The following is a 114876-nucleotide window of genomic DNA, read 5'->3' on the forward strand; positions in this document are numbered from 1 at the left end:
CCTACGAGAAGCTGTCTTCGCTGGTGCATCTGACGCCCAGGCCTTGCCTGGAGCGGGTGCGCAAGCTGGAGCGACGCGGGGTGATACGTGGTTATGGCGCGATCATCGATGTGCAGCGGGTGTCGCCAGGGTTGTCGCTACTGGTGCTGGTGGCGTTGTCCAACCAGAGCGGGCGCTCGGCCCAGCGGGCCTTCGAGGCATGCATGAAGGCCTGCCCGCAGGTATTCGAGTGCCAGCTCATCAGCGGGCATTTCGACTACAGCCTGCGCATGCGCTGCCGGGACATGGAGCATTACCGGGTGCTGAGCGAAACCTGGATGAACAACGACGAGCTGCACATCGACAAGCTGGTGGCGCACCCGGAACTGGCGGTGGTGAAGAACACGGCGCCGCAGTTGTAGCGCCGGCCCTGCAGGAGCCGGCCTTGCCGGCCAAGGGCCCGATGCGGCATTACGCTTGGCGCAACACCACCCACTCATGCGGCTGCACATACTCGCGCACCCATCCCACCACCTCCGCCGCCGGCATCGGCCGGGCGATGCCGTAGCCCTGCGCCACATCGCAGCCAAGCCCCATCAGCACCTCGCCATGCTCCACCGTCTCTACCCCCTCGGCGATCACCTGGCGCCCGAAGGCCCGTGCCAGGCCGATCACCGCGCGGGTCAGGGCCAGGTCATCCTGGTCATGCAGGATGTCGCGCACGAACGACTTGTCGATCTTGATCGCCTGCGTGGGCAGGCGCTTGAGATAGCTCAGCGACGAATAGCCGGTGCCAAAGTCATCCAGTGAAAACTGCACCCCCAACTGCTGACACGCCTCCAGGCATTCGCTGACCCGCTTGATGTTCTCGATTGCCACCGACTCGACGATCTCAAGGTCGAGCATGCGCGGCGCAACCCCGTCATGACGCGCAAGCAACAGGCGCAGGCGCTCGACGAAGTCAGACCGTTGAAAGTGGCGCGCCGCGATGTTCACGCTCACCGACCAGCGATACCCGGCGTCCTGCCAATGCTGCATCTGCGCCATCGCACGGTCGATCACCCACTCGCCGATGTCCACGATCAGGTCGGTCTGCTCGATCAACGGCAGGAACTCCGCTGGCGGCACCAGCCCCTTGACCGGGTGCTGCCAGCGCAGCAAGGCCTCGAAGCCCAGCACCTCGCCACTGCGCATGTTCACCTTGGGCTGGTAGAACAGGCGCAGCTCGCCATTCTTCATGGCGCGGCGGACCCGCTCAACCGTCTGGTGCGTGGCCTTCACTTCCTGGTCCAGCGATACGTCGAACAGGTGGAAGCGGTTGCGTCCGCTCTGCTTGGCCACGTACATCGCCTGGTCGGCATGGCGCAGCAGGGTGTCGGCATCATCGTTGTCGGCCGGGTACAGGGTCACGCCGATACTGGCGCTGACACTGATCTGCTGGCCGCGAATCGAATACGGCGCCGCCACCGCCGACAGCACCCGCCCCAGCACCGTGCGCAACTGCGCCTGGCCCTCGACATGGCGCAGAATCAGCACGAACTCGTCACCAGACAACCGCGCAACCGCATCGCCGCCACGCAGTATGCCCTTGAGCCGCGCCGCCACCTCGACCAGCAGCAGGTCGCCGCAGGCATGCCCATAGCCGTCGTTGACCGCCTTGAAGCCGTCCAGATCGAGCATGCACACCGCCAGCGGGAACTGCTCGGTGCGCGAGAATTCCAGGGCCTGGTTCAGCAGGTCCGAAAGGAATGCGCGGTTGGGCAGCCCGGTGAGCACGTCATGCCCCACGCGCCATTGCAGGGTGTGCACCAGCTGGCGTTTCTCGCTGACGTCGAAGCGGATCGACACATACTTGCGGACCTTGCCGGTGGCCGGGTCCAGCAGTGGCACCATGGTGCTGTCGACCCAGTACAACGAGCCGTTCTTGGCGCGGTTGCAGATCTCGCCCTTCCAGACCTTGCCGGCTACCAGCGATGCCCACATGCTCTCGAAGAAGTCACTGCCGTGCAGGCCGGAATTGAGGATGCGGTGGTTGGCCCCCAGCAGCTCTTCACGGCTGTAGCCGGAGATGCTGCAGAACTGCTGGTTGACGTAGGTGATGCGTCCGGCGAGGTCGGTTTCGGAAAAGATCGCGGCCGCGTCGACGGCCGCGCGGTAGTTGTCATCCATGCTCGTTCACTCGCCTGGCGGCTATCGGTTGAAGCGTTCAACCAAGGCACGCAGGCCGCTGGAAATATGCTCAAGCTCGCCACCACGGGTGGCGGCGGCATTGGCGTTGTCGGCAGTCTTCTGCACCGTGCCGGCTACCCGATTGATCTGCTGCGACACGTCCTCCGCCACGTAGGACTGCTCCTGCGAGGCGGCCGCCATCTGCTGGGTCATATCGGTGATGCGTGCCACCGCCTCGCGAATGCCTTGCAGTGCGCGCTGCGCCTCGACCACCTGCGCCACGCCCTGCTCGGCCTCCTGGATGCCCAGGTTGGCGATGCTCACCGCGTCATCGGCGCCGCTGCGCAGGGTCTCGATGATGCCCTGGATCTGCTGGGTCGACTGGCGGGTCTTGCCTGCCAGGGCGCGCACCTCATCGGCCACCACGGCAAAGCCGCGGCCCTGCTCGCCGGCCCGCGCCGCCTCGATGGCAGCGTTGAGCGCCAGCAGGTTGGTCTGGTCGGCAATCGCCTGGATCACGCTGGCAGCCAGCATGATGTCCTGGGTCTGCCCGGCCAGGTGGCCGACCGCCTGGTTGATCTGGGTGACGGTGCTGGCCAGCAGCTGGATCGCCTCGCGCGAGGTACCGGCCACCTGGCTGCCCTGTTCGGCCAGCTGGTTGGCGGTGCCGGCCTCGCTGGCGGTCTGCTGTACATGCACCGCCACTTCGGCGATGGATGCCGCCATCTCGGTCATCGCCGCCGCGGTCATGTCGGTTTCGGCGCGCTGGTCGAGCAGCGCTAGCTCGGTGGCATTGGACAGCCGGCTGGAATCGCTGGCGGCCACGGCCATCTGGTTGGCCAGGTCGCTCAGGCGCGTCAGCGCGGTTTTCAGGCGCGCCTCTTCACTGATCAACACCATCTGCAGTTGCGCGGTCGGCCCCAGCGCTTCGCTGTAGGCCAGCGCACTGATCGGGTCGGAGAACGTGTTGGGGGTGCTGCGCACGATCTGGCGCACTTCATGGCGCAGGCGATTGTGCCCCCACAGGCCCACCGCCACGAACAGCGCCAGGGTGATGCCCTGCCCGCCCCAGCCCGGCAACAGCCGGTTGGCGCCCATGGCCAAAGCGGCTGCCAGCAACGGCAGCGCAAGCACGCGGCCCTGCAGGGCCAGGCGACGCCCGAAGGGCACGGGGGGCTTGCCTTCACGCAGACGGGCATACAGCGCTTCGGCGCGCTGCACCTGATCGCGAGTGGGCTTGACCCGTACCGATTCGTAGCCGACCAGGCGGCCGTCCTCGAGCACCGGTGTGACGTAGGCGCTGACCCAGTAGAAGTTGCCGTTCTTGCAGCGGTTCTTGACGATGCCCATCCAGCTCTGGCCGGCCTTGAGGTACTGCCACATCAGGGCAAATACGGCAGGCGGCATGTCCGGGTGGCGCACCAGGTTGTGCGTGCTGCCGATCAGTTCCGCCTGGCTGAAGCCACTCATGGCGGCGAATTCGGCATTGCAATAGGTGATGTTACTGTCGGTATCGGTGGCGGAAATCAGCCGCTGATGGTCCGGAAAGGTCTGTTCGACAGCCGTGACCGGCAGATTGAGACGCACGTTAAAACTCCCTGAAGCGCACGCTAAAGCCTTGTCCAGCGGCCCTGAAACCTGCAGCGTAAATGTCGGTCCAAGTGAACGATTCTACGAAATACATCACATTTTGCAAGGAAAGGTGATGAAACGTGGCGTTGTGCAATGCCAATATTTATCGTTAAGTTCTTGATTCTAAATGGGAATCGAGCGATGGAATTATCTAGTTTGGGTCCAGCCATCAGACGCTATCGCAAGGTAGCCGGGCTTACTCAGGCTGAACTTGGCGAAAAAACCGGTTTTGACCCCAAAACCATAAGCCGCTTTGAAACCGGCACCTACACCCCCAGTGTCGAAGCGCTGTTCACCTTTGCCGACGTGCTGGGCGTCAAGCTCAATGCCTTTTTCGCCGACCTGGAAGATGCGGACGAGCAACGTGCCTACTTGTTCGGTGTTATTCACAAAGCTCCACCCAAGGACCTGGGAAAGCTGATTGCAGCGGTAGACCTGGCCCTTTCCAAGCCTTGATCACTGCCCTCGCAAAAGCGTGACAGGCGCCTGCCACTGTTGCTTGAAGCGCTTTTGTCGTCGATAAGTACTGTAACTGGTCAGACCGGTAAAACCGATCTGATGCCCTGGATTCGCGAAATACTTGCAAACCCGCAAAAACCCCGCCTACACTGCGCCTGCACTGGACATACCGGTAAGACCACAATAATTAAGTCTGTCGCTCGGCGCTTGTTGCCAGAAGCACGGACACCGACCAGAGATCCCTCCCCATGCTCAAATGGTGCTCGCGTTCGATCTTCCTCCAAGTGGTGCTCGGCCTGATGCTCGGCATCGCCTGCGGCCTGAGCTTTCCTGAAGTTTCAATGCAACTCAAACCCCTCGGTGACGGCTTCATCAAGCTGATCAAGATGCTCATCGGGCTGATTGTGTTCTGCGTGGTGGTCAGCGGCATTTCCGGTGCCGGCGACCTCAAGAAGGTTGGCCGCATCGGCCTCAAGTCGGTGATCTACTTCGAAGTGCTGACCACCATTGCGCTGGTGCTGGGGCTGGTACTGGCATTCACCTCAGGCATCGGTACCGGTGCCAACATCCACCTCGACCAGTTGTCGACCGCCGATGCCGGCGCGCTGGCCGAGCGTGGCCAGCATATCCAGGGTACGGCAGCGTTCCTCATGGGCCTGATACCCAATTCGGTACTCGGCGCCTTCGCCGACAACAACATCCTCCAGGTGCTACTGTTCTCGGTGCTGTTCGGCAGCGCCCTGAACCTGGTGGGCGAGGCCGCGTCGGGCATCACCCGGCTGATAAACGAACTGAGCCATGTGATCTTCCGCATCATGGGCATGATCGTGCGCCTGGCGCCGATCGGCGTGTTCGGCGCCATCGCCTTCACCACCAGCCAGTACGGCCTGGACTCGCTGCAACACCTGGGCGGCCTGGTGGCTCTGTTCTACGTGACCTGTGCAGGCTTCGTGCTGGTGATCCTGGGGACAGTGATGCGCGTCTCGGGCCTGAAGCTGTTCCCGTTCCTCAAGTACATGCGCGAAGAACTGGGCATCGTGCTGGGTACTGCGTCGTCCGATGCGGTCCTGCCGCAGATCATGCGCAAGCTCGAACACCTGGGCATCGGCAGCTCCACCGTCGGCCTGGTGATCCCCACGGGCTACTCCTTCAACCTGGACGGTTTCTCCATCTACCTCACCCTGGCCATCGTGTTCATCGCCAACGCCACCGGCACGCCGCTGGCCATGACCGACCTGCTGACCATCCTGCTGGTGTCGCTGATCACCTCCAAGGGCGCCCACGGCATTCCGGGGTCGGCGCTGGTGATTCTGGCCGCCACCCTCACGGCAGTACCGGCCATCCCGGTGGTGGGCCTGGTGCTGGTGCTGGCGGTGGACTGGTTCATGGGCATCGGCCGCGCGCTGACCAACCTGATCGGCAACTGCGTGGCCACCGTGGCCATCGCCCGCTGGGAAAAGGACATTGATCTGGAACGCGCCAACAACGTACTCAACGGCAAGCAGGGCTTCAGCTTCCAGACGCGCAAGCTGCCCACCCCTGCCCATCAACAGGAATTCTAGGCAACGACGTATGCATGTGTTTTCAGGGAGCAAACAGTGATTACCTCATCGACGGTAGTGAATGCGGTAGTGGAGAAACTGCGCCAGGCACTGGCCCGTGGCCAGTGGCGCTCGGGCGAGATGCTCCCGGGTCAGCGAGAACTGGCCGAGCAACTGGGCATCAGCCGGCCAAGCCTGCGCGAAGCGGTCACGGTGCTGGAGACCCTCGGCCTGGTGCGTTCCATGCCAGGCAAGGGAGTGCTGGTGCTCGACCCCGGTACCCAGGAGCTGGTACAGGCCCCCGCGGCCGTGGCCGGAGCCAGCCTGGAGGACGTGCTGCAGCTGCGTTACACGCTGGAGCCGTTCATTGTCGGGCTGGTGGCGCAGTCGGTCAGCAGCAAGGAAATCGGCCAGTTGCGCCTGACCCTGATGGACATGCGCGAGGCCCTGGAGGCCTGCGACAGCGAAGCCGGGGTGCGCGCCTACCTGGCATTTCACGAAGAGCTGTTCGCACTGACCGCCAACCCGATTTTCCAGAGTGTGGTGCAGCAGACCAGCAATGCCCTCAAGCAGAGCGCCCAGGTGCTGCACAACTCGCCCGAGCACCTGGCCGCGCGCCTGGAAGAGAACGAGGCGGTGGTGCGCGCCATCCGCAACAAGGACAGCGCCCAGGCCAGTGCGCAGATGCGCCGGCACATTCTGCAGGAAGGCCTGCGCATGGGCATCGAATTGACCATTCCGGATGAACACCCGGGCAACTGACCAGGAGAGCGACCATGAACGCCTGCCCTGCTACCCCGTCCGCGATCGCCCTGCCCGCGCTGCTGGCGGCCGGCGAGCAGCGCCTGAGCGCTGACGAGATCTACCCGCGCCTGTTCGATGCGATCCTCGAACAGCGCCTGGCGCCAGGTACCGCGCTGACCGAGCAGGCGCTGGGCCAGGCCTTCGGTGTGAGCCGCACGGTGATCCGCCGCGTGCTGGGGCGCCTGTCCGACCAGCAGGTGGTGGTGCAACGCCCGGCGCACACCGCCCGGCTGGCCGCACCCGACCCGCAGCAGGCGCGCCAGGTGCTCAGTGCCCGGCGCCTGGCTGAAACCACGCTGATCGGGCTGGCGGCGCGGCGCACCAGTGCCCCACGCATCCGCCAGTTGCGCGAGCTGATTGCCCGCGAGCGCAAGCACCACGAGCAGGGCCATCGGTGCACGGCGATTCGTCTGGGGGGCGAGTTTCACCTGAAGCTGGCGGAGATGGCCGACAATGCCCCGTTGACGCGGTTTCTCAACGGGCTGGTGCCCATGACGTCGCTGATCATTGCCCAGTACGAGACCCAGCCTTGCGAACACTGCGCCTGGCAGGAACATGCAGCCCTGGTGGACGCACTGGAGGACGGCGACAGCGAGGCGGCGCTGCAGTTGATGCACCAGCACCTGGACCGCATCGAGGCCAAGCTGAGCCTGGATTGAGAATGGCGGTGCGCCTTTCGCCGGCAAGGCCGGCTCCTGCAGGAGGTGTTGTGCAGGAGCCGACCTTGCCGGCGAAGGGTCTTGCTGCGCTTGACCTGCCAGCGACAAACCGCGCAGCATCGGGCATTCCCACAAGAGCCCGCCCCGTGACCCCAGAACAACGCCACAACGTCCGCGCCCTGCTCTCCGAGTCGTTCGTCGACAGCTGGGTGGACTACGCCTGGATCGCCCGCGAACTCGAACCCTTCGACCTGGCCGAGCTCAAGCGCATCTTCTACGAGGAAGTCGCGCCGGTCTGCTACTACAACATCGTGGCGCCGGTACCACCGGTATGGACCGGTTTCGAGCCGGTATCGCTCAACGAAGAAATCGAAGAGCTGCTGGAGGCGCGCCGACGCAACCCGTTGCGCCGGCACTGGGACCGCCTGTGGGCCGCCACCTGGATCCGCCTGTGGAGCCAGGAATGCTGGGACGCGATCCACCAGGCCTGCCTCGCCCAACGGCAGGCCTGACACCTCGGCACGCTGGCCTCAGAAGTCCCAGCGAGTGGTCACCATCACGTTGCGCGGGTCGCCATAAGAGGCCGAGTTGTAGAAGCCGATATTGGTGAAGTAGGCCTTGTCGAACACGTTGTTGACGTTCAGCGTGGCCGACAGCTGCTCGTTGATCTGGTAACGCGCCATCAGGTCCACCAGCCAGTAAGGGTCCTGGGCAAACTCCTCGTCGCGCTTCTTGACGTTGTTCGACAACACCTGCCAGCCCTTGCCCTGCCAACGCGCACCGCCACCGATGGTCAAGCGGTCGAGCGCCCCCTTGAGCTTGTAGCTGGTGTAGAAACTGACCTGGTCCTCGGGCTCCCAGGTCGACACCTTCTTGCCCTGGTCATCGCGGATCACCTTGTGGGTATAACCCCCTTGCAGTTGCCAGCCCTCAGCCAGTTCGCCGGAGATCTCTGCCTCATAACCCTTGGTCTTGGCCTTGATGCCTTCGTAGGCATACTCGACCGCCGGGTTGGTCGGGTTGCCGTTGTAGGCCCGGTCCTCTTCGCCCCGGCTGCTCTGGTGAATCTCGAAATACGCCAGGCTCGCATTCAGGCGCCCGTCCAGGAACTCACCCTTCAGGCCCACCTCGTAGTTCTGCCCTTCATCCGGGTCGAGCAGGCGGTTGTTGCGGTCGCGGTACCAGGCATCCTGCGGCATGAAGATATCGGTGTAGCTGGCGTACAGCGACAGGTAGTCATTGAGGTCGTACACCGCCCCCAGGTAGGGCAGCAGGCGATCGTCCTCGCGGCCGTTGGCGGTCACGCCGTTGATGCGGTAGTTGGCCAGGCGTGCACCGAGCAGCAGCGTCAGATCGTCGGTGGGGTGCAGGCGGGTGGTCACGTAGGTGCCGGTCTGGCGCACGCGGTCATCCACGGTCTGGGTCTGCTCCCCCCAGTCCGGTTCGGGGGTGTTGCCGTTCCAGCTGCCGTAGTCGACGGAGTTGCCATTGGGGTATCTGGCGCTCCACCAGCCCTTGCCTTCCCAGTGAGACTGGGCAAACGAGGTACCGATCACCAGTTCGTGCTCACGCCCCAGCAGCTCGAACGGCCCGCTGGCGTAGAGGTCGGCCGAATTGCTCACCGTCTCGCCCGTGTATTTGGCCGAATAGAGGCTGGCGGTGCCGTCGGCGCGCGGGTAGTAACCCTGGATCGAGCCCAGCGGCGCGTCATAGCCGTTGATCTTGTGGTCCAGCTGCGCCTTGGCAACCCAGCCGTTGGCCAGGTGATGCTCCAGGCTGGCAAACACGGTGCGGGTGTACTGGTTCCAGTGGCTCCACTTGGCGCCGTTGTTGAAGTGGCGTGGCAGGTCGTTGCGGTTGCCCTGGGCATCGAACAGCGGAATGCTGCCCGACCAGCTCGAGCCTTCCGGCTTGTTGTCCTGGTAGTCACCGCCCACGGTGAGCAGGGTGTCCGGGCTCAGGTCGAATTCGAGGATGCCGTAGTAGACGTTGGTCTTGCGCTGGTAGTGGTCCATGAACGAGTGCTTGTCCTGGTAGGCCGCCACCGCACGGCCGCGCACGTTGCCGCTGTCGGTCAGCGGGCCGCCCACGTCGAGTTCGCTGCGGTAGTTGTCCCAGCTGCCGGCGCCCAGAGTGAAATGCCCCTTGAAATCGGCAGTCGGCTTCTTGCGCACCAGGTTGATCGTGGCCCCCAGCGACCCCGCGCCGGTGAGCAGGCCGGTAGCGCCCTTGAGCACTTCCACGCGGTCATAGATGGCCATGTCGCTCAAGGTGTTGCCGGCCGAATAGCCGACGTTGCGCGCCGTCGAGGGGATGCCGTCGTACTGGAAGTTGTTGATCGAGAAGCCGCGGGCATAGTAGCTGGTGCGGTCGCTGTCGAAGGCCGACACGGTGATGCCCGGGGTATGGCGCATCACATCGTCGATGTTGTTGAGCCCGAAATCGTCCATGTGCTGACGGGTGACCACGGTGATGGTCTGGGGCGTTTCGCGCGGTGTCAGCACCAGCCGTGTGGCGGTGGCGATGGTGCCTGGCGTGTAGGAGCCGCTGTCTTCGGTGATGGTACCCAACTGGTTGCTGGTGACTTCGGTCACGCCCAGGTTCAGCGCCCCGGCAGTTTGCGGCAGCGGGGCCAGGCTGTAGCGCCCGTCGTCTTCACGCACGGCCATCAGGCCATTGCCCTCGAGCAACGCCTGCAGGCCCTGCTCGACACTGTAACGCCCGTGCAGGCCGGCGCTGGTCTTGCCCGCGGTCAGGCTCGGCGCGAACGACAGCACCACGCCGGCCTGGGCGGCGAAGCGGTTCAGAACCTGACCCAGGTCGCCCTGGTCGAGGTTGTATTCGGTCGGTGTGGTGCTGTCGGCGTGCGCCATGCCCGGCATCGCCAGCGGCCACAGCAGGGTGGAGCACAACAGCGTGGTACGCAGCCTTGCCGCGACCGGTGATCGGGTATTCATCGGTTCTTTTCTCTTCTGGTTGGCAGTCAGGCCATCACGCCTGCATGCCTAGAAGTCGAACGAAGGAGCGAATACCTATCATTTACGAAAAATATTTTTCAGGTGGTGAGGGGTTCGATGCTTACCCAGTATTTTGTGCGCCGCTCGACCCGCACCGGCAGGGTCTTGCCGATGGCGCGCAGAATCTGCTCGGTGTCGTCGAGCTTGAAGGTACCGCTGATACGCAGGCTGGAAACCTCGTTGGCACAGTTGAGCCAACCGGGGCGATAACGCCGCAGCTCGGCGATGAATACCCCCAGCATCTGGTCGTTGGCAATCAGCAGCCCCCTGCGCCAGGCATCGCGGTCGGGCTCCAGCGGCGAGCCAAGCACGAACTTGGGGTGTGAAAACCGCACCTGATCCCCGGCATCGACCACCGCCCCCCCCATGCCATCGCGCGGCATCACGCCCACCTGGCCCTGGTACACCGCCAGTTGCGTGCTGCTGGCGTCGCTGTCGCGGCGCACCAGAAAGCGCGTGCCCAGCGCCTCGACGGTGCCGTTGACGGTCTGCACCCGCAACGGGCGCCCGGCCTTGTCGGCGGCGCTGGTGATCATCACCTCGCCCTGGCGCAGTACCAGCAGGCGCTGCTGGTTGTCGTAGCGCACATCCAGGGCAGTGTCGGTGTTGAGTTCGAGCCGGGTGCCATCGGCCAGGGTCAATGCCTGACGCTTGCCGACGCGGGTATGGTAGTCCGCCGTCCACGGCCCGCTGCTCAGCTCTCGGTAGCCGGCCCAGCCCAGGCCGCTGGTGCCGGCCAGCACCAGTATGCCCTTGAGCACGCCGCGCCGCGGGATCGCGGCAGGCTGCCCGGCGATGTCCAGGGTACGCCCGGCCAGCCCGCCAGATAGCTGGCCAAGCCGCTGCTGAACCTGGACGACCTGTTGCCAGGCCCAGCGATGCTGGTCGTGGGCGTCCAGCCAGGTCTGCCACGCTTGCCGGTCGGTATCATCCACGGCATCAGCATTGAGGCGGGCGCGCCAAAGCGCAGCCTGTTCCAGCGCGGCGCGCTGGAGAGGGTCGAGAGTAGCCATGGGGTCACGAGTCGGCTTGCAGGCTGTACAGCGTACAGTGGTGAAAGGCCTTGGCGATATAGCGGGTGACCGTCACCTCGGAAACCCCCAGCTCCTCGCCGATCAGCCTGTAGGTCATGCCATCGAGCTGCGACAGCAGAAAGGCCCGGCGTATGCGCGGGCCGAGCCCCGCCAGCATGGCATCCAGCTCGCACAGGGTCTGCAGCAGGATCAGCCGCTCCTGCTCGGATATCTCCACCGCTTCGGGCTGCTCGGCCAGTGCCTGCAACCAGGCCCGCTCGAGGCGGGCACGGCGAAAGTAGTCGATCATCAAACGCCGCGCGATGGTGGCCAGGTAGCCGCGTGGTTCGCGTACCGCGCCTAGCCGGTCGCTGGCGTCCGGGGCGCTGAGCACCCGCACGAACACGTCCTGCATCAGGTCGGCCGCCAGGTGCCGACAGGCCACCCGCGGACGCAGCCAGCCCTGCAACCAGCGGTGGTGGTCCTGATAGATACGGCTGACCTGTTCGCGCAACGCGGGATCGGGAGTGGACATGGGCGACCGGGGGTACGAATGAGAATTCCTATCATTCTATGCCTAGCCGACGCTCAGAAGCAAAGCATCGCGGGCCTGCACGACCTACACGGCGGGCGATACCTGTGCCGATGCCGAACTCGGCAGCCCGAACACCCGATCGAACAGCCAGTTGTAGAGGAACGTGTAGCACGGGATCAGGATGATGAACGCCAGGTCCACCACGAAGGCCTCCCAAAGCGAAATCCCCAGCCACCAGGCAATCAGCGGGATCAGGTACACCACCAGGGTCAGCTGGAACCCGATCGCGTGCGCCACGCGCCGGGCCACGCTGCGCCCCCGTGTGGCCTGGCGGCTCTCCCAGTACTCGAACAGGGTGTTGTAGATGAAATTCCACACCATCGCGATGGTGGTGATCATTACGGCCAGCGGCCCGGTGTTGCTGGGCGCGGTACCGGACAGCAGCGCCAGCCCGAGTGTCGACAGGCACAGCCCGATACCTTCATAGGCCGTTACATACACCAGCTTGCGTTTCAGACCTTGCACCTTTTCACCCCTCGGCAAATCAAATTCGGCCGGCAGGATGCGTCAATCTTCTTGACAGAAAAAGTCAGCAGCTATCAGATCTACTGAAAGGAGAGGCTGATGAATTTTTCCAGCGACACTATCGAACTGTTTCTTGCAGTGCTCGACCGCGGCTCGTTCTCGGCTGCCGCCCGGGCATTGGGGCGGGTACCCTCGGCAGTCAGCATGGCCATCGCCAACCTGGAGGCGGAGCTAGGCTTTGCCCTGTTCGAGCGTACCCACCGTGAAACCCGCCCCACCCCGCTGGCCCTGGCGCTGGAGCCCCATGCCCGGCTGATCGCCGACCAGCTGACGCAGCTTCAGGTGCACGCCATCGAGCTTTCCCAGGGCCTGGAAAGCACCCTGGCCATCGGCGTGGTGCCCGACATCGATCACCAGCCGCTGCTCCAGGCCATCGGCCAGATCAGCCAGCGCCACCCGCTGCTGCAGGTGGAGGTGCTCAGCGCCCCGCAGGAAGATGCGCTGCACCTGCTGCACGAGGGTCGCGTGCAACTGTGCCTGGCGTTTGCCGGGCTGACGGTCGACCCGCGCCAGCGCTTCGAACAGGTCGGCCTGGAGTCGCTGACCGCCACCCTCTCGCCCCATCACCCCGCGCTGGGCGAGCAGGTGCGCTATCTCGAAGACCTGGTCAACGTGCGCCAGATCGTGGTGGCCAGCCGCGATTTGCCGATGCTCGACCCCCGCGTGCTGATCGGTGCCTCGCACTGGCGCACCGACAGCCTGAGCATGGCCATCGAGATGGTCGAGGCCGGGCTTGGCTGGGGCGACTTCCCGCTGTCGCGCATTGCCCCGCTGCTCAAGGCCGGGCGACTGGTGCAACTGGATTTTCGCAACACCCGCAATGAACTGCGCCTGCCGGTGCATGCCTTCTGGCTCAAGCAACAGCCGCTGCAACGCGCTGCCCAGGAGCTGGTGAGGTTGCTGAGACAGACCGCAGCCCTGGCCGACTGACCCCGCGTCAAAATGGTACGTAAATATTTCGTGGTTTCAGCCGATACCTGAAAGGTCAGTCGCGTGCAATTCACGATGGCGGTGCTCACAAGGCTCCGACCCGTGACGCCGTCACTTCCCCTATCTGGCTAAAGGTCTCGAAACATGAACCTGAAATTTCGCCACAAGATCCTGCTCAGCGCCGGCGCAGTCGTCGTGCTGGCCTTTGCACTGTTCACCCTCTACAACGATTACCTGCAACGCAACACCATCCGCCAGAACATCGAATCGTCGGTCAACCAGGCCGGCGCGCTGACAGCCAGCAGTGTGCAGAACTGGATGAGCGGGCGCATCCTGGTGCTGGAAAACCTGGCCCAGAACATCGCCCATCAGGGCGCCAATGCCGACTTCCCCGGGCTGGTCGACCAGCCCGCCTTCACATCGAACTTCCAGTTCACCTATGTGGGCCAGACCAACGGCGTGTTCACCCAGCGCCCGGACGCGAAAATGCCCGACGGCTACGACCCGCGCCAGCGTCCCTGGTACACCGCCGCTGTCGCCGCCGGCAAACCCATGCTCACCCCACCCTACCTGGCGGCTGTCGGCGGGCTGGTGGTGACCATTGCGATGCCGGTCAAGAGCAACGGCGAACTGGTCGGCGTGGTGGGCGGCGACCTGAGCCTGGCCACCCTGGTGGATATCATCAATGCCGTGGACTTCGGCGGTATCGGCCACGCCTTCCTGGTCGACCGCGACGGGCAGATGATCGTCAGCCCGGACAGCGACCAGGCCATGAAGAACCTCAAGGACATCTACCCCGGCAGCAACCTGCAGGTCGCCGCCGGCCTGCACGACGTGACCCTCAACGGCGAACAGCGGATCATCTCGTTCGCCCCGGTCAGCGGCCTGCCGTCGGCCGACTGGTACATCGGCCTGTCCATCGACAAGGCAAAGGCCTACGCCCCGCTGAGCCAGTTCCGCACCTCGGCCATCATCGCCATGCTGATCGCCGTGGCCGCCATCGCCGGCCTGCTGAGCCTGCTGATTCCGGTGCTGATGCGCCCCCTCACCACCATGGGCCGCGCCATGCAGGACATCGCCCAGGGCGAAGGCGACCTGACCCGGCGCCTGACCGTGGAAAACAAGGATGAATTCGGCGAACTGGCCGGTGCCTTCAACCAGTTCGTGGAGCGCATCCATGCATCGATTTCCGAAGTGGCCTCGGCCACCCGCCAGGTGCACGACCTGTCGGAACGCGTGATGAGCGCCTCCAACGCCTCGATCATCGGCTCCGAGGAACAGAGCCTGCGCACCAACAGCGTGGCCGCTGCAATCAACGAACTGGGCGCCGCCACCCAGGAGATCGCGCGCAACGCCGCCGATGCCTCGCAACATGCCAGCGGTGCCAGCGACCAGGCCAACGATGGTCGCCAGGTGATGCAGGAGACCATCAGCGCGATGACGGCGCTGTCGCAGAAGATCAGCGAGTCGTGCGAGCAGATCGAAACCCTCAACGCCAGCACCGATGACATCGGCCAGATCCTCGACGTGATCAAGGGCATCTCGCAGCAGACCAACCTGCTGGCACTCAACGCCGCCATCGAGGCAGCACGGGCCGGTGAAGCCGGTCGCGGCTTTGCCGTGGTGGCCGACGAAGTGCGCAACCTGGCGCACCGTACCCAGGAATCGGCCGAAGAGATCCACAAGATGATCACCACCCTGCAGGTGGGGTCGCGCGAGGCAGTGCACAACATGAACGCCAGCCAGGTGTCCAGCGAGCAGAGCGTGCAGGTCGCCAACCAGGCCGGCGAACGCCTGACCAGCGTGACCCTGCGCATTGGCGAGATCGACGGCATGAACCAGTCGGTAGCAGCCGCCACCGAGGAACAGACCGCCGTGGTCGAGAGCCTGAACCTGGACATCACCCAGATCAACGTGCTCAACCAGCAGGGTGTGGCCAACCTCAACGACACCCTCAAGCACTGCGATGACCTGGCGCGTCAGGCCGGGCGCCTCAAGCAACTGGTAGACAGCTTCAAGATCTGACCCCCGCCCTCGCCCATCGGCCGCCCAGGCGGTCGATGGCACCCTCGCCTGCTGCGTTACGGTTATAAACTAATAACGAACAAGTCTATTTGGCTATAAAAAAACCTTTATGCTGGCGCCATCCGATCACGGGCTCGCTGGGTGTTTAGGTATTTATGGATGTAGGTTCTTTTGGTTTCACCATCGCAGGCCTGGTTGTTGGGTTCATTGTCGGCATGACCGGCGTTGGCGGTGGTTCGTTGATGACCCCGATCCTGCTCTGGTTCGGCATCAACCCGGCCACTGCAGTGGGCACCGACCTGTTGTATGCGGCCATCACCAAGGCCAGTGGCGTCTGGGTGCACAGCAAGCAAAAGAACATCGACTGGAAGATCACCGGGCTGCTGGCCATGGGCAGCGTGCCAGCGGCGGCCTTGACCCTGTGGTTTCTGAGCACCCTGCATACCGACACCCAGACGCTCAACGGCGTGATCAAGCAGGGCCTGGCGGTGGTGCTGATCCTCACGGCGCTGGCCATCCTGTTCAAGTCGCGGTTGCAGGCGTTTGCCAGCAAGCACGCCGGTGACCGCTACCACCTCAGCGAACGCAGCCTCAACGCCCTTACCGTGGTCACTGGCGTGGTGCTGGGCGTGATGGTGTCACTGACCTCGATTGGCGCGGGCGCCCTGGGCACTGTCGCGCTGTTTCTGCTGTACCCGTACCTGGTCACCCGGCGCCTGGTGGGCACCGAGATCGCCCACGCCGTACCTCTGACCCTGGTCGCCGGCCTGGGCCATGCCAGCATGGGCAACATGGACTGGTCGTTGCTGGGCTACCTGCTGCTGGGCTCGTTGCCGGGGATCTACCTGGGCAGCCACCTGACCGGGCGCATTTCCGACAACGTACTGCGCCCTTGCCTGGCGGGGATGCTGTTGCTGATCGGGTACAAGCTCGCGTTCTGAGCGCATCTTTCCGACAGCGCGTCGACGCCATTCGCCGGCAAGGCCAGCTCCTACCGTGATCATGTAGGAGCCGGCCTTGCCGGCGAAGCTTTTTATGACGCAACGTATAGTAGTATTACCATACGTCGCAGGTAGTACTTCCATAACAACCCGACATTGTTATATAAGATGCCCGGAGCCATCTGCGCTGCCGCCACCGACAAGGGGGCAGCTGACATCAAGAGCTAACAATCAGCCAACGGGTGCCACACATGTCGAATTCTCACCAGGGCCTCGCCCCTGCCTGTACGAGCCTGCTCAACCTCGGCTCACCCCCGCGCACGTTACCCCGCCCCGCGACCTGATCGCGGCGCGCCGGCGCCTGCCCCACCGCATTTACCGTCTGGCTGCGAGCCCTGCCCGCCGCCCTGACGCCCCACACCCGCAACAAAGTCGATGGCCCGCCCCAGGCAATAAAAACAACAAAGGAGCCCCACCCATGACGCACGCCCCAACCGATCACGCGCAGAGTTGCGACCGCATCCGCGCCAACCCCAAATTCCAGCAACTGGTGCGCACCCGATCGCGCCTGGCCTGGTCACTCAGCGCCGCAGTGCTGGGTGCCTACTACCTGTTCATGCTGGTGGTGGCGTTCTACCCGCAGGTGCTGCACACACCGCTGGGGGACGGTCGCCAACTGACCCTCGGCATTCCCGTGGCCTCGGCACTGATCGTGCTGTCGTGGCTGCTGACCGGCTGGTACGTGCGCAGCGCCAATACCCGCTTCGACAGCCTCAGCGCACAGGTACTGGAGGAGTCGAAATGAACCGCACCGCACTGCTAGTGCTGAGCAGCCTGCTGCTGACCCCGGCGGCTTTCGCGGCGCCGCTGGTGGCCGACAAACAACCGGTCAACCTGCACGCCATCGCGATGTTCTTCGTGTTCGTGCTGGGCACCCTGGCGATCACCTGGTGGGCCGCGCGCCAGACCCGCTCCACCTCCGACTTCTACACCGCCGGCGGCGGCATCAGCGGTTTCCAGAACGGCCTGGCGATTGCCGGCGACTACATGTCGGCGGCCACCCTGCTGGGCCTGTCGAGCCTGGTGTTCGCCAAGGGCTACGACGGCTTCATCTACACCGTGGCGTTCTTCGTCGGCTGGCCGATCATCACCTTCCTGATGGCCGAGCGCCTGCGCAACCTGGGGCGCTACACCTTTGCCGACATCGTGTCGTACCGCCTGGACCAGACCCGCATCCGCACCTTCGCCGCCTTCGGCTCGCTGACCGTGGTGTGCTGCTACCTGGTGGTGCAGATGGTGGGTGCCGGGCAACTGATCAAGCTGCTGTTCGGCCTGGACTACAGCACCGCAGTGATGGTGGTGGGCGCCCTGATGCTGGTGTACGTGATCTTCGGCGGCATGATCGCCACCACCTGGGTGCAGATCATCAAGGCCGTGCTGTTGCTGGCCGGTGGCACCACCCTGGCGCTGCTGGCCATGGCCGAGTTCGGCTTCAGCCTGGAAACCCTGGCCAGTCGCGCAGTGAACGTGCACAGCACAGGCTGGAGCATCATGGGCCCCGGCTCGATGCTGGCCGACCCGATCAACGCCGCGTCGCTGTCGCTGGGGCTGGTGTTCGGCATCGCCGGGCTGCCGCATATCCTGATGCGCTTTTTCACCGTGCCCAACGCCAAGGAAGCACGCAAGTCGGTGTTCTACGCCACCGGCTTCATCGGTTTCTTCTTTCTGGTGGTGATGGTGCTGGGCTACGCGGCCATCGTCATCGTCGGCACCGACCCGCAGTTCTACGTGGACGGCGACCTCAAGGGCGCGCTGATCGGTGGCGGCAACATGGTCGCCATGCACCTTGCAAAGGCAGTGGGCGGCAACCTGTTCCTGGGCTTCCTGTCGGCGGTGGCCTTCGCCACCATTCTCGCGGTGGTGTCGGGCCTGGCACTGGCCGGTGCGTCGGCCATCTCCCATGACCTCTACGCCACCGTGTGGAAAAAGGGCACCGCCAGCGAAAAGGACGAGATGCGCGTGACCCGTATCGCCACCGTCGGCCTGGGCATCATCGCGATCCTGCTGGGCATCCTGTTCGAGAAGCAGAACGTGGCCTTCCTGGTGGGCCTGACCTTCGGTATCGCCGCCTCCACCAACTTCCCGGTGCTGATCATGGCCATGTACTGGAAAGGCCTGACCACCCGCGGCGCGCTGGCCGGCGGCTTTGCCGGGCTGATCACCGCGCTGGGGCTGGTGATCCTGTCGCCGGCGGTGTGGGTGTCGGTGCTGGGCAACGCCCAGGCGATCTATCCCTATGACCATCCGGCACTGTTTTCCATGCCGCTGGCGTTCCTGGTCACGGTGATTGTGTCCAGGCTCGACCGCAGCGCCCGCGCAGCCCGCGAACGTGCCGCCTTCGACGACCAGTTCGTGCGCGCACAGACTGGCCTGGGCGCCGCCACCGCCGTCAGCCACTGAACCACTGCAACCCCTGTCACGGGCCGCTACGGCGGCCCGTGCGGGCATCGCTGCACCTCATAAAAACAAAAAAGAGGATTTACCATGCACCGCACTTTCCCACCGTTCAGCCTTGGCCTGCTGGCCACGGCAACACTCGCCGGCGTTTGCAGCACGGCCAACGCGGCCTTTGTCGATGACAGCAAGGCCAGCGTGGAACTGCGCAACTTCTACTTCAACCGCGACTTTCGCCAGCACGAGGCCCCGCAGTCCAAGGCCGAGGAATGGGCCCAGGGCTTTGTGCTGCGCTACGAGTCCGGCTTTACCGAGGGCACCCTGGGCGTTGGGGTGGACGCCATCGGCCTGCTCGGGCTCAAGCTCGATTCCAGCCCCGAACGCAGTGGTAGCGGCCTGCTGCAGCGTGACCGCGAGGCACCGCGCCGTGCCCAGGGCGAGTACAGCGAGCTGGGCCTGACCGCCAAGGTGCGCGCCAGTCACAGCGTGTTGAAGGTCGGCACCCTGATACCCAGGCTGCCGGTGCTGATGCCCAACGACTCGCGCCTGTTGCCGCAGACCTTTTCCGGCGGGCAGTTGAACGTGCAGGAGCTGGAGAACCTGAACCTCGACATCGGCCGGCTGCGCCAGGTCAACCAGCGCGACTCCACCGACTACGAGGACATGGGCGTGACCACGGGCGCGGCAAAAAACATCGTGGCCCGGCGCAGCGACAGCGATCGCTTCGACTTCGCCAGCCTTAGCTACAAGTGGACCGACAGCCTGACTACCAGCTACAGCTACGGTGCGCTCGACAACCTCTACCGCCAGCACTTCGTGGGCCTGAACCACACCTGGGCGCTGGGCGAGGGGCAGTCGCTCAAAAGCGATATCCGGTTCGCCCGCTCCAGCGACGACGGCGCCAGCAACGTCGACAACAAGGCGCTAGGGGCGATGTTCACCTATGGCATACAGGGCCACGCCTTCGGTGTGGGCTACCAGCGCATGCGCGGCGACACCGGCTTTGCCTACCTCAACGGCGCCGATGCCTACCTGGTGAACTTCGTGCAGATCGGCGACTTCGCCAACAAGGACGAAACCTCGTGGCAGGCCCGCTACGACTTCAACTTCGCCAGCGTGGGCCTGCCGGGGCTGACCTTCATGACCCGCTACCTGCGCGGCGACGGCATCGACCTGGGTGCGGGGCGGCCCGATGGCAAAGAGTGGGAGCGCGACACCGATATCGGCTACGTGGTGCAAAGCGGCCCGCTGAAAAACGTCGGCGTGAAGTGGCGCAACGCCACGGTACGCTCCACGCATTTCGGCAACGACCTGGACGAGAACCGGCTGATCCTGTCGTACACCGTTGCACTCTGGTAATTGAACATTGGCCATTCGCCGATAACACTCAGGCGTTGCTCGTGGTCCAGAGGGCAACGTCTGACGTCATCAAGCGACGAACAACTGGAAGTCGCGCTTGAAAAAGTCCCACACTGGGACCAGAATGGGGCCTTATGAGAATCATTGCAATCAGTCACCTGAAAGCATTTTCCGAGAAGCATCCTGCATCCAAGCAACCCTTGCTCTCATGGATTGACGAAGCCAGGCAGGCAAGATGGTCCACGCCTGCGGATATCAAGGCGCAGTTCGGCAATGCCAGCATCCTCAAAAGTCGCAGAGTGGTGTTCAATATCAAAGGCAATGACTATCGGATCGTGGCTGCCGTGGCCTATCGCTTCGAAGCCATCTACATCAAGTTTGTCGGTACTCACGAACAATACGATGGCATTGACGCCGACACCGTTGAGATGGAGTGATCCTGTGAACATTCACCCAATTCATACCGAGCAGGACTACAAGGCCGCGTTGAACGCAGTGTCCGAGCTGTTCGACAACGAGCCGGAACCCGGCACGCCCGAAGGTGATTACTTCGATGTCATGGTCACGCTGATAGAGGCGTATGAGACCAAGCAGTTTCCGCTCGACCTGCCCGACCCCATCGAGGCTATTCGCTTCAGAATGGAGCAGTCCGGCCTGAGCGCCGCCGACCTGGTACCGGCAATCGGCCGGAAGAACCGGGTCTACGAAGTACTCAATGGAACGAGAGCGCTGACACTGCCGATGATATGGCGGTTGCACGAAATGTTCGGAATTCCGGCGCAAAGCCTGATAAAACCTCGACAAGTACAGGGCGTCGACACTACACGTTGACTGCTTGCGCAGAGCTATCGAGCCAGGGAGGCCCGGCATGTTGCACGTTCTGTTCCACCGTTTTCCACTTGCCCTTGCCCTGAGCGCCCTGCTCGTCGCCTGCGTGCCCTACCCGCGAGAGCGCCCGGCCTATGCCGACCTGTGCGAGTCGCGCCAGGTGTTCGAGGTGCCGACCGCGCACGGGGTCAAGACTTTCTACCTGTACACCTACCTCTACGACCATGCGCTGATGTGGAGAGATCGACCCTACACGCAGGGTTACTTCAGCGTGCCCCATGGCTCGCCACAGCGCGAGTTCTACGTGCAGGTGATCGGCTTCAACAAGAATCGCCAGCAGCCTCTCAAGGCAGGGTCGGGCGAAGCGCCCATCCCCATGCTGTACGACAGCCGCAAGGCCTACCTGACCTTCGAGAATGGCCAGCGCCTGGCGGCCCGCCCGGACCTTTACCTGGGCGCGCTGAACAACGACTTCCCGCTTTCGGGCAAGGACTACGTGCGCCCCTCGCCGTTCGACATCAACAGTGACGAGGTGCACCGGCGCATTCCCAAGCTCACCAACAACAGCCGCTATGGCTCGGTCTACGTCGCGTTCAACACCCCGGACTTCAACGCCGACGCCAAGTGGACGATCAACCTGGGCACGTTGGAAATCGACGGGCAGTCGGTTACTGTGGCGCCACTGCAACTGTGCCACCACCCGAAAAAATCCTGGATCGGCGTCGAGCCGTTGATGCGGCCCTGAGCCCCGGTCCACTTCACGCCCACATTCAGCGAGGTTGCATGCAGATCGAGCTTCTGGAGGTTCGCGATCACCTCCACCGTTTCGCCCCTTTCGACGCCCTGCCCGAAGAAACCCTCAACGGCATTGCGCCACGAATCCAGGTGAGCTATTTCAAGGCCGGCAGCACCATCCTGGAAGCAGGCGCCAGCATCCAGGACCTGCACTACGTGCGCAGCGGTGCGGTGGAGATCTACCGGCGCAACGGCGAGCTCTACAACCGCCTGGGCGAAGGCGACATCTTCGGCCAGGCCGGGTTGCTGCGCAGCAACAAGGTGCGCTTTCCGGCCAAGGCGCTGGAAGACAGCCTGATCTACTTCATTCCGGCAGACCTGTTTGCCGAACTGTGCGAGCAGCACGACAGCTTTGCCGAGTTCGTGGAGGCCGAAGGACATTCGCGTCTCAAGTCCGCTGTCGAAGGCCAGGGCCGCGCCAGCGAGCTGATCCAGCTCAAGGCACGCACCCTGCTCTCGCGCAGCCTGGTGTGGGTGAGCCAGGACACTTCGATTCTGGACGCGGCGCGCCTGATGGCCGCCGAAAGCGTGTCGTGCGTGGCAGTGGTCGAACCGGTACCGGATGCCCCCGACAAACTGCTGGGGCTGGTCACCGACCGGGACCTGCGCACCCGCGTGCTGGCCGCCGACCTCAGCAGCAGCCTGCCCATCAGCACGGTGATGTCGAGCGATCCGGTGGTGATCCAGGCCAACGACTCGGTGTTCGAAGCCATGCTGTGCATGCTGCGGCGCAACATCCACCACCTGCCGGTGGTGCACAAGGGCCGCACGCTGGGGCTGATCAACCTGTCGGACATCATCCGCCACGAGTCCCAGAGCAGCCTGCACCTGGTCAACAGCATCTCCAACCAGAACAGCGTGGCCGGCCTGCGCTCGCTGCTGCGCGACCTGCGCGGCACCTATGTGCGCATGGTGCGCGATGGCGCCACCGCGCACATGATCGGCAGCGCGATTTCCGGCATCGGGCGCGCCTTCACCCAGCGCCTGCTGGAACTGGCCGAACGCGACCTGGGCCCGCCGCCGGTGCCGTACTGCTTCATGGCGCTGGGTTCGATGGCGCGGGACGAACAGTTGCTGGTCACCGACCAGGACAACGCCCTGGTGCTGGACGACAGCTTCGACCCGGTGCAGCACGACGCCTACTTCCTCAAACTCGCCACCTTCGTCAGCGACGGCCTGGCCGCGTGCGGCTACAGCTACTGCAAGGGCGGGATCATGGCCACCAACGACCAGTGGCGCCAGCCGCTGCGGGTATGGAAGGGCTACTTCACCCAGTGGATCGACAAACCCAACGCGGCCACCCTGCTCAACAGCAGCATCTTCTTCGACCTCGACGGGGTGTATGGCCAGCTGGAACTGGTGGAAACCCTCAAGACCCTGTGCGCGCAGAAGTCCAGCGCCAGCCCCGCCTTTCTTACCGCCATGGCGCGCAATGCACTGAACCGTACGCCGCCGCTGGGGTTCTTCCGCACCTTCGTGATGGAAACCGACGGCCGCCAGAAACAGATCATCAACCTCAAGGGCCGCGGCACCGCACCGCTCACCGACCTGATTCGCGTGCATGCCCTGGCCTGCGCCAGCACCGCGCAGAACTCGGTCGAGCGCCTGGAAGCCATCAGCGCCACCAAGCTGATGCAGCCGGCGGCCATCGAGCACCTGCGTTATGCGCTGGAGTTCCTGTCGATGGTGCGCATTCGGCACCAGGTGGACGCCCTCGAAAACGGCCAGCAGCCGGACAACTACATCGAGCCCGAGCGCTTCTCCAGCAGCGAGCGACACAACCTCAAGGAAGCGTTCCAGGTGCTGAGCCATGCGCAGAAGTTCCTGCGCTTTCGCTACCCTGGCATCGTGCGGCACTCGCGATGAAGCCGCGTGGTATCGACCGTATCGACTGGGCAACGCGCTTTCAGGCATTGGCAGCCCAGGCGCGCAACCCGCTGCTGAAGAACTTCTATGCCGCCGGCGTGGTGCCGGCTGGCACTCCCCTGGAGCAGGTGCCGTTGCTGGCGCTGGATGTGGAAACCACCGGGCTGGATGCGCAGAAGGATGCCATTGTCAGCATTGGCCTGATGCCCTTCACCCTGCAGCGCATCCGCTGCGCCGAGGCGCGCTACTGGGTGGTGAAACCGCGCACCGAACTGAGCGACGAGTCGGTGACCTTCCACCACATCACCCACAGCGACATCCGCCATGCGCCCACCCTGCCCCATGTGCTCAACGCGTTGCTGGGAGCCATGGCCGGGCATGTGATGGTGGTGCATTACCGCAACCTGGAGCGCGGGTTTCTCGACAATGCGGTGCGACGGCACCTGGGTGAGGGGCTGGAGTTTCCGGTGATCGACACCATGCAGCTGGAAGCGCTGCTGCACCGTGGCAAACGCAGTTGGCGGGACCGCCTGCTGCGCCGGCCGCCAGCCTCGATACGCCTGGCCGACAGCCGCGCGCGCTATCACCTGCCGCCCTATCACGCGCACCATGCCCTGACCGATGCGTTGGCCACGGCCGAGCTGTTGCAGGCACAGGTGGCACATCGGTTCGAAGCGGGAATGGAAATCGGGCGGCTGTGGGATTGAACGCCAGCAAACTGGCTTTGTGCAGGAGCCAGCCTTGCTGGCGATGCCCGGCTACGCCGGGCCAGGGGCGCCATGCACGCCATCGCCGGCAAGGCCGGCTGCTACGCCCCCACAATAAAGTTGCTGCGCCGGGCGGGCTTTAACCGCGCGGCTCCGACATCAGTCCCTTGACCAGCGACACACAGCCGAGCAGCAACACGATGGCGAACGGCAGGCCGGTCGACACCGCCATCGCCTGCAGCGCAATCAAGCCGCCACCGAGCAACAGCGCAATCGCGATCACGCCCTGCATCACCGCCCAGAACACCCGCTGCGGCACCGGTGCATCCACCTTGCCACCGGCAGTGATGGTATCGATCACCAGCGAGCCGGAGTCGGACGAGGTGATGAAGAACACCGCCACCAGCACGATGCCGATGAACGAGGTGATCTCCTTGAGCGGCAGGCCGCTGAGCATCGCGAACAGCTTGAGCTCCAGCACCGCATCGGTCACGCCGGCAAAGTGCTGGTTCACGGTCTGATCGATGGCGGTGCCGCCGAAAGTGGTCATCCACAGCACCGACACCAGCGAGGGCACCAGCAACACGGCGATGAGAAACTCGCGCACCGTGCGGCCACGGCTGACACGGGCGATGAACATGCCCACGAACGGCGACCAGCTGATCCACCAGGCCCAGTAGAACGCAGTCCAGCCCTGGGTGAACTCGGCATCCTCGCGCCCCACCGGGTTGGACAACGCCGGCAGGTACTCGATGTAGGCCGTGAGGTTTCTGAAGAAGCCGGTGAAGATCGCCAGGGTCGGCCCGACCACGATGATGAACACCAGCAGCAGCAACGCCAGGCCCATGTTCACCTGGGACAGCATCTTCACGCCCTTGTCCATGCCGGCCAGCACCGAGCCCAGTGCGATGATGCTGATGCCGATGATCAGCAGCACCTTGCTGACATTGGTCGAGGGGATCGCGAACAGGTATTCGAGCCCGGCTGCCGCCTGCTCGGCACCGATCCCGAGGGAAGTGGCCAGGCCGAACAGCGTGGCGAACACCGCCAGGATATCGATCACATGCCCCGGCCAGCCCCACACGCGCTCACCCAGCAACGGGTAGAACACCGAGCGGATCGACAGCGGCAAGCCCTTGTTGTAGGTGAACAGCGCCAGCGACAACGCAACGATCGCGTAGATCGCCCACGGGTGCAGGCCCCAGTGATAGATGGTGGCCGCCATCGCCATGTCGGCCGCCACCTTGGCATCACCGCCTGCACCGCCCAGCGGCGCCCAGTCGGTACGCACGCCGTTGGCGTCGAGGGTGACCCCGCCCATGGCGGCCGAGAAATGCGACATCGGTTCGGCCACGCCATAGAACATCAGGCCGATACCCATGCCGGCGGCGAACAGCATCGAGAACCAGCCCACATAGGAATGGTCCGGCACCGCTTCGCGCCCGCCCAGGCGCACCTTGCCCAACGGCGAGACGATCAGGCCCAGGCACAGCAGTACGAAGATGTTCGCGGTGCTCATGAAGAACCACGCCAGGTTGGCGGTCAACCAGCTGCGCATGGCGCTGAACACCGGCTCGACTTCGTTCTGCAAGGCCAGGGTGAGGATGACGAACAGGAAGATGGTGGCGGCAGAGATGAGGAACACCTTGCCGTGGATGTCCAGCGAGAAGGAAAACTCGCCCTTGAAATTGTCCTGGCCGACGACGTAGTCGGTATCGATCAGGTTTACTTCACCGCTGGGAGCTGGAATGCCGTCGACGGTCGGCGCCTGAGAATGCCCGGGTGTGTCGTTGGAGGGGGTTCTTCCCACGAAATAGCTCCTTGAATTGCTGGCACGCTTCGACGTGCAGTGATCTGATAGCCCCGCTGTTCCTATGGCAAAACGAGAAATGTGAAGGCCACAGGGTAGCAGGCCTGAGGTCGGACCGCCGCACCCGTCATCGGTTCAAGGCTTTTTGCCATTATTTGCATTCACCTTGCCGGCCCTTTATTGCACGACTCAAGCGAGCCCCCATGTCCCGATACGCCATCGCCGTCACCGCCGCCGACCACAAGCCAGGGATCGTCAAGCTGCTGCGCCAGTGGTCTGCCGACAGCATCGGCGAGCTGATGCGCAAGGTGGGCACGCAAACGCCGGTCGTGCTGTTCGATACCACGGACTTCGCCCTGGAGGTGCCCAGCGAGCAAGGCACGGTGACGCAGCAGCAAACGCTGCTGGCAATCATCGATGCGCTGGAGCAGGCCGGCGCCAGCCTGCGCATCACCCACCATGCAGGCACGCTGGTGGAGCCGCTGACGCGTGAGATGCTGGAGAACCTGTTCGAAAGCGAGCTGCTCTACCTGGGCCAGGAGCACGACTGAGCGTTGCTACGCCCCGCCGTGCCCGTAACGCTTGCGGTACTCGGCAGGTGTCACCCCCACGTGCTTGAAGAACGCGCGGCGCAAGGTGTCGGCGTTGGCGAAGCCGCATTTGGCGGCGACCTGCTTGGGCGCATCACCACCGGCCTCCAGCAGGGCGCGTGCAGCGGCCACCCGCGCCGACTCCACCCAGGCTGCGGGCGTGACGCCCACCTCGGCATGAAACAGCCGGGCAAAATGCCGGGGGCTGAGCCCGGCATGTTCGGCCAGTGCCTCGACTGTCAGCGCCAGCTGCGGGTTGGCGGCCACCCAGCGCTGCACTTGCTGCAACACCGAACGCCCGGCTGGCTGCGCCTCGCCCTTGCGGCTGAACTGCAACTGCCCGCCCGGGCGCTTGAAGAACATCACCAGTTGCGCCGCTACCCGCAGCGCGATTTCACGGCCCAGGTCTTCCTCCACCAGCATCAGCGCCAGGTCCAGCCCGGCAGTGACCCCGGCGGCTGTGCGCAGCTTGCCGTCGCGCACATACAGCGCATCCTCTTCCACGCTCAGGCTCGGGTAACGCTGTGCCAGGGCCTGTGCCGCGGCCCAGTGCGTGGTCACCCGCCGCCCATCCAGCAACCCGCTGGCCGCCAGCGCGAAGGCGCCGGTGCACACCGAGCCGAAGCGGCGCGACTGGCCCGCGCAATCGCGGATCCAGGCCAGCAGCGTGTTGTTCAGTTGCATCCGCGCCGCATCCGGCGCACCGGCCACCAGCAAGGTGTCGAAGCGCTGCCCGGGCTCACCTGCCACCAGGTCGGGCAACAGCCGCGCACCGGACGAGCTGTGAATGGGCCCTGCCTCGCACGCCACCACCTGCAACGTGTAGACCTGCCGACCCGCCTCGACATTGGCCTGGGCGAACACATCCAGCGGGCCCGACACATCGAGCAGTTGAACACCGGGCAGCGCGAGTACGGCAATGGTTCTGGTCATGGCTAAGGGGCGAACCTCAAGGCGTCGTGATTTCACGTGAAATGGCAGTATATGGCGTATCACGCCATTTGAGGACAGCAGTGTCGAGGCTGACAATGGAGGCGAACCGCAACCCGGAGCCTGCCCCATGACACTCGACATCCACGGCATCAAGATCCCCGACAGCCAGCTCGCCCGCGAAATCACCGAGGTGGTACGCGATACGGCCTCGCCCCTGCTGTTCCACCATTCCAGCCGCGTGTTCTACTTCGCCGCCCTGGCGGGCCAGAAGCGCGGCCTGAAGTTCGACGCCGAGCTGCTGTACTGCGGCTGCATGTTCCACGACATGGGCCTGACCCATCAGCACAGCAGCGCCTGCGAGCGTTTCGAAGTGGATGGCGCCAATGCCGCACGCGACTTCCTGTGCGGCCACGGCATCGCCCAGCAGGACATCGATACGGTATGGACCGCCATCGCTCTGCACACCACCCCAGGCATACCCGAGCACATGCACCCGGTGGTGGCGCTGGTGACGGCAGGGGTCGAGATGGACGTGTTGGGGCTGACCCACGGCCAGTACGGCGCTGCCGAGCGCGAAGCCATCGTCAGCGCCCACCCGCGGGGCGAGCACTTCAAGGAAGACATCATCCAGGCCTTCTACGACGGCATCCGCCACAAGCCGCAGACCACCTTCGGCAACGTCAAGGCGGATGTGCTGGCCGACAAGGACCCCACCTTCAAGCCCGGGAATTTCTGTGCGGTGATTCGCGGCTCGAAGTGGGCGAGCTAGGCACCTGCTGGCCCGTGGTGCTTGATATTGGCGGCCAGGCCGCGACGGGTGATGTAGCCGATGCGTGCGCTCACCAGTTGAATCGCGATCATCAGGGGCAGGGTCAGCACCACGGTCCACAGCATGGAGAAGCCAAACTGTGCGCCGGCTTGCGAATAGGTGGCGATACCGCTCGGATCGTCGTCGGCGGCGCCGGTGATCAACCCGGGCCCAAGCCGTCGCAGGCTGGGGCGCAATCCGATTTTCCTGACAGGCTTCATGGCCGCGCCTCGATTCACCTGCGGGGGTGGGCCGAACATTGCGCAGGGGACAGCAACAGACTAGCCCGCCCACGGCCGTTTGAGCGCCGGCATGACGGGCTTGCAGGCGAAGGTTGCAGACTCTTGGTAAACTGGCGCACTTGTGTTTTTGGGGCTGGCCGGTGTGACGCGGTGTCAGCGCAGAACGCCCATCGCCCGAAACACCCCGAATTGGCTGCACCACACGTAGACGAACATGCTCTCAGAACCTGTTACAACTCCTGTAGATACGCGGCCCGAGCCGTCCCGCCGCTTCAGCGTTGCGCCGATGATGGACTGGACCGACCGCCACTGCCGCTTCTTCCTGCGCCAGCTGTCGCGCAATGCCTTGCTCTACACCGAAATGGTCACCACCGGCGCCCTGCTGCATGGCGACGCCGAGCGTTTTCTGCGCCATGACGAAGCCGAGTACCCACTGGCCCTGCAACTGGGTGGCAGCGTGCCGGCGGACTTGGCCGCCTGCGCCGTACTCGCGCAGAACGCCGGCTACAACGAAGTGAACCTCAACGTCGGCTGCCCCAGCGACCGCGTGCAGAACAACATGATCGGCGCCTGCCTGATGGGCCATCCGGGGTTGGTGGGCGATTGTGTCAAGGCCATGCTCGACGCAGTGCAGATCCCGGTCACGGTCAAACACCGCATCGGCATCAACGGCCGCGACAGCTACGCCGAGCTCTGCGACTTCGTCGGCCAGGTACGCGACGCAGGCTGCCGCAGCTTCACCGTACACGCGCGCATCGCCATCCTCGAGGGCCTCTCGCCCAAGGAGAACCGCGAGATCCCGCCACTGCGCTATGACGTCGCCGCGCAGCTCAAGGCCGACTTCCCGGACCTGGAGTTCATTCTCAATGGCGGCATCAAGACCCTCGCCGAATGCCAGCAGCACCTGCAGACCTTCGACGGCGTGATGCTCGGCCGCGAGGCGTACCACAACCCTTATGTACTGGCCGAAGTCGACCAGCAGCTGTTCGGCAGCGACGCCCCGGTGATCAGCCGCAGCGAAGCGCTGGCCAGGCTGCGCCCGTACATCGCCCAGCACCTGCAGAACGGCGGCGCCATGCACCATGTCACCCGGCATATCCTCGGCCTGGGCCAGGGCTTCCCCGGCGCTCGCAAGTTCCGCCAGCTGCTGTCGGTGGACATCCACAAGAGCACCGACCCCCTGGGCCTGCTCGACCAGGCGGGGCTGCTGCTGGAAGGACGCTAGGAACCTGCGCGCGGCTGGACACTCCAATCGTTACCCTCCCCCGATAGCCTGCCGCACAGCCCTTGAGCGGCCGGCAGCGCTCGGGTAATGTCGTCCAACCGCACAGGACAGAGCACGCTCATGACTTCCAAGCTGGAACAACTCAAGCAGTTCACCACGGTCGTCGCCGACACCGGCGATATCGATGCGATCAGCCGGCTCAAGCCGGTCGACGCCACCACCAACCCGTCCCTGTTGCTCAAGGCCGCCGCCATGCCCGGCTATGCCGAGCTGCTCGATGACGCGCTCAAGCACAGCAAGGGCGACCTGGGCCTTGCCTGCGATGCATTCGCGGTATCGGTGGGCAGCGGAATTCTCAAGGTGATCCCGGGCCGTATTTCCACGGAAGTGGACGCCCGACTGTCCTTCGACCAACCTGCCCTGCTGTCCAAGGCGCGCCAATTGATCGAGTTGTACGACAAGGCCGGCATCGGCCGCGACCGCGTGCTGATCAAGCTGGCCTCCACCTGGGAGGGCATCCGCGCCGCCGAGGTGCTGGAAAAGGAAGGCATCCAGACCAACCTGACCCTGCTGTTTTCCTTCGCCCAGGCGGCTGCCTGTGCCGATGCCGGGGTGTTCCTGATTTCGCCGTTCGTGGGCCGTATCTACGACTGGTACAAGAAATCGACCGGCAAGGAGTATGTCGGGGCCGAAGACCCGGGCGTGAAGTCGGTCACGCGTATTTACGATTACTACAAGGCCAACGGCTACGACACCGTGGTCATGGGCGCCAGCTTCCGCAACATCGGCCAGATCGAGCAGTTGGCCGGCTGCGACCGCCTGACCATCAGCCCTGAGCTGCTGCAGCAGCTCAGCGATGACCAGGGCACCCTGGCGCGCAAGCTCACCCCGGGCAAGGCTGGCGAGCCACGCCTGACACTCGACGAAAGCCAGTTCCGCTGGCTCTCCAACGAAGATGCCATGGCCACCGAGAAACTCGCCGAGGGCATCCGCCAGTTTGCGCGGGATCAGGAGAAACTCGAGGCGTTGTTGGCTGCAAAGGCCTGATACAAATACGGTTTGCCAGGCAAGGTGTGAAGGCGGAGCATTAGCGGTTTTGCACGCTGGATCTTGCAGACCTCTTCGCCGGCAACGCCGACTCCTACAGGGCTGCACGATACTGTAGGAGCCGGCATTGCCGGCGAAGCGCCGAAGGCGCACCCATCCATCTTCGAGTAATCAATGCCCGAAAACACCCCGCTGCCCCTGGTACTGGCCGGCCCGTTGCTGCGCCGCCTGGAGCCTGCGCGCATGGTCCTGTGGCTGGTCGGCTCACAGCCGTTGCAGCCCGAACTGCACCTGCAACACTCCACCGAATACACCCTGAGCTGTCAGGTCATCCCCATCGGCCAGCACGCCTTCGTGCACCTGCTCGATATCCAGCTGCACACCCCACTGCCCACCGACGTGCAGATCGACTACGACGTGCTGATCGGCGGCCAGGGCATCGCCACCTGGGCCCCACACCTGCTGTATGAAGGCGCCCGCCTGCCCAACTTCGTGATACGCGAGCGCCTCGACCAGTTGTTGCATGGCTCGTGCCGCAAGCCGCACCACCCCGCCGCCGATGGCCTGTTGTGCGCCGACCGCCTGCTGGCCGCGCCCCACGCACCCGCCGAGCGCCCGGCGCTGCTGATGATGAGCGGCGACCAGGTGTACGCCGACGATGTCGCCGGCCCCATGCTGCGGGCCATCCACGGGCTGATCGAACGGCTGGGCCTGTACCACGAGCACCTGGAAGGCGCCGTGGTGCAGAACAGCGCCGAGCTGTACCGCCACCCGGCCAGCTACTATCACCGTGCCGACCTGCTGCCAGCCCTGGAGAGCAACGAAACCCTGCGCGAGCGCTTTTTCGGCGGCACGCGCAAACCCATCTTCACCAGCAGCAACGCCGACAACCACCTGGTAACCCTGGCCGAGATCATGGCCATGTACCTGCTGGTCTGGTCGCCTGTGCCCTGGACCTTGGTCGACACCCCCATGCCATCAAGCCTGACCACCCAGCGCCAGGCCCGCTACCAGCGCGAACAGCACTGCCTGAAGGGCTTCGTCGAAGGGCTGGATGGCGTGGCGCGGGTACTGGCGCACCTGCCCAGCCTGATGATCTTCGATGACCACGACATCACCGACGACTGGAACCTCTCGGCCCAATGGGAAGAAACCGCCTACGGGCACGCCTTCTCGCGGCGCATCATCGGCAACGCGCTGATCGGCTACATGCTCTGCCAGGGCTGGGGCAACAACCCGGACGTGTTTGGCGAGCTGCTGCAAAGCTGCCAGGCCCTGAGCCACAGCGCCGATGACGACGGCTATTTCGACCGCGCTGCGCAAGATGGCCTGATCAAACAGCTGCTGCGCTTTCAGGAGTGGCACTTCGTGCTGCCCACCCAGCCTGCGCTGCTGGTACTTGATACCCGCACACGTCGCTGGCGTAGCGAGAGCAAGCTGCAAAAGCCCTCCGGGCTGCTGGACTGGGAAGCGCTGTGCGAACTGCAGCAGGCCTTGCTGGACCACCCCTCGGCCATCATCGTCTCCCCCGCCCCGCTGTTTGGAGTGAAGCTGATCGAAACCATCCAGCGCGTGTTCAGTTGGTGCGGCTATCCGCTGCTGGTGGACGCCGAGAACTGGATGGCGCACCGGGGGGCGGCACAGGTGATCCTGAATATCTTCCGTCACTCGCGCACGCCAGGGCATTACGTGATCCTCTCGGGCGACGTGCACTATTCCTTCGTGTACGAGGTAATGATTCGTCACAAACGCGGCGCCCCGCACCTGTGGCAGATCACCAGCAGCGGCATCAAGAACGAATTCCCGCGCCGGCTGCTCGATGTGTTCGACCGACTCAATCGCTGGCTCTACGCCCCACGATCACCGTTGAACTGGTTCACCAAGCGCCGCCTGATGCAGGTGGTGCCGCGTACACCCGCGCACAGCAAGGCCGGCGAGCGCCTGTGGAACAGCGCCGGGCTGGGCCAGGTGTTCTTCAACGCGCAGGGGCAGCCCGAGCGCATCTTCCAGCTCAACGCCAACGGCGCGCCGCCCACGGAGTTTCCCCGCGAGGCTGAATGAAAAGGTGAGTTCGGCGCCCGCTACAGGGCGCCAGGATCGATCAGGTCCGCTCCAGGGCGTTGACCAGGTCGTGGAAGGCTTCGCGGTTGGAGTCGTTCAGGCCCATGAGGATCTTGTGCGCTTCCAACACCTTGGCGCGCACTACCTCTTCGTTCTGGTCCTGGGACGGCAGATCGGTCAGGCACTCAGGGCACGGGATTGGACGATCGACGATGTTGAACACCTGATCGAAGCCCATCGACTGCAGAAGCCGGGTGATATCGGCATGGGTAGTCACCACCGTGGGCAGCAGGCCGACCTTCTGCCGCGACAGGATCGACAACTTGGCCAGCAGGCCCAGAGTGGTGCTGTCGATACTGTTGGTTTCGGTAAGATCGATGACGATCGCCGAGAAATTCAGCGCCGTGAAGATCTTTTCAATCGTTGCATCCAGCGCCGAACACAGGGTCAGACGCACTTCACCGACGAACTTCAGAACAAAGGTGCCATTCTGCTCGGCAAACTGGATTCTTCCAGTACTCATTGAAGGTTCCTGCTCAACACCATTAGGGCGATATCATCCGGCATCTCCCCAAGCGTAGCCAATTCGAATCGTTGGCGCAGCCCATCCAGGCTGCCACCTGCTGCCTTGATGATTTCAGGCAAGGCAGCCTCCTTATCTTTGAGTGTGTCGCCAGGCAAAAGGTCCAGAATGCCATCAGACAGCAATGTGAGGCTGAACTGCGGCGGCAACTCCAGAACGTGATCCTGGTAGGTGGCCTCGTCGAACAGCCCCACCGGCAGGCCGCGCCCTTCGAGGTACCGGGTGTCGTCCGGGGTGTACAGCACCGGCAACGGCAGATGGCCGCCGATGCTGTAGGTCATCAGGCCGGTGTGCTCGTCGATCACGCCGCCCACCATGGTCACGTGCTTGCCCAACCTGCAATTGATCAGGCCGCGGTTGATATGCCCGAGCACCTCGGACGGCTTGAACTCGGGCAAGGTGCCGGCGCGCTTGAATTCGAACAGCAGGCGCGTGGTCATGAACTTGAGCAGCACAGTCACGAACGCCGAGGAGGCACCATGGCCGGACACGTCGGCCAGGTAGAACGCCACGCGTCGCTCGTCGACACGAAAGTAATCGGTGAAATCGCCAGACAGGTACAGAGACGGAATGATCTGGTGTTCGAAACGCAGGTCTCCGGCCTTCCACGGGTTCTCCGGCAGCATGTTCATCTGCACCTGGCGCCCGGCAGTCTGGTCTTCCTGCAGCAGGTGCAGGCTGGCCTCCAGCTCACGGTTGGCGGTTTCGAGCTTGTCGCGGTAACGCTGGTTTTCCAGTACCAGATGCGCCCGATCCAACGCCCGGCGAACCGAGTGCTCCAGCACTGCCAGGTCTTCCAGGGGCTTGATCAGGTAGTCGGCAGCACCCAGGCGCAACGCTTCGACGGCATCGTTCATCACGCCCGCGCCCGACACCACGATCACCGGCAGGTCGGGGGCACGCTCGGTAACCTGGCGAATCAGCTCCAGGCCGCCCATTTGCGGCATGCGCAGATCGCAGATCACCAGATCAGGCTGTTCCTGCTCGAAGACCTGGAGACCCTGCTGGCCGTTGCTTGCCTGCAGGACGCTGAAGCCGCTGTCTTCCAGGTAGGCGGCGAGGCTCGCACGCACTACATCGTCATCATCGATTATCAGCAGCGTTGCACTGTTTTTCTGCATGTGGGCAAACGGCGCCAGAAATAGGTTGGGGTAGGCGGCCAGGCAAAACGAGGCCCGCTTACTGGATTCACTTCTAGCCACTCTTGCATTTCAGGTGTAGGACAAAAGGCCTGCCCGGCAAATGTCAGAGGTGCCCTGTAAGGCGCAGACGGTACTCCCATCCGCCGGGGGTTTCAAGCATGCACCGATGGTCGCCTGTGCTCTTTACAGCACAAATCACCGGGAGTTATAAAAACCCCTTCTATCGCAACCCAATGGAAGGATGCAGGCATGAGCCAGAACCACGCCGACTATAGCGAGAAGCGTGATTTCATCAGGATGCGGGTAGATACCGACGTTACCCTGATACATGCCGAGCAAGTGATTGCGGCGGTGTGCCTGGACCTCTCGAGCAGCGGCATGCAGGTACAGGCAGCGAAAACCTTTCAGGTTGGAGACAACCTCAGCGTCAGCATCGATTCGGACCACCCTTCACTCAAGGGCCTGCACGCCACAACGCAAGTGGTGTGGATTGCCGATCAGCCCCAGGGCCAGCAGAAGCTAGGCCTCAAGATCCTTGCGATGAGCTGAACAGCAGGCATGAAAAAGGCGGCCATGGCCGCCTTTTTCATGCATCACGATCAGAAATCGTCTTTTACATCCCCGTCCTTGACCTTGAACTCGCGGTTCTGCAGGTAGGCGTTGCGGATGAAGCTGTACTTGTCGCCACGGATCATCTTCTCGGCCGACAGCAGGCTGGCACGGGTGTCCACCACGTCCACCGCGATTGCGGTGTTGCGGGTGGGCACATGGTCCATGTAGCGGTAGGGTTCGGTGTAGGTGTCCGGGTACTTGGCGATCGCATCGCGCACGGTGCTCGGCCCAAGCAGCGGCAGCATCACGTACGGGCCACTGCCTACACCCCAGTAGCCGAGGGTCTGGCCGAAGTCCTCGTCGCTGCGCTGCAGGCCCATCTTGGTACCCACATCGAAGAAGCCGGCCAGGCCGAAGGTGGTGTTGACGATCAACCGCGCGGTATCCACGCCGGCTGCGTGGGGCTTGAGCTGCAACACGTTGTTGGCAAGGTTGGTCACGTCACCGAGGTTGCGGAACATGTTGTGGATGCCGTCCTCGAGAAACTGCGGCGTCACCCACTGGTAGCCCTGGGCCAGCGGCTTGAGCGCGTAGGTATCGATCGTGTCGTTGAACCGGAAGATCGGCCGGTTGATGCTCTCCCACGGGTCTTCCTCGGTCGCCGCCTGGGCCAGTACCGGCGCCAGCAGCAGGCTCGCGCAGACACAGGCACGGGTCATACGATCGATCACGCCAGCACCGATCCCACGCATAAAATTTCTCCTAGGCAAACATTGCACTGCGCCGGCATCAGGCCGTCGACAGCCAAAAGGAAACAAGTATAAAGCCTCTCTGGCAGATTAGGCAGCTTCCTCCAACCTGCGTCGATATTTTGTGAAAGCCGCCTGAAGGTCATCAAAGCGTCACGCCACGGTCACACCCCGACGTTAGCCTTGCTGGTTATTTCAGGGACGTTGCCATGCCCCATTCCCCCGCCTTCACCGCCGTGCTGTTCGGCCTGCGCGGCTGCCTGGTCGACTTCGGCGCACGATGCCAGGCGCCCGGCAACGCACCGGCCAGGCCTACACCAGGCGCCCTGCCCGCCCTGCACTGGCTGCGGGAACACGGCGTGCCCTGTGCCTGGCTCGACGAACTGCCGGCTGCCCTGGGCCAGCACCTGAGCCAGGCGCTGCCCGCCTGGGTGCGCCGACCGGATACCACCGGCCACGCGCCCTGGCCCGCGCCGGATGCCTGCTGGCACGCCCTGATGCAGCTCAAGGCCGACCGGCTCGATGGCTGCGTGCTGGTCAGCGGCGAGCCGCGCCTGCTGCAGGCCGGGCTCAACGCCGGGCTGTGGACCGTGGGCCTGGCCTCGTGCGGCTCGCTGTGCGGGCTGGACGAGGCTACCTGGCAGGCACTGGAGGAACGCGAGCGCGAACTCAAGCGAGGCAAGGCTACCGTTCACCTGTTCGGGCTGGGGGTGCATTCGGTGATCGACCAGCTGGAACAACTGGCCGATTGCCTGGCCGATATCGGCCTGCGCCGCCTCAAGGGCGAAAAACCCTGATACAGGCACATTGATCAGGGTCATGCAAAGCGGCGCCGGGTGGATTAACCTGAACAGCGAGGCACGGACCTTTCGCCCGCGCGCGGGGTCCATGTCTGAGCCTATTCATAGAGGGAGAACACCCATGCCTGCCCGCGAACTTCAAGCGCAACTCGACGCCCTGCGCGAGCAACTGGAGCAAAACCCACCGCTCTCGGAACAGGAGCGTGTCGAGCTGCACGAACTGATGGCGCAGATCCAAGCGAAAATCGAACTGGAGGCCGTAACCCCGGACAACAACCTGGTCGACGGCGTCAACCTCGCCGTCGAACGTTTCGAAGTCGAGCACCCGGGCCTGACCGCCACCCTGCGCAACATCGTTCAGAGCCTGCAAAGCATGGGCATCTGAACCCTGCGGCAAAAACGAAAGCCCCGTCACACTGGACGGGGCTTTTTCGTTACTGGCGAACCAGGCGCAGGTTCTTCAGGGTGACCGGCCCGGTGCTGCGGTACGGGTTGATGTCCAGCCCGCCCCGGCGCACGTAGCGCGCATACACCGTGAGGGTCTCGGGGTTGAGCAGGCGCTTGAGGTCCAGGTAGATACGTTCAACGCATTGCTCGTGGAAGTCGGCATGCTGACGGAAGCTGATCAGGTAGGTCAGCAGGCTGGCATGGTCCAGCCCCGCTCCACGGTAATGGACGGTCACGCTGCCCCAGTCTGGCTGCCCGGTCACCGGACAGTTGGATTTGAGCAGATGGCTGTGCAGGGTCTCTTCCACCACACGCTCGGCATCGCAGCGCAGCAGCTCCGGTTGCGGCTGCTCGTAGTTGCTGATGCTGACCTCCAGGTCATCGATGCAGGTGCCCGGCAGCGCCATCACACCCTCGCGCTGAACCTCGGCCAGGCTGCGGATACGCACCCCTACCGGCTTGCCGGCTGCCGCAGACAGGTCCTTGACCAGACAGGCCTGCACCGCCTGCGCCGAGGCGAACTCGGTCTGGTTCAGCGAGTTCAGGTACAGCTTGAACGACTTGGACTCGATGATGGCCGGCGAATCGGCCGGGATGGCGAACTCGCCGATGGCCACCACCGGCTTGCCCGAAGGCAGCAACCAGGACAGCTCGAAGCAGTTCCAGTAATCCACACCCGACCACGGCAACGTTTGCGCGGTGACCCCAAGCTCGGCCCATTTGGCTGCACGCGGGATGGGGAACAGCAGCGACGGCGTGTAGGTGCTGATGTATTCACTGGACTTGCCCAGTGGCGAATGTTCGGCGGCGGGATGCATGGCTCAAACCTGAAGGACGAAATTGGTCTAGTTTATCGGGTTTGCGCGCCGCATTGGTCATTTGGCGATAGTCAGCTTGCCCACCATGCCGGCCTGGTAATGCCCCGGCACGTTGCAGGCGAACTCGATCGGCGTGCTCTGGCTGAAGGTCCAGGTCAGTTCGGCGCGCTTGCCCGGCGCCACCATCACCATGTTCGGGTCGTCATGCTGCATGCCGCCGCTACCCATCGCACCATGATCATCACCGCCATGATTCATGCCGCCATGTCCCATTGCCGAATGATCCATCTGCCCCTGCATGGCGAGCATCTCCTGCTGGTGCCGGGCGTGCATGGCCGCATCCCCCAGGTTGAACTCGTGAGGCACCTGGCCGTTGTTCACCAGCACGAAACGCACCGTTTCGCCGGCCTTGACCTGCAGCGCGCGCGGCTCGAAGTACATGTCGCCCATCACGACCTCCACCGTGCGCGTGGCCTGCGCCGCCGCAGCCGGCTTGCCGAAGGCGTACTCGTGCCCGGGTGCCGCCAGCAGCGGCAAGCTCCACAGCGCCAGGGCGCTCGCGATCATCAAGCGTTTCATCGTGCATCCTCTATCATGTGCAAGTTCATGCCCCGCACTGTAGAAAACTGCCGCTGGCAACCACCTGACGAAAACATTACAACTTTGTCAGCTTTGCCCCGCGCACCCTGCCACAGGGTATAAACCCAGCCCCCAACGCTGCCGAGAAGCCCATGAAACTGTTGATCGTCGAAGACCAGCCCAAGACCGGCCTCTACCTGCGCCAGGGCCTCAACGAAGCCGGCTTCAGCACCGAACTGGCCACCGACGGCGATACCGGTCAGCACCTGGCCCTGAGCGGCGACTACGACCTGCTGATTCTCGACGTGATGCTCCCCGGGCGTGACGGCTGGCAGATTCTGCAGGCCGTGCGCGAGGCCGGCTTCGACACACCGGTGCTGTTCCTCACGGCCCGCGATGCGGTAGAGGACCGCGTGCATGGCCTGGAACTGGGCGCCGACGACTATCTGATCAAACCCTTTGCGTTCTCCGAACTGCTGGCGCGGGTCCGCACCCTGCTGCGCCGCGGCGCCAGCCCGCCCCAGGAAACCACCCTGAACCTGGCCGACCTGCGCCTGGACCTGATTCGCCGCCGGGTGGAACGTGCCGGGGCACGCATCGACCTCACCGCCAAGGAGTTCGCCCTGCTCGAACTGCTGCTGCGCCGCCAGGGCGAGGTGCTGCCCAAATCGCTGATCGCCTCGCAGGTGTGGGACATGAACTTCGACAGCGACACCAACGTGATCGAAGTGGCGATCCGGCGCCTGCGCCTGAAGGTCGACGATGGCCACGACAACAAGCTGATCCACACCGTGCGCGGCATGGGCTACGTGCTCGAGGAGCGCCCGGCGTGATGCGCAGATTGTCCCTGGGCGCACGCCTGGCGCTGTTGTTCGCCGCCTGCACGGCGGCGGTGTCACTGGCGGCGGGGCTCCTGTTCAGCCGGGCCAGCGAGGCGCACTTCATCGAGCTCGATCAGCAGTTGCTCGACAGTCGCCTGTCGGTACTGCGCCAGGCGCTCGTTGGCGTGCACGACCGCCCGAGCCTGGCAGCGCGGCTACCGCTGCTGCGCGGCGAACTGAGCCACCAGGCCGACCTTGCACTGCGCATTCGTGGCAGCGACGGGGCGCAGTGGTTTGCCAGCCGCCCCGGCCTGCCTGACGCACCCGACACACCGGGCCTGAGCACCCTGCGCAGCGAGGGCATGGATTTTCGCAGCCTGTGCGTGGTGCTTGAAGGCGGCAGCCGGCTCACCCTGTTTCTGGATATCACCCACCACCAGCACTTTCTGCAACGCATGCAGCGCCTGATCTGGCTGACGATGGGCCTTTCGGCGCTGGCCACCGCGCTGCTCGGTGCCTGGGCCGTGCGCCGTGGCTTGCGTCCGCTGCGCCGGATGGGCGAGGTGGCAGCCGGCGTTTCGGCACGCTCGCTGACCACACGCCTGCCCCAGGCCCAGATGCCGCCAGAGCTGGCGCAACTGGCCGGCACCATGAATGCCATGCTCGAACGTCTGGACGATGCCTTCCAGCGCCTGTCGGCCTTCTCGGCCGACATTGCCCACGAGCTGCGCACGCCGCTGTCCAACCTGCTGACCCACACCCAGGTCACCCTCACCCGCCCGCGCAGCCTGGAGGAGTATCGCGAGGCATTGCACGGCAACCTCGAGGAACTGCAATGGATGGCGCAACTGGTCAACGACATGCTGTACCTGGCCAAGGCCGACCACGGCCTGCTGATGCCCAATCGCGAGCCCCTGGCGCTGGACCAGGAGGCCGATGCCTTGATCGAGTACTACGCGCCATTGGCCGAGGATGCACAGATCAGCCTGAGCCGCGAAGGGCTGGCCGAGCTGACGGGAGACCGCAACATGCTGCGACGGGCCCTGTCCAACCTGCTGGACAACGCGCTGCGCTTTACCCCGGCACAGGGCGAGATACGGGTCGAGATTGCGCAGGGTGATGGCAGGGTTCGCCTGGTGGTGGCCAATCGCGGGGCGCCGATCGATGCAGCGCTATTGCCGCGGCTGTTCGACCGGTTCTACCGGGCCGACCCGGCACGCCGGGAAGGCAGCAGCGAACACGCGGGGCTGGGGCTGGCGATCACCCGTTCGATCGTGCAGGCGCATGGTGGGGTGATCAGTGCCGAATCGGCGCAGGGGTGGACGCGGTTCCTGATCGACTTGCCGGAACACAACGCAGCCCTGTAGGAGCCGGCGTTGCCGGCGAATCGGCGCATGCGGCATGCCTGAACATGGCCAGGCAGTGTGTCCGCTTCGCCGGCAACGCCGGCTCCTACAAGAGCGGTGGCATCACTCGTACCGCAAGGCGTACGCCGGCTCGACCTGCGAAGCACGCCACGCCGGATACAGGGTGGCCAGAAAGCTCATCACCAACCCCGCCGTGCAGATCAGCGCCACATCGCCCCATTGCAGTTCCGATGGCAGCGTACTGATGAAGTACACGTCCGAGGTAAAGATATGCTGCCCGCTGACCCGCTCCAGCCAGCCGACGATCTGGCTCACATTGAGCGCCGCGATCACACCGAGCACACCACCGATCAAGGTGCCCACCACACCGATCAGGCTGCCCTGCACCATGAACGTACCCATTATCTGCGCCGGCGTCGCGCCGATGGTACGCAGGATGGCGATGTCCGCGCCCTTGTCGTTCACCACCATGATCAGGGTGGCGATGATGTTGAACGCCGCCACCGCAATGATCATCATCAGCAGCAGGCCGATCATGGTCTTTTCCATCTTCATGGCACTGAACAGGCTGCCCTGGGTGTGGGTCCAGTCATCGGCACGGTACTGCTCGCCCAGTTCGCCCACTATCGCCCTGGACACCTGCGGCGCGGCATACAGGTCCTTGACCTTGAGCCGCACGCCCTGCACCTGGTTCGGCGCCCAGCGCTGCATGCTCGCCGCATCGGCCATGTGGATCAGGCCCATGGAGCCATCCAGCTCGGCGCCCACCTTGAACACACCGACCACGTTGAGGCGCTGCATGCGCGGGGTGATGCCGCCGGGAGCGGTGCTCACCTCGGGCACGATCAGGGTCAGCTTGTCACCGACCCTGAGGCCAAACCGACGCGCCGTCATCTCGCCTACCACCACGCCGAACTCGCCCGGCTTTAGGTCGTCGAGCCGGCCCTGAACGATGTGGTCGGCCACGATCGAGACCTTGCCTTCCTGCGCAGGGTCGATGCCGCTGATCTGGATCGGCTGCATCGCGCCCTTGTAGGAGAGCATGCCTTCCATCTCGGTCAGCGGCGCAGCGGCCAGCACTTCGGGGTTCTTCAACGCGGCATCGGCCACCGCCTGCCAGTTGTCCAGCGGCTGGGCGCCCAGCACGGCGGCATGCGGCACCATGCCCAGGATCCGCGCACTCATTTCACGCTGGAAGCCGTTCATCACCGACAGCACCACGATCATCGCCAGCACGCCCAGGGACAGGCCGATCATCGAGGTCATCGAGATGAACGAGATGAAGTGGTTGCGGCGCTTGGCACGGGTGTAACGCGCACCGATGAAAATTGACAAGGGTCTGAACATGAACTGAAGCACCCAGGTAAAGAAAAGAGACAAGGGGCCCGCCATGCACGGCGGGCCACCTGTACTGCCAGGTCAGATCGAAACCAGACGCCCGTCTTCCAGGCGCAGCACACGGTCCATCTGCCGCGCCAGGTTGAGGTCGTGGGTCACCACCAGGAACGCGGTCTGCGAGGAGCTGCTCAGCTCCTGCATCAGGTCCTGGATGCCCTGTGCGGTGTGGTGGTCGAGGTTGCCGGTAGGCTCGTCGAGCATCACCAGCCCGGGCCGGTTGACCAGCGCCCGGGCAATCGCCACGCGCTGGCGCTCGCCGCCGGACAGCTCGGATGGCTTGTGCGTCAGGCGATGGCCCAGGCCGACACGCGTGAGCAGCGCCTCGGCACGTTCGCGCGCCTCGGGGATCGGCGTGCGGCCGATCAGCAGCGGCATGCACACGTTCTCCAGCGCGGTGAACTCCGGCAGCAGGTGGTGGAACTGGTAGACGAAGCCCAGTGCGCGGTTGCGCAGCAGGCCACGTGCACGCTCGCCCAGCGCCGACAGTTCTTCACCGGCCAGCCATACGCTGCCCTGGGTCGGGGTATCGAGGCCACCCAGCAGGTTGAGCAAGGTACTCTTGCCCGACCCTGAACTGCCGACGATCGCCACACGCTCACCCGGGTGCAGCTCCAGCTGCAGGCCCGACAACACTTGCACCGACTCCGGGCCTTCCTCGTAGGACTTGCCCAGGTTGCGGCAACTCAGCACTGCTTTATCACTCATGCCCAACTCACTCATAACGTAGCGCCTCCGCAGGCTGGGTGCGCGCCGCACGCCAGGCCGGATACAGGGTGGCGAGGAAACTCAGGACCAGCGCCGCACCGCAGACCATCCACACGTCTTCGGCCATGACCTGGGACGGCAGGTAGTCGATGAAGTACACGTCGGCGTTGAGGAACTTGTGCCCCATCAACCGCTCGAGGCCGGCAATCGCTGCACTCACGTTGAGCGCGGCGGCGATGCCGACCACGGCGCCGATCAGGGTGCCGACCACGCCGATCACGGTGCCCTGCACCATGAAGATGGCCATGATCTGACCCGGCGTGGAGCCCAGCGTGCGCAAGATGGCGATGTCGCCCTTCTTGTCGTTGACCACCATCACCAGGGTGGAAATGATGTTGAACGCCGCCACCGCGACAATCAGCAGCAACAGCAGGCCGATCATGGCTTTTTCCATGCGGATGGCCTGGTACAGGTTGCCGTGGCTGCGGGTCCAGTCACGGGCGTAGAACTCGTGCTCGCCCAGCTTCTGGGCGATGTTCCAGGCCTCGCGGGGTGCCTGGAACAGGTCGTCGAACTTCAGGCGCAGGCCCTGCACCTGGTCGGCCTTCCAGCGGTGCAGGCGCGACAGGTCCGACAGGTTGGTCAGGCCAAGGTAGCCGTCGATCTCGCCGGCGCCCACGTGGAAGATGCCGACCACGGTGAAGCGCTTCATGCGCGGGAACATGCCGGCCGGGGTCACGGTGACCTCGGGGGCGACGAAGGTCAGCTTGTCGCCGATGCCCACGCCCAGCTTGGCTGCGGCCTTGTCGCCGATCATGATGCCGAAGCTGCCCGGCGCCAGTGCGTCGAGCTTACCCTCGCGCACGAAGTCGTCGATGATCGACACCTTGCGCTCTTGCGCCGGGTCAATACCGTTGAGCAGCACCTTCTGTACCTTGCCGTCATGGGTAAGCAGGCCCTGCATCTGGGTGAACGGCGCCACCGCCAGCACAGCCGGGTTCTGCTTTACTGTATCGGCAAGGGCTGGCCAGTCGCTGATCGGCTGTCCGGTCTCGAGGGTGGCATGGGGCACCATGCCCAATACGCGGGTACGCATTTCATGATCGAAGCCATTCATCACCGACAGCACCACGATCATCACCACCACGCCCAGGGCGAGGCCGATCATCGAGGTCAGCGAAATGAACGAGACGAAGTGATTGCGACGTTTGGCACGGGTGTAACGCGTACCGATAAATACGAAAAGAGGTCTGAACATGTCGGGGCTTGTTCGGAGGAAAGAGGAACGTCCTTGTGGCGGGGCTTGAATAGCAGCTTTACACTCAGACCACCGCCGCTACCATGGGTTCGCCATGTCGACATTAGATGAAGAAGATCGCCGCGAATACTACCGTATCGAGGACAGGATCGCACTGGAAATTACCCCTCTGAGCGCCGCCGAGGCCTTGGGCGGCGAGTTGTTGCAAGATGCTTCACCACTCTTCAACCTGCTCAGCGAACTGCACCTGAGCGAGTTCGAGTCCCAGCACCTGCTGCGCCAGCTCAGTGACAAGGACCGCACCCTGGCAGCCTTTCTCAAGGCCCAGAACAAACGCATCGACCTGCTCAGCGCCGTGGTTGCGCAAACCCTGCTGGGGCAGATCGGCGAGGCGCGCCCGGTGACTCTCTCCGAAGGTGGCGTCGAGGTGCACCAGGCCCAGGCCATCACCGCCGGCAGCCGCGTCTCGGTGAAGATGGTGCTGATGCCCCAGGCTCTGGGCCTGCTGCTGCGGGCCAAGGTGACCCACTGCGACAAGGCCGCTGATGGCCTGTTCGACATCGGCGCCGAATTCGTCGAGATGACCGACGCCCAACGCCAGTTGCTGGCGCGCTATATCCTGCAGAAACAGGCACTGCAACGCCGCCAGGCACTGGAACAGAACACCCCGCCTGCCTCCTGATTTTCCGTCTTGCTTGAAGGAACGAACGTGACCCTGATTTACGGCCACCGCGGCGCCAAGGGCGAAGCCCCCGAGAATACCCTGACCAGTTTCCAGCAATGCCTGAGCCACGGCGTTCGCCGTTGCGAGCTGGACCTGCACCTGTCCGCCGACAACGAGCTGATGGTCATTCATGACCCCAGCCTCAAGCGCACCACCGGCCGTGGCGGCAAGGTGGTGGAGCACAGCGCCGCCGACCTGGTGACCTACGATGCGCGCAAGGGCGGCCCGGGCTGGGTCAACCCCTGCCCGATTCCACGCCTGGAAGAGCTGTTCGAGAAATGTGATTTCGACCACTGGCAGCTGGAGGTCAAGAGTGCCTCGCGCACCCGCGCTGCCACCACGGTGCTGGCGATTCGCGAAATGGCCCAGCGCTTCGGCCTGCTGGACAAGGTCACCATCACCTCAAGCTCGCGGGAGGTGCTGGGCGCCGCCCTGGAGCTGACCCCGGACGTGTCCCGCGGGCTGGTCGCGGAATACACCTGGCTCGACCCGTTGAAGGTCGCGCAGAACTACGGTTGCGAACTGCTGGCGCTGAACTGGACGCACTGCACCCCCGAGCGCCTGGCCAAGGCCCAGCGTCAGGGGTTGCATGTGTCGGTGTGGACAGTCAACGAGCCGGCGCTGATGCTCCGACTCGCCGACTTCGGCGTAGACAGCCTGATTACAGACTTTCCCGGTTTGGCCAGCGCCACCCTCGAGAATCGCTGAAATCGGTCTCCCCGGCCGGCTCAGGCCACCGGCCGGAGCCGCTCAAAAAAGCCGGTTGAGACCGTCGTAGGCGGCAACCCGATAGGCTTCGGCCATGGTCGGGTAGTTGAAGGTGGTGTTGACGAAGTACTTCAGCGTGTTCTGCTCGCCCGGCTGGCCCATGATCGCCTGACCGATGTGCACGATCTCCGAGGCCTGGTAGCCGAAGCAGTGCACGCCGAGAATCTGCAGCGTCTCGCGGTGGAACAGGATCTTGAGCATGCCTTGCGGCTCGCCGGCGATCTGCGCCCGGGCCATGCCCTTGAAGAACGCCTTGCCCACTTCGTACGGCACCTTGGCCTGGGTCAGCTCCTGCTCGTTCTTGCCGATCGAGCTGATCTCCGGAATGGTGTAGATGCCGGTCGGCACGTCGTTGACGAAGCGCCAGCTGCCATTGTCGACGATGCTGCCGGCGGCCGAGCGGCCCTGGTCGTGGGCGGCACTGGCCAGGCTTGGCCAGCCGATCACGTCACCGGCACCATAGATGTTCGGCACGCAGGTGCGGTAGGCCTCGTCCACTTCGATCTGGCCACGGCTGTTGACCTTCACGCCGATGTTTTCCAGGCCCAGGCGGTCGGTGTTGCCGGTACGCCCGTTGCACCACAGCAAGGCGTCGGCCTTGATCTTCTTGCCCGACTTCAGGTGCAGGATCACACCGTTGTCCAGGCCTTCGACGCGCTCGTACTCTTCGTTGTGGCGCACGGTGATGTTGTTGTTGCTGAAGTGATAGCTCAGGGCCTGGGAGATTTCCGAGTCCAGGAAGCTCAGCAGCTGGCCGCGGTTGTCCACCAGCTCCACCAGCACGCCCAGGCCGCTGAAGATCGAGGCGTACTCGCAGCCGATCACGCCGGCGCCGTACACGATCAGTTTGCGCGGGGTGTGACCCAGGCTCAGGATGGTGTCGCTATCGTAGATGCGCGGGTGGTGGAAATCGATATCGGCCGGGCGATACGGGCGCGAGCCGGTGGCGATGATGATGTGCTTGGCTACCAGCTTCTCGACCACACCGTTGGCGCAGACCACTTCGATGGTCTGCTCGTCGGCGAAGCTGCCGGTGCCGAAGAACACGTCAACGCGGTTGCGGGCGTAGTAGCCAGTGCGCGAGGCGACCTGCTTGGAGATGACCTTCTCGGCGCTTTTGAGCACGTCGGGGAAGGAGAACCAGCGCGGCTCACCGATGGCCCGGAACATCGGGTTGGTGTTGAACTGCATGATCTGGCGCACCGAGTGACGCAGGGCCTTGGACGGGATGGTGCCCAGATGGGTGCAGTTACCGCCGACCTGGCGACGGCTATCGACCATCGCTACCTTGCGTCCTGCTTTGGCGGCGTTCATTGCCGCCCCTTCTCCTGCCGGGCCGGAACCCAGCACCACTACGTCGTAGTTGTAGACAGCCATGCGTACTCCTTCAGAACAGGCCCGGACGCCAGATTGACCTCCGGGGCTACATCATGCCGCCATCGGCGCCATGCAAAAATTCGGGTGCAGTCTAATCAAGCTTGAACGCCGCGCACATTAACCCTTGGTCGCGTCGTAGGCTATTTTTCTCTGCACTACATGTAGGCCGCCTTGCTGGCGAAGCCTTTCATTTCCCCGCAATGCTGTTGAATGCTGGCGTGGCCCGGGAAACGAACCCACCCTCGACCCGATTCACGAACACTGCCGCAATCCGATGCTCGACCGCGAAGCGCCAACCCTGCTCCGGGCCCAGGATCAGCAACAGGGTCGAGTACCCGTCAGCCATCAGCGCAGTGGGCGCCAGCACCGTCACCGCCGCCAACGCATGGGCCACCGGGGTGCCCAGGCGCGCATCGAAGGTATGCGAATAACGCTGGCCATTCTCCTCGAAATAATTGCGGTAGTCACCCGACGTGGACACCCCGTACCCCTCCAGCGGCAACACCTGCTGGGCTATCTGCAGATCGTCGCGCGGCAGTTCGAGTGCAATGCGCCAGGCACTGCCATCTGGCTTGCGCCCCATTGCCTTGAGCTCACCGGTAGCTTCCACCAGAAAGCTTTCGACCCCCAGAGCTTGCATCCGTGCCACGATCAGGTCGACCGCATGCCCGGCGGCGATGCTGTTGAAGTCGACCTCGACGCCAGCGTCCTTGCACAGTTGCTGGCCTTCGATACGCAAGTGGGTATACCCCACCCGCTCGCGCACCTGCGCCAGCCGCCGGGCATCGGGCACCTTCTCTTCACGCGCCTGGGGGCCGAAGCCCCACAGGTCGAGCAGCGGCTCCACCGTGAGATCGAAGGCCCCGTCACTCTGGCGCGAGAGCTGCTCACCTACCCGCACAAGCTGCAGCACGTCGGCCGGCATCGCCTGGCAGCGGTGGGCGGGCAACTGGTTGAACTGCCCCACCAGTGAATCGCTGCGGTAGGTGGAGAAGCGCTGGTCGATGCCCTGCAGGATCGCCTCGACCTCCTGCTGCACCTGCCCAGGCGTCGGGCCGCCGGCCTTGCGCACGTACTGCACGGTGTAGCTGCTGCCCATGGTCGGGCCACTGATGCGCTCGATCGAATCCCTGTGCTCGCAACCGGCCAGCAATGCCACCAGGGCAGGCAGCGCAGCCCATCCCTTTTTCACACGACGCCTCCTTTTCTGAAGCCAAAAAAAACGGGAACCCGCAGGCTCCCGTTCTTTCAACGCAACGTAATGCTTAGCGTGGGAACGCTGGCGGGTTGACCCCGGCCATGTCTTCCATCACGCGCACTACCTGGCAGCTGTAACCGAACTCGTTGTCGTACCAAACGTACAGTACAACGCGGTTGTCGTTGCAGATGGTGGCCTCGGCATCGACCACACCGGCGTGACGCGAGCCGACGAAGTCGCTGGAAACCACTTCCTGCGAGCTGACGAAGTCGATCTGCTTGTGCAGGTCCGAGTGCATGGCCATCTGGCGCAGGTACTCGTTGATCTCGTCGCGGCTGGTGGCCTTTTCCAGGTTCAGGTTCAGGATCGCCATCGAGACGTTCGGCGTCGGAACGCGGATCGCGTTACCGGTCAGCTTGCCCTTGAGCACTGGCAGCGCCTTGGCGGCGGCAGTGGCGGCGCCGGTCTCGGTGATGACCATGTTCAGCGCAGCGGAACGACCACGGCGGCTGCCCTTGTGGAAGTTGTCGATCAGGTTCTGGTCGTTGGTGTACGAGTGAACGGTTTCGACGTGACCGTTGACGATGCCGAACTTGTCGTTGACTGCCTTGAGCACCGGCACGATGGCGTTGGTGGTGCAGGAAGCCGCCGAGATGATCTTGTCGTCAGGGCTGATGTCGGCGTGGTTGATACCGTGCACGATGTTCTTCAGCGCGCCCTTGCCCGGTGCGGTGAGGATAACGCGTGCGGCACCCGGGCAGGCCAGGTGCTGGCCCAGGCCGTCGGCATCGCGCCAGACGCCGGTGTTGTCGACCACCAGGGCGTTCTCGATACCGTACTGGGTATAGTCGACTTCGCTCGGGTTCTTCGCGTAGATAACCTGGATCAGGTTGCCGTTGGCGGTGATGGTGTTGTTTTCTTCGTCGATGGTGATGGTGCCATCGAACGGACCGTGCACCGAGTCACGACGCAGCAGGCTGGCACGCTTGATCAGGTCGTTCTCGGCGCCCTTGCGTACCACGATGGCACGCAGGCGCAGGCCGTCGCCACCACCGGTCTTCTCGATCAGGATACGCGCCAGCAGACGGCCGATACGACCGAAGCCGTACAGGACCACGTCGGTGCCCTTGCGTGCAGAGGCGTTCTGCTGGCCAACCACGTCGGCCATTTCTTCACGCACGAACTGCTCGGCGCTGCGGCCGTTGCCTTCTTGCTTGAACTTGTTGGCCAGCTTGCCCAGGTCGACCGAAGCGGCGCCCAGCTTGAGCTCGCTCATGGCCTTGAGCAGCGGGAATGTCTCGTGGACAGACAGTTCGGTTTCGTCGGTCTGGCGATGACGGGCAAAGCGGTGGGCTTTGAGGATCGCGATCACCGAACGGTTGATCAGGCTACGGCCATAGATCGAGCTCACCACATTGTTATTGCGGTAGAGCTGACCGATAAGCGGGATCATCGCTTCTGCAAGCGCTTCACGATCGATCCACTCACCAAGACACTGGTCGGGCTTCTGAGTCACGGGAACCTTCCACATGTAGGGACAGAAAAAAGGGGCTACATTATGACGCCCCGCGTCGCTTCGAGCAATGAGCGCCTGTCGCCGGCGCCGCACGGCATGATCCGGGCCCCACATTCAGGCGGCTGAAACCTGACAGCAATGCCCCGCGCCCGGTACAATCGGCGTTTTGTCGCAACGCTTGGAGCTCGACCTCCCGTGCCTGTTCTGCGTCTACCTCACCTGCCGGCCAGCGCCGGCAAACACACCTGGGGCAACCTGCCCGGTGCCGCCCTGAGCCTGGCCATCGCCGAGGCCGCCAGCGCCGCGAAGCGCTTCACCCTGCTGCTGACCGCCGACAGCCAGAGCGCCGACCGGCTGGAGCAGGAGCTGCGTTTCTTCGCCCCGGAACTGGCCGTGCTGCCGTTCCCCGACTGGGAAACCCTGCCCTACGACCTGTTCTCGCCGCACCAGGACATCATTTCGCAACGGATCGCCAGCCTGTACCGGTTGCCGGAGCTGGACCACGGCATCCTCGTGGTGCCGATCACCACCGCACTGCACCGCCTGGCGCCCACGCGCTTTCTGCTGGGCAGCAGCCTGGTGCTGGACATCGGCCAGAAGCTGGATGTTGAACAGATGCGCACGCGCCTGGAGGCCAGCGGCTACCGCTGCGTCGACACCGTGTACGAGCATGGCGAGTTCGCCGTGCGCGGTGCCCTGATCGACCTGTTCCCGATGGGCAGCAAGCTGCCGTACCGCATCGACCTGTTCGATGACGAGATCGAGACCCTGCGCACCTTCGACCCGGAGAGCCAGCGCTCGATCGACAAGGTCGACTCGGTACGCCTGCTGCCGGCCCGCGAGTTCCCGCTGCAAAAAGACGAAGTCACCCGTTTCAAAGCGCGCTTTCGCGAGCGCTTCGACGTGGATTTTCGCCGCAGCCCGATCTTCCAGGACCTGAGCAGCGGTATCGTGCCGGCCGGCATCGAGTACTACCTGCCGCTGTTTTTCGAGGAAACCTCGACCCTGTTCGACTACCTGCCGGAAAACACCCAGGTGTTCTCCCTGCCCGGCGTGGAACAGGCCGCCGAGCACTTCTGGAGCGATGTACGCAACCGCTATGAAGAGCGGCGCATCGACCCTAACCGCCCTCTGCTGCCGCCTGCCGAGCTGTTCATGCCGGTGGAAGACTGCTTCGCCCGGCTCAAGGGCTGGCCACGGGTGGTGGTCAGCCAGGACGACATCGACGCCGGCCCCGGCCGCGAGCGCTTTGCCGCGCAGACGCTGCCCAACCTCGCCATCGAAGCCAAGGCCAACCAGCCCCTGGCGGCGCTGTCGGGGTTCCTCGAGCAATTCCCCGGCCGCGTGCTGTTCACCGCCGAATCGGCCGGGCGCCGCGAAGTGCTGCTGGAACTGCTCGAACGCCTGAAACTGCGCCCGCAAACCGTCGATGGCTGGCACGAGTTCGTCGCCAGCAAGCAGCGCCTGGCAATCACCATCGCACCACTGGACGACGGCCTGCTGCTGAACGATCCGGCCCTGGCGCTGGTTGCCGAGAGCCCGCTGTTCGGCCAGCGCGTGATGCAGCGGCGGCGCCGCGAGAAGCGCAGCGACGTCAACAACGACGCGGTGATCAAGAACCTTACCGAGCTGCGCGAAGGCGCCCCGGTGGTGCATATCGACCATGGCGTGGGCCGCTACCTGGGCCTGGCGACACTGGAGATCGACGGCCAGGCCGCCGAGTTTCTCACCCTTGAATACGCCGAAGGCGCCAAGCTGTACGTGCCGGTGGCCAACCTGCACCTGATCGCGCGCTACACCGGCAGCGACGATGCGCTGGCACCGCTGCACCGTCTGGGCTCCGAGACCTGGCAGAAGGCCAAGCGCAAGGCGGCCGAACAAGTGCGCGACGTGGCTGCCGAGCTGCTCGACATCTATGCCCGGCGCGCCGCGCGCAAGGGCTATGCGTTTGCCGACCCGTCGGTGGACTACGCCACCTTCAGTGCCGGCTTCCCGTTCGAGGAAACCCCGGACCAGCAGTCGGCCATCGAAGCGGTACGCGAGGACATGCTCGCCGCCAAGCCGATGGACCGCCTGGTGTGCGGCGATGTCGGCTTCGGCAAGACCGAAGTGGCCATGCGTGCCGCCTTCATCGCCGTGCACGGCGGGCGCCAGGTCGCGATCCTGGTGCCCACCACCCTGCTCGCCCAGCAGCACTACAACAGTTTCCGCGACCGCTTTGCCGACTGGCCGGTAACCGTCGAAGTGATGAGCCGCTTCAAGTCGGCCAAGGAAGTCGGTGCCGCCGTGGCGGACCTCGCCGAAGGCAAGATCGACATCGTCATCGGTACCCACAAGCTGCTGCAGGACGACGTCAAGTTCAAGGACCTGGGCCTGGTCATCATCGACGAGGAACACCGGTTCGGCGTGCGCCAGAAAGAGCAGCTCAAGGCGCTGCGCAGCGAAGTAGACATCCTGACCCTGACCGCCACGCCGATCCCGCGCACGCTGAACATGGCGGTGGCGGGCATGCGCGACCTGTCGATCATCGCCACCCCGCCGGCACGCCGGCTGTCGGTGCGCACCTTCGTGATGGAGCAGAACAAGAGCACCATCAAGGAGGCGCTGCTGCGCGAACTGCTGCGTGGCGGCCAGGTGTACTACCTGCACAACGACGTGAAGAGCATCGAGAAGTGCGCCGCCGACCTCGCCGAACTGGTACCCGAGGCGCGCATCGGTATCGGCCACGGGCAGATGCGCGAACGTGAACTCGAACAGGTGATGAGCGACTTCTACCACAAGCGCTTCAACGTGTTGATCGCCTCGACCATCATCGAGACCGGCATCGACGTGCCCAGCGCCAACACCATCATCATCGAGCGTGCCGACAAGTTCGGCCTGGCCCAGTTGCACCAGTTGCGCGGCCGCGTGGGGCGCAGCCACCACCAGGCGTATGCCTACCTGCTGACGCCCCCACGCCAGCAGATCACCCCCGACGCCGAAAAGCGCCTGGAGGCCATCGCCAATACCCAGGACCTGGGCGCAGGCTTCGTGCTGGCCACCAACGACCTGGAGATCCGCGGCGCCGGCGAACTGCTGGGCGAAGGCCAGAGCGGGCAGATCCAGGCGGTGGGCTTCACCCTCTACATGGAAATGCTCGAACGCGCCGTCAAGGCGATTCGCAAGGGCACCCAGCCCAACCTCGACCAGCCCCTGGGCGGCGGCCCGGAGATCAACCTGCGCGTACCGGCACTGATCCCCGAGGACTACCTGCCCGACGTGCATGCGCGCCTGATCCTGTACAAGCGCATCGCCTCGGCGGTGGACGAAGATGGCCTGAAGGATCTGCAGGTGGAGATGATCGACCGTTTCGGGCTGCTGCCCGAGCCGACCAAGAACCTGGTGCGCCTGACCCTGCTCAAGCTGCAGGCCGAGAAGCTGGGCATCAAGAAGGTCGACGCCGGCCCGCAAGGCGGACGGGTGGAATTCGAGGCCGAGACCCCGGTCGACCCGCTGGTGCTGATCAAGCTGATCCAGGGCCAGCCCAAGCGTTACAAGTTCGAAGGCGCGACGATGTTCAAGTTCATGGTGCCCATGGAACGCGCCGATGAACGCTTTACTACAGTGGAGGCGCTGTTCGAACGACTCGCCCCGAAACCCGCTTGAAGGATGATCCATGCGTGCAATTCGTAGCTTGACCCTGCTGCTGGCGCTGATTGCGCCGGCCGCCTTTGCCGACAGCCAGTACCAGGTCGAGATGTTCCTGCTGCGCCAGAATGCGGTGCCCGCGATCACCAGCCAGTTCGCCCCGGAAGACTGGCGCCAGGGCGCCAAGGCCCCCAGCGACTACGACGTGCGCAAGCCGGTGCTGACCGCACAGGCCGAAAAGCTGGCCGCCGACAGCAACTACACCGTGCTGCTGCACAAGGCCTGGCAGCAGCAGGTAGGCAGCGAACCGTCGCGGGTTGCCATCAGCGAGGGCCAGGAGCAGTTCGGCCACTTCCCGGTCGAAGGCAATGTCAGCCTCAGGCAGGGCCGTTTCATCGAAGTGCAGGCCAACTTCTGGGTCAACCAGCTCGATGGCAATGGCAGCGTGATCCAGAGCGAACAGCTCAGGCAGGTCAACAGCACGGTGAAGAACAACGAACTGACCTTCCTCGATGGCGGGCACCTGGCGGTCCTGTTCAAAGTGATCGCCGCCGGCACACGCACCACCTCTCCTGCTGAAGCGGAGATGATGGAACAGTAGAGCCATGTCGACCACACTGCAGCGCGCGCTCAAGAGCAAGCTCTGGCGCGAACAATTCGGCCCCAAGACCCTCACCCGAGGGCTTGACTATGCAGACAACAAGCGCGTCAGGCTCGTTTCGGTTGACGACAAGGGCGCGACAACCCTGTGCCACGGGTCCGGCGGCAACCTCTACCGTCAGACCCTGCTGATCGAAGGCGACGTTCACCCCCTCCTGATCGCCACCTGCAGCTGCCCTGTCCGCCAGAACTGCAAGCATTGCGCAGCGGCGCTGTACACCCTGACGGAGCGGCTGACGGCCAACGACTTTCCGCCGCCTCCAGCCACGGCGACCTACCAGAACCAGGTCATCGAAAATGTGCCGGCTGTTGCGCACCTCACCCTGGGCAGCTACGAATTCACCGCCTACATGCCCAAGACCGGCAAGATGCAGCGCCAGTTGCAACACCGTGCGGCACTGGCGTTCACCTATGACGGGCAGCGCACCAGCGACAAGAGCAGCAGCGAAGTCATCCGTATCGACGGCAACGTCCGCCAGCGTATCCAGCGTCAGCCAGACGCCGAAAAGGCGCTGCGCCAGACCTTGAAGAAAATGGGCTTCAGCGTTGCCACGCGCCAGAGCAAGGCATTGCCCGACAGCGCCGGCGAAATGCTGCAGATGGCCGACGACCAGGCCTGGCTGCAGTTCGCCCGCACCGGCATCGATACCCTGCGTGCAGCCGGCTGGGAGGTGGAAGTGAGGCCCGACTTCGCCTTCAACCTGCATGACATCGACGACTGGTACGCCGATGTCGAGGAAGCGCCGGGGCGCGAATGGTTCGACCTGGAGCTGGGCATCGTGGTCAACGGCCAGCGCCACAGCCTGCTGCCGATCGTGCTGCACCTGCTGCGCAGCAACCCCGAACTGCTGCGCCCCAGCGAACTGGCCCGGCGCAGCGACGACGAGTACCTGCTGATCGACCTGAACCGCGCCCGCCATGACAGCCCGGCGCTGCGCGTGGCCTTGCCCTACGCACGCATCAAGCCGCTGATGGCCACCCTGGGCGAGCTGTACCTGGGCAATGACAGCGGGCCTTCGCTGCGCCTGGCAGCGCCGGATGCCGCGCGCCTGAGCAGCATCGACGACATGGCGCTGACCTGGCGCGGCGGCGACCGGGTACGCGACTTTGCCCGCCGCCTGCGCGAGTCCAGGCGTACCGACATCGCCGCCCCCGAGGGCCTGAACGCCACGCTGCGACCCTACCAGCTCGAAGGCCTGAACTGGTTGCAGACCCTGCGCGAACTGGAGGTCGGCGGGATCCTGGGCGACGACATGGGCCTGGGCAAGACCCTGCAGACCCTGGCGCACCTGCTCACCGAAAAGAACGCGGGGCGCCTGCAGCGCCCTGCCCTGGCCGTGATGCCGACCAGCCTGATCCCCAACTGGCTCGACGAAGCGCAGCACTTCACCCCGCAGCTGCGCGTGCTGGCCCTGCATGGCCCCGGCCGCACCCGACACTTCGCCGACCTTGACCAGTACGACCTGGTACTGACCACCTACGCCCTGCTGCCCCGCGACCTGGCTCACTTCACCGCGCAGCCCTGGCACCTGCTGATTCTGGATGAAGCGCAGAACATCAAGAACGCCAACAGCAAGGCCGCCGAAGCGGCGCGCGAGATCCAGGCCAACCAGCGCCTGTGCCTGACCGGCACACCGATGGAAAACAACCTGGGCGAACTGTGGTCGATCTTCCACTTCCTGCTACCCGGATGGCTGGGCGACAGCAAGGCCTTCAGCCGCGATTACCGCACCCCTGTCGAACGCCATGGCGACGTCGAGCGCATGGCGCATCTTGCCGCGCGCATCAAGCCATTCCTGCTGCGCCGCACCAAGGAACAGGTGGCCCGCGAACTGCCGGCCAAGACCGAGATCGTGCATTGGGTGGAGCTGAGCGACGCGCAGCGCGACACCTACGAAACGGTGCGGGTGGCGATGGACAGGAAGGTCCGCGAGGAAATCACCCGCAACGGCGCGGCACGCAGCCAGATCGTGCTTCTGGATGCGTTGCTCAAGCTGCGTCAGGTGTGCTGCGATCTGCGCCTGGTCAAAAGCATTGCGCCAAGAACCACCCATTCGGACAAGGGCAAGCTGGGCAGCCTGATGCAGATGCTCGACGAACTGCTCAGCGAAGGGCGACGCATCCTGCTGTTCTCGCAGTTCACCTCGATGCTCGAACTGATCGAGCAGGAGCTGCACAAGCGTGGCGTCCGCTACAGCCTGCTGACCGGTGAAACCCGCGACCGGCGCACCCCGGTGCAGCAGTTCCAGAGCCTGCAGACGCCACTGTTTCTGATCAGCCTCAAAGCGGGCGGCACCGGCCTCAACCTCACCGCGGCCGACACGGTGATCCACTATGACCCGTGGTGGAACCCGGCCACCGAAAACCAGGCCACCGACCGCGCCTACCGCATCGGCCAGGACAAGCCGGTGTTCGTCTACAAGCTGATTACACGGGGCACGGTGGAAGAGAAGATCCAGAAGTTGCAACAGGAGAAGGCAGCGCTGGCTGCAGGCTTGCTGGAGGGGCGTCAGGCGGGGGACTGGAAGCTGGCGGATGAAGACATTGATGCGCTGTTTGCGCCGTTGCCCGGGAAGCGGCAGGCCGCGAAAATTAGTTGAGCCTTTCGCCGGCAAGGCCGGCTCCTACAGGTATCGCAGCACCTGCAGGAGCCAGCCTTGCCGGCGCAGGACCTCAGTCGATCAGTTGTGCATCCCTCAGCGCGCCAAGCGCCTCCAGCCAGCGGGGCTGCTGGCGGTAATCGGTACGCGCAAAACCCTGCCCGCGCATCTGCGCGATCCGCGGCGACGGCCTCACCCTCAACCGCTGCGCCGCGGACAACGCAAGCTCGGCAGCCGCCCGATCATTGCACACCAGGCCCATGTCGCAACCGGCACTCAGCGCCGCCTCGATACGGCTGGCGGCGTCCCCCACCACATGCGCACCGGCCATCGACAGGTCATCGCTGAAGATCACCCCGTCAAAGCCCAACTCGCCACGCAGAATCTCCTGCAGCCAGCGCCGCGAGAAGCCGGCCGGCTGGTTATCGACCTGTGGATAGATCACGTGCGCCGGCATCACTGCCGCCAACTGCCCGCTCAGGCGCGTGAACGGCACCAGGTCGGCTGCGCGGATCTGCTCCAGGCTGCGCTCGTCGGTGGGTATCGCCACATGCGAGTCCGCCTCGGCCCAGCCATGCCCCGGGAAGTGCTTGCCGCAGGCCGCCATGCCCGCCGCGTTCATGCCGCGAATGAAGGCACCGGCAAGCAAGGTGGCGCGCTGCGGGTCACCCTCGAAGGCGCGACTGCCAACCACCGCGCTGCGCTGGTGGTCAAGGTCCAGCACCGGGGCAAAGCTCAAGTCGAGCCCTACCGCCAGCACTTCGGTTGCCATCAGCCAGCCGCAGTGTTCGGCCAGGCGCTCGGCATTGGGGTTGTCTGCAATCGCACGCATCGCGGGCAAGCGCACGAAGCCCTGGCGCAGGCGCTGTACGCGACCACCCTCCTGGTCCACGGCCAGGATCACGTCCGGGCGCACGGCACGAATCGACGCACTCAGTTCGCGCACCTGGCGCGGGCATTCGATGTTGCGGGCAAAGATGATCAGGCCGGCCACTTCGGGCTGACGCAGCAGGTGGCGGTCTTCGGCAGTCAGCCAGGTGCCGGCCACGTCGACCATCAGGGAGCCTTGCAGGCGGGTACTCATAAATGATCCTTCAGTTGAGGGGCGCGCTCGCCCACTGGGGGCAGGCGGCTTCTTCGATCTGTACCGGGCAATGCACAGGCACCCGGTCGAACAGCGCTACCAGGTCGGCGTTGCGCAGGCGTATGCAGCCGTGGGACAACGGCACACCCATGGGTTCGCTGTCGGGCGTGCCGTGCAGGTAGATATAGCGGCGGAACGTATCCACGGGCCCGAGGCGGTTGCGCCCCGGCTCGCGGCCGCTGAGCCAGAGAATGCGCGAGAGAATCCAGTCACGCCCAGGGAACTGCGCGTGCAGGTCGGGCGTCCAGACCTCGCCGGTCCAGCGACGCCCGCGCAGCACCGCGCCCTGGGGCAAGCCCGCGCCGATCTTCGCACGCACCTGATGCAGCCCGCGCGGTGTACAACCGGAGCCGTTGTGCTCGCCCGGGCCATTGAGTGCGGTGGACACCGCAAGACGCACCGCCAGTCGCCCCTGGGCGAACCCATAAAGGCACTGGTCGGCGATGGAAATGTGCAGCAAATCGAGAATAGGCATGGGCGCTAGCTTAGCCGAAGCCGGCTGTGCCGCCCAGCCGGGGAATCAGGCCTTTGCCGGCACCGGGGCGTGGCTGGTCTTGCTGCGCGGACGCAACTGCGCCGCCGCCATCGCCTCGTCCGTGACCCCGCTGTCGGCACGCATGCCGGCGGCCAGGAACGGCACCATCAGGCGCATGACCTGCTCGATCGAGGTATTGACCCCGAAATCGGTCTCGGCAATCGCGCGCAGGGCCTTGATGCCCGACATGCTGAACGCTGCAGCGCCGAGCATGAAATGCACGCGCCAGAACAGTTCAAGGGGAGGAATCTGCGGCGCGGCCTCGTTGACCAGCAGCATGTAGCGGCGGAACACCTTGCCGTACATGTCTTCGAGGTAACGACGCAAGTGGCCCTGGCTCTGGCTGAAGGCCAGGCCCAGCAGGCGCATGAAGATCGACAGGTCATTGCCGCTGCGCGGCTGCACCACCAGCGCCTGCTCGACCAGCATCTCCAGCAGTTCTTCAAGGCTGGGCTTGTGCTCGGGGCGCGCCTGGCGCCGCTCGAGCTCACGCTCCAGGCTCTGGCAGAACGGCCCTAGAAAACGCGAGAAGACCGCCTGGATCAGCGCCTTCTTCGAACCGAAATGGTAGTTCACCGCCGCCAGGTTGACGCCGGCCTTGCTGGTGATCAGCCGCAATGAGGTTTCGGCAAAACCTTTTTCCGCGAACAACTGCTCGGCAGCATCGAGAATGCGTTCAACGGTTTCCGACTGGGCCATGACTACTCCGCGAGACAAACACTTGTTTGAAACATACGTTTCAAGGCAGGGTTCTGTCAAGTACGCACGGGCGTTTTGTGCCCGGCCGGTCATGGTATTGAAGGCAGCGACAAGCCACAAGCCGGAAGCGGCAGGCAGCTGCGGGCACGCTTGGAGCTTGCCGCTTGTAGCTTGCCGCTATCACTGTATATAATCCCAGTCACTGTATAAAAAGACAGAGCGATCGACATGCTAAAACTGACGCCACGCCAAGCTGAGATTCTGGCTTTCATCAAGCGCTGCCTCGAAGACAACGGCTTCCCGCCCACCCGCGCGGAAATCGCCCAGGAACTGGGGTTCAAATCCCCCAACGCCGCCGAAGAGCATCTGAAGGCACTGGCCCGCAAGGGTGCAATCGAGATGACCCCTGGTGCCTCGCGCGGCATCCGCATTCCGGGGCTCGAGAGCAAGCCCGATGAAAACGCCCTGCCCATCATTGGCCGCGTGGCCGCGGGTGCCCCTATCCTCGCCCAGCAGCACATCGAGGAATCCTGCGCCATCAACCCGGCCTTCTTCCACCCCCGCGCCGACTACCTGCTGCGCGTGCACGGCATGAGCATGAAGGACGTCGGCATCGTCGACGGCGACCTGCTGGCCGTACACACCTGCCGCGAAGCGCGCAATGGTCAGATCGTCGTAGCCCGCCTGGGTGACGAAGTCACGGTCAAGCGCTTCAAACGGGAAGGCAACAAGGTCTGGCTGATCGCCGAGAACCCCGAATTCGCCCCTATCGAAGTCAACCTGAAAGAGCAGGACCTGGTCATCGAGGGCTTGAGCGTCGGCGTTATCCGCCGCTAATAAGGAGGCGTCATGCAGTTCCCCCACGTACCACAGCAAGCACAGTTGCCCTTGTTCGAAGCATTCCTGGCCCAGCCGGTACTGCCGCGGGTCAAAACCAGGCAGCCCGCCCGGCAAAGCAACAAGCCGCAGGCATTCAGCGAGCTGTCCTTGCGTGGCGCGCTGGAGCACTGCCAAAGCCTGCTGGCACCGGTGCTACGCGACCTGAGCGAACTGAGTGAAGAGCATGACGCCCGCTGGCTTACCCTGATCGCCCCACCCGGTAGCCTTACCCAGGCCTGGCTGAGGGACGCAGGGCTCAACCGCGAACGCATACTGCTGCTGCAGCCTCGCGGCAACCAGAGTGCGCTGCAACTGGCCTGTGACGCCCTGCGCCTTGGGCGCAGCCATACGGTGGTCACCTGGTTCAATCCGGTCAGCAACGGCGCCCGCCTGCAACTGACCAATGCTGCCCGTGCGGGTGACGCACAAAGCCTGAATATCCGCCTGGGCTGATACTCGCTGAACGCTCGAAGGGTATGCAGCAGGCTTCCTCAGGACGAGGAAGCCGGATACTGACGGTCAGTGCAGAACCCGTGGGCCTGCATGTTCCTGTTCGATCTCGCCTTCAACCAACTTGCCGGCCATCTGCACACCAACGCTGAGCATGGCCTTGGCCACCTCGACGTGTTGGCCCTGCAGGAACGCCTTGGCATCTTCCGAAAAATCCAGGGTTACCAACGACCCCTCGTCCTCGGCGCGGCGCAACTCGATGCGACCGTCAGGCAACTCTACAATTTCTAGAAAGGACGTGGGCATAAAAGACTGTTCTCCAGGAAAGGCCGGCATTGTACCAGCCACTGGCAGGATCAGCACTCACTCAGACCTTCGCGAAAACGCACCACGAGGCGTTTGAGATTCTGCCGCCAGCTCTCCAGTTCTTCGCGCGACAGCGCTGGCGCCTCGGGTTCATCCAGGCTCACGGCCTGAATCAACGGTTGGGTCACATCACCTTTGGGCGCCTTGCTCGCGACAGGTGGTCGGAACAAATCGGCATAAGCCCTGAGCAGTTGCGCCAGCCAGGTTTCAGGCTGCTCGGCAAGTTCGACCAGTTCAGCCAGCTCGGGAATGGCGATGGTCGCCAGTACTTCACGGCTCAGCAGTTGCTCGGCACGCAGCGCGCCGGCCTGGGGCAAGCGATAATAGCCACCGACCTCATGACACAGCCCCAACAGCGCACCATACAGGTGAAACAGCGCAGACTCCCGCTCGGCCTGGGTCTGCGCCTGGGCGTTCATGGCGCGACTGTCCTGCGCCTTGCCCAGTGCCTCCAGGGCCAGACCGGCGAAATAGATCTTCTGGTTGGTACGGGTATAGAGTTCCTGGGCCATCGAGGCGCGCTCCGAGGGAGTGTGAGGCGGGGGCTCAGTTTCTGTGATGGATCGCAGGCACGCAAGCTGAATCACCGCAGGCGTGAGGCTCAACCGCCCTTGCGGTCATCGTTGCGCGGCAAACCGCCAACCGTGGTTGCAGCCGAGTCTTTCGGCGTGGCCGGGGTGACCGGGCCGTAGATCTTTTCGATGCGCAGGCGGCCACGCTGCCACGCGGGATGAAAGTGCCGCCAGTGTGCGTCCTGAGCCGCGGCCAGCAGCTCATGGTCGCCCCGCGTGTCGCCCCAGGCGCGCATGCGGTACTGCGTCAGCACCCCGTAAACCGCCTCCAGGCGCAGAACCTTGGCTTCGCAGCGGCAGTTGTCTCCACTGATCCTGCCGGTCAGCACGCCATCGATCACCTCCAGCTCGGTGCCGATCAGCTTGATGCCCAACTGTTCGGCAAAGGGCTTGAGCACCAGCGCCGGCGATGCCGAACAGATCGTCACCTCGGCACCAGAGGCCAGTTCCTGTTTCACCGAAATCACGCCCTGCGGGCGCATCAGCCGGGCCCACGCCTGCGACTTGAACGCCACCGCCTTCTGCGCGACCCATTGCTCTTTCACACCCGCAAGAAACGTCTGGATCAACTGGGCCTTGAGTTCATCGCGGCTGATCCGCCGCCCCATATAGCGCAGGCTTGGCCAGATCATCCGCAGCATGCGGCGAGCAAAAAAGCCGTTGCCGAAAGCGAACCTCAAAAAAGGTACAAAGCTGTCACGGCGGGTCAGCGTGCCATCGAAATCGAACACCGACAGGATTCTGGCCGACTGCGGCCCTGCTTCCAACATTTCCTGACTCATCTGCTTGCCTCTGCTCGATGGTGTACAGCCCTGGCGGAGAAACGTCCCGATCAAACCTCACAACCGTTCGCTGACCTGACTAAAAAAAAGGCTGCGTCCAGGATCACCAGATGCAGCCTCTAGTAGCCGATTCTATCGCTTAGCGCTTGTCTTCCACCTTCCACGCCTTGCCGTCATAGAACGCTCGCCAGCCGGTCGGCTTGCCGTCGACCTCGGTCTGCACATACTGCTCCTTGGTCTTGCGGCTGTAGCGGATCACCGTCGGGCGACCGTCCGGGTCCTTCTTCGGCGCTTCACAGAGGAAGTGATACTTCGGATCGATCTCGTCCTTGTGCGGCACGATCTCCATCACCAGGGGGGCGCGGGTCTCGCGGTTCTTCGGGAACTGGCTGGCGGCCAGGAACAGGCCCGAAGCCCCGTCACGCAACACATAGGTGTCGTTGACCTTCTCGCACTTGAGCTCGGGCATCTTCACCGCGTCCATCTTCGGCGGCGCCGCCTCGCCGCTCTTGAGTAGCTTGCGGGTGTTCTTGCACTCCGGGTTGGTACAGCCGAAGAACTTGCCGAAACGACCGGTCTTGAGCTGCATCTCGCTGCCGCACTTGTCACACTCAAGGCTCGGGCCCTCGTAGCCCTTGATGCGGTAGCTGCCTTCCTCGATCTCGTAGCCCGTGCAATCGGGGTTGTTGCCGCAGATGTGCAGCTTGTGTTTCTCGTCGAGCAGGTAGGCGTCCATCGCCGTGGCGCAGATCGGGCAGCGGTGCTTGCCCAACAGCACGCGCGACTCGGACTCGCCCTCGTCGTCGGCGGCAATCTCGTCACCTGGCACCAGGTTCACGGTGGCCTTGCAACGCTCTTTGGGCGGCAGGCTGTAGCCCGAGCAACCGAGGAACACACCCGTGGAGGCTGTGCGGATCATCATGTGCCTGCCGCATTCCTTGCAGGCAATGTTGGTCGGGGTCGGCTGGTTGGCACGCATGCCCTTTTCGGCATCTTCAGCCAGTTGCAGCTTCTTGCTGAAGTCGCCATAGAACTCGTCCAGCACGTTTTTCCAGTCGCGCTCGCCCTGGGCCACATCGTCGAGGTTCTCTTCCATGCCGGCGGTGAAGCCGTAGTCCATCAGGTTGGAAAAGCTCTCGGACAGACGCTCGGTCACGATGTCGCCCATCTTCTCGGAGTAGAAGCGGCGATTGTGCAGGGTCACATAGCCACGGTCCTGGATGGTGGAGATGATCGCCGCGTAGGTCGATGGGCGACCGATACCGCGTTTTTCCATTTCCTTGACCAGGCTCGCTTCCGAGAAACGTGCCGGCGGCTTGGTGAAGTGCTGGCTCGGGTCGAGCTTGATGAGCTTGAGCACTTCGCCCTGGTTCATTTCCGGCAGTACATCGTCGTCGCCCGGCTTGCTCTGCTGCGGCAACACACGGGTGTAACCGTCGAACTTGAGGATACGGCCCTTGGCACGCAACTCGAACTCGCCCGCCGTGACGCTGACGGTGGTCGACAGGTACTGCGCCGGCGGCATCTGGCAGGCCAGGAACTGGCGCCAGATCAGCTCGTACAGACGCTCGGCATCACGCTCCATGCCGCTGAGCTTGGTCGGGTGCGTGGCCACGTCCGAAGGTCGGATCGCTTCGTGCGCTTCCTGTGCGCCTTCCTTGCTGCCGTAGACGATCGGCGCTTCTGGCAGGTACTTCTTGCCGAACTCGCTTTCGATGTAGCTGCGCGCCATTTCCACCGCATCGACCGACAGGTTGGTCGAGTCGGTACGCATGTAGGTGATGTAGCCGGCTTCGTACAGGCGCTGGGCCATCATCATGGTCTTCTTCACGCCGAAGCCGAGGCGATTGCTCGCCGCCTGCTGCAGGGTCGAGGTGATGAACGGCGCCGAGGGCTTGCTGCTGGTCGGGCGGTCTTCACGCTTGGCAATGGTGTAGCTGGAAGCCTTGAGCTTCTCCAGCGCGGCCATCGCCTGAGCTTCGTTGAGCGGCTTGAAGGCCTCGCCGTTCTGGCGAGCCACCTCGAAGCGCACCTTGGCGTCCTTGGCAGTACCCAGGTCGGCGTGCACTTCCCAGTACTCTTCGGGGATGAATGCGCGAATCTCGCGCTCGCGCTCCACCACCAGCTTCACGGCCACCGACTGCACCCGGCCGGCCGACAGGCCACGGGCGATCTTCTGCCACAGCAGTGGCGAGACCATGTAGCCCACCACGCGGTCGAGGAAGCGACGCGCCTGCTGTGCATTGACACGGTCGATGTCCAGCTCGCCCGGCTGGGAGAAGGCCTCCTGGATGGCCTTCTTGGTGATTTCGTTGAACACCACGCGCTTGTAGCGGCTGTCATCCCCACCGATGGCTTCGCGCAGGTGCCAGGCAATGGCTTCCCCCTCGCGATCCAAGTCGGTTGCGAGATAGATGGTGTCGGCATCCTTGGCCAGGCGGCGCAACTCCTCGATGACCTTTTCCTTGCCCGGAAGGATCTCGTACTTGGCCTTCCAGCCGTGGTCCGGGTCGACGCCCATGCGCGCCACCAGTTGCTTGCGCGCCTTTTCTTTCGGCGACAGCGCGGGTGCCTCGCCGGCAGCAGCCTTGCCGCGCTTGGCAGCAGGCTCCTTGCTGGCGGAACCGCTGGTGGGCAGGTCTCGGATATGGCCGATACTCGACTTCACCACGTACTGGTTGCCCAGGTACTTGTTGATGGTCTTGGCCTTAGCCGGGGATTCCACAATGACCAGCGATTTGCCCATGGATCGGAAAATTCCTGAATAACGAAAATAAAAACACGGCAGGTACCTGACGTGGCACCGCTATATATAGTGGCAACAGAGTGAGGTCAAGCGCCGAAGGTTAGCCCACTTGCGCATCGGCACGCGAAAACAGCTCGGGCTCGGCCTCGACCAAAGCAAAGCGCGGCACGTGCTCGCCGTCAACCTCGACCGACTCGGTGAACATCGAAAGCGGGCGTACCCACAGGCCGAAATCGCCGTACAGGGCCTGGTAGAACACCACCCACTCCTCGGTCTCGGAATGGCGCGCGGCACCGAATACACGATACTCAGGCCCTTTGTAATGCCGGTATACGCCTGGTTGTATCTGCATGCTGCCAACCCTCTTGAAAAAAAATCTGCAAAAAGCAAAAAACCGGGGCACAAGGCCCCGGCTTCCGACAACGAAACGCTTAGATGCGTTCGAAGACGGTGGTGATCCCCTGACCAAGGCCGACGCACATGGTCGAAACACCCAGGGTACCGCCATTCTGCTTCATGACATTGAGCAGAGTGCCGGAAATCCGCGCACCGGAGCAACCGAAAGGGTGACCCAGGGCGATTGCGCCGCCGTGCAGGTTAACCTTCTCATCCATCTTGTCGAGCACTTTCAGATCCTTGAGCACCGGCAGGGCCTGTGCAGCGAAGGCTTCGTTGAGCTCGAAGAAGTCGATATCGGCAATGCTCAGGCCCGCACGCTTGAGGGCTTTCTGGGTCGCCGGCACCGGGCCGTAGCCCATGATCGCAGGGTCCACGCCGGCCACCGCCATCGAGCGGATCACCGCCAGCGGCTGGATGCCCAGGTCCTGGGCACGCTGGGCCGACATCACGATCATGCACGAGGCGCCGTCGGTGATCTGCGAGGAGGTACCCGCTGTCACGGTGCCGCCCTTGGGGTTGAACGCCGGCTTCAACGCCGCCAGGCTTTCCAGGGTAGTGTCCGGGCGAATGGTTTCGTCGTAGTCGAAGACCTTGAGGAAGCCGTTCTCGTCATAGCCCTGCATCGGGATGATTTCGTCCTTGAACTTGCCTTCGACCGTCGCCTTGTGGGCGAGCTGGTGCGAACGCAGACCGAAGGCGTCCTGCTGCTCACGGCTGATGCCATGCATCTTGCCCAGCATCTCGGCGGTCAGGCCCATCATGCCCGAGGCCTTGGCCGCATACAGCGACATGTGCGGGTTGGGGTCCACGCCGTGCATCATGCTCACGTGGCCCATGTGCTCGACACCGCCGACCACGAACACATCGCCGTTGCCGGTCATGATCGCCTGGGCGGCCGTGTGCAGCGCGCTCATCGACGAACCGCACAGGCGGCTGACAGTCTGGCCGGCCGCAGTGTGCGGGATCTGGGTCATCAGCGAAGCCATGCGCGCGATGTTCCAGCCCTGCTCCAGGGTCTGGTTCACGCAGCCCCAGATCACGTCCTCGACTTCACTCGGGTCGACCTTGACGTTGCGCTCCAGCAGCTTGCTGATCAGGTGCGCCGACATGTCTTCGGCGCGGGTGTTGCGGTGCATGCCGCCCTTGGAGCGGCCCATCGGCGTACGACCGAAGTCGACGATCACGACGTCTCTTGGATTCAAGCTCATACAATATTCTCGCTCTAGTCGTTGGGCGCTTAACCGAAGAAGCTCTGGCCGTTCTTGGCCATCTCGCGCAGCTTCTCGGTGGGGTGGTACAGCGCGCCCAGGTCGGCGTACTGGTCAGCCAGGGCAACGAACGCAGCCACACCGATCGAATCGATGTAGCGCAGTGCACCGCCACGGAACGGAGGGAAACCGATGCCGTAGACCAGGCCCATGTCGGCCTCGGCCGCCGTCTCGACGATGCCGTCTTCCAGGCAGCGCACGGTCTCCAGGCACAGCGGGATCATCATCCAGTTGATGATGTCCTCGTCGCTGACTTCACGCTGCTCGTAGACGATCGGCTTGAGCACTTCGAGCACCGACGGGTCGGCAACCTTCTTCTGCTTGCCGCGCTTGTCGGCCTCGTAGGCATAGAAACCCTTGCCGTTCTTCTGGCCCAGGCGCTTGGCTTCGTAGAGCACGTCGATGGCCGAACGACGGTCATCCTTCATGCGGTCCGGGAAGCCCTCGGCCATCACGTCGCGGCCGTGGTGGCCGGTGTCGATGCCGACCACGTCCATCAGGTACGCCGGGCCCATCGGCCAGCCGAATTTTTCCATGATCTTGTCGATGCGCACGAAGTCCACACCGGCGCTCACCAGCTTGGCGAAACCGCCGAAGTACGGGAACAGCACGCGGTTGACCAGAAAGCCCGGGCAGTCGTTGACCACGATCGGGTTCTTGCCCATCTTCTTGGCGTAGGCAACGGTAGTGGCCACCGCCAGTTCGCTGGACTTCTCGCCACGGATCACTTCCACCAGCGGCATCATGTGCACCGGGTTGAAGAAGTGCATGCCGACGAAATTTTCCGGACGCTTGAGGGCCTTGGCCAGCAGGCTGATGGAAATGGTCGAGGTGTTGGAAGCCAGGATGGTGTCCGCCTTGACCTGGTCTTCGACCTCGGCCAGCACGGCCTGCTTGACCTTGGGGTTTTCGACCACGGCTTCCACCACCAGGTCCACGTGACCGAAGTCGCCGTAGGACAGGGTCGGACGGATGCCGTTGAGCACTTCAGCCATTTTCGCGGCGGTCATGCGACCCTTGTCGACGCGGCTGACCAGCAGCTTGGCGGCTTCGGCCAGGCCCTGCTCGATACCGTGCTCGTTGATGTCCTTCATCAGGATCGGCGTGCCTTTGGAGGCCGACTGATAGGCGATGCCGCCACCCATGATGCCGGCACCGAGTACGGCGGCCTGCTTCACGTCCTGGGCGATCTCGTCGTAGGCCTTGGCCTTTTTCTTCAGTTCCTGATCGTTCAGGAACAGGCCGATCAGGCTCTGGGCTGCCGAGGTCTTGGCCAGTTTGACGAAGCCGGCGGCTTCGACTTCCAGCGCTTTGTCACGCCCGAAGTTGGCGGCTTTCTGAATGGTCTTGATGGCTTCGACCGGCGCCGGATAGTTCGGGCCTGCCTGACCTGCCACGAAACCCTTGGCGGTCTCGAAGGCCATCATCTGCTCGATGGCGTTGAGCTTGAGCTTTTCCAGCTTCGGCTGGCGCTTGGCCTTGTGGTCGAGCTCGCCGCTGATGGCGCGCTTGATCAGTTCCAGGGCAGCTTCCTGAAGTTTCTCCGGGACCACCACTGCATCGACGGCACCGACTTTCAGTGCGTCTTCAGGGCGGTTCTCCTTGCCGGCGGCAATCCATTCGATGGCATTGTCGGCGCCGATCAGGCGCGGCAGGCGTACGGTACCGCCGAAGCCCGGGTAGATACCCAGCTTGACTTCAGGCAGGCCGATCTTGGCTTTGGTCGACATGACGCGGAAGTCGGCCGCCAGGCACATTTCCAGGCCGCCGCCCAGCGCGATGCCGTTGATGGCGGCAACGGTCGGTACATCGAGATCTTCGAAATCGCTGAAGATTCTGTTGGCTTCGAGGTTGCCTGCAACCAGCTCCGCATCCGGCAGCTTGAAGTTGTCGACGAATTCGGTGATGTCGGCGCCGACAATGAACACGTCCTTGCCGCTGCTGACGATCACACCTTTGATCGACGCATCTGCCTTGATGGTGTCTACGGCCTGACGCAATTCATTCAGGGTAAGACGGTTGAACTTGTTGACGGACTCACCCTTGAGATCGAACTTCAGTTCGACGATGCCGCTTTCAAGAGCCTTAACCGTGATGGCTTTACCTTCGTAAATCATCAACTGATCTCCACGATATGGAAGCTGAACTGTACACGCCGAACGCTGGCACGAAATTCGGCACCAGGCACACCCGTCAGCGCGATAGTCGGGATTCTGCGAGCGTCATGTGACATACAAACGCTCAATTCATACGCCCGTTTGATTTGGGTACGGACACATTCACCGAAAAGCCTGCCGTTGTCAAATACCCAAAAGCACGAGCAAAACGCGACTTTACGGTCATTTTGAGCGAAGGGGTGCGGGTTCAGCCTGTAGGTGATTGGCCATCATTCATGCAGGTGATCGGCCATGGATACGCACGAGAGAGGCGGCGAAGGGATAAAGCGCAGCTACACTGAGGGCATCGAAGAAGTTTCCGGCCTGCCTGGCCTTTTTTATTCAGTTGCCGGCCCCGCCATGGGGCTGGCCCTGGCGGTCAATCACACGACTCACGGGTCACGCCAGCGCCTTGAGCAACCGGGCAATGTCCTGCAACGCTGCGGCATCCCCCTTCTCTCCCCAGCACAACGCGATCATCTGCGGGTTGGCCTCGACCTTGTAGACACTCGCCGGCAGGCGCGACAGGTGCTCGAGCACGCGCGCATCTTCGCAGGGCTCGCGCCACTGGTTGAGCCACACCCCTGGTGTCACCTGCCAGTAGCTCCAGCTGTCGGCATGCCCGCGACGGCGCGCGCAATGATACTGCGCGCAGGTATGCGGCGGCTCTTCGGGCAGCCAGTGCGGCCAGGTCTGCGGGGTGAGCTGCATGGCCAGCCCCATGCGCCGCGCCTCCAGGCGCAGGGCCATGCGCCCGCTGGTGCGACGCGAGGGCAACAGCCAGACCATGGGGCTGAGCATCAGCGCAAGGATTGACACTACTACCCAGAACGTCATATCTGTTATTCCTATAAAGACTTTGCAAATGAGCTGGTTAGCCGACATCGATGCGATCAGCCTGAAACCGACCATACTTTAACTATCGCGATTGTCAGGAGAGCCCTCATGCCCTACGAACACATTCTGGTCGCCGTCGACCTGACCGAAGAATGCGACCCGGTGATCAAGCGCGCTCGCGAGCTGGCCACGCCCAACGGCACCAAGGTTTCCCTGGTACATATCGTCGAGCCCATGGCCATGGCCTTCGGCGGCGACGTGCCGATGGACCTGTCGCAACTGCAGCAGCAACAGTTCGACCAGGCCAAGGAGCGCATGGACCGCCTGTTCAACAAGTATCCGGAGATCAACCGCGGCGATTCCCACCTGACCTACGGCCAGCCTCGCCAGGAGATTCACCAGTTGGCCAAGGACCAGAAGTGCGACCTGATCGTGGTCGGCAGCCATGGCCGCCACGGCCTGGCGCTGCTGCTGGGCTCCACCGCCAATGACGTGCTGCACGGCGCACCGTGCGATGTGCTGGCGGTACGCCTGCAGAAGAAGGCCGACTGATACCAGAAGGCCCGCTGTTGGACACAGCGGGCCTTCTTCATATCAGCTGTCGAGCTCGGCCCAACGCTCCACCAGTGTGTCCAGCTCGCCCTGCAGCTTCTCGAGGCTGGCCAGCACGGCGGTGGTCTGGTCGATTGGCCGCTGATAGAAGCCTGCATCGGAAATCTCCGCCTGCACCGCAGCCATCTTCTGCTCCAGGGCATCGATCTGCCCCGGCAGCGCCTCCAGCTCGCGCTGCAGCTTGTAGCTGAGCTTCTTCTTGCCTTCATTGACCACCGGCGCTGCCGCAGGCTCGGGTGCAACGGCCTCGACCACCGCACTGTTGAGCTCGGACTTGCCCGACTTGCTTTCGGTCACGCCGAGCAGCTTGGGCGAACCGCCCTGGCGAATCCAATCCTGATAGCCGCCCACGTACTCACGCACCTTGCCCTCGCCTTCGAACACCAGGGTGCTGGTGACCACGTTGTCGAGGAACGCCCGGTCGTGACTGACCATCAGCACGGTGCCCTTGAAGCCCGCCAGCACCTCTTCGAGCAGCTCCAGGGTTTCCACGTCCAGGTCGTTGGTCGGCTCGTCGAGCACCAGCAGGTTGGCCGGCTTGCTGAACAGCTTGGCCAGCAGCAGGCGCGCACGCTCGCCACCGGACAACGCCTTGACCGGCGTGCGTGCACGCTGGGGGCTGAACAGGAAGTCGCCCAGGTAGCTCAGTACGTGACGGTTCTGCCCATCGATCTCGATGAAGTCACGGCCTTCGGCCATGTTCTCGATCACGGTCTTTTCCAGGTCAAGCTGGTGGCGCAACTGGTCGAAGTAGGCCACTTCGAGACGCGTGCCCGACTCCACCTTGCCCGAGCTTGGCTCCAGGTCGCCCAGCATCAGCTTGAGCAGCGTGGTCTTGCCGGTACCGTTGGCACCCAGCAGGCCGATACGGTCCTCGCGCTGCAGGACCATCGAGAAATCCTTGACCAGGTAAGGGCCATCGGGGTGGGCGAAGCTGACGTTTTCCAGCACCATCACCTGCTTGCCGGACTTTTCCGCCACGTCGAGCAGGATGTTGGCCTTGCCCTGGCGCTCGCGACGCTCGCTGCGTTCCACACGCAGTGCCTTGAGGGCGCGCACGCGGCCTTCGTTGCGGGTACGCCGGGCCTTGATGCCCTGGCGGATCCACACCTCTTCCTGGGCCAGTTTCTTGTCGAACAGCGCGTTGGCAGTCTCTTCGGCAGCCAGCGCGGCTTCCTTGTGCACCAGGAAGCTGGCGTAGTCGCCGTTCCAGTCGATCAACCCGCCTCGGTCCAGTTCGAGGATGCGCGTGGCCAGGTTCTGCAGGAAGGAACGGTCGTGGGTAATGAACAGCACGGCGCCGCCAAAACCGCTCAGGGCATCTTCAAGCCAGGCGATGGCACCGATGTCCAGGTGGTTGGTCGGTTCGTCGAGCAGCAGCAGGTCGGGCTCGGACACCAGCGCCTGGGCCAGCAGCACACGCCGACGCCAACCACCGGACAGCTCGGCCAGGGTCTTGTCGGCCGGCAGCTGCAGACGGCTCAGGGTGCTGTCGACCAGTTGCTGCAAGCGCCAGCCATCGCGCGCCTCAAGGTCGCTCTGCACGTGCATGAGCTTTTCCAGGTCGGCGTCGGTGTGAATGTTCTGGCTCAGGTGGTGATACTCGGCGAGCAATGCACCGACACCGTCCAGGCCTTCGGCAACCACATCGAACACGGTGCGCCCGTCGGCCACCGGCAGTTCCTGCGGCAGCTCGCCGATCTTCAGGCCCGGGGCACGCCACACATCGCCTTCGTCGGGCTTCTGGTCGCCCTTGACCAGGCGCAGCATGCTCGACTTGCCCGTGCCGTTGCGGCCGATGATGCAGACCCGCTCACCACGGGCGATCTGCCAGGACACCTTGTCCAGCAACGGCATGGCGCCGAACGCAAGGGACACATCGCTTAATTTGAGCAGGGTCATGATCTTCTCCAAAAACCGGGGGCGCATTCTACCTGAGTTGCGCCTGCTTCACATTAAGCGCGACCGGCGTGCCGACCGCAGTCCTGCATTACATGCCGATACAAGCACAATGCTTTCTTCCGCCCCCGGCAAACGGCTAAGCTTAAGCACGTAATCCCACCAGTGCTGGCGCCGCCGACACTCGTTTTGGTCAAACTGTCCGGAAGTATCATGCGCCGCAGCCTGCTCAGCCTCGTATCCTGTCTGCTTTTTTCCGCCACCGCGGCCAGCACCGTCCAGGCCGCCGACCTCACCCAGCAACGCCAGTACTACGATGAAGCCAAGCGTGCCCTGGCCAAGGGCGACAGCGGCCCTTACCGCCGTTACGAACAGGCCCTGCGTGATTATCCGCTGGAGCCCTACCTGGCCTACGACGAACTGACGGCGCGCCTCAAGAGCGCCAGCAACGCCGAGATCGAGAAGTTTCTTGCCGAGCATGGCGACCTGCCCCAGGCCAACTGGATGAAACTGCGCTGGTTGCGCTGGCTGGCAGAGCGCGGCGACTGGCAACCCTTCGTCAAGTACTACGACCCCAAGCTGAACTTCACCGAGCTCGACTGCCTCAACGGCCAGTATCAGCTCAGCCACAACCTGCGCGCCGAGGGCTACGCCACCGCCGACAAGCTGTGGCTGGTGGGCAAGTCGCAGCCGGCGGCCTGTGACGTGCTGTTCGACCGCTGGGCCGCCGAGGGCCAGCTGACCGAACAGAAGCGCTGGGAGCGCATCAAGCTCGCGGCCCAGGCGCGCAACTACGCCCTGGCCAACACCCTGATCAAAGGCCTGAACACCCTGGGCCCGCAAGGCCGTCTGCTGGTGGATGTGGCGCAGAAGCCCGAACTGCTCAACAACCCCGGGCGCTTCACCCCGGTCAACGAAGCGATGTCCGACGTGGTCAGCCTGGGCCTGCGCCGCCTGGCGCGCCAGGACCCGGAGCGGGCCATGGCGCTGCTCGACGACTACGCCAATCGCATGCATTTCTCCCGCGACGAGAAGGTGGCGATCGCCCGCGAAATCGGCCTTACCCTGGCACGGCGCTACGACCCCCGCGCCCTGGGCCTGATGACCCAGTACGACCCCGAGCTGCGCGACAACACCGTGACCGAATGGCGCCTGCGCCTGCTGCTGCGTCTGGGCCGCTGGGAAGATGCCTACGAGCTGACCAAACGCCTGCCCCAGGACCTGGCCACCACCAACCGCTGGCGCTACTGGCAGGCGCGCAGCCTGGAGCTGGCGCAGCCGAAGAACCCGCAGATTCCACTGCTGTACAAGACGGTAGCGCGAGAGCGCGACTTCTACGGGTTCCTGGCCGCCGATCGTGCACAGACCCCGTACCAGCTCAACAACAAGCCGCTGGTGCTCAGCCAGCAACTGATCAACAAGGTACGCAACACCCCCGGCGTGCGGCGCGCGCTGGAATTCCATGCCCGCGGCCAGATCGTTGACGGGCGCCGCGAGTGGTACCACGTCAGCCGTCATTTCAGCCGCGACGAGATGGTCGCCCAGGCGCGCCTGGCCTATGAAATGCGCTGGTACTTCCCGGCCATCCGTACCATCAGCCAGGCCCAGTACTGGGACGACCTGGATATCCGCTTCCCGATGGCCCACCGCGACACCCTGGTACGCGAAGCCAAGGTACGCGGCCTGCACTCGAGCTGGGTGTTCGCGATCACCCGCCAGGAAAGCGCCTTCATGGACGACGCCCGCTCCCACGTGGGTGCCAGCGGCCTGATGCAACTGATGCCGGCCACCGCCAAGGAGACGGCGCGCAAGTTCAACATCCCGCTGGCTTCGCCGGCGCAGGTACTGAACCCGGACAAGAACATCCAGCTGGGCGCCGCCTACCTGAGCCAGGTGCACGGCCAGTTCAACGGCAACCGGGTGCTGGCCTCGGCCGCCTACAACGCCGGCCCCGGACGCGTGCGCCAGTGGCTGCGCGGCGCCGATCACCTGAGCTTCGACGTATGGGTGGAGTCGATTCCGTTCGACGAGACCCGCCAGTACGTGCAGAACGTGCTGTCGTATTCGGTGATCTACGGGCAGAAACTCAATTCACCGCAGCCACTGGTGGATTGGCACGAGCGGTTTTTCGACGATCAGTAAGCGGTGATCAGCGCTTCGCCGGCAACGTCGAAGCGCAACCTTGTGGAGGCGACGGTGCGTGTGCAGGGGCCAGCCTTGCTGGCGAAGCGGCCCGTCGCTATTCCAGCACCTCGACCGCCATGCCCACCTCCAGCATGCCCTCGCCGTCGGCCACCAGGTTCTGGCCGAACAGCACATCCCCCTCCTTCTGCCGATAGGTCTTGAGCGTGGTCAAGGGTTCGCGATCGGGGCTGCGCTCGCCGGTCTGCGGGTCGAGGGTGGTGAGGATGCAGCGCGTGCACGGGGAAAGCACCCGAAAGGTCTGCTGGCCAATGCGAATGCGCTTCCAGCCATCCTCGGCATATGCCGCACTGCCCTCGACCACCAGATTGGGCCGAAAGCGCAGCATCTCCAAGGGGCGCCCAACCCGCTGTACCAGGTCGTCGAGCGACGCCTGGCCGATCAGCAGCAAGGGGAAACCATCGGCGAAGGCCACACGGTCGCTGTTCTCACCGTAGCCGGCCGGCAGATAGCGGGTACGCGGCTCGGGCACATGCACCAGGCGCACCGGCTTGCCGATGAAGCGGCTCAACCAGTCGGCCGCCGCATCGCCTGCATCCGGTACGCGCAGGGTGTCGCGCCAGATGGTCGCCCCACGCAGATTGGCGTCCGCTTGCGGCACCGCCACCTGCAGGGGGTCAAAACCCGGGGCACTGAGCACCAGACCGCCATCGGCGTCGTACAGCGCCGATAACTGGCTCATCTGCGGGTAGGCGCGCTGGGTCAGGAAACGTCCGTTGTCCTGCTCCACCAGCATCCAGCGCCGGTCACCCAGCAAGCCCAGCAGGCCGCACGGCGACTGGCCCAGGGCTTGCGCCTGGGCCGACTTGAGTGGGTAACGATACAACGCGCTCAGACGCATGGGCCGGCTCCGGATGATAAAGGCGCAAGCTTACACCGAGGGCCGGGCAACCGCTGCCCGGCAGTCGGTGCCGGCTCAGACGGTCGCTTCGTCCAGCATCAGGCGCTGGCGCACCACATCCACCAGCTTGTCGGGCTGGAACTTGGACAAAAAGTTGTCACAACCGACCTTCTTCACCATCGATTCGTTGAAGCTGCCCGACAAGGACGTGTGCAGCACCACGTACAGGCTGCGCAGGCGCGGGTCGTTGCGGATCTCGGTGGTCAGGCGGTAGCCGTCCATTTCCGGCATTTCGGCATCGGTGAAGACCATCAGCAACTTCGAGCACACGTCCTCACCGGCATCCGCCCAGCCTTTGAGCAGGTTGAGTGCCTTGAGGCCATCGCTGGCCACATGCATCTTCACCCCCAGCTGGCTCAGGGTTTCACGCAACTGCGCCAGGGCCACGGTGGAGTCGTCCACCAGCAGCACCTCCCGCCCTCGCGCCTGCGCCAGTACTGGGTCTTCCAGCTTGTCGCGGGACACCTTGGCGTTGTACGGCACGATTTCGGCCAGTACTTTCTCCACGTCGATGATTTCTACCAGTTGCTCGTCGACCTTGCTGATGGCCGTCAGGTAATGCTGACGCCCGGCACTGGTGGGCGGCGGCATGATCGCCTCCCAGTTCATGTTGACGATACGGTCCACGCCTCCCACCAGGAACGCCTGCACCGAACGGTTGTACTCGGTGACGATGATGGTGCTGTTGGGCCCCGGCTCCAGTGGGCGCATGCCGATGGCCTGGGACAGGTCGATCACCGGCAGGGTCTGCCCACGCAGGTTGACCACGCCGCACACATACGCATGGCGTTGCGGCATCAGGGTCAACTTGGGCATCTGCAGCACTTCCTGCACCTTGAACACGTTGATCGCGAACAGTTGGCGCCCGGCCAGGCGAAACATGAGGATTTCCAGACGGTTCTCGCCTACCAGCTGCGTCCTTTGGTCTACCGTGTCGAGAATGCCAGCCATTAAACAACCCCCAGGCGTGTCGCAAAAATTGAATTATCAACCGTGTATCGGCCGCGTTCGTCTTGGCTTGACCCCCCAAAATAAAATGCTGCGGGGGGCATTGATGTCACTTTAGCATCATGGTTTACTGCGCTGACAGTTTTGCAGTCGCGGCAGGTCATCAGCGATCACACCAAGCCAATGCCATCAGGGAAACCCCTAGCCACAATCGGGCGAGACCTGATGTTCGCAATATCCTTTAGCCATTAATGTGACGCCATTCTCATTGCATGAATGGAGTCAGGCTTTTGCTCGCTACTGCCTTGTTGTCCACAACCAATGCTAGCGTCTTGCCAAAACACCGGCTCCAGGGCGTTTCAGCCCCCATCCGCAGTCTGCGCCTGGCAGGAAACGACTGATGTCCGACACCACTGCGGACATCAGCGCCCTACACGACTTTCAGGTCGATGCCCACGTACTGCTGACCCGCGCTCAGGAGTGCCTGTCGCACCTTGACCTGATCGGCCACGATACCGACGCGTGCGACTGCCTGCTGAACACCCTCGGCACACTGGCCGAGCGTGCCCACCTGCAGGCCCAGACGCAGATCGCCGACTTCTGTCGCCAACTCTGTCATGTGCTCGAACCGCAGCAATGCCGCGCGCGCCTTCACGCTGCACTGCCCAAGCTGAAAGCCTGCCTGAGCCTGCTGGCCTGGCAGCTTGAACTGATCGACCCGCACACCGGCCAATTGAACCTGGACCCCCAGGAGCAACTGGCCTTGCTGGAGGAACTGGAACAGACCTTCCGGCAGTTGCACGCAGAACCGGCCAAGGCGACCGCCACACCCGCCGCCCCTGCACCCGCCCTGGGCGCATGAAGTTGCACAACTAACCGGCGTGGGAAATTTCCCCGCCGCACATCATTTCAAAGCACTTTCCCACAACACTAAGCATTAACTTACGCGTGGGCGGCGAGTTTCTGTCAGCTGTATACAAAAACAATATCAGCGCATATAGGACAAGTTGTGTATCGCCACCAGTGATAGCAAAGTGCTAGACTTTGCGCCATCCGGAACGACCGTACCAGCCCGTAAAACTGACAGTTCGGACATCTTTCACGCCCCGCGACCATTTCCAAGCGAAGTGATACTATGCCCGACGCAAATTGCACACCGACAATGCACGGTGCTGAAGTTTGGCGTTTTCAGCACACTTGAAATCGTCTGATTCCAGTGTTGGCAAAACTGCACAAAGTTAAATCCAGGCGTTGCCCCAAACGCCTGTTGGGCGATATTCGACCGGCTTTCAACAGCGATACTTCAGTGGCTTCATTCCCTATGCTCTCAAGCCTCAAGACACTCAAGCGCGGCCCTCCGGGCGCTTCTCTGCTGCATTGGCTGAGCGCCCTGCTGTGCCTGGTGTCGGCGGCGGCCAACCTGTACCTGTACCTGCGTGCGGCACCGATGCCCGGCAGCCTGCTGGCACTGCAGCTGGCCGCCCTGCTCGGAATTGGCTGGCAATTGCGCCAGGCCGCGCGCTCGATCGCCATGCGCCCCCAGGAGCTGGCCCACCGCCTGCTCGAGGTGCAGGAGAGCGAACGCCAGCGTCTGAGCCGCGAACTGCATGACGATATCGGCCAACTGCTGACAGCCGCCAAGCTGCAGGCAGACTGGCTGCAACGGCGCATGCCGGCCGACCTGCAGGAACACTGCGCCACATTGCGCAGCACCCTGGACGACACCCTGGCCAACGTGCGTGATGTGTCGGCGATCCTCAACCCACGCCAACTGGCCAGCCTGGGGCTTGAAGCGAGCCTGCGCGCGCACCTGCTGCGCACCCTGGAAAACACCGACGTGCACTGGAGCCTGGAGTGCAGGCAGCGCCTGGGTGGCATTCCGGAAGACATGGCCATCGCTGCCTTTCGCATTACCCAGGAAGCCGTCACCAACATTCTGCGACACGCCCGGGCGCGCAACCTGAGCGTGCGCATCGAGCGCACCCCCGAAGGCCTGGCACTATCGATCAGCGACGACGGCCAGGGCTTCACGCCTGCTGCCGCCCCCGGCGAGGAGGGCCAGCGCGGCATGGCCGGCATGAGTGAACGGGTCAACCTGCTCAATGGCCGGCTGAGCGTGAACAGCCAACCCGGCCAGGGCACCCACATCGACGTACTGTTCCCCTGGCCACCGCGTGCCCGTGAACGCGCCAATACAAGTAAACCCCATGATCTGTAATCTGTTGCTGGTGGATGACCACTCCCTGATTCGCGCCGGCGTACGCGCCCTGGTCGCCGACATACCCGGCTACGCCGTGGTAGGCGAGGCCAACGACGGTAGCCAGCTGCTCGAACTGGTGCAGCGCCTGGACCCGGATATCGTGCTGCTGGACATCTCGATGCGCTCGACCGGGGGCCTGGAGGCCCTGGGCCGCCTGAAGGCTGCCGGCTGTCGCAGCAAGGTGCTGATCCTGTCGATGCACACCGACCCCGAGCTGATCATGCGCGCACTGGAAATCGGCGCCCATGGCTACCTGCTCAAGGACACCACCGCCACCGAACTGGAGCAGGCACTGGCCGCGCTGCGCAGCGACGAGCGCTACCTGAGCCCGGCCATCGCGCATACCGTGATCAACCAGGCGTTACTGCGCGCCCAGAGCAGCAAGCCCGAGGCCGTCGAGAACCACAACCTCACGGCGCGCCAGCTGGAAATCCTGCGCCTGATCGTGCGCGGCAAATCCACCCGTGAAATCGCCAACGGCCTGGGCCTGAGCATCAAGACCGTCGAGACCCACCGCTCGCAGATCATGAAACGCCTGCAGATCTACGACGTGGCGGGCCTGGTGCTGTTCGCCGTGCGCGAACAGATCATCAGCCTGGACGACTGAGCAGCGGCGACTCGGCGGGCAGGTGCACGCGCAGCGCCCCAGGCAGCGCACTGAAGCGCCAGCTGTCGCCTTGCAGCGGCTCGCCATCGAGGTTGATGTCCAGGCCTTCGGCGCTCTTGATCTCGACCCACGGCAGGCGCGCGCGAACAAACAGATTGTCCAGCCCCAGGCCCTCGCTCAGCAGGTCACGCAAAGTGCCGACCACCTCCTGCGGCGCCGGCAGGATGCTGATATCGAGCAGCCCGTCGTCCACCTGCGCCTGCGGGCACAGCACATGCCCGCCGCCGGCCTGGCGGCCGTTGCCGATTCCCAGGGCCAGCAACTGACCTTGCCAGTGAAAATCCGGACCTTGCAGCTCCACCGAGGCCGCACGCAGCTCGCTGAAACGCGACAGCCCGGTGAACAGATAGGCCGCGGCACCGATCACCTTCTTCAGGTCCTCGGAAGTGCTGGCCGTGACCTGGCTGCCGAAACCGCCGGTGGCCATGTTGAGGAACACCTGCCCGCCCACCTCGCCCAGGTCGATCGCCCGCGCCGGCAACTCCAGCAGGTTCAGAGCCTGGTCCGGCTCCAGCGGCACACCGGCAGCCCGTGCGAAATCGTTGGCGGTACCCAGCGGCAATAGCGCCAGGCTGGCATCACCCCGGGCCTGGGCCAGCGCCTCTGCCACATCGCGCAGGGTACCGTCGCCACCACCGGCCACCAGATGCGGGTACCCCGCCGCCAGCGCCTCGTGAACCAGGCGCTGGGCATCGCCCCCCTCCCAGGTGAGTCGAACATCGAGCTGCCAGCCGCGCTCGCGCAAGCCCATTACCGCCGCGCGCACCTCGTCGTTCATGGCCTGCTTGCCATGCAGAATCAACAATGCCCTGCGCTCACCCATAACTGCTCCCCCGCATTGATCACCGCCGACGGCGGTGCCGCGTCAGATGACGCCCGTGTATATCGACCGATTACAACACGGTTCCGTTGCATGCGGACCACGTCAAAAACAGCGCTTTCACACAATTGCCATTGAAAGATTCTCAATCGATGTGCATCATTCGACAAATATTTGGCCTTCACGGACGATGCCAGTGATAAAAGTCACTTTTTTGACTCATTGAGCAAAGCGCCTGCCAGGTTCACCTTTTCCCTGTTATCACACCGCCTAGCGGTGCCCAGAACACGAGGCTGAGTGAAATGAGCACACTGATCCCTTGCATCATTGCCGGTGGAGCCGGCACCCGATTGTGGCCGGTTTCACGCGAGGCCATGCCCAAGCCCTTCATGCGCATGCCCGATGGCCAGAGCCTGCTGCAGAAAACCTTCCTGCGTGCCTGCGCACTCAAGGATGTGGCCCGCGTACTCACCGTCACCAATCGCGAAGTGTTCTTCCGCACCCAGGATGAATACCGCCAGCTCAAACAGCCCGGCATCGCGCTGGACTTCATTCTCGAGCCCTGCGGGCGCAACACGGCCCCGGCGATTGCCGCCGCCGCCCTGCACTGCGCCCGTGAATACGGCGAAGACGCCCACCTGCTGGTGCTGCCCGCCGACCACCTGATCACCGACCAGGCAGCCTTCGAAGAGGCCGTGGAGCGCGCCCGCGCCCTGGCCGAGCAAGGCTGGCTGACCACCTTCGGCCTGGTGCCCACTCAACCGGAAACCGGCTTCGGCTACATCGAGAAGGGCCAGGCCCTGGATGCCCATGGCTATCGCGTGGAGCGCTTCGTCGAAAAGCCGAACGCAGAGACCGCCCAGCGCTATGTCGAGGGCGGCCAGCACCTGTGGAACGCCGGCATGTTCTGCATGCGTGCAGATGCCATCCTGCGCGAGCTGCAGCAGCACGCACCGCAGATTCTGGATGCGGTCGGCGAATGCCTGGGGCTGAGCCAGAGCAAACAGGGCAGCAACAGCCTGCAACTGGAACTGGATGCCACCAGCTTCGCGCAGGTTGCCGACATCTCCATCGACTACGCCGTGATGGAGCGTTCCACCCAGGTGGCAGTGCTGCCCAGCCAGTTGGGCTGGAGTGACATCGGCTGCTGGCGGGCGGTGCGCAGCCTGGCCCAGGGCGATGCCCAGGGCAACCAGTGCAACGGCGAGACCGTGCTGCACGACGTGAGCAACTGCTACATCGATTCGCCTCGCCGCCTGGTGGGCGCCATCGGCCTGGACAACCTGATCATCATCGACACCCCCGACGCCCTGCTGATCGCCGACGCGAGCCGCAGCCAGGAGGTCAAGCTGATTGCCCAGCAGCTCAAGCGCCAGGACCACGACGCCTATCGCCTGCACCGCACCGTGACGCGCCCCTGGGGCACCTACACCGTGCTCGAGGAAGGCCCGCGCTTCAAGATCAAGCGCATCATGGTACGCCCGCAGGCCTGCCTGTCCCTGCAGATGCACCATCACCGCAGCGAACACTGGATCGTGGTCAGCGGCATGGCCTGCGTGACCAACGGCGAAGAGGAATTTCTGCTCGACACCAACGAGTCGACCTTCATCAAGCCGGGGCGCGAGCATCGCCTGAGCAACCCCGGGGTGATCGATCTGGTAATGATCGAGGTGCAAAGCGGCGAATACCTGGGCGAGGACGACATCGTGCGCTTTACTGATATCTATGGACGCGCCCCGGCAGCAGCGATCGGCTGAGGCCCGCCAGGCGCGTTTTCGCATTCAGCCTGTCGACGCCCCTGCGGCAAGAGAGGAAGTGGGTCATGCGCGTACTCTGGACACTGCCTTACCTGCCCTGGCCCACCACCAGCGGCAGCAAGGCCCGGCAATACCACCTGTTGCGTGGCCTGGCTGAACGCGGGCACAGGATCACGCTGCTGGTGCACTCGAAAGTTCCGCTTGGCGAGGCAGCCCGACAGGCACTGGAGCCACTGCTCGAGCGCCTGATCGTGTTGCCGCGAAGGCCTTTGCGCAGCCCGCTCAACCTGCTGGCGGCGCTGTACGTCGGCTACCCGATGCGGGCCAGCACCAACGGCCTGGCGCCCCACCTGCGCCACTGCTTCGAAACGTTGCTGCGCGAGCAGTGGGATGTGATCCAGATCGAGCACAGCTACAGTTTCCAACCCTTCGAAAAGGCCCTGCAAGCCAGCGGCCTGCCTTTCATGGTCAGCGAGCATCATGTGGAGTCGGACACCGGCGCGGTGTGCCAGGACCGCCTGCCCCTGTGGCTGCGCCCGTTCAACAGCTTCGACCGCTGGCGCTACCGGCGCTGGGAGTCGCGGGTGCTGCGCCAGGCCAGCGAAGTGGTGGCCGTCAACCCGCGCGATGCCGAACAGATCCGCCAGTTCACCGGCCGCCCTGCCGAGGTGGTGATCAACGGCGTGGACTACGAGTACTACCAGCACATCAGCGCCTGCCCGCACAGCCAGCGCCTGCTGCTGGTGGGCAACTTCGAATACGGCGCCAACCTGGAGGCGCTGGAGTGGGCGCTGGAGGAGATCCTGCCGCAGGTATGGCTGAGCAACCCGGCCGTGCGCCTGGCGGTGGTCGGACATGCCCTGCCCACCCAGTGGAAGCTGCGCTGGAACGACCCGCGCATCGAATGGATCGGCTACCTGCCCGACCTGCGTGAGCTGCAACGCCACTCGGCGCTGTTCTTTGCCCCGCTGCGCCATGCCGGCGGGTGCAAGATCAAGTTGCTCGAGGCCATGGCCGCAGGCCTGCCGGTGGTCACCACCACCCAGGGCGCAGCGGGGTTGGCAGTGCGCAACGGCGAGCATTACCTGGGTGGGGACGACACCGACACGCTGGCACTGATCATCACCCGCCTGCTGAGCCACCCGACGCGCATGCAGCAGTTGTCCGATGCCGCGCGCCAGTTCGTGCGCGAGCAGCATGACTGGAGCAGGGCCGCCGCGCAGCTGGAGAGCGTGTATGCGCGCCTCGCCGCGCAGGCCCCACTGGGCAACGACCGGGTTGCCCGGGGCCTGCTGCCGTCAGCCGAGTAGCTCGCTGAGGGGGATGAACTGCACGCTGTCGCCCTTGCCGGGCGCAGTGCCCTCGCGCACCTCCACCAGGCCCTCGGCCCACGCGGCGCTGCGCAGCACACCCGAGCTCTGGTTCTTGTAGATCAGCGCCTGGCCCTGCTCCATGCGCGCGCGCAGGTATTCGCGGCGATTGCCTGGCTTGGGCCAGTCGAAACCGGCAGGCACGCTGAACTGCAGCGGCGTCACGTCCTGCACACCCTGGCGGCGCAACAGGTACGGCCGGGTGAGCAGGCCGAAGGTGACCAGGGTCGACGCCGGGTTGCCTGGCAGGCCGATCACCGGCACCCCGCGAAAATGCCCGAAGGTCAGCGGCTTGCCGGGCTTGATCGCAAGCTTCCACAGCGACAGCTCACCTTCTTCGCGCAGGGCGATACCCAGGTAATCGGCCTCGCCCACCGATACACCACCGGTGGACAGAATCAGGTCGACGTCCTTGAGCTGGCCCAGGCGCTCACGGGTCAACGCCAGATCATCGGGCAGGATGCCGGCGTCCTTCACCTCGCAGCCCAGGCGCTGCAGCCAGCTGACCAGCAGGCGCCGGTTGCTGTTGTAGATCTGCCCGGGGCCCAGGGGCAGCCCCGGCTCGACCAGTTCGTCGCCGGTGGAAAGCACCGCCACCCGCACCTTGCGCACTACCGACAGCACCGCGCAGCCGAGCGAGGCAGCCAGGCCCAGCTCGACCGGCCCGAGGCGGGTCCCGGCGTCCAGCACGGTTTCACCTGCCCGGGTTTCCTGGCCCTGCGGGCGCACGTTGAGCCCGGCACTGAGCGGCTCGGTGAAACACACGCGTTGATCGGGCTGAACGTCGGCGTTCTCCTGCATCTCGACGCAGTCGGCCCCTGCCGGCAGCGGCGCACCGGTAAAGATGCGCGCACAGGTACCCGGCTCCAGAGGCGCAGGCGCCTGCCCGGCCTGAATGCGCTGGCTCACCACCAGCGGCGTGCCCTGCCAGTCGGCGTGGTGCAGTGCGTAGCCGTCCATGGCGCTGTTGGGCCAGGGCGGCAGATCAAGGCCGGCGACCAGCGCCGTGGCCAGCACACGGCCCTCGGCAGCAGCCAGTGGCACCTCTTCGCAGTCTTCGATGCGCGCCGCTTCGGCCAGCGCCAGCAAGCGCTCCAGTGCCTGCTCCACGGGCAGCAGCGGCTTTGCCGCAACAGGCTCAGCCACGGCTTTCACACGGCGCCGCCTGCTTGAGGTGCGCGACGAAATTGCACGGGCGATGGCGTACATCCAGTTGCTCGGCAAGAATCCCGTCCCAGCCGGTGCGTACCGCGTTGGTCGAGCCGGGCAGGCAGCACACCAGCGTACCGTTGGCCAGCCCGGCCAGGGCGCGGGACTGCACGGTGGAGGTGCCGATATCGGCCAGGGAGATATGCCGGAACAGTTCACCGAAGCCGTCGACCTGCTTGTCGAGCAGGCAACCGACCGCCTCGGGGGTGCTGTCGCGGCCGGTGAAGCCGGTGCCGCCCGTGATCAGTACCACCTGCACCTGCTCGTCGGCGATCCAGGTGGCGACCTGCGCGCGAATCTTGTAGAGGTCGTCCTTGAGCAGTACACGGGCGGCCAGCGCGTGGCCGGCAGCAGTCAGGCGGTCGACGAACACCTGGCCGGAGGTATCGGTTTCCAGGGTGCGGGTATCGCTGACGGTCAGCACGGCAATGTTCAGCGGCACGAACGGTACATCAGCCTTGGCTTTCATGAGGAGGGTGAATCCATGACAGGGAAAGAATGCCGCCAGTTATATCACAGCCCTCCCCGCGCCCGCCCGCCAGCGGCCGATTGCATTGTTCCCGATCAATGACGCGGTTCAGCCGCTATGCTCAAGTTGCGAGGAACTTGCTGGGACGCGATGCGTCTCAATGACATGACCCGCAACTTCCCCCTCAATGGAGAAAGAATATGATTCAACGGACCCTCCCCGCTTTCCTGCTCGCCCTGGGCCTGGGCACCCTCGCCGGGTGTGCTTCGCCTACCGTGATCACGCTGAATGACGGACGTGAGATCCAGGCGGTCGACACCCCCAAGTACGATGAAGATTCGGGCTTCTATGAAATCGAACAGCTCGACGGCAAGAGCACCCGGATCAACAAGGACCAGGTCCGCACCGTGAAAGAGCTGTAAAAGGCAGTACAGACGGCAAGCTTCAGGCCCCTCGCCGGGGCTTGCCGGTCGCGTTTTTTTTTGAGTAGAATTTTGTCATCGGAGTGTAGCGCAGCCAGGTAGCGCGTCTCGTTCGGGACGAGAAGGCCGCAGGTTCGAATCCTGTCTCTCCGACCAGATCGGCAAAAACCACAAAGCCCGCTTTTGCGGGCTTTGTGGTTTCTGGCTGTACTGCATCCGCTGTGGATCAAACCCGCCCCCACAAGGATGTCAATCATCCGGTGGGGGCGGGCTCGATCCGCGAAGCGTCAACCCGACGTTACTGCGCGGCCACCGCCGTCTCGTCCGGCAGCACCGGCACGAACAGCAGGTTCAGGCGCGAGCTGCTCCACTCACGGGTCTTGTTGGTCAGCTCGAGGTTGTTGTTGAGCTTCTGACCATAGGTCGGCACGATCTGCTTCAGCTTGGCCTGCCATTCAGGGGTCTTGATACGGTCCTTGAAGGTCTTTTCCAGCACGGTCAGCATGATCGGTGCGGCGGTGGAGGCACCTGGCGAGGCGCCCAGCAGCGCGGCGATGGTGCCGTCCTGCGAAGCCACCACCTCGGTACCGAACTGCAGGATGCCACCGTGCTCGGGATCCTTCTTGATCACCTGGACGCGCTGGCCGGCCTGCAGCAGTTTCCAGTCTTCGTTCCTGGCGTTGGGGAAGTACTCGCGCAGGGCATGCATGCGGTCTTCGAAGCTCAGCATCAACTGGCCCATCAGGTAGGTGCTCAGGTCGATGTTGTCGATACCGGCATGGGTCATCGGCATGATGTTGTGGGTGGTCAGTGCCGAGAACATGTCCAGCAGCGAACCGTTTTTCAGGAACTTGGTGGAGAAGGTCGCGAACGGGCCGAACAGCAGCACTTCCTTGCCATCGATGACACGGGTGTCCAGGTGCGGTACAGACATCGGCGGCGCACCGACCGAGGCCTTGCCGTACAGCTTGGCCTTGTGGCGTTTGACGATGTCCTGGTTGTCGGTCATCAGGAACTGGCCGCCCACCGGGAAGCCGGCATAGCCGTCAGCTTCCGGGATGCCGGACTTCTGCAGCAGCTTGAGCGCGCCACCACCGGCACCGATGAACACGAACTTGGCCTTGACGCTGGTTTCGACGCCCTTGTTGGCGAGGTCGGCAACCACCACGGTCCAGGTGTTGTCGGCGTTGCGCACGATGTCGCGCACTTCGTGCGAGGTGTGCAGCTTGACGTTGTCATGCTGGGTCAGCGAAGCGAACAGCTGGCGGGTGATCTCGCCGAAGTTCACGTCGGTACCGATCGGCATGCGCGTTGCGGCAATCTTCTGGTCGGCGGCACGGCCTTCCATCACGATCGGCACCCACTTCTGGATCTGCGCGTGGTCTTCGGAGTACTCCATGCCACGGAACAGCGAGCTGTGCTGCAGGGCCGCATGACGTTTCTTGAGGAACTCGACGTTCTTGTCGCCCCACACAAAGCTCATGTGCGGCACGTTGTTGATGAACGAGGTCGGGTTGTTCAGCACCTTCTGCTCGACCTGGTAGGCCCAGAACTGCTTGGAGATCTCGAACTGCTCGTTGACGCCCACCGCCTTGCTGATGTCCATCGAACCGTCAGCCGCTTCGCTGGTGTAGTTCAGCTCGCAGAACGCAGAGTGGCCGGTACCAGCGTTGTTCCAGGCGTTGGAGCTTTCCTCGGCCACCTTGTCCATGCGCTCGTACACGTCGATGGACCAATCCGGCTCCAACTCGTTGAGGTAGGTCCCCAGGCTTGCACTCATGATGCCGCCGCCGATCAGCAGCACGTCGACGGTCTTTTCCGGTTCACTGGGCTTGGAGCAACCCATGACGCTCAGGCACAGGAGCGTCAGCAGGATTTTTTTCATAGTTCAATCCAATTGAAGTGAAGTGATTGGCAATGACCATCACGCCCGCAGTGCACGCCCGTCTCTTGTGGTTCTGCGCGCGCAGGCCATGGCTCAAGGCATGGCGTCCAGGCCTTCGAGGCTGGCTGGCGGCTGGGGTATCGAGGGTGCGGGGAACGGTCTGACGCCATGGCTGCCGTAGCAGCCCTGAATGTTTCGCAAGGCTTAAGCCTGGGTCGCCTTAAGCAGAAAGCGGGCCAACTTGCACAAGACCAACGGCTAATAGCTAGGACCTGTGGTCGCACCCCATCGTTGATGGTTTTGCTGGCGACAATCCGCCACATTGCCCGACATAAAGGCCGGCAGGTGGCGGATTTCCCCCGGTCAGGCCCGCAGGCGCGCCGTCACCTCGCCCAACCGACCCGACAGGTCGTGCAAGTGCTGCCCGGCCTGCTCGGTCCGCTGCACCGCGCCCTGATTGGCGGTGGCGATGCGGGTGATCTCCACCAGGTTGCAGGACATGTCTTCGGCCACGCTGGTCTGTTCCTCGGCGGCGGTGGCGATCTGGCGGTTCATGTCGCGGATGGCCTCCACCGTCTGGGTGATGCGCTGCAACATGGCACCGGCACGCTGTACCTGTTCGGCCCCCTCCTCGCTGCGGGCCTGGCCGTTCTCGATGGCCTTGACCGCCTCCAGCGCGCCCGACTGCACGGCGCTGATGATCTGGTTGATCTCGGCGGTGGACGCCGCCGTGCGCTGGGCCAGGTTGCGCACCTCGTCGGCCACCACCGCGAACCCGCGCCCGGCCTGGCCGGCACGGGCCGCCTCGATGGCAGCATTGAGCGCCAGCAGGTTGGTCTGCTCGGCGATAGCGCGGATCACCTCCAGCACCTTGCCGATACGGGCGCTGTCCTGTTCCAGATGGCGAATCACCGCCGCCGTGCCGGCGATGTCCCGGTTGACCGCGTCGATGGTGGCAATGGTCGACTGCATCACCTGCTCGCCGGCCTGGGCACTGTGGTCGGCATCATCCGCGGCGCGGGCCGCGTCCGCTGCATGGCGGGCCACCTCCTGGGCAGTGGCGGACATTTCCTGCATGGCCGTGGCCACCTGGTCGGTCCGCTGGAACTGGTCTTCGGTGCCCCGCGCCATGCCGCCGGCCAGGCTGCGCAGCTCGCCGCTGGCGGACTCCAGCTCCCGGGCGTTGTCCTGCAGGCGCCCTACCGTGTCGGCCAGAAAATCGCGCAAGGTATTGGCAGCCACCGCCAGGCGCCCCAGCTCGTCATGGCGCCCGCAGGCCACGCGGGCATCGAAGCGGCCCTGGCTCAGGTGTGCCACGTATTCGATCAGGCGTCGAATCGGCTCGATCAGGCTGCGATCAACCAGCCACAGGCTCAGCAGCGCAATCAGCAGCGCCGAGCCGAGCATCACCAGCAGCCCCAGCCACACCGTACGCTGCGCGCGGGCATCGATGGCCGCCGCCTGCACCTGGGCATCGGCACGCAACTGGCTTACCAGTTCGCTCATCTGTTCGCTGGCCGCGCGGTCCACGCCCTTCACTGACTGGTCCCCGACAGCGGGGTCGGCCCCTGCCGCGATGAACGCATCGCGACCGCGGGAATAGGCAGCACCCAGTTGCGCGTGGCTGTCCTTGAGCGCCTGCAGACGCGCTCTGAGCCCCGCATCGTCGGCGTTGGCCCGCACCAGCTGGGCCAGCAGCGCCTGCACCTGCTGTTCACGCGCCGAAAACTGCTGCCAGTACTTGTCCCGCTCGACCGGCTGCTTGCCGCGCAGCAATACGTTCTTCCATTCCTGCACCTGCACCTTGAACTGCAGGTTGGCTTCGTCGATCAGTTGCGAAGCCAGTATCGGCCCCTCCACCAGCTGGCCATAGCCACGCACGCTGGCCGACAGGAACTGAAAGCACACCAGGGCGATCAGCAACATCGCCAGCAGGCTGCCAGCCAGCAGGGCGAGAATTTGCAGCCGCAGGGATTTACGCACGAACATCGCAAGGGTCTCGGAACAAGAGGATAGGAAAGCTGGCGCGCCACCTGCCGCACCAGTCAAAGACGTCCTTGTCCTCGTTCACCGGGCAAAAAAAAGCTGCCATCGAGCGATGGCAGCAAACTGCATTGAGCATTACGCAACAGCTGATTCGATACTCTCAGGGGATTGCTACAGAAATGTTACAGACGTACAAAATCTGTAACATTTCCTTCATGCGCTGTTGAACTGCAAGGCGGCAAGCCGCGCATACAGCGGGTTCTCGGCAATCAGCTGGCGATGGGTGCCCACCGCGACCAGCCGGCCCTGGTCGATCACGGCGATACGGTCGGCGTGCTGCACCGTGGCCAGGCGATGGGCGATGACCAGCGTGGTGCGCCCGGCCATGAGGGCTGGCAAGGCCTGCTGGATCAGGTGCTCGCTTTGTGCGTCGAGGGCACTGGTGGCCTCGTCCAGCAGCAGGATCGGCGCGTCCACCAGCAGCGCCCGGGCAATGGCCAGGCGCTGGCGCTGACCACCGGAAAGCCCAAGCCCGGCATCGCCAAGGTGCGTCTGGTAGCCCTGGGGCAACTGCAGGATGAATTCATGGGCATGCGCGCTGCGCGCCGCTGCCTCGACCTCGGCACTGGTAGCCTCGGCACGCCCGTAGCGGATGTTGTCTTCGACCGTGCCGAAGAACAGCGCCGGGTTCTGCGCAACCAGTGCGAAATGCCGACGCAGGTCCTGCGGGTCGAGCCGGGTCAGTGGCTGGCCGTCGAGCAGTATCTGCCCCTGCTGCGGGTCGTAGAAGCGCAGCAGCAGGTCGAACAGCGTCGACTTGCCCGCCCCCGAAGGCCCGACCAGGGCCAGGGTCTCGCCAGGCACCACCGTCAGGCTCAGGCCGTCGATAGCCGCCGGGGTGGGCCGCGAGGGGTAGGCAAAATGCACCTCCTGCAGTTCGAGGCGGCCACTGACCCTGGGAGGCAGGCGCTCCAGCCCTTCGTCGGGGGCGTGGATCTCGCTGCGTGCCGCCAGCAGCTCGGCGATCCGCTCGGCTGCGCCCGCGGCCCGTTGCAGCTCGCCGATCACTTCGCTGAGGGTGCCGAAGGCGCTGCCGACGATCAGGCTGTAGAACACGAACGCCGCCAGCTCGCCGCCGGAAATACGCCCGGCGATCACGTCCATGCCACCGACCCACAGCATCACACCGACCGCCCCGAGCACCAGCACGATCACCAGGGTGATCAGCCAGGCGCGCTGCACGATTCGCTGGCGAGCGGTGGTAAAGGCAGCCTCCACGGTCAGGCCGAAACGCTGCTGGTCACGGGCCTGGTGGTTGTAGGCCTGCACGGTCTTGATCTGGCCGAGGGTTTCGGCCACGTAGCTGCCCACGTCGGCGATGCGATCCTGACTCTGGCGCGACAGGCCGCGCACCCGCCGGCCGAAGATCAGGATCGGCGCCAGCACCAGCGGCAAGGCCAGCACCACGATACTGGTGAGCTTGGGGTTGGTGACAAACAGCAGCACGATGCCGCCCAGCACCATCAGGGCATTGCGCAGGAACAGCGAGAGCGAAGAGCCGATCACCGATTGCAGCAGCGTGGTGTCGGTGGTCAGGCGCGACTGGATCTCCGAACTGCGGTTGCTTTCGAAAAAGCCCGGGTGCAGGTAAACCAGGTGGTCGAACACCTGCTGGCGTATATCCGCCACGCACCGCTCGCCGATCCACGACACCAGGTAGAAACGACTGAAGGTACCCACCGCCAGTGCCAGCACCAGCAACATGAACAGGCCGATGGACTGGTTGAGCAGGTGTGGCGACTGGGTCATGAAACCCTGGTCCACCAGCAGGCGAATGCCCTGGCCCATGGACAGCGTGATACCCGCAGTGACCACCAGCGCCAGCAGTGCGGCCATGGCCTGTTTGCGGTAAGGGCGAATGAAACGCCAGGCCAGGCGCAGGGCCTGGCGCTGGCGAGCAGAAAGAAGGCTGGGCATGAAGGTCTTCGTTTATCCGGAGTATGCAGGTCAGCCTACACCCGACCACCGGTCAGGCGCCAAGGAACTCTGCAGCGCGTGGGGCATCACTGACAAGACCAGGCAACAAGTTCACTAGAGCGTTTCGTTCTAAAGTGCCGCTGGAGATTTGTCTGACTTTCTGTTGGACTGGAGGTGTGACAGGGCTGTCATGGTGCGGTCATGTCGCGGATCTAGTCTGAGCTTGCAACCTGATGAGGAGACAGGAAATGAGCTTGCAAAACAGCAATACCCAAGCGCAACGCCCAAGCCATCCGAACCCGGCGTGCGGGTCGATCATCGATGCCCAGGGTCGGGAAATCGAGATCACCGAAGACATGATCAGAAAAGCCTGCGAGGACCTGGAGAAAAGCCGGGTAGAGCTCGCCAAGAAAGCCTGACCCCTATTCAAATCAACCCGGCCCTGGTGCCGGGTTTTTTATGCCTGGTGTAAAGCCCGCTTCGCCGGCAAGGCCGGCGCCTGCAGGGAGACCCGTTGCCGGCCGGCGAAAGCAGTACCTCACACCAACAGGCCACCCAACGCCTTGACCATCTGCTGCAACTGCGGCGCATCACCCTCGATGCGCACCATCAGCCCCTCGATCTCGCGCCGCGGCGGGTACTGTTTGCGCAACACATCGAAGGCCGCGCGCTGGGCCTGCGGGTCACGGTCAAGGCTGCGACGAAAATCCGCATCGTCGCGGCGCGGGTCGTACACCGCACGGCACAGTGTGGCCAGAGCCCAGGCCGGATCGGTTTCGGCCTGCAGGCTGAGCTGCGCCAGCCATGGGCGCGGCAGCAGGTCGGCCAGGCGCACCGTTTCGGCCTCGCCCCGCCAGGCGCAGAACGCCTGGTAGATCTGCGCCGTGCCGCGCTGCTTGCCATCCAGGCTGTAGCCGGCGATATGCGGGGTGGCAATCACGCACAGGTCGGCCAGCGCCTGATCGACCTGCGGCTCGCCCTCCCACACATCCAGCACCGCCTGCACATCGTCACGCGCCTGCAGCAGGCTGCGCAATGCCGCATTGTCGACCACCGGGCCGCGGCTGGCGTTGATAAGCCAGGCGCCGGGGCGCAGTTGCGCCAAGCGCTCGGCGTCCAGCAGGTGCCAGGTCGAATGCTCGCCGCCCTTGGTCAAGGGCGTGTGCAGGCTGATCACATCGCACTCGGCCAGCACCTGCTCCAGGTTCACGTAGTCCCCCCCCTCCTGCGCCTGGCGCAGCGGATCGCATACCCGCACCGTCCAGCCCAGCCCGCGCAGCACCTCCACCAGGCGCCCGCCGACTTCACCGGCGCCAACCACCCCGTAGGTGCGCCGCGCCAGGTCTGCGCCATCCAGCTCGGCCAGGGTCAGCAGGCTGCCCAGCACATAATCCACCACGCCCCGCGCATTGCAGCCCGGCGCGCTGGACCACTGGATACCGGCCTGGGCAAAGTAGTCCAGCGCCAGGTGATCGGTGCCGATGGTGCAGGTGCCGACGAAGCGCACCTTGCTGCCTTCGAGCAGGGCCTGGTCGACGTTTGTCACCGAGCGCACCAGCAATACATCGGCGTCCTGCACGCAGGCGCGGTCGATGCTGCGGCCCGGGTAACGGCGGATCTCGCCGAAGCCTGCGAAGAAGGCATCGAGCAGCGGTATATTCTCGTCGGCAACAATCAGCATGGCGCTCTCCTGTAAGGGAGCGCAGTGTAGGCCCATACACCCGGCTCGATCCAGCCGAGATAAAGCCCGCCGGTGTATTTCCTGACCCGTGCGTCAAGGCGTAGACTAGGCGGTTTTCCGCGCCTTTATTGTGGACATCCGCCCCGTGACACAGTCGAACACCGCTACCACCCGCCTCTCCCGCCCAGCCAGGGTCGGCACTGAAGTACGCAGCCTGCTGCAGTTGGCCACGCCGATCATCATCGCCCAGCTGGCCACCACCGCCATGGGCTTCGTGGATGCCGTGATGGCTGGCCGGGTCGGCCCGCGCGACCTGGCAGCGGTTGCCCTGGGCAACTCGATCTGGGTACCGGTGTTTTTGCTGATGACCGGCATCCTGCTGGCCACCACGCCCAAGGTGGCGCAGCGCTTCGGTGCCGGTCAGCATGCCGAGATCGGCCCGCTGGTGCGCCAGGCCCTGTGGCTGGCCGGCGTGGTCGGCCTGGGCGGTTGCGGCCTGCTGCTCAGCGCCGAGCCGGTACTGCACCTGATGAAGGTCGACCCGGAACTGATCGCACCGTGCATGGGCTACCTGCAAGGCATCGCCTTCGGCCTGCCGGCGGTGGCGCTGTACTACGTGCTGCGCTGCAGCAGCGACGGCCTGGGCCGCACCCGGCCGAGCATGGTGATCGGGCTGAGCGGGCTGATGCTGAACATCCCGCTGAACTACGTGTTCATCTACGGCCACCTGGGCGTGCCAGCCATGGGCGGCGTGGGCTGCGGCTGGGCCAGCGGCATCGTGATGTGGTTCATGGCCCTGGCCATGGCGCTGTGGGTCGGCCGTGCAGCGGCCTATCGCCCGGCCCAGGTGTTCGCCCGTTTCGACTGGCCGCAATGGTCGGTGATCAAGCGCCTGCTCACGGTCGGCCTGCCGATCGGTATCGCGGTATTCGCCGAATCGAGCATCTTCGGCGTGATTGCCCTGTTGATCGGCAGCCTGGGCTCCACCGTGGTGGCCGGGCACCAGATCGCCCTGAACGTGAGTTCGCTGGTGTTCATGATCCCGTATTCGCTGGGCATGGCGGTAACCGTGCGGGTCGGCCAGGCCATCGGTGCCGGCGACCCGCGCCAGGCGCGCTTTGCCGCCGGGGTGGGCATGGGTACGGCGCTGGCCTACGCCTGCTTTTCGGCCAGCCTGATGCTGTTGCTGCGCGAGCCTATCGCCAGCATCTACACCACGGACCTGGCGGTGATCCAGATCGCCTCGATGCTGATCGTGTATTCGGCGCTGTTCCAGTTCTCGGACGCGATCCAGGTGACTGCGGCCGGCGCCTTGCGCGGCTATCAGGACACCCGCGTGACCATGATCCTGACCCTGTTCGCCTATTGGGGCATCGGCCTGCCGGTGGGCTACCTGCTGGGGCTTACCGACCACTTCGGGCCGGCCAGCGGCCCCAGCGGGCTATGGGAAGGCCTTATCGTGGGGCTGACCTGTGCGGCGCTGATGCTGTCGGTGCGCCTGGCGCGCAGCGCACGCAAGCGCATCCGCCAGCAGCGCCGGGGTTAGGCGAGTTTCTTGCGGATCCAGTACAGGTAGGTGCCGGCATCTTCCTGCTGCTGCACCAGTTCATGGTCCAGAAACACACAGAACTTGGGGATGTCGCGGCGGGTCGAGGGGTCGGTGGCAATCACCTTGAGCAGGCCGCCGGGCGCCAGGTCGCGGATGTGCTGGTGCAGCATCATGACCGGCTCGGGGCAGTTGAGGCCGGTGGCATCCAGGGTGGCGTCGGGGGTGAGGTCGGTCATCAGGTACTCCGGGGTCAGCGGTTGTTCGGTGTTGATTGAAGGCCTTGCCGGCGAAGGCCTCAACGCGGTTTCAGATCCAGACGACGCAGGTGACACGTCACCTCTTCACGGTCGTGATACAGCTGCTTGCAGCCGATCGACACCTTGACCTTGCGCGCCTTGAATCCGTCCTCGATACGCTCGAGCAGCCGCCGCACCTCGGCATAGCGCTGCTTCATCGGCAGCTTGAGGTTGACCACCGCCTCGCGGCACAGCCCTTCCCCCAGCCAGGTTTCCAGCAGCGCTGCGCTGCGCGCCGGCTTCTCGACAATGTCGCACACCATCCAGTCCACGGTCTGCCTGGGCTTGTAGGTATACCCGTCGGCCATCAGGTGCTGCACCAGCCCGGTATCCATCAGGCTCTCGGCCATCGGCCCGTTGTCGATCGCGGTCACCAGCATGCCGCGCTTGACCAGCTGGTAGGTCCAGCCACCCGGTGCGGCGCCCAGGTCGACCCCGGTCATGTCGCCCGACAGGCGCTGCTCCCACTGCTCACGCGGGATGAAGTGGTGCCAGGCCTCCTCGAGCTTGAGGGTCGAACGGCTCGGCGCCTCGCGCGGAAACTTCAGGCGCGGGATGCCCATCGGCCACATCGCCGAGTTGTCCGCTGCGGCCAGCCCCACGAACACGCGCCGGCCACTGACGAAGGTCAGCAGCAGACGCGGCCTGGCCGGGTCGTCAACCAGCCGGCCAGCCTTGCTCAAGGCCTTGCACAACGGCGCCTCGAACTTGCGGCAGAAGGTCGACAGCTCTTTGCCGTCATTGGTGTCCATCACCTCCAGCCACACGCTGCCACACACCGGGTAGGCGGCCAGGTGCTCGAGCAGCACGCTGATACGGTCGGTTTCGGGCAACTCGACGAAGCTGCCGCGGGCCCACTGGCGCGGAAAGATCAGCTGCTTGAAACGCAGCTCGCGCATCAGGCGCTCGGCGCCCTCGGCGTCGTTGCACACGAACTCGGCACAGGCGCTCTGCGGCTTGCCCTTGGCATAACCGGCAACCCCCAGGCGTGCGGCATGCTCGGCGATCTCGGCGCACACTTCACCCTCGAAACCGGGCCGGCAATGCATAAACAGGGTATTCATCAACTACTCCAGAACGGCTGGCCTGCACGCCAACCCTGACCGGGCGCAACACCTGCACACGGCAAATCGGCGAATGATAAAGCAGTTTAGGAACTGGCGACACGCCCCGCCGGTCCAGTACATGGTCAGGTCCGCCAAACAGGGCTAACCTGACCGCTTAGCCAGGTCCGTGCCGTGCGGACCGTCACAGAGGCGGTGAACTGGCGACTGCAAGGATGATTGCCAGGCACCGACGCAGAAGGAGTTGGCAGATGCCCTCGCTCGACAGCCTGAAAACCCTCAAGACCCTGACGGTGGAGAACCGTGAATACCATTACTACAGCCTGACCGAGGCCGCCCGCAGCCTCGGCGACCTGCAGCGCCTGCCGATGTCGCTCAAGGTGCTGCTGGAAAACCTGCTGCGCTGGGAAGACGGCAAGACCGTCACCGGCCAGGACCTGCACGCACTGGCCGAATGGCTGCAGCAGCGCCGCTCGGACCGCGAGATCCAGTACCGCCCGGCACGGGTGCTGATGCAAGACTTCACCGGCGTGCCCGCCGTGGTCGACCTGGCCGCCATGCGCGCCGCCATGGCCAAGGCCGGCGGCGATCCGCAGCGCATCAACCCGCTTTCCCCGGTCGACCTGGTGATCGACCACTCGGTGATGGTCGATCGCTACGCCACCGCACAGGCCTTCGGCGAGAACGTCGACATCGAGATGCAGCGCAACGGCGAACGCTATGCGTTCCTGCGCTGGGGCCAGAACGCCTTCGACAACTTCAGCGTAGTGCCGCCGGGCACTGGCATCTGTCACCAGGTCAACCTGGAATACCTGGGCCGCACCGTGTGGACCCGCGAGGAAGACGGACGCACCTATGCCTTCCCCGACACCCTGGTCGGCACCGACTCGCACACCACCATGATCAACGGCCTGGGCGTGCTGGGCTGGGGCGTGGGCGGCATCGAGGCAGAGGCGGCCATGCTCGGCCAGCCGGTGTCGATGCTGATCCCCGAGGTGATCGGGTTCAAGCTGACCGGCAAGCTGCGCGAAGGCATCACCGCCACCGACCTGGTGCTGACGGTGACGCAGATGCTGCGCAAGAAGGGCGTGGTGGGCAAGTTCGTCGAGTTCTACGGCGACGGCCTAGCCCAGTTGCCCCTGGCCGACCGCGCGACCATTGCCAACATGGCGCCGGAGTACGGCGCCACGTGCGGTTTCTTCCCGGTGGACGACGTGACCCTGGACTACCTGCGCCTGTCCGGTCGCCCCGCCGCCACCGTGCAACTGGTGGAGGCCTACTGCAAGGCCCAGGGACTGTGGCGCGAGGCGGGCCAGGAGCCGGTGTTCACCGACACCCTGGCACTGGACATGGACGAAGTCGAAGCCAGCCTGGCCGGGCCCAAGCGCCCGCAGGACCGTGTGGCGCTGTCCCAGGTGGCCCAGGCATTCAACAACTTCATCGGCTTGCAACTGAAGGTGTCGACCAAGGAGGTCGGGCGCCTGGAAAGTGAAGGGGGCGGCGGCGTCGCGGTGGGCAATGCCGACCAGGCCGGCGAAATCGAATACGAGCACGAAGGTGCCAATCACCTGCTCAAGGACGGTGCCGTGGTGATCGCCGCAATCACCTCCTGCACCAACACCTCCAACCCCAGCGTGATGATGGCTGCCGGGCTGGTGGCCAAGAAGGCCGTGGAAAAGGGCCTGCAGCGCAAGCCCTGGGTCAAGACCTCACTGGCCCCCGGCTCCAAGGTGGTGACCGACTACTACAAGGCGGCCGGGCTGACCCCTTATCTGGATGCCCTGGGCTTCGACCTGGTCGGCTACGGCTGCACCACCTGCATCGGCAACTCCGGCCCGCTGGCCGAGCCGATCGAAAAGGCCATCACCCAGGCCGACCTTACCGTCGCCTCGGTACTGTCGGGCAACCGCAACTTCGAAGGCCGGGTACACCCGCTGGTCAAGACCAACTGGCTGGCGTCGCCGCCGCTGGTGGTGGCCTACGCCCTGGCCGGCAGCGTGCGCGTCGACCTGTCCAGCGAGGCTCTGGGCCTGGGCAAGGACGGCAAGCCGGTGTACCTGCGCGACATCTGGCCCAGCCAGCAGGAAATCGCCGAAGCCGTGGCCAAGGTCGATACCGCGATGTTCCACAAGGAGTATGCCGAGGTATTTGCCGGCGACGCACAGTGGCAGGCCATCGAGGTGCCGCAGGCAGCGACCTATGTGTGGCAGGAGGACTCCACCTACATCCAGCATCCGCCCTTCTTCGACGACATCACCGGCCCGCTGCCGGTCATCGAAGACATCCACGGCGCCCGGATACTCGCGCTGCTGGGCGATTCGGTGACCACCGACCACATCTCGCCCGCCGGCAACATCAAGGCCGACAGCCCGGCCGGACGCTACCTGCGCGACAAGGGCGTGGAGCCGCGGGACTTCAACTCCTATGGCTCGCGTCGCGGCAACCATGAGGTCATGATGCGCGGCACCTTCGCCAACATCCGCATCCGCAACGAGATGCTCGGTGGCGAGGAAGGCGGCAACACGGTGCATGTGCCCAGCGCCGAGAAGCTGGCGATCTATGACGCGGCCATGCGCTACAAGGACGAAGGTACACCACTGGTGGTGATCGCCGGGCAGGAATACGGCACCGGTTCCAGCCGCGACTGGGCCGCCAAGGGCACCAACCTGCTGGGGGTCAAGGCGGTACTGGCCGAAAGCTTCGAGCGTATCCACCGCTCCAACCTGGTGGGCATGGGCGTGCTGCCCCTGCAGTTCGCCGAGGGCCAGACGCGCAAGACCCTGGGGCTGACCGGCCATGAGCGCATCGACATTCTCGGCCTCAGCCAGACCCAGGTGCAGCCACGCATGACGCTGACCCTGCGCATCACCCGCGAAGACGCATCGACGCAGCAGATCCAGGTACTGTGCCGCATCGATACGCTCAACGAAGTGGAGTACTTCAAGGCTGGCGGCATTCTGCACTACGTGCTGCGCCAGTTGATCGCGAGCTAGCCTGAAGCAGGCCCGGCGCCGTTGCGCCGGGCCTGCATTGGCCCGCCGTGTGGCCACTGAGTTCGACCTGAACCAGAGGCACTGTGCGGCGTTGCCCGCCTGCTACCTGCCCCCGCGTGAACACCAGGTCACTAGCTGACTAACATGACAAATATATGAAAGAATGCAAACAAGTTGCTTGACTTTGCAGCCTTTCAACTACAACACGAACAGCTAAGGCACCTTGAGCCGGATCAATATTCTTTAAATATCCATTCAATAAAAACGCCTGTCTGCCGATACACCACGAAAGCCTTCCGGATAGAACAGCTTATGCGTAACAATCAGCCGATTACCCAGCGCGAACGGACTTTCCCTGCCCAACAACGTCTGATATCGACCACCGATGCCAAGGGTGTGATCACCTACTGCAACGATGCCTTCGTCGAGATCAGCGGCTTTTCGCGGGAGGAGCTCATTCGTGCGCCACACAACCTGGTCCGGCACCCGGATGTGCCGCCGGCTGTGTTTGCGCATATGTGGAGTACGCTCAAGCAGGGCCTGCCGTGGATGGGCATCGTCAAGAACCGCTGCAAGTCGGGTGATCATTACTGGGTCAACGCCTACGTCACCCCCATCTTCGAGAACAACCAGGTAGTCGGCTACGAGTCGGTGCGGGTCAAGCCCAGCGCCGAACAGATCCGTCGCGCCGAGGCGCTGTATCACCGCATCAATCAGGGCAAGCCACCCATTCCGCGCCGCGACCGCTGGCTGCCGGTACTGCAGGACTGGCTGCCGTTCATCCTGGTCAGCCAGGTCGGCTTCCTGATCGGCAGCTGGCTGGGCCACTCCTGGGGCTTCGCCGTGGCGGCCGCCCTGTCGGTACCGCTGGGGCTGCTGGGCCTGAGCTGGCAGCAGCGTGGCCTCAAGCGCCTGCTGCGCCTGGCCGAACAGACCACCTCCGACCCGCTGATCGCGCAGATGTACACCGACAGCCGCGGCGTGCAGGCTCGCCTGGAAATGGCCATGCTCAGCCAGGACGCGCGCCTCAAGACCTGCCTGACCCGCCTGCAGGACACCGCCGAGCACCTCAACGAGCAGGCGCGCCAGTCCGACACCCTGGCCCACAACAGCTCCTCGGGCCTGGAGCGCCAGCGCGTGGAGACCGAGCAGGTGGCCGCTGCCGTCAACCAGATGGCCGCCACCACCCAGGAAGTGGCCAACCACGTGCAGCGCACCGCCGATGCCACCCAGGAAGCCAACCGCCTGACCGGGCGCGGCCGCGACATCGCCGGCGAAACCCGCGATGCGATCCAGCGTCTGTCGGCTGCCGTGGGCGAAACCGGCCTGACCGTGACCCAGCTGGCCCGCGACAGCGACGAGATTGGTGGCGTGGTCGATGTGATCAAGGGCATTGCCGACCAGACCAACCTGCTGGCGCTCAACGCCGCCATCGAAGCGGCACGCGCCGGTGAAATGGGCCGCGGCTTCGCGGTGGTGGCCGACGAAGTGCGTCAGCTGGCGCAGCGCACCAGTGAATCGACCGGGCAGATCCACGGCCTGATCGCCAAGCTCCAGCAAACCGCCAGCAATGCCGTACAGACCATGGAAACCGGCCATCGCCAGGCCGAGGAAGGTGTGGCACGGGTGATGGAAGCCGACCAGGCGCTGGTGGGCATCAGCGAGGCGGTGGCCAACATCACCGACATGACCACGCAGATTGCCGCCGCTACCGAAGAGCAGACCGCAGTGGCCGATGAAATCAGCCGCAACATCAGCACCATCGCCCAGCTTGCCGACCAGACCTCCGAGCAGGCCCAGCATTCGGCGCTGCTCAGCGAGGAACTGACCCTCACCGCCACCACCCAGTATTCCCTGGTGGAGCGCTTCAACCGTTGACCCGGTGGCGCACAACCTCTGGTTGTGCGCCCACAGCGGTCTACCAGTCCAGTGTCAGCCGGCTTTCGAAATAGCGCTCCTGCCCATCGAGCGGGTCGTTGAAGCGCAGGTTGTGGGCCAGCAGCTTGAGTGGCCTTGCGTAGTCATCGGGGCCCTGCACGATCTGCGGGTAGAACGGATCATTGCAGATACTCGCCCCCAGCGCCGTCATGTGCACCCGCAACTGGTGGGTCTTGCCGGTGACCGGTGACAGGCCGTAGCGCCACCACTCGCCGTTTTTTTCCAGAACCCGGGCAATGGTTTCGCTGTTGCTGACGCCGGGCACCTCCTGCATGCGAAAGAACGGCTCGCCATTGACCAGCCGGCTCTTGTGCACCCGCGGGAACTCCAGCTGCGGCAAGGCGCGGGCAATGGCCTGGTAGTGCTTGTCGATCTGTCGGGTGGGAAACAGCTGCTGATAGGCCGAACGGCTTTGCGGGTTGGCCGAGAACAGCACCAGGCCCGCCGTGTGCCGGTCGATGCGGTGCAATGGCACCAGGTGCGGGTTGTCGAGCCGGCGAATCAAACGGCGCAGCAACGTGTGCTCGACATATTCGCCAGTGGGCGTCACCGGCAGAAAGTGCGGTTTGTCGGCCACCACCAGGTGCTCGTCGACGTGCAGGATATGCTCCTGCACCGGGATCGGCTTTTCGTTGGGTACTTCGCGAAAATAGTGGATACGCAGGCCTGGCTTGTAGGCAAGGCCCACGTCAATCGGCGCGCCCTGGGCATCCAGCACCCGCCCACGGGCGATGCGATCGAGCCATTGTTCACGGCTGATCGCCTTGAAGTGGTCGCACAGGCAGTCGAGCACGGTGGCCCAACTGCCCGGTGGCAGGCAGACAGTGCTGGCCTGGTGCTGGGCCGGATCGAAAGGGACACTCATGGACATGCTCGCCAGTTGGGGGCCGTCCATTATCCGGCATGCCTGCCGGCTCAGCCAGCCCGGGTTGCCGCAGCCTCGGTAAACTCCTTGAGCCAGCGCAGCACATCCACCGCCTCCCAGCGGCCCGGATCGTACAACGCATACATCAGGCCCTGGTAACCGACCACATCCAGCGCCCGGTGGTAACCGGCGCGCTGGAACAATGCCTCGATCTCGGCAAAGCAGGTGTTGAAGTGGATCTTGCTGAAAGGGGTCTTGCCCTCGGTGACCAGGCCATCGAGGCGCAATTCGAGCACGGCCTCGCGCACCTGTTCGACAGCCATGCGGTTGACGCTGTATTTCAATTGTTCGACGTTGACCATCGTCCGGCCCCTCTGGCGCAAGCGCTCACCCGATTACTGTATTTGCATACAGTGTATGAATGAACAGTGCTCACTGCAACCCCGGCAGGTAGCCGGTACCCTCGCGCACCGTCAGCACCTGCTTGCGCCCTGCCCCTTCGGCGATGGCCAGGTGAACCCAGCGGTCGAACTCCAGAATGAGCTGGTCGAACGCCAGACCGCTGTCCAGGATACGTTGCGCCACCACCAGGGGTGAAAGCGCCGCCACGCTGATATCGGCTGCCAGCCCGAGGGTATGCGCACTGCCGCTCACCCCGCCGACACGGCGGTTGAGCTCGTTGCTGCGGTAGGCACTGTTGACGCGGATGGGCTGCCCGAGCAGGCTGCGTACCTGTTCCAGGGTCTGGCTCAGACGGCGCAGGTTGGCCAGGGCATCGGGGCCGGGCTGGTTGGTCAGGCCTTCACGCCGGGCAGTTTCGGAAGCGGTCAGTTCTTCCAGTGTGAAATGCGGACTCAGGTGCATGGTTCGCCACTCCTTGGCGGATGAGACTTCGTCACGGGTGTATGCTGCGCTGGCGATTCTCCAACAGCACCTGCGCCGTTGCATCACAGATTGTGCATCGGCATGTGAACACCCCGCTGGCGAAGCTCAGCTCAGAAACGCGACCACCTGCTCGGTATCGAACGGCCAGAGCAGCTCGGCACCGGAGTCACAGCGACGCAGCACCGGAATCAGCAGGCCGTAGCGCTCGACATCGGCCGGATCATCGGCAATATCGACCAGCTCGACCAGCAGCCCGTGCTCGACAAGCGGCATCAGAATGGCCTCGGCCACCTCGCACAGGTGACAGCCCAGGGTGCCGAGCAGTTGAGTTTCAGGAAGCATGGGAAGTACCGTGAAACGTGAAAAGCGGACCCGTATTCTAGGCCCGTACACCTGGCGGGTCGAGACACCAACGACTGACCTGGGTCAGCCTGCGTGGCCTCGAGCGCTGTAGACTGACAAATTTTTTCGCGCCCGTCGGCATTGCAATGGAGTGTATTGAGTGTTTGCCAACCTGCTGATCATCCTGGCCTCGTCACTGGTGGTCATCGCCATTTTCCGGCGCCTGCAACTGCCCCCCGTGCTGGGCTACCTGTGCGTCGGCCTGTTCGTCGGCCCCACCGCCCTGGACTGGGTCAATGAAAGCGAAGAACTGCCCGACCTCGCCGAAATGGGCGTGGTGTTTCTGCTGTTTTCCCTGGGCCTTGAATTCTCTCTGAGCAAGATGCTCGCCCTGCGCCGCGTGGTCTTCGGCCTGGGCAGCCTGCAGGTGATCTGCTCGGCGCTGCTGCTGGCCGGCCTGCTGGGGCTGCTTGGCATGCCGACCGGGGCTGCCCTGCTGCTGGGCGGCGGCCTGGCGCTGTCGTCCACCGCCATCGTCAGCAAGGAGCTCACCAGCCTCGGCGAAATCTTCAGCAGCCACGGCCAGAACGCCATTGGCGTGCTGCTGTTCCAGGACGTGATTGCGGTACTGCTGCTGACCCTGGTGCCGGTGTTCGCCGGCCAGGGCGGCCAGGCCTGGTACTGGGCGCTGCCGCTGACCCTGGGCAAGACCGTGATCCTGTTCATTGGCCTGCTGCTGGCCAACCGCTGGCTGCTGCCGCGCCTGTTCCACGAGGTGGCCCGCTCGCACTCGGCCGAGCTGTTCGTGCTGCTGGCACTGGTGATCGTGCTGCTGACCGCCTGGCTTACCCACCTGCTGGGCCTGTCTCCGGCACTGGGGGCGTTCCTCGCCGGGATGCTGCTGGGCGAAAGCAACTATCGCCACCAGATCGAAGCCGATATCCGCCCCTTCCGCGACATCCTGCTGGGGCTGTTCTTTGTCAGTATCGGCATGCTCATCGACCTGCAACTGTTTGCCAGCCACGGCCTGGAAATCCTCGGCCTGACCCTGGCCCTGCTGGCCATCAAGGGGGTGGTGGTGGCGGTGCTGGTCAAGCTGCGCGGCAGCGACAGCGAAACCGCCTGGCGCAGTGGCGTGGCCCTGGCCCAGGGCGGCGAGTTCTGCTTCGCACTGATGGCGCAGATGCAACAGACCCGCCTGCTGCCCGAAGACCTCGGGCACCTGCTGCTGGCCGCCACCTTCTGTTCGATGCTGGTCACCCCGCTGATGCTGCGCGGCGCTCCGGCGCTGGCCGCCCGCCTGCATCGCAAACCCAACCAGGAGGTGCAGCTCGAAGAGATCCAGGCACAAAGCGCCTCGCTCAGCGGGCACGTGCTGATCTGTGGTTATGGCCGGGTAGGCCAGTCCATCGGGCGCTTCCTGCGGCGCGAACAGCTGGCCTTCATTGCCCTGGACGACGACCCGGTCAGGGTGCAGGAGGCCGCCGCCGGCGAGCAGCGCGTGCACTACGGCGACTCGCGGCGCGGCGAACTGCTGGCGGCCATCGGCCTGGAGCGTGCCCGGCTGCTGGTGATCGCGGTAGACAAGACCGATGTCGCCATGAGCGTGCTCAAGGCCGCCCGTCACTTCAACACCCAGGTGCCGATCCTGGTGCGCACCCGCGACGACAGCCTGCGCGACGAACTGCGCGCCGCAGGTGCCACGGCGGTGGTACCGGAGTTGCTGGAGTCCAGCCTGATGCTCGCCTCCCATGCCCTGGTGATGCTCGGCGTACCCCAGGAGCGTGTACAGCAGCGTATCGACGAGGTGCGCCAGAGCCGCTATCGCCTGCTGCACGGGTTCTACCAGGGGGCGCAGACCAGCCCGGTCGACAGCGAAGGCCTGCCCAAGGTCATGCTGCATGCGGTCAACCTGGGCGCCGATGCCTATGCCTGCGGACGCCCGCTGACCGAGCTGGGCCTGGACCTGCTCGGGGTGGAAGTACAGGCCGTGCAGCGCAATGGCGAGGAAGTGGCCCTGGCCACCGATACCTGCCTGCATGCCGGTGACGCGGTGCTGCTGAGCGGCCCCTCCAACGCCATCGATGCCTGCCAGGCCCGCCTGCTGACCGGGCGCTAGCGGCTGCCGTGCGCACTACCCTGGCCCGCGATGTGGGGGCCGGGGGCGCGAATGCAGCGCTGACGTGGAGTTTTTTCCGGGGTTTGTCGTGGATTGGGTTATGGTTTATCGACCGGCCGTCGTTTCGCGCCCTGATCTGGCGCGGCCGCCCGGCCTGCTGCACCAAGGCAAGGCAAATGCTGTACCACTGCCGATTGCACTGAACCTTACGCAGCGCTCGGCACTCGAAATGCCAGACGCCCACTTGACACGGAGAGACCCATGGCCCGCAAAACTGCAAAAGACATCCTTCAGGCAGACTTCGAAATCCTGGTACAGGATGCCGAAAAACTGCTGGAGCACTCCGCGACCCTGGCCGGCGATCAGGCCGACGAGTTGCGCAGGCAGATCGAGGAAAGCGTGTCGCGTGCCCGCGAGACCCTCAAGCAGACCCAGGACTCGGTACGTGAACGCAGCCAGGCTGCACTCAGCGCCACCGAGGACTACGTGCAGTCCAACCCCTGGCAATCCGTCGGCATCGCCGCTGGCGTGGGCTTTCTGATCGGCCTGCTGGCCAGTCGTCGCTGAGGTACGGGGTATGGAAACCGAAACCACCGGCTCGTCTTCACGGCGCCTTGGCGCTGCCATCCTTGGTCTGCTGCACGGCCACGTCGAACTGTTCGGCATCGAACTGCAGGAACAGAAGGCGCGCACCCTGAGCCTGCTGCTGTTCGCCGGGCTGGCCCTGGTGTTCGCCCTGCTGTTGCTGACGGCCTTGTCGGCGCTGCTGCTGATTCTGCTGTGGGACAGTTATCGCCTGGCCGGCATCATCGGCCTGTGCGTGTTCTACAGCCTGGCGGCGGTGTTCTGCGGGCTGCGCCTCAAGGCAGCGGTGTTCGACGAGTCCTCGCCGTTCCATGCCACCCTCGAAGAACTTGCCAAGGACCGGGAGCGCCTGTTGCCATGAGCCTGCCTGAATTGCCGCAAACCACCGACCGCCGCGAACTGCGCAAGGCCCTGGTACGCCTGCGCCTGGAAATGCGTCGCCAGGAAATCCGCCACGAATCCGGGCAACTGCTCAAGCCGCTGACACGCCTGCGCGGGGTGGGCGACTCCCTGCAAGGCGGGCTGCAGGGCGGCCTGGGCATCAAGCACGCACCCCTCTGGGGTATCGGCGCCGTGGTGCTGCTGGGCTTTCTGACCGGCAAGGGCGCACGCAACGGCAGCCTGACACGGCTGGCCGGCGTGGGCAGCAGCCTGACGCCGCTGATACGCCTGTTCATGCAGTCAAGGCGCTGAACGCAAACTGGCTGCATTCTTGCAATACGAGGCGGCGGGCCGCAGGCTTGCCGTGCTGAGCATCCGGCCAGCCGTCTCGTAAAAACAAGGAGCCGCCGTGTACGACGGGCACCCGCTCGCCTGCTATCAACCCTTCATCGATACGGCCACTGGCCGCATCGCCGGTATCGAAGCCCTTGGCCGACTGGTTCAGGCCGACGGCCAGCTGCGCTCGGTCGGCCCGCTGTTCATTGACCCGCAAATGCCCACCGCAGCCCTGCGCACCCTCGATCGCACGCTGCGTGGCCAGGCCCTGGCAACCTTCAGCCAGGCACCGGGCGACTGGTTTCTGAGCCTGAACATCTCGCCCCGCTGGATCAGCGAGCTGACTGCCGACGAACCCTTGCCCAGCCTGATGCAGGTACGACAGCACGGCATCGATCCACGCCGGGTGGTCTTCGAGATCACCGAACAGGGCGGCGACCTGCAGCGCCTGGCCGAAGTGGTCACGCGCTATCGCCAGGCCGGCGCGCGCATCGCCATCGATGATTTCGGCGCCGGCTACTCGCAGCTGGACCGGGTGCTGGCGCTGCAGCCAGACATTCTCAAGCTTGACATGCGCCTGTTCCAGGCCGCCGCCCGCGGCGGGCCCAGCAGCGAAGTGGTCAAGGCCCTGGCCCAGATGGCCGAGAAGACCGGGTGCTGGATCATTGCCGAAGGCGTCGAGAACGAGGCCGAGCTTGACTTCGCCCTGGAATGTGGCGCGCGTTACCTGCAGGGCCACCTGTTCGCCCAGGCCCAGGCCGGTTTTTTCGCCAGCGATGCATTCGTCACCCGCTTCGGCCACCTGCGCGAGCGCTACGTGCAGGGCAAGCTGGACGAGCGCGCACGGCTGATGCAGCGCCGCCAGCAACTGGCCGAACTGATGCCCCGGCTGCAGGCCTGGGCGCAGGCCCAGGCCTCGGTCGAACAGTTGCCGAACCTGCACGCCTACCCTTGGGTGCTGCGGTTCTTTCTGTGTGACCGGCACGGCACCCAGCTCACCCCCAATCTGGAATGGCACGCCCAGCACTGGCACGTGAACAACGGCTACCAGGGCCACAACTGGTCATGGCGGCCCTACTTTTATCACCTGCTGGCCGAGGGCTGGGATGAGCGCCGGTTGATCCTGTCCAGCACCTACCGCGACGCCACCACCAACCAGTACTGCATGACCGCCGGCCAGTTCTTCGACGACGGGCGCCGCCTGCTGCTGATCGACCTGGATGCCGATGGCCTCTGAGGGTTGCGGCCACGTCCGGGACACGGGAAGCTAGGGGCCTGCCCCGCACTGGAGAACCGGCCTTGGACTGGCACACACTGCTTACCCGCGAACGCCTCGGCAAAACCCTGCACAGCCCCGAAGAACTCGGGCGCAGCCCCTTCCACAAGGACCACGACCGGATCATCTTCTCGGGTGCCTTTCGCCGCCTGGGGCGCAAGACCCAGGTACACCCGGTCACCAGCAACGATCACATCCACACGCGCCTGACCCACTCGCTGGAGGTCAGTTGCGTGGGCCGCTCGCTGGGCATGCGGGTGGGCGAGACACTGCGCGACAGCCTGCCGGACTGGTGCGCGCCCAGCGACCTGGGCATGGTGGTGCAGTCTGCCTGCCTGGCCCACGATATCGGCAACCCGCCGTTCGGCCACTCCGGCGAGGACGCAATCCGGCACTGGTTCCAGCAGGCCGCCGGACGCGGCTGGCTGGATGCGATGAGCGATGCCGAACGGGGCGACTTCCTCAATTTCGAAGGCAATGCCCAGGGCTTTCGCGTGTTGACCCAACTGGAGTATCACCAGTTCGATGGCGGCACGCGCCTCACCTACGCCACCCTGGGCACCTACCTCAAGTACCCCTGGAGCGCCCGCCACGCCGATGCCCTGGGCTACAAGAAGCACAAGTTCGGCTGCTACCAGAGCGAGCTGCCGTTGCTGGAGCAGATCGCACGCAAGCTGGGCATGCCGCAACTCGAGCCGCAACGCTGGGCCCGGCACCCGCTGGTGTACCTGATGGAGGCCGCCGACGATATCTGCTATGCGCTGATCGACCTGGAAGACGGCCTGGAAATGGAGCTGCTCGACTACGCCGAGGTAGAAGCGCTGCTGCTGGGGCTGGTGGGTGACGACCTGCCGCAAACCTACCGCCAGCTGGGCCCCGGGGATTCGCGCCGGCGCAAGCTGGCGATCCTGCGCGGCAAGGCGATCGAGCACCTGACCAACGCCGCCGCACGGGCATTCGTCGAGCAGCAGCAAGCCTTGCTGGCCGGCACCCTGCACGGCGACCTGGTCGAGCACATGCACGGCCCGGCCAAGCGCTGTGTGCTGCAGGCCAAGGACATGGCGCGCAAGAAGATCTTCCAGGACAAGCGCAAGACACTGCATGAAATCGGTGCCTACACCACGCTGGAGATTCTGCTCAATGCATTTTGCGGCGCAGCGCTGGAACAGCACGGCGGACGCACGCCCTCGTTCAAGCACCGGCGCATCCTTGACCTGCTGGGCAACAATGCGCCCGACCCCAACAGCACATTGCACAGCGCCTTCCTGCGCATGATCGACTTCATTGCCGGCATGACCGACAGCTATGCCAGCGAAATGGCCCGCGAAATGACCGGGCGTTCAAGCCCGATCTGATGCAGTTGACCCGATCAATACGCTGCAACTTCCACGTATGTAACGTAGGCGATTGCAGCCGTATTGATTAGTGCGCAAAACGATATGGCGCGCTTGAAAATCAACTATTTGTAGCCTTGCGCCCAACTTATTGTAGGAATTTTCCCATATTAAGTTTGAGCGCAACTCTATTTACGTGCACGCCTTCCAACTGGGCTATGGTGCGGCTTCTTTATGGCCCCTACCTGGAAGGTGATTATGCACTCCGTATTTATTGTCGACGATCATCCCGTCATTCGCCTGGCTGTACGCATGTTGCTGGAGAACGAGGGTTATCGGGTCACCGGCGAATCCGACAATGGCGTGGACGCCATGCAGATGACCCGCGAAACCGTGCCCGACCTGATCATCCTCGACATCGGCATCCCCAAGCTGGACGGCCTGGAAGTGCTGTCACGCTTCAACAGCATGGCCGTGCCGATGAAGGTTCTGGTGCTGACTGCGCAATCACCCGTACTGTTTGCAACACGCTGCATGTTGTCGGGGGCCTGCGGTTATGTATGCAAGCAGGAGGACCTCAGCGAGTTGCTCAGTGCCATCAAGGCGGTACTTTCCGGTTACAACTATTTCCCCAGCCAGGCAATAAACCCACTTCGCCATCAGGACAGCGGCGACAGCGGCGACAGCGGCGACAGCGAGATGGAACTGTTCAAGACCGTCAATGATCGCGAACTGATGGTTCTGCAACTGTTTGCCCAGGGCAAGAGCAACAAGGAAATTGCGTCCGGCATGTTTCTCAGCAATAAAACCGTGAGCACCTATAAAAAACGCCTGATGCAGAAACTCAAGGCCAACTCGCTGGTGGAACTGATCGAGATGGCCAAACGCAACGCGCTGGTATGAGTGCGAGCATGGCCAAACGTCTTCTGTTGTTCTGCCTGCTGTTCGCCGGGGCCTGTCTCGCCCCTTCGCTCTGCGCCAACGAACCCGGCGAGCGCAGCTACGAGCTGCTCAGCCGCAGCGGCCTGGCGGCCATGGCTGTAACCCCCACACCGGCCCAGGCCGACTGGCTCGACAAGCATGACGTGCTGGTACTGGGCACTTCGGCACCGGACTACGCGCCGTTCGACATCACCGCCAGTGGCCGCGATTACGAGGGCCTGACCGCCGACTACGCCGGCCTGATCGGCAATACCTTGAACCGGCCCATTCGGGTCAAGCGCTTCGCCAACCGCGACAAGGCCCTGCAAGCCCTGATAGACGGGCACATCGACCTGCTGGGAAGTGCCAATGGCTACGATGCCGCCCTCCCCGAGGTGGCCCTGTCGCGCCCCTATGCCGAAGACCTGCCGGTGCTGGTCACCCGCGAAAATGAAACCCGGGCACTGGACAACGGCCTCAAGGGGCTGCGCCTGAGCGTGGTTGCCCATTACCTGCCATTGAGCGAGGTTCGCGCCACCTACCCCAACGCCACGGTGCAGACCTACAGCTCCTACCACAATGCCCTCAACGCGGTGGCCTTCGAACAGGCCGACGTGTTCCTGGGGGACGCCTTGTCGACCTATTACCAGATCAACCAGGGCTACCTGAAAAACCTCAAGATGGTGAACTTCGGCAAACACGAGCCTGTGGGCTTCAGCTTCGCCCTGCGCGCCGACAACCCGCTGCTGCTCGAGCTGGTCAATACCACCCTGGACGCGGTCACCAGCGCCATGCGCACCAGTATCTTCCAGCGCTGGAGCATCGGCGACGGCATGCTGCTGACTGATCGCAAGCTGCAACTTTCCCCACGCGAACAACGCTGGCTGGCGGCACACCCGGTGGTGCGCGTGGTGGTGGACGAAAACGCCGCGCCGCTGTCGTTCTACGACAGTGCCAACAACCTGCGAGGTATCGTTGCCGACCTGCTCGAGCTGATCCGTCTGCGCACCGGCCTGCGCTTCGAGATCCATCGCAGCGCCGGCATCAGCGACATGATCGACCAGTTGCACCAGGGTCGCGCCGACGTCATCGCCACCATCACGCCCAGCACACAGCGCGAAGCCACCCTGAACATCAGCCGGCCCTACCTAGAGAACGCCTACGTGCTGGTCACGCGCAAGGGCGAGGACGAACCTGCCTCGCTGCGCCAGCTGTATGGCAAGCGCCTGGCCGTGACCCGCGGCAGTACGCTCAACGACGGGCTGCGCATTCGCCATGGCGGCATCGAGCTGGTTGAAACGGAAAGCCCCGCAGCCTCCGCCGAACTGCTGTCGCGTCACCAGGTCGACGGCATGGTCACCGCGCTGATCAATGCCAATTTCAGGCTCACCACCCAAAAGCATCTGATCATCCGCGCCAACATCGGCGACGAGCCGGCGACCTACTCCATGGCCACCGCCCAGGGCGCCGACGAACTGACCTCCATCCTCGACAAGGCCCTGCTTAGCATCCCGCCCCAGGAGCTGGGCGCAATCAATGGCCGCTGGCGCGATTTCAGCGGCGAACCCAGCTCCTACTGGCAAAGCCACCAGCGCTTCATCATTCAACTGGTGCTGGGCACTGGCCTGCTGCTGATCCTGTCGCTGGCCTGGAACGGCTGGATGCGTCGCCAGATCAAGAAGCGCGAGCAGATCGAGCGCGCCCTGGGCGACCAGCTCGAGTTCATGCGGGCGCTGGTCAACGGCACGCCGCACCCGATCTACGTGCGTGACCGCCAAGGCCTGCTCAAGAGCTGCAACGACAGCTACCTGCAGGCCGTTGAGGCGCGCGCCGAAGAGGTACTGGGCAAGTCCATCCACGATGCGCCGCTCACCGATGCCGACAATGCCAGTCAGTTTCAGGCGGACTACCAGCAGGTGATGAACGAAGGCCTGCCATTGATCGTCGACCGCCCCATGATGCTGAAGAACCGCGAGCTGACCATCTACCACTGGGTACTGCCGTACCGCGACTCGCTGGGCGAGGTACAGGGCATCATCGGCGGCTGGCTGGACATCAGCGACCGCCGCCAGCTGATCCAGGAACTGCGCCAGGCCAAGGAGCAGGCCGACAATGCCAACCGTGCAAAAAGCAAGTTCCTGGCCACCATGAGCCACGAGATCCGTACCCCCATGAACGCGGTGATCGGCATGCTCGAGCTGGCACTCAAGCGCGCCGATGCCGGGCACCTCGACCGTCCCGCCATCGAGGTGGCCTACAGCTCGGCCAGGGACCTGCTGTCGCTGATCGGCGATATCCTCGACATCGCGCGTATCGAGTCCGGCCACATGAGCCTGAGCCCCCAGCGCGTCAACCTGGGTGAGCTGGTGGAGTCGGTGGGTCGGGTGTTCGAGGCCCTGGCCCGGCAGAAGGACCTCAGCCTGAGCCTGGTCATCGACGAGAGCGCCTGCCGCGACGTGCTGCTCGACCCGCTGCGCTTCAAGCAGATCCTCTCGAACCTGGTCAGCAACGCGATCAAGTTCACCGACCAGGGCCAGGTACGCGTGGACCTGGCCCTGCAACCGGGGGCCGGGCCCGATACCCTGCAACTGCTGCTCTCGGTCAGCGACAGCGGTATCGGCATCAGCGCGACTGACCAGCAGTACCTGTTCCAGCCCTTCGCCCAGGTCGCCCCCGACAGCCCGCTGGCACGCAGCGGCACCGGCCTGGGCCTGGTCATCAGCCGCAGCCTGTGCGCCATGATGGGCGGCCAGCTGACGCTGCACAGCGAACCGGGCACCGGGACCGAGGTGAAGATCAGCATGCCGCTGACGGGGCTGGCAGCCTGCGAGAAGCTCGCCGACCCCGTGCCCCAGCCGACCTTGCCGGCGCCGGCGGTGAAGGTGCTGGTGGTCGACGACCACCCGGCCAACCTGCTGCTGATGGGCCAGCAGCTGGACTTTCTCGGCGTGCAGCACACCAATGCCGACAGCGGCCTGAGTGCGCTGCAGGCATGGCGCCTGGAGCCTTTCGACGTGTTGATCGTGGACTGCAACATGCCGCAGATGGACGGCTACCAGTTGGCCCAGGCCGTACGCGAGGAAGAGCGCATACTCGGGCGCGCGCCCTGCACCATCCTGGCCTACACCGCCAACACCCAACCTGAAGTGCGTGATCGCTGCCACGCCGCTGGCATGAACGACTGTCTGCTCAAACCCATCACCCTGCATGAACTCAGCCAGCGCCTGAACGACGCTCCCCTGTCGGCAGGCCGCGCCCGTGGTGACATGCCCCTGATCGACCTGATGGGGCTGGGGCCGATCATCGGCAACGACCCAGGCGAACTGCGCCGCCTGCTCGAACAGTTGCTCAGTTGCGCTCCGATCGACCGTCAGCAGCTGCTCGACGCCGATACTCGCGGCTCGCCGGCAATACTCAGGGACGCTGCACACAAGGTGCTGGGGGTGGCGCGCATGGTGCAGTCCGAGGCGCTGATGCTGGCCTGCGAACGGCTGGAAGCGGCGTGCGAGGACGCTGCGCCAGAACCTGTGCTCAGGCGACGCAAACGGCAGGTGCTAAGGGCGATGAACGAGGTGGATCAGGCGTTGCGCGATACGCTTGAGGCGCTGTCGCAGCCCACGGGAACGGGGCCGATGCAGGGGTAGAGCGCAAGCGGCAGCCACCAGGGCTGCCGCTTTGACGAGGTATCAGCTAGCCGGGTTGACCGGCTTTTCCGGATACCAGGCATCCAGCAACGGGCTGACTTCGATCTTGGTCAGCTCGCTGCGGCCTTTGAGCCATGCCTGCACTGCAGCACGCTGCTCTTCGGTGACCGAGCCACGATCTGCCTTGCAGACCAGACCGAAGTCGTCGCCGCCGACGTAGTCCAGGCCGTTGGCATCCATGGCTTCATCCAGGAAGGCGTCGAGGAAAGCGTCAATGGCTTCGTCGGACAGGTCTTCCTTGAACTCCAGGTTCAGTTCGAAACCCAGCTCCTGGAACTCGTCTACACACAGTTTTTTACGCAGACGGCGGGAACGGTTGGTCGCCATGAAACAATCCTCTTAAGTAATAACGCGCGGCACTTTACCAGTTCCACCGCGAAACTGCCTGAATAAAACCCGAAAAATCGCCGCACTGACAGGCATTGTTAGGCACATGGGCAGCATGCGTGGTGCATAATGCGCGCTATATTTTTCCATACCGGGGCCGTCACCCTATTGCGCTCTGGTTTTTTTCACCCCTCGCCTGCAGGGTTTCAGTGCAAATGACCACATCTCTACGTTCTCTGCTGTTCGCCGGCCTGCTGCTGCCACTGGCCATGCCGGCCCACGCCGCCCCCGTCAACACCACCCTTTCGCCCAAGGTGCAACAGGCCCTCAAGACCAACAAGCTCGACGGCTCCGCGCTGTCGCTGGTGATGCTGCCGCTCAATGGCCCGGGCACACCCACGGTGTTCAACGCCGATGTGTCGGTCAACCCGGCCTCGACCATGAAACTGGTCACCACTTATGCCGCGCTGGAAATGCTCGGCCCGACCCACCAGTGGAAAACCGAGTTCTACACCGACGGCACCCTGAGCAACGGCACCCTCAACGGCAACCTGTACCTCAAGGGCGGCGGCGACCCCAAGCTGAACATGGAAAAACTCTGGCTGCTGATGCGCGACCTGCGCGCCAACGGCGTACAGACCATCAATGGCGACCTGGTGCTGGACCGCAGCCACTTCGTGCAGCCCCAGCTTCCCCAGTTCAACGACGACGGCGGCGATGAAAACAAGCCGTTCCTGGTCAAGCCCGACTCCCTGCTGGTCAACCTCAAGGCCTTGCGCTTCGTGGCACGCAACGATGGCGGCAAGGTCCTGGTATCGGTAGAGCCGCCCATCGCCAGCATCCGCATCGACAACCAGGTCAAGGCGGTACCGGGCAACCAGTGCAAGGGCGAAGTGCGCTACAACCCGGTGACCCAGGCCGACGGCGTCAGCGTGGTGGTCAGCGGCCAGTTGGCTGACGGCTGCAACTCCCAGACCTACCTGGCACTGCTCGACCACCAGACCTACGCCGCCGGCGCGGTACGTGCCATCTGGAACGAACTGGGCGGGCGCATCATGGGGGCTGACCGGGTTGCCGAAGTTCCCAAGAGTGCACGCCTGCTGGCCCGCGCATTCTCCCCGGACCTGGTGGAGGTGATCCGCGACATCAACAAATACAGCAACAACACCATGGCCCAGCAACTGTTCCTGAGCCTGGGCGCGCAGTACCGCACCGATGCCGACGGCGACGATGCCCGTGCCGCACAGCGTGTGGTGCGCCAGTGGCTGGCGAAGAAAGGCATCACCGCGCCGCATCTGGTCATGGAGAACGGTTCAGGGCTGTCGCGTGCCGAGCGTGTCAGCGCCAGGGAAATGGCCAC

Annotated in this window: 103 protein-coding genes and 1 tRNA gene (2 of these 104 only partly in view); 56 read left to right on the top strand and 48 right to left on the bottom strand. The window is 64.2% G+C overall.

Annotation, left to right across the window (positions count from 1 at the left end; translation table 11 throughout):
* Nucleotides 1-401 carry the 3' portion of an Lrp/AsnC family transcriptional regulator gene (locus tag N0B28_RS17655; RefSeq protein ID WP_043864513.1) on the top strand. It extends 94 nt beyond the left edge of the window, so the window shows 401 of its 495 coding nt (coding positions 95-495); its start codon lies off the left edge, out of view; the stop codon is at nt 399-401.
* Nucleotides 402-450: 49 nt separating this feature from the next.
* On the opposite strand, the gene N0B28_RS17660 is transcribed toward N0B28_RS17655, so the two are convergent.
* Complete coding sequence (locus N0B28_RS17660) at nt 451-2148, bottom strand: GGDEF domain-containing phosphodiesterase (RefSeq protein WP_043864514.1); 1698 nt, start codon at nt 2146-2148, stop codon at nt 451-453.
* Between the two features lie 21 nt (nt 2149-2169).
* Entirely contained in the window at nt 2170-3735 is a 1566-nt protein-coding gene (locus tag N0B28_RS17665) for a PAS domain-containing methyl-accepting chemotaxis protein (RefSeq protein ID WP_043864515.1), read from the bottom strand.
* Between the two features lie 186 nt (nt 3736-3921).
* Between N0B28_RS17665 and N0B28_RS17670 the strand changes: the two genes are divergently transcribed.
* The 5 genes from N0B28_RS17670 (at nt 3922) to N0B28_RS17690 (ending at nt 7755) form a co-directional block, all read left to right on the top strand.
* Nucleotides 3922-4236, top strand: coding sequence for a helix-turn-helix transcriptional regulator (locus tag N0B28_RS17670; RefSeq protein ID WP_043864657.1), 315 nt, complete (start codon nt 3922-3924; stop codon nt 4234-4236).
* A 251-nt stretch (nt 4237-4487) separates the two neighbouring features.
* Nucleotides 4488-5801: a C4-dicarboxylate transporter DctA gene (locus tag N0B28_RS17675; protein WP_275727851.1), complete on the top strand. Its 1314-nt coding sequence runs from the start codon at nt 4488-4490 to the stop codon at nt 5799-5801.
* A gap of 36 nt (nt 5802-5837) precedes the next feature.
* Nucleotides 5838-6542, top strand: coding sequence for a FadR/GntR family transcriptional regulator (locus N0B28_RS17680; protein WP_043864517.1), 705 nt, complete (start codon nt 5838-5840; stop codon nt 6540-6542).
* Nucleotides 6543-6556: 14 nt separating this feature from the next.
* Entirely contained in the window at nt 6557-7243 is a 687-nt protein-coding gene (locus tag N0B28_RS17685) for a GntR family transcriptional regulator (protein ID WP_043864518.1), read from the top strand.
* A 146-nt stretch (nt 7244-7389) separates the two neighbouring features.
* Entirely contained in the window at nt 7390-7755 is a 366-nt protein-coding gene (locus N0B28_RS17690) for a hypothetical protein (protein WP_063612014.1), read from the top strand.
* Between the two features lie 18 nt (nt 7756-7773).
* On the opposite strand, the gene N0B28_RS17695 is transcribed toward N0B28_RS17690, so the two are convergent.
* The 4 genes from N0B28_RS17695 to N0B28_RS17710 all read right to left on the bottom strand — a co-directional run bounded on the left by N0B28_RS17695 (nt 7774) and on the right by N0B28_RS17710 (nt 12333).
* A complete protein-coding gene (locus tag N0B28_RS17695) occupies nt 7774-10125 on the bottom strand; it encodes a TonB-dependent siderophore receptor (protein ID WP_275732074.1) in 2352 nt (783 codons plus the stop codon).
* A 173-nt stretch (nt 10126-10298) separates the two neighbouring features.
* The gene (locus N0B28_RS17700; RefSeq protein WP_043864520.1) at nt 10299-11273 is read right to left on the bottom strand and encodes a FecR domain-containing protein; all 975 of its coding nucleotides are present in this window, start codon (nt 11271-11273) and stop codon (nt 10299-10301) included.
* 4 nt (nt 11274-11277) lie between these two features.
* Nucleotides 11278-11808 carry a sigma-70 family RNA polymerase sigma factor gene (locus N0B28_RS17705; protein WP_043864521.1) on the bottom strand — a complete coding sequence of 177 codons (531 nt, stop codon included), beginning with the start codon at nt 11806-11808 and terminating at the stop codon, nt 11278-11280.
* 84 nt (nt 11809-11892) lie between these two features.
* A complete protein-coding gene (locus N0B28_RS17710) occupies nt 11893-12333 on the bottom strand; it encodes a PACE efflux transporter (protein WP_043864659.1) in 441 nt (146 codons plus the stop codon).
* A gap of 99 nt (nt 12334-12432) precedes the next feature.
* Between N0B28_RS17710 and N0B28_RS17715 the strand changes: the two genes are divergently transcribed.
* From N0B28_RS17715 to N0B28_RS17765, 11 genes are all read left to right on the top strand, one after another.
* Nucleotides 12433-13323, top strand: coding sequence for a LysR family transcriptional regulator (locus N0B28_RS17715; RefSeq protein ID WP_275727857.1), 891 nt, complete (start codon nt 12433-12435; stop codon nt 13321-13323).
* A 144-nt stretch (nt 13324-13467) separates the two neighbouring features.
* Complete coding sequence (locus N0B28_RS17720) at nt 13468-15348, top strand: methyl-accepting chemotaxis protein (RefSeq protein WP_058541318.1); 1881 nt, start codon at nt 13468-13470, stop codon at nt 15346-15348.
* A 155-nt stretch (nt 15349-15503) separates the two neighbouring features.
* Nucleotides 15504-16289, top strand: a complete 786-nt coding sequence (locus tag N0B28_RS17725; RefSeq protein ID WP_043864524.1) for a sulfite exporter TauE/SafE family protein — start codon at nt 15504-15506, stop codon at nt 16287-16289.
* Between the two features lie 478 nt (nt 16290-16767).
* Nucleotides 16768-17094 carry a DUF485 domain-containing protein gene (locus N0B28_RS17730; RefSeq protein ID WP_043864525.1) on the top strand — a complete coding sequence of 109 codons (327 nt, stop codon included), beginning with the start codon at nt 16768-16770 and terminating at the stop codon, nt 17092-17094.
* Nucleotides 17091-18749: a cation acetate symporter gene (locus tag N0B28_RS17735; RefSeq protein WP_058541320.1), complete on the top strand. Its 1659-nt coding sequence runs from the start codon at nt 17091-17093 to the stop codon at nt 18747-18749. The genes N0B28_RS17730 and N0B28_RS17735 overlap by 4 nt, the downstream gene beginning before the upstream one ends.
* An 84-nt stretch (nt 18750-18833) precedes the next feature.
* Nucleotides 18834-20102 (top strand): OprD family porin, encoded by a 1269-nt coding sequence (locus N0B28_RS17740; protein ID WP_054915302.1) that lies wholly within the window; start codon nt 18834-18836, stop codon nt 20100-20102.
* A gap of 134 nt (nt 20103-20236) precedes the next feature.
* Nucleotides 20237-20539: a type II toxin-antitoxin system HigB family toxin gene (locus N0B28_RS17745; RefSeq protein ID WP_054915303.1), complete on the top strand. Its 303-nt coding sequence runs from the start codon at nt 20237-20239 to the stop codon at nt 20537-20539.
* Nucleotides 20540-20543: 4 nt separating this feature from the next.
* Nucleotides 20544-20933: a transcriptional regulator gene (locus N0B28_RS17750; protein WP_043864529.1), complete on the top strand. Its 390-nt coding sequence runs from the start codon at nt 20544-20546 to the stop codon at nt 20931-20933.
* Between the two features lie 37 nt (nt 20934-20970).
* On the top strand, nt 20971-21675 hold the full coding sequence (locus N0B28_RS17755) for a hypothetical protein (protein ID WP_058541322.1): 705 nt from the start codon (nt 20971-20973) through the stop codon (nt 21673-21675).
* A 38-nt stretch (nt 21676-21713) separates the two neighbouring features.
* Nucleotides 21714-23591: a DUF294 nucleotidyltransferase-like domain-containing protein gene (locus N0B28_RS17760; protein ID WP_043864531.1), complete on the top strand. Its 1878-nt coding sequence runs from the start codon at nt 21714-21716 to the stop codon at nt 23589-23591.
* The gene (locus N0B28_RS17765; protein WP_043864532.1) at nt 23588-24298 is read left to right on the top strand and encodes a 3'-5' exonuclease; all 711 of its coding nucleotides are present in this window, start codon (nt 23588-23590) and stop codon (nt 24296-24298) included. The genes N0B28_RS17760 and N0B28_RS17765 overlap by 4 nt, the downstream gene beginning before the upstream one ends.
* Nucleotides 24299-24437: 139 nt before the next feature.
* Here N0B28_RS17765 and N0B28_RS17770 read toward each other — a convergent pair whose 3' ends face one another.
* Entirely contained in the window at nt 24438-26108 is a 1671-nt protein-coding gene (locus N0B28_RS17770; RefSeq protein WP_275727871.1) for a BCCT family transporter, read from the bottom strand.
* Between the two features lie 203 nt (nt 26109-26311).
* Here N0B28_RS17770 and N0B28_RS17775 point away from each other — a divergent pair, with 203 nt between their 5' ends.
* The gene (locus N0B28_RS17775) at nt 26312-26659 is read left to right on the top strand and encodes a hypothetical protein (protein ID WP_058541323.1); all 348 of its coding nucleotides are present in this window, start codon (nt 26312-26314) and stop codon (nt 26657-26659) included.
* Between the two features lie 6 nt (nt 26660-26665).
* Here N0B28_RS17775 and N0B28_RS17780 read toward each other — a convergent pair whose 3' ends face one another.
* Nucleotides 26666-27631 (bottom strand): GlxA family transcriptional regulator, encoded by a 966-nt coding sequence (locus N0B28_RS17780; protein WP_100633170.1) that lies wholly within the window; start codon nt 27629-27631, stop codon nt 26666-26668.
* 127 nt (nt 27632-27758) lie between these two features.
* Here N0B28_RS17780 and N0B28_RS17785 point away from each other — a divergent pair, with 127 nt between their 5' ends.
* Nucleotides 27759-28400, top strand: coding sequence for an HD domain-containing protein (locus N0B28_RS17785; protein WP_275727874.1), 642 nt, complete (start codon nt 27759-27761; stop codon nt 28398-28400).
* Here the strand turns inward: N0B28_RS17785 and N0B28_RS17790 are convergent.
* Nucleotides 28397-28636: a divalent metal cation transporter gene (locus tag N0B28_RS17790; RefSeq protein ID WP_275727876.1), complete on the bottom strand. Its 240-nt coding sequence runs from the start codon at nt 28634-28636 to the stop codon at nt 28397-28399. The genes N0B28_RS17785 and N0B28_RS17790 overlap by 4 nt on opposite strands.
* A gap of 259 nt (nt 28637-28895) precedes the next feature.
* Here N0B28_RS17790 and dusA point away from each other — a divergent pair, with 259 nt between their 5' ends.
* From dusA to N0B28_RS17805, 3 genes are all read left to right on the top strand, one after another.
* Entirely contained in the window at nt 28896-29906 is a 1011-nt protein-coding gene (gene dusA / locus N0B28_RS17795; protein WP_275727879.1) for a tRNA dihydrouridine(20/20a) synthase DusA, read from the top strand.
* Nucleotides 29907-30026: 120 nt separating this feature from the next.
* A complete protein-coding gene (gene tal / locus N0B28_RS17800) occupies nt 30027-30953 on the top strand; it encodes a transaldolase (protein ID WP_043864539.1) in 927 nt (308 codons plus the stop codon).
* Between the two features lie 174 nt (nt 30954-31127).
* Nucleotides 31128-33014 carry an alkaline phosphatase D family protein gene (locus tag N0B28_RS17805; RefSeq protein ID WP_275727881.1) on the top strand — a complete coding sequence of 629 codons (1887 nt, stop codon included), beginning with the start codon at nt 31128-31130 and terminating at the stop codon, nt 33012-33014.
* 40 nt (nt 33015-33054) lie between these two features.
* Here N0B28_RS17805 and rssC read toward each other — a convergent pair whose 3' ends face one another.
* Together rssC and rssB are read right to left on the bottom strand one after the other, a co-directional pair.
* On the bottom strand, nt 33055-33537 hold the full coding sequence (gene rssC, locus N0B28_RS17810) for an anti-sigma factor antagonist RssC (protein ID WP_043864541.1): 483 nt from the start codon (nt 33535-33537) through the stop codon (nt 33055-33057).
* Nucleotides 33534-34718, bottom strand: a complete 1185-nt coding sequence (gene rssB, locus N0B28_RS17815) for a two-component system response regulator RssB (protein ID WP_043864542.1) — start codon at nt 34716-34718, stop codon at nt 33534-33536. Before rssB ends, rssC begins: the two co-directional genes overlap by 4 nt.
* 270 nt (nt 34719-34988) lie before the next feature.
* On the opposite strand from rssB, the gene N0B28_RS17820 reads away from it, so the two are divergent.
* On the top strand, nt 34989-35288 hold the full coding sequence (locus tag N0B28_RS17820; RefSeq protein ID WP_043864543.1) for a PilZ domain-containing protein: 300 nt from the start codon (nt 34989-34991) through the stop codon (nt 35286-35288).
* Nucleotides 35289-35338: 50 nt separating this feature from the next.
* Here N0B28_RS17820 and N0B28_RS17825 read toward each other — a convergent pair whose 3' ends face one another.
* On the bottom strand, nt 35339-36043 hold the full coding sequence (locus tag N0B28_RS17825; RefSeq protein WP_043864544.1) for a VacJ family lipoprotein: 705 nt from the start codon (nt 36041-36043) through the stop codon (nt 35339-35341).
* A 206-nt stretch (nt 36044-36249) separates the two neighbouring features.
* Between N0B28_RS17825 and N0B28_RS17830 the strand changes: the two genes are divergently transcribed.
* The gene (locus tag N0B28_RS17830) at nt 36250-36837 is read left to right on the top strand and encodes a hypothetical protein (RefSeq protein ID WP_054916180.1); all 588 of its coding nucleotides are present in this window, start codon (nt 36250-36252) and stop codon (nt 36835-36837) included.
* Between the two features lie 124 nt (nt 36838-36961).
* Nucleotides 36962-37225 carry a DUF4404 family protein gene (locus N0B28_RS17835; protein WP_043864546.1) on the top strand — a complete coding sequence of 88 codons (264 nt, stop codon included), beginning with the start codon at nt 36962-36964 and terminating at the stop codon, nt 37223-37225.
* A gap of 49 nt (nt 37226-37274) precedes the next feature.
* Here N0B28_RS17835 and queF read toward each other — a convergent pair whose 3' ends face one another.
* A complete protein-coding gene (queF, locus tag N0B28_RS17840) occupies nt 37275-38105 on the bottom strand; it encodes an NADPH-dependent 7-cyano-7-deazaguanine reductase QueF (protein WP_043864547.1) in 831 nt (276 codons plus the stop codon).
* Between the two features lie 57 nt (nt 38106-38162).
* Nucleotides 38163-38684 carry a cupredoxin family protein gene (locus N0B28_RS17845; protein WP_043864548.1) on the bottom strand — a complete coding sequence of 174 codons (522 nt, stop codon included), beginning with the start codon at nt 38682-38684 and terminating at the stop codon, nt 38163-38165.
* A 152-nt stretch (nt 38685-38836) separates the two neighbouring features.
* On the opposite strand from N0B28_RS17845, the gene N0B28_RS17850 reads away from it, so the two are divergent.
* Nucleotides 38837-39517, top strand: a complete 681-nt coding sequence (locus N0B28_RS17850) for a heavy metal response regulator transcription factor (RefSeq protein WP_043864549.1) — start codon at nt 38837-38839, stop codon at nt 39515-39517.
* A complete protein-coding gene (locus N0B28_RS17855) occupies nt 39514-40872 on the top strand; it encodes a heavy metal sensor histidine kinase (protein WP_088514228.1) in 1359 nt (452 codons plus the stop codon). Before N0B28_RS17850 ends, N0B28_RS17855 begins: the two co-directional genes overlap by 4 nt.
* Before the next feature lie 102 nt (nt 40873-40974).
* On the opposite strand, the gene N0B28_RS17860 is transcribed toward N0B28_RS17855, so the two are convergent.
* From N0B28_RS17860 to N0B28_RS17870, 3 genes are all read right to left on the bottom strand, one after another.
* The gene (locus tag N0B28_RS17860) at nt 40975-42219 is read right to left on the bottom strand and encodes a lipoprotein-releasing ABC transporter permease subunit (RefSeq protein WP_043864660.1); all 1245 of its coding nucleotides are present in this window, start codon (nt 42217-42219) and stop codon (nt 40975-40977) included.
* 72 nt (nt 42220-42291) lie between these two features.
* On the bottom strand, nt 42292-42975 hold the full coding sequence (lolD, locus tag N0B28_RS17865) for a lipoprotein-releasing ABC transporter ATP-binding protein LolD (protein WP_173925058.1): 684 nt from the start codon (nt 42973-42975) through the stop codon (nt 42292-42294).
* Nucleotides 42976-42982: 7 nt separating this feature from the next.
* On the bottom strand, nt 42983-44233 hold the full coding sequence (locus N0B28_RS17870; protein WP_054916186.1) for a lipoprotein-releasing ABC transporter permease subunit: 1251 nt from the start codon (nt 44231-44233) through the stop codon (nt 42983-42985).
* 94 nt (nt 44234-44327) lie between these two features.
* Here N0B28_RS17870 and N0B28_RS17875 point away from each other — a divergent pair, with 94 nt between their 5' ends.
* Nucleotides 44328-44915 (top strand): PilZ domain-containing protein, encoded by a 588-nt coding sequence (locus tag N0B28_RS17875; protein WP_043864553.1) that lies wholly within the window; start codon nt 44328-44330, stop codon nt 44913-44915.
* A gap of 27 nt (nt 44916-44942) precedes the next feature.
* Nucleotides 44943-45665 carry a glycerophosphodiester phosphodiesterase gene (locus N0B28_RS17880; RefSeq protein WP_078479606.1) on the top strand — a complete coding sequence of 241 codons (723 nt, stop codon included), beginning with the start codon at nt 44943-44945 and terminating at the stop codon, nt 45663-45665.
* A gap of 42 nt (nt 45666-45707) precedes the next feature.
* On the opposite strand, the gene sthA is transcribed toward N0B28_RS17880, so the two are convergent.
* The 3 genes from sthA to N0B28_RS17895 form a co-directional block, all read right to left on the bottom strand.
* Nucleotides 45708-47102, bottom strand: a complete 1395-nt coding sequence (gene sthA / locus N0B28_RS17885; RefSeq protein WP_043864555.1) for a Si-specific NAD(P)(+) transhydrogenase — start codon at nt 47100-47102, stop codon at nt 45708-45710.
* 187 nt (nt 47103-47289) lie between these two features.
* Nucleotides 47290-48201 carry an FAD:protein FMN transferase gene (locus N0B28_RS17890; protein ID WP_080922958.1) on the bottom strand — a complete coding sequence of 304 codons (912 nt, stop codon included), beginning with the start codon at nt 48199-48201 and terminating at the stop codon, nt 47290-47292.
* A gap of 166 nt (nt 48202-48367) precedes the next feature.
* Nucleotides 48368-49831: a glyceraldehyde-3-phosphate dehydrogenase gene (locus tag N0B28_RS17895; RefSeq protein WP_043864557.1), complete on the bottom strand. Its 1464-nt coding sequence runs from the start codon at nt 49829-49831 to the stop codon at nt 48368-48370.
* A 180-nt stretch (nt 49832-50011) separates the two neighbouring features.
* On the opposite strand from N0B28_RS17895, the gene mfd reads away from it, so the two are divergent.
* Genes mfd through N0B28_RS17910 form a run of 3 tightly spaced genes read left to right on the top strand, consistent with a single transcriptional unit; the run spans nt 50012 to nt 56703 of the window.
* The gene (mfd, locus tag N0B28_RS17900) at nt 50012-53461 is read left to right on the top strand and encodes a transcription-repair coupling factor (RefSeq protein WP_275727886.1); all 3450 of its coding nucleotides are present in this window, start codon (nt 50012-50014) and stop codon (nt 53459-53461) included.
* Nucleotides 53462-53471: 10 nt separating this feature from the next.
* Entirely contained in the window at nt 53472-54044 is a 573-nt protein-coding gene (locus N0B28_RS17905) for a CsiV family protein (RefSeq protein ID WP_043864559.1), read from the top strand.
* 4 nt (nt 54045-54048) lie between these two features.
* Nucleotides 54049-56703, top strand: a complete 2655-nt coding sequence (locus N0B28_RS17910; RefSeq protein WP_275727887.1) for a DEAD/DEAH box helicase — start codon at nt 54049-54051, stop codon at nt 56701-56703.
* 73 nt (nt 56704-56776) lie between these two features.
* On the opposite strand, the gene nagZ is transcribed toward N0B28_RS17910, so the two are convergent.
* From nagZ to N0B28_RS17925, 3 genes are read right to left on the bottom strand one after another with little or no spacing between them, the layout of a single operon-like run.
* Nucleotides 56777-57775: a beta-N-acetylhexosaminidase gene (gene nagZ, locus N0B28_RS17915; RefSeq protein WP_275732076.1), complete on the bottom strand. Its 999-nt coding sequence runs from the start codon at nt 57773-57775 to the stop codon at nt 56777-56779.
* A 22-nt stretch (nt 57776-57797) separates the two neighbouring features.
* Complete coding sequence (locus N0B28_RS17920) at nt 57798-58322, bottom strand: L,D-transpeptidase (protein WP_177333000.1); 525 nt, start codon at nt 58320-58322, stop codon at nt 57798-57800.
* A gap of 45 nt (nt 58323-58367) precedes the next feature.
* Complete coding sequence (locus N0B28_RS17925) at nt 58368-59081, bottom strand: TetR/AcrR family transcriptional regulator (RefSeq protein WP_043864562.1); 714 nt, start codon at nt 59079-59081, stop codon at nt 58368-58370.
* A gap of 228 nt (nt 59082-59309) precedes the next feature.
* On the opposite strand from N0B28_RS17925, the gene lexA reads away from it, so the two are divergent.
* A complete protein-coding gene (gene lexA, locus N0B28_RS17930) occupies nt 59310-59918 on the top strand; it encodes a transcriptional repressor LexA (protein ID WP_043864563.1) in 609 nt (202 codons plus the stop codon).
* Nucleotides 59919-59930: 12 nt separating this feature from the next.
* Complete coding sequence (sulA, locus tag N0B28_RS17935) at nt 59931-60413, top strand: SOS-induced cell division inhibitor SulA (protein ID WP_054916190.1); 483 nt, start codon at nt 59931-59933, stop codon at nt 60411-60413.
* Between the two features lie 66 nt (nt 60414-60479).
* Here sulA and N0B28_RS17940 read toward each other — a convergent pair whose 3' ends face one another.
* The 8 genes from N0B28_RS17940 to N0B28_RS17975 form a co-directional block, all read right to left on the bottom strand.
* The gene (locus N0B28_RS17940) at nt 60480-60716 is read right to left on the bottom strand and encodes a hypothetical protein (protein WP_043864565.1); all 237 of its coding nucleotides are present in this window, start codon (nt 60714-60716) and stop codon (nt 60480-60482) included.
* Between the two features lie 50 nt (nt 60717-60766).
* Nucleotides 60767-61288, bottom strand: coding sequence for a DUF6586 family protein (locus N0B28_RS17945; RefSeq protein ID WP_123752343.1), 522 nt, complete (start codon nt 61286-61288; stop codon nt 60767-60769).
* 89 nt (nt 61289-61377) lie between these two features.
* Nucleotides 61378-62130, bottom strand: coding sequence for an HAD-IB family hydrolase (locus tag N0B28_RS17950; RefSeq protein ID WP_123752342.1), 753 nt, complete (start codon nt 62128-62130; stop codon nt 61378-61380).
* Between the two features lie 139 nt (nt 62131-62269).
* On the bottom strand, nt 62270-64876 hold the full coding sequence (topA, locus tag N0B28_RS17955; protein WP_043864567.1) for a type I DNA topoisomerase: 2607 nt from the start codon (nt 64874-64876) through the stop codon (nt 62270-62272).
* A gap of 100 nt (nt 64877-64976) precedes the next feature.
* A complete protein-coding gene (locus N0B28_RS17960) occupies nt 64977-65228 on the bottom strand; it encodes a DUF1653 domain-containing protein (protein WP_054916193.1) in 252 nt (83 codons plus the stop codon).
* Between the two features lie 79 nt (nt 65229-65307).
* Nucleotides 65308-66483, bottom strand: a complete 1176-nt coding sequence (gene fadA / locus N0B28_RS17965; protein ID WP_043864569.1) for an acetyl-CoA C-acyltransferase FadA — start codon at nt 66481-66483, stop codon at nt 65308-65310.
* Nucleotides 66484-66512: 29 nt separating this feature from the next.
* A complete protein-coding gene (gene fadB, locus N0B28_RS17970) occupies nt 66513-68660 on the bottom strand; it encodes a fatty acid oxidation complex subunit alpha FadB (protein ID WP_043864570.1) in 2148 nt (715 codons plus the stop codon).
* A 438-nt stretch (nt 68661-69098) separates the two neighbouring features.
* Nucleotides 69099-69536: a hypothetical protein gene (locus N0B28_RS17975; RefSeq protein ID WP_043864571.1), complete on the bottom strand. Its 438-nt coding sequence runs from the start codon at nt 69534-69536 to the stop codon at nt 69099-69101.
* 108 nt (nt 69537-69644) lie between these two features.
* On the opposite strand from N0B28_RS17975, the gene N0B28_RS17980 reads away from it, so the two are divergent.
* Nucleotides 69645-70088, top strand: a complete 444-nt coding sequence (locus tag N0B28_RS17980) for a universal stress protein (RefSeq protein ID WP_043864572.1) — start codon at nt 69645-69647, stop codon at nt 70086-70088.
* 42 nt (nt 70089-70130) lie between these two features.
* Here the strand turns inward: N0B28_RS17980 and N0B28_RS17985 are convergent, their stop codons facing one another.
* On the bottom strand, nt 70131-72050 hold the full coding sequence (locus N0B28_RS17985; protein WP_043864573.1) for an ATP-binding cassette domain-containing protein: 1920 nt from the start codon (nt 72048-72050) through the stop codon (nt 70131-70133).
* Between the two features lie 210 nt (nt 72051-72260).
* Here N0B28_RS17985 and N0B28_RS17990 point away from each other — a divergent pair, with 210 nt between their 5' ends.
* Entirely contained in the window at nt 72261-74189 is a 1929-nt protein-coding gene (locus tag N0B28_RS17990) for a transglycosylase SLT domain-containing protein (RefSeq protein ID WP_043864574.1), read from the top strand.
* 97 nt (nt 74190-74286) lie between these two features.
* Here the strand turns inward: N0B28_RS17990 and N0B28_RS17995 are convergent, their stop codons facing one another.
* Entirely contained in the window at nt 74287-75090 is an 804-nt protein-coding gene (locus tag N0B28_RS17995; RefSeq protein ID WP_043864575.1) for an MOSC domain-containing protein, read from the bottom strand.
* A gap of 75 nt (nt 75091-75165) precedes the next feature.
* Nucleotides 75166-76101: a chemotaxis protein CheV gene (locus N0B28_RS18000; RefSeq protein ID WP_043864576.1), complete on the bottom strand. Its 936-nt coding sequence runs from the start codon at nt 76099-76101 to the stop codon at nt 75166-75168.
* 397 nt (nt 76102-76498) lie between these two features.
* On the opposite strand from N0B28_RS18000, the gene N0B28_RS18005 reads away from it, so the two are divergent.
* The 3 genes from N0B28_RS18005 (at nt 76499) to N0B28_RS18015 (ending at nt 78965) form a co-directional block, all read left to right on the top strand.
* The gene (locus tag N0B28_RS18005; RefSeq protein WP_043864577.1) at nt 76499-76960 is read left to right on the top strand and encodes a hypothetical protein; all 462 of its coding nucleotides are present in this window, start codon (nt 76499-76501) and stop codon (nt 76958-76960) included.
* 459 nt (nt 76961-77419) lie between these two features.
* A complete protein-coding gene (locus N0B28_RS18010) occupies nt 77420-78316 on the top strand; it encodes a sensor histidine kinase (RefSeq protein ID WP_043864578.1) in 897 nt (298 codons plus the stop codon).
* The gene (locus tag N0B28_RS18015) at nt 78306-78965 is read left to right on the top strand and encodes a response regulator transcription factor (RefSeq protein ID WP_043864579.1); all 660 of its coding nucleotides are present in this window, start codon (nt 78306-78308) and stop codon (nt 78963-78965) included. Before N0B28_RS18010 ends, N0B28_RS18015 begins: the two co-directional genes overlap by 11 nt.
* On the opposite strand, the gene yegS is transcribed toward N0B28_RS18015, so the two are convergent.
* Entirely contained in the window at nt 78949-79848 is a 900-nt protein-coding gene (yegS, locus tag N0B28_RS18020) for a lipid kinase YegS (RefSeq protein WP_043864580.1), read from the bottom strand. The two genes, N0B28_RS18015 and yegS, sit on opposite strands and share 17 nt — an antisense overlap.
* Nucleotides 79849-80147: 299 nt before the next feature.
* Between yegS and N0B28_RS18025 the strand changes: the two genes are divergently transcribed.
* Nucleotides 80148-81602, top strand: a complete 1455-nt coding sequence (locus tag N0B28_RS18025; RefSeq protein ID WP_123752340.1) for a mannose-1-phosphate guanylyltransferase/mannose-6-phosphate isomerase — start codon at nt 80148-80150, stop codon at nt 81600-81602.
* Between the two features lie 65 nt (nt 81603-81667).
* Nucleotides 81668-82912 (top strand): glycosyltransferase family 4 protein, encoded by a 1245-nt coding sequence (locus N0B28_RS18030; protein WP_043864582.1) that lies wholly within the window; start codon nt 81668-81670, stop codon nt 82910-82912.
* On the opposite strand, the gene glp is transcribed toward N0B28_RS18030, so the two are convergent.
* Together glp and moaB are read right to left on the bottom strand one after the other, a co-directional pair.
* Complete coding sequence (gene glp / locus N0B28_RS18035; protein WP_043864583.1) at nt 82901-84127, bottom strand: gephyrin-like molybdotransferase Glp; 1227 nt, start codon at nt 84125-84127, stop codon at nt 82901-82903. The genes N0B28_RS18030 and glp overlap by 12 nt on opposite strands.
* Entirely contained in the window at nt 84111-84650 is a 540-nt protein-coding gene (gene moaB, locus N0B28_RS18040; protein WP_043864584.1) for a molybdenum cofactor biosynthesis protein B, read from the bottom strand. The genes glp and moaB overlap by 17 nt, the downstream gene beginning before the upstream one ends.
* Before the next feature lie 200 nt (nt 84651-84850).
* On the opposite strand from moaB, the gene N0B28_RS18045 reads away from it, so the two are divergent.
* The gene (locus N0B28_RS18045; RefSeq protein WP_043864585.1) at nt 84851-85072 is read left to right on the top strand and encodes a YgdI/YgdR family lipoprotein; all 222 of its coding nucleotides are present in this window, start codon (nt 84851-84853) and stop codon (nt 85070-85072) included.
* Between the two features lie 79 nt (nt 85073-85151).
* Nucleotides 85152-85228: transfer RNA gene (locus tag N0B28_RS18050), tRNA-Pro, on the top strand.
* A gap of 142 nt (nt 85229-85370) precedes the next feature.
* On the opposite strand, the gene mqo is transcribed toward N0B28_RS18050, so the two are convergent.
* The 3 genes from mqo to N0B28_RS18065 form a co-directional block, all read right to left on the bottom strand.
* Entirely contained in the window at nt 85371-86957 is a 1587-nt protein-coding gene (gene mqo, locus N0B28_RS18055; protein ID WP_054916197.1) for a malate dehydrogenase (quinone), read from the bottom strand.
* Nucleotides 86958-87320: 363 nt separating this feature from the next.
* Entirely contained in the window at nt 87321-88946 is a 1626-nt protein-coding gene (locus N0B28_RS18060) for a methyl-accepting chemotaxis protein (protein ID WP_100633161.1), read from the bottom strand.
* A 210-nt stretch (nt 88947-89156) separates the two neighbouring features.
* Nucleotides 89157-90920: an ABC transporter transmembrane domain-containing protein gene (locus tag N0B28_RS18065; RefSeq protein ID WP_043864588.1), complete on the bottom strand. Its 1764-nt coding sequence runs from the start codon at nt 90918-90920 to the stop codon at nt 89157-89159.
* Nucleotides 90921-91168: 248 nt separating this feature from the next.
* Between N0B28_RS18065 and N0B28_RS18070 the strand changes: the two genes are divergently transcribed.
* On the top strand, nt 91169-91339 hold the full coding sequence (locus N0B28_RS18070; protein WP_167400204.1) for a PA1571 family protein: 171 nt from the start codon (nt 91169-91171) through the stop codon (nt 91337-91339).
* 119 nt (nt 91340-91458) lie between these two features.
* Here the strand turns inward: N0B28_RS18070 and pdxB are convergent, their stop codons facing one another.
* On the bottom strand, nt 91459-92601 hold the full coding sequence (pdxB, locus tag N0B28_RS18075) for a 4-phosphoerythronate dehydrogenase PdxB (RefSeq protein ID WP_088514236.1): 1143 nt from the start codon (nt 92599-92601) through the stop codon (nt 91459-91461).
* A 136-nt stretch (nt 92602-92737) separates the two neighbouring features.
* On the opposite strand from pdxB, the gene N0B28_RS18080 reads away from it, so the two are divergent.
* Nucleotides 92738-94147, top strand: a complete 1410-nt coding sequence (locus N0B28_RS18080) for an MATE family efflux transporter (RefSeq protein WP_043864663.1) — start codon at nt 92738-92740, stop codon at nt 94145-94147.
* Here N0B28_RS18080 and tusA read toward each other — a convergent pair.
* Together tusA and rlmM are read right to left on the bottom strand one after the other, a co-directional pair.
* The gene (tusA, locus tag N0B28_RS18085; RefSeq protein ID WP_043864590.1) at nt 94144-94386 is read right to left on the bottom strand and encodes a sulfurtransferase TusA; all 243 of its coding nucleotides are present in this window, start codon (nt 94384-94386) and stop codon (nt 94144-94146) included. The two genes, N0B28_RS18080 and tusA, sit on opposite strands and share 4 nt — an antisense overlap.
* Before the next feature lie 59 nt (nt 94387-94445).
* A complete protein-coding gene (gene rlmM / locus N0B28_RS18090; RefSeq protein ID WP_100633160.1) occupies nt 94446-95510 on the bottom strand; it encodes a 23S rRNA (cytidine(2498)-2'-O)-methyltransferase RlmM in 1065 nt (354 codons plus the stop codon).
* A 251-nt stretch (nt 95511-95761) separates the two neighbouring features.
* On the opposite strand from rlmM, the gene acnA reads away from it, so the two are divergent.
* Together acnA and N0B28_RS18100 are read left to right on the top strand one after the other, a co-directional pair.
* The gene (acnA, locus tag N0B28_RS18095) at nt 95762-98503 is read left to right on the top strand and encodes an aconitate hydratase AcnA (protein WP_100633159.1); all 2742 of its coding nucleotides are present in this window, start codon (nt 95762-95764) and stop codon (nt 98501-98503) included.
* Between the two features lie 312 nt (nt 98504-98815).
* Nucleotides 98816-100381 (top strand): PAS domain-containing methyl-accepting chemotaxis protein, encoded by a 1566-nt coding sequence (locus N0B28_RS18100; RefSeq protein WP_043864593.1) that lies wholly within the window; start codon nt 98816-98818, stop codon nt 100379-100381.
* Nucleotides 100382-100421: 40 nt separating this feature from the next.
* Here N0B28_RS18100 and N0B28_RS18105 read toward each other — a convergent pair whose 3' ends face one another.
* The 4 genes from N0B28_RS18105 to N0B28_RS18120 form a co-directional block, all read right to left on the bottom strand.
* Nucleotides 100422-101306: a pseudouridine synthase gene (locus tag N0B28_RS18105; protein ID WP_043864664.1), complete on the bottom strand. Its 885-nt coding sequence runs from the start codon at nt 101304-101306 to the stop codon at nt 100422-100424.
* Nucleotides 101307-101356: 50 nt separating this feature from the next.
* Entirely contained in the window at nt 101357-101668 is a 312-nt protein-coding gene (locus tag N0B28_RS18110) for a hypothetical protein (RefSeq protein ID WP_043864594.1), read from the bottom strand.
* Between the two features lie 70 nt (nt 101669-101738).
* Nucleotides 101739-102170, bottom strand: a complete 432-nt coding sequence (locus N0B28_RS18115) for a D-Ala-D-Ala carboxypeptidase family metallohydrolase (protein ID WP_196932513.1) — start codon at nt 102168-102170, stop codon at nt 101739-101741.
* Nucleotides 102171-102296: 126 nt separating this feature from the next.
* A complete protein-coding gene (locus N0B28_RS18120) occupies nt 102297-102533 on the bottom strand; it encodes a glutaredoxin family protein (protein WP_043864595.1) in 237 nt (78 codons plus the stop codon).
* A 160-nt stretch (nt 102534-102693) separates the two neighbouring features.
* Here N0B28_RS18120 and N0B28_RS18125 point away from each other — a divergent pair, with 160 nt between their 5' ends.
* From N0B28_RS18125 to N0B28_RS18160, 8 genes are all read left to right on the top strand, one after another.
* Entirely contained in the window at nt 102694-104652 is a 1959-nt protein-coding gene (locus tag N0B28_RS18125) for a monovalent cation:proton antiporter family protein (RefSeq protein ID WP_275727899.1), read from the top strand.
* A 261-nt stretch (nt 104653-104913) separates the two neighbouring features.
* Nucleotides 104914-105219, top strand: coding sequence for a YqjD family protein (locus tag N0B28_RS18130; RefSeq protein WP_043864597.1), 306 nt, complete (start codon nt 104914-104916; stop codon nt 105217-105219).
* Between the two features lie 10 nt (nt 105220-105229).
* Nucleotides 105230-105598 carry a phage holin family protein gene (locus N0B28_RS18135; protein WP_043864598.1) on the top strand — a complete coding sequence of 123 codons (369 nt, stop codon included), beginning with the start codon at nt 105230-105232 and terminating at the stop codon, nt 105596-105598.
* On the top strand, nt 105595-105930 hold the full coding sequence (locus N0B28_RS18140; RefSeq protein WP_043864599.1) for a hypothetical protein: 336 nt from the start codon (nt 105595-105597) through the stop codon (nt 105928-105930). Before N0B28_RS18135 ends, N0B28_RS18140 begins: the two co-directional genes overlap by 4 nt.
* Nucleotides 105931-106027: 97 nt before the next feature.
* Nucleotides 106028-107191, top strand: coding sequence for an EAL domain-containing protein (locus tag N0B28_RS18145; RefSeq protein WP_275727905.1), 1164 nt, complete (start codon nt 106028-106030; stop codon nt 107189-107191).
* A 62-nt stretch (nt 107192-107253) separates the two neighbouring features.
* Nucleotides 107254-108585, top strand: a complete 1332-nt coding sequence (locus N0B28_RS18150) for a deoxyguanosinetriphosphate triphosphohydrolase (protein ID WP_054916205.1) — start codon at nt 107254-107256, stop codon at nt 108583-108585.
* A 237-nt stretch (nt 108586-108822) separates the two neighbouring features.
* Nucleotides 108823-109467, top strand: coding sequence for a response regulator transcription factor (locus tag N0B28_RS18155; protein ID WP_275727908.1), 645 nt, complete (start codon nt 108823-108825; stop codon nt 109465-109467).
* A gap of 8 nt (nt 109468-109475) precedes the next feature.
* Nucleotides 109476-113129, top strand: a complete 3654-nt coding sequence (locus N0B28_RS18160) for a transporter substrate-binding domain-containing protein (RefSeq protein WP_275727909.1) — start codon at nt 109476-109478, stop codon at nt 113127-113129.
* Nucleotides 113130-113171: 42 nt separating this feature from the next.
* Here the strand turns inward: N0B28_RS18160 and N0B28_RS18165 are convergent, their stop codons facing one another.
* On the bottom strand, nt 113172-113516 hold the full coding sequence (locus N0B28_RS18165; RefSeq protein WP_043864604.1) for a YggL family protein: 345 nt from the start codon (nt 113514-113516) through the stop codon (nt 113172-113174).
* A gap of 215 nt (nt 113517-113731) precedes the next feature.
* Between N0B28_RS18165 and dacB the strand changes: the two genes are divergently transcribed.
* Nucleotides 113732-114876, top strand: the 5' portion of a protein-coding gene (dacB, locus tag N0B28_RS18170; protein WP_043864605.1) for a D-alanyl-D-alanine carboxypeptidase/D-alanyl-D-alanine-endopeptidase. Its footprint extends 319 nt past the window's final position; only the first 1145 of its 1464 coding nucleotides appear in the window; its start codon is at nt 113732-113734; its stop codon lies beyond the right edge, outside the window.

Origin of the sequence: Pseudomonas sp. SD17-1 (assembly GCF_029201585.1) — a bacterium.
GTDB lineage: Bacteria > Pseudomonadota > Gammaproteobacteria > Pseudomonadales > Pseudomonadaceae > Aquipseudomonas > Aquipseudomonas palmensis.

Coding starts and splice junctions, on each gene's coding strand:
- N0B28_RS17735 (WP_058541320.1), top strand. CDS start 17,091: ATGAACCGCACCGCACTGCTAGTGCTGAGCAGCCTGCTGCTGACCCCG.
- lexA (WP_043864563.1), top strand. CDS start 59,310: ATGCTAAAACTGACGCCACGCCAAGCTGAGATTCTGGCTTTCATCAAG.
- tusA (WP_043864590.1), bottom strand. CDS start 94,386: ATGACCGACCTCACCCCCGACGCCACCCTGGATGCCACCGGCCTCAAC.
- N0B28_RS18065 (WP_043864588.1), bottom strand. CDS start 90,920: ATGCCCAGCCTTCTTTCTGCTCGCCAGCGCCAGGCCCTGCGCCTGGCC.
- N0B28_RS17820 (WP_043864543.1), top strand. CDS start 34,989: ATGAGCCAGAACCACGCCGACTATAGCGAGAAGCGTGATTTCATCAGG.
- N0B28_RS17740 (WP_054915302.1), top strand. CDS start 18,834: ATGCACCGCACTTTCCCACCGTTCAGCCTTGGCCTGCTGGCCACGGCA.
- N0B28_RS17895 (WP_043864557.1), bottom strand. CDS start 49,831: ATGTGGAAGGTTCCCGTGACTCAGAAGCCCGACCAGTGTCTTGGTGAG.
- N0B28_RS17785 (WP_275727874.1), top strand. CDS start 27,759: ATGACACTCGACATCCACGGCATCAAGATCCCCGACAGCCAGCTCGCC.
- dusA (WP_275727879.1), top strand. CDS start 28,896: ATGCTCTCAGAACCTGTTACAACTCCTGTAGATACGCGGCCCGAGCCG.
- N0B28_RS18110 (WP_043864594.1), bottom strand. CDS start 101,668: ATGGTCAACGTCGAACAATTGAAATACAGCGTCAACCGCATGGCTGTC.
- N0B28_RS17780 (WP_100633170.1), bottom strand. CDS start 27,631: ATGACCAGAACCATTGCCGTACTCGCGCTGCCCGGTGTTCAACTGCTC.
- N0B28_RS17925 (WP_043864562.1), bottom strand. CDS start 59,081: ATGGCCCAGTCGGAAACCGTTGAACGCATTCTCGATGCTGCCGAGCAG.
- N0B28_RS18000 (WP_043864576.1), bottom strand. CDS start 76,101: ATGGCTGGCATTCTCGACACGGTAGACCAAAGGACGCAGCTGGTAGGC.
- N0B28_RS18030 (WP_043864582.1), top strand. CDS start 81,668: ATGCGCGTACTCTGGACACTGCCTTACCTGCCCTGGCCCACCACCAGC.
- N0B28_RS17910 (WP_275727887.1), top strand. CDS start 54,049: ATGTCGACCACACTGCAGCGCGCGCTCAAGAGCAAGCTCTGGCGCGAA.
- N0B28_RS17920 (WP_177333000.1), bottom strand. CDS start 58,322: ATGCCTATTCTCGATTTGCTGCACATTTCCATCGCCGACCAGTGCCTT.
- N0B28_RS17685 (WP_043864518.1), top strand. CDS start 6,557: ATGAACGCCTGCCCTGCTACCCCGTCCGCGATCGCCCTGCCCGCGCTG.
- N0B28_RS17720 (WP_058541318.1), top strand. CDS start 13,468: ATGAACCTGAAATTTCGCCACAAGATCCTGCTCAGCGCCGGCGCAGTC.
- N0B28_RS18160 (WP_275727909.1), top strand. CDS start 109,476: ATGGCCAAACGTCTTCTGTTGTTCTGCCTGCTGTTCGCCGGGGCCTGT.
- acnA (WP_100633159.1), top strand. CDS start 95,762: ATGCCCTCGCTCGACAGCCTGAAAACCCTCAAGACCCTGACGGTGGAG.
- N0B28_RS18045 (WP_043864585.1), top strand. CDS start 84,851: ATGATTCAACGGACCCTCCCCGCTTTCCTGCTCGCCCTGGGCCTGGGC.
- N0B28_RS17805 (WP_275727881.1), top strand. CDS start 31,128: ATGCCCGAAAACACCCCGCTGCCCCTGGTACTGGCCGGCCCGTTGCTG.
- N0B28_RS17985 (WP_043864573.1), bottom strand. CDS start 72,050: ATGACCCTGCTCAAATTAAGCGATGTGTCCCTTGCGTTCGGCGCCATG.
- mqo (WP_054916197.1), bottom strand. CDS start 86,957: ATGAAAAAAATCCTGCTGACGCTCCTGTGCCTGAGCGTCATGGGTTGC.
- N0B28_RS17995 (WP_043864575.1), bottom strand. CDS start 75,090: ATGCGTCTGAGCGCGTTGTATCGTTACCCACTCAAGTCGGCCCAGGCG.
- N0B28_RS18115 (WP_196932513.1), bottom strand. CDS start 102,170: ATGCACCTGAGTCCGCATTTCACACTGGAAGAACTGACCGCTTCCGAA.
- N0B28_RS18155 (WP_275727908.1), top strand. CDS start 108,823: ATGCACTCCGTATTTATTGTCGACGATCATCCCGTCATTCGCCTGGCT.
- N0B28_RS17695 (WP_275732074.1), bottom strand. CDS start 10,125: ATGCCGGGCATGGCGCACGCCGACAGCACCACACCGACCGAATACAAC.
- N0B28_RS18015 (WP_043864579.1), top strand. CDS start 78,306: ATGATCTGTAATCTGTTGCTGGTGGATGACCACTCCCTGATTCGCGCC.
- fadA (WP_043864569.1), bottom strand. CDS start 66,483: ATGAGCTTGAATCCAAGAGACGTCGTGATCGTCGACTTCGGTCGTACG.
- N0B28_RS17860 (WP_043864660.1), bottom strand. CDS start 42,219: ATGTTCAGACCCTTGTCAATTTTCATCGGTGCGCGTTACACCCGTGCC.
- N0B28_RS18135 (WP_043864598.1), top strand. CDS start 105,230: ATGGAAACCGAAACCACCGGCTCGTCTTCACGGCGCCTTGGCGCTGCC.
- N0B28_RS17755 (WP_058541322.1), top strand. CDS start 20,971: ATGTTGCACGTTCTGTTCCACCGTTTTCCACTTGCCCTTGCCCTGAGC.
- N0B28_RS17980 (WP_043864572.1), top strand. CDS start 69,645: ATGCCCTACGAACACATTCTGGTCGCCGTCGACCTGACCGAAGAATGC.
- N0B28_RS17700 (WP_043864520.1), bottom strand. CDS start 11,273: ATGGCTACTCTCGACCCTCTCCAGCGCGCCGCGCTGGAACAGGCTGCG.
- topA (WP_043864567.1), bottom strand. CDS start 64,876: ATGGGCAAATCGCTGGTCATTGTGGAATCCCCGGCTAAGGCCAAGACC.
- N0B28_RS18105 (WP_043864664.1), bottom strand. CDS start 101,306: ATGAGTGTCCCTTTCGATCCGGCCCAGCACCAGGCCAGCACTGTCTGC.
- queF (WP_043864547.1), bottom strand. CDS start 38,105: ATGCATCCCGCCGCCGAACATTCGCCACTGGGCAAGTCCAGTGAATAC.
- tal (WP_043864539.1), top strand. CDS start 30,027: ATGACTTCCAAGCTGGAACAACTCAAGCAGTTCACCACGGTCGTCGCC.
- N0B28_RS18130 (WP_043864597.1), top strand. CDS start 104,914: ATGGCCCGCAAAACTGCAAAAGACATCCTTCAGGCAGACTTCGAAATC.
- N0B28_RS17825 (WP_043864544.1), bottom strand. CDS start 36,043: ATGCGTGGGATCGGTGCTGGCGTGATCGATCGTATGACCCGTGCCTGT.
- N0B28_RS17975 (WP_043864571.1), bottom strand. CDS start 69,536: ATGACGTTCTGGGTAGTAGTGTCAATCCTTGCGCTGATGCTCAGCCCC.
- pdxB (WP_088514236.1), bottom strand. CDS start 92,601: ATGCTGATTGTTGCCGACGAGAATATACCGCTGCTCGATGCCTTCTTC.
- N0B28_RS18060 (WP_100633161.1), bottom strand. CDS start 88,946: ATGTTCGTGCGTAAATCCCTGCGGCTGCAAATTCTCGCCCTGCTGGCT.
- N0B28_RS18165 (WP_043864604.1), bottom strand. CDS start 113,516: ATGGCGACCAACCGTTCCCGCCGTCTGCGTAAAAAACTGTGTGTAGAC.
- N0B28_RS17960 (WP_054916193.1), bottom strand. CDS start 65,228: ATGCAGATACAACCAGGCGTATACCGGCATTACAAAGGGCCTGAGTAT.
- N0B28_RS17950 (WP_123752342.1), bottom strand. CDS start 62,130: ATGAGTCAGGAAATGTTGGAAGCAGGGCCGCAGTCGGCCAGAATCCTG.
- yegS (WP_043864580.1), bottom strand. CDS start 79,848: ATGGGTGAGCGCAGGGCATTGTTGATTCTGCATGGCAAGCAGGCCATG.
- N0B28_RS17760 (WP_043864531.1), top strand. CDS start 21,714: ATGCAGATCGAGCTTCTGGAGGTTCGCGATCACCTCCACCGTTTCGCC.
- N0B28_RS17940 (WP_043864565.1), bottom strand. CDS start 60,716: ATGCCCACGTCCTTTCTAGAAATTGTAGAGTTGCCTGACGGTCGCATC.
- N0B28_RS18005 (WP_043864577.1), top strand. CDS start 76,499: ATGTCCGACACCACTGCGGACATCAGCGCCCTACACGACTTTCAGGTC.
- N0B28_RS17705 (WP_043864521.1), bottom strand. CDS start 11,808: ATGTCCACTCCCGATCCCGCGTTGCGCGAACAGGTCAGCCGTATCTAT.
- lolD (WP_173925058.1), bottom strand. CDS start 42,975: ATGAGTGATAAAGCAGTGCTGAGTTGCCGCAACCTGGGCAAGTCCTAC.
- rssB (WP_043864542.1), bottom strand. CDS start 34,718: ATGCAGAAAAACAGTGCAACGCTGCTGATAATCGATGATGACGATGTA.
- N0B28_RS18140 (WP_043864599.1), top strand. CDS start 105,595: ATGAGCCTGCCTGAATTGCCGCAAACCACCGACCGCCGCGAACTGCGC.
- N0B28_RS17845 (WP_043864548.1), bottom strand. CDS start 38,684: ATGAAACGCTTGATGATCGCGAGCGCCCTGGCGCTGTGGAGCTTGCCG.
- fadB (WP_043864570.1), bottom strand. CDS start 68,660: ATGATTTACGAAGGTAAAGCCATCACGGTTAAGGCTCTTGAAAGCGGC.
- N0B28_RS17675 (WP_275727851.1), top strand. CDS start 4,488: ATGCTCAAATGGTGCTCGCGTTCGATCTTCCTCCAAGTGGTGCTCGGC.
- N0B28_RS17765 (WP_043864532.1), top strand. CDS start 23,588: ATGAAGCCGCGTGGTATCGACCGTATCGACTGGGCAACGCGCTTTCAG.
- N0B28_RS17745 (WP_054915303.1), top strand. CDS start 20,237: ATGAGAATCATTGCAATCAGTCACCTGAAAGCATTTTCCGAGAAGCAT.
- N0B28_RS18070 (WP_167400204.1), top strand. CDS start 91,169: ATGAGCTTGCAAAACAGCAATACCCAAGCGCAACGCCCAAGCCATCCG.
- N0B28_RS18010 (WP_043864578.1), top strand. CDS start 77,420: ATGCTCTCAAGCCTCAAGACACTCAAGCGCGGCCCTCCGGGCGCTTCT.
- N0B28_RS17775 (WP_058541323.1), top strand. CDS start 26,312: ATGTCCCGATACGCCATCGCCGTCACCGCCGCCGACCACAAGCCAGGG.
- N0B28_RS18100 (WP_043864593.1), top strand. CDS start 98,816: ATGCGTAACAATCAGCCGATTACCCAGCGCGAACGGACTTTCCCTGCC.
- N0B28_RS17830 (WP_054916180.1), top strand. CDS start 36,250: ATGCCCCATTCCCCCGCCTTCACCGCCGTGCTGTTCGGCCTGCGCGGC.
- sthA (WP_043864555.1), bottom strand. CDS start 47,102: ATGGCTGTCTACAACTACGACGTAGTGGTGCTGGGTTCCGGCCCGGCA.
- N0B28_RS17870 (WP_054916186.1), bottom strand. CDS start 44,233: ATGTTCAGACCTCTTTTCGTATTTATCGGTACGCGTTACACCCGTGCC.
- moaB (WP_043864584.1), bottom strand. CDS start 84,650: ATGAAAGCCAAGGCTGATGTACCGTTCGTGCCGCTGAACATTGCCGTG.
- N0B28_RS17905 (WP_043864559.1), top strand. CDS start 53,472: ATGCGTGCAATTCGTAGCTTGACCCTGCTGCTGGCGCTGATTGCGCCG.
- rlmM (WP_100633160.1), bottom strand. CDS start 95,510: ATGAATACCCTGTTTATGCATTGCCGGCCCGGTTTCGAGGGTGAAGTG.
- N0B28_RS17990 (WP_043864574.1), top strand. CDS start 72,261: ATGCGCCGCAGCCTGCTCAGCCTCGTATCCTGTCTGCTTTTTTCCGCC.
- N0B28_RS17730 (WP_043864525.1), top strand. CDS start 16,768: ATGACGCACGCCCCAACCGATCACGCGCAGAGTTGCGACCGCATCCGC.
- N0B28_RS17850 (WP_043864549.1), top strand. CDS start 38,837: ATGAAACTGTTGATCGTCGAAGACCAGCCCAAGACCGGCCTCTACCTG.
- rssC (WP_043864541.1), bottom strand. CDS start 33,537: ATGAGTACTGGAAGAATCCAGTTTGCCGAGCAGAATGGCACCTTTGTT.
- N0B28_RS17875 (WP_043864553.1), top strand. CDS start 44,328: ATGTCGACATTAGATGAAGAAGATCGCCGCGAATACTACCGTATCGAG.
- N0B28_RS17715 (WP_275727857.1), top strand. CDS start 12,433: ATGAATTTTTCCAGCGACACTATCGAACTGTTTCTTGCAGTGCTCGAC.
- N0B28_RS17670 (WP_043864657.1), top strand. CDS start 3,922: ATGGAATTATCTAGTTTGGGTCCAGCCATCAGACGCTATCGCAAGGTA.
- N0B28_RS17945 (WP_123752343.1), bottom strand. CDS start 61,288: ATGGCCCAGGAACTCTATACCCGTACCAACCAGAAGATCTATTTCGCC.
- N0B28_RS17890 (WP_080922958.1), bottom strand. CDS start 48,201: ATGGGCAGCAGCTACACCGTGCAGTACGTGCGCAAGGCCGGCGGCCCG.
- N0B28_RS17725 (WP_043864524.1), top strand. CDS start 15,504: ATGGATGTAGGTTCTTTTGGTTTCACCATCGCAGGCCTGGTTGTTGGG.
- sulA (WP_054916190.1), top strand. CDS start 59,931: ATGCAGTTCCCCCACGTACCACAGCAAGCACAGTTGCCCTTGTTCGAA.
- N0B28_RS18025 (WP_123752340.1), top strand. CDS start 80,148: ATGAGCACACTGATCCCTTGCATCATTGCCGGTGGAGCCGGCACCCGA.
- N0B28_RS17660 (WP_043864514.1), bottom strand. CDS start 2,148: ATGGATGACAACTACCGCGCGGCCGTCGACGCGGCCGCGATCTTTTCC.
- N0B28_RS18120 (WP_043864595.1), bottom strand. CDS start 102,533: ATGCTTCCTGAAACTCAACTGCTCGGCACCCTGGGCTGTCACCTGTGC.
- N0B28_RS17835 (WP_043864546.1), top strand. CDS start 36,962: ATGCCTGCCCGCGAACTTCAAGCGCAACTCGACGCCCTGCGCGAGCAA.